The sequence below is a fragment of the Gammaproteobacteria bacterium genome (assembly GCA_029882975.1).
Classification (GTDB): Bacteria; Pseudomonadota; Gammaproteobacteria; order SZUA-152; family SZUA-152; genus JAJDNG01.
Genome location: JAOUJW010000013.1, coordinates 1 through 115,343 on the forward strand (window position 1 = coordinate 1; position 115,343 = coordinate 115,343).

At 47.2% G+C, this 115,343-nt stretch carries 115 protein-coding genes and 3 tRNA genes (1 of these 118 running past the window's edge); 19 read left to right on the forward strand and 99 right to left on the reverse strand.

What is annotated here, in order from left to right; genetic code table 11:
- Positions 1–605 precede the first annotated feature (605 nt).
- Positions 606–2,195 (forward strand): hypothetical protein, encoded by a 1,590-nt coding sequence (locus OEY58_10975; protein ID MDH5325974.1) that lies wholly within the window; start codon positions 606–608, stop codon positions 2,193–2,195.
- A 106-nt stretch (positions 2,196–2,301) separates the two neighbouring features.
- Here the strand turns inward: OEY58_10975 and OEY58_10980 are convergent, their stop codons facing one another.
- The 27 genes from OEY58_10980 to fliQ form a co-directional block, all read right to left on the reverse strand.
- Entirely contained in the window at positions 2,302–3,498 is a 1,197-nt protein-coding gene (locus tag OEY58_10980; protein MDH5325975.1) for a tetratricopeptide repeat protein, read from the reverse strand.
- Position 3,499: 1 nt separating this feature from the next.
- On the reverse strand, positions 3,500–4,069 hold the full coding sequence (locus OEY58_10985; protein ID MDH5325976.1) for a tetratricopeptide repeat protein: 570 nt from the start codon (positions 4,067–4,069) through the stop codon (positions 3,500–3,502).
- A 118-nt stretch (positions 4,070–4,187) separates the two neighbouring features.
- Positions 4,188–4,919, reverse strand: a complete 732-nt coding sequence (locus OEY58_10990; GenBank protein MDH5325977.1) for a sigma-70 family RNA polymerase sigma factor — start codon at positions 4,917–4,919, stop codon at positions 4,188–4,190.
- Entirely contained in the window at positions 4,920–5,672 is a 753-nt protein-coding gene (gene fliP / locus OEY58_10995; protein MDH5325978.1) for a flagellar type III secretion system pore protein FliP, read from the reverse strand.
- Between the two features lie 103 nt (positions 5,673–5,775).
- Positions 5,776–6,252, reverse strand: coding sequence for a flagellar biosynthetic protein FliO (locus OEY58_11000; protein ID MDH5325979.1), 477 nt, complete (start codon positions 6,250–6,252; stop codon positions 5,776–5,778).
- 1 nt (position 6,253) lies between these two features.
- Positions 6,254–6,559 (reverse strand): FliM/FliN family flagellar motor switch protein, encoded by a 306-nt coding sequence (locus OEY58_11005; GenBank protein ID MDH5325980.1) that lies wholly within the window; start codon positions 6,557–6,559, stop codon positions 6,254–6,256.
- Positions 6,560–6,591: 32 nt separating this feature from the next.
- Positions 6,592–7,332, reverse strand: coding sequence for a FliM/FliN family flagellar motor C-terminal domain-containing protein (locus OEY58_11010; GenBank protein MDH5325981.1), 741 nt, complete (start codon positions 7,330–7,332; stop codon positions 6,592–6,594).
- Positions 7,333–7,379: 47 nt separating this feature from the next.
- Positions 7,380–8,591, reverse strand: coding sequence for a flagellar basal-body rod protein FlgF (gene flgF, locus OEY58_11015; protein MDH5325982.1), 1,212 nt, complete (start codon positions 8,589–8,591; stop codon positions 7,380–7,382).
- 11 nt (positions 8,592–8,602) lie between these two features.
- Complete coding sequence (locus OEY58_11020) at positions 8,603–9,049, reverse strand: flagellar hook capping protein (protein MDH5325983.1); 447 nt, start codon at positions 9,047–9,049, stop codon at positions 8,603–8,605.
- A 12-nt stretch (positions 9,050–9,061) separates the two neighbouring features.
- Positions 9,062–9,769 carry a hypothetical protein gene (locus tag OEY58_11025; protein MDH5325984.1) on the reverse strand — a complete coding sequence of 236 codons (708 nt, stop codon included), beginning with the start codon at positions 9,767–9,769 and terminating at the stop codon, positions 9,062–9,064.
- Positions 9,759–10,217, reverse strand: a complete 459-nt coding sequence (locus tag OEY58_11030; GenBank protein MDH5325985.1) for a hypothetical protein — start codon at positions 10,215–10,217, stop codon at positions 9,759–9,761. The genes OEY58_11025 and OEY58_11030 overlap by 11 nt, the downstream gene beginning before the upstream one ends.
- Positions 10,218–10,234: 17 nt before the next feature.
- Entirely contained in the window at positions 10,235–11,545 is a 1,311-nt protein-coding gene (locus OEY58_11035; protein ID MDH5325986.1) for a FliI/YscN family ATPase, read from the reverse strand.
- A complete protein-coding gene (locus OEY58_11040) occupies positions 11,538–12,332 on the reverse strand; it encodes a FliH/SctL family protein (protein MDH5325987.1) in 795 nt (264 codons plus the stop codon). The genes OEY58_11035 and OEY58_11040 overlap by 8 nt, the downstream gene beginning before the upstream one ends.
- A 60-nt stretch (positions 12,333–12,392) precedes the next feature.
- Positions 12,393–12,938: a hypothetical protein gene (locus tag OEY58_11045; GenBank protein ID MDH5325988.1), complete on the reverse strand. Its 546-nt coding sequence runs from the start codon at positions 12,936–12,938 to the stop codon at positions 12,393–12,395.
- Between the two features lie 54 nt (positions 12,939–12,992).
- On the reverse strand, positions 12,993–14,483 hold the full coding sequence (gene fliF, locus OEY58_11050) for a flagellar basal-body MS-ring/collar protein FliF (GenBank protein ID MDH5325989.1): 1,491 nt from the start codon (positions 14,481–14,483) through the stop codon (positions 12,993–12,995).
- Positions 14,484–14,520: 37 nt separating this feature from the next.
- Positions 14,521–14,814, reverse strand: coding sequence for a flagellar hook-basal body complex protein FliE (fliE, locus tag OEY58_11055; GenBank protein ID MDH5325990.1), 294 nt, complete (start codon positions 14,812–14,814; stop codon positions 14,521–14,523).
- A 2-nt stretch (positions 14,815–14,816) separates the two neighbouring features.
- The gene (gene flgC / locus OEY58_11060) at positions 14,817–15,254 is read right to left on the reverse strand and encodes a flagellar basal body rod protein FlgC (protein MDH5325991.1); all 438 of its coding nucleotides are present in this window, start codon (positions 15,252–15,254) and stop codon (positions 14,817–14,819) included.
- Between the two features lies 1 nt (position 15,255).
- Positions 15,256–15,645, reverse strand: a complete 390-nt coding sequence (gene flgB / locus OEY58_11065; GenBank protein ID MDH5325992.1) for a flagellar basal body rod protein FlgB — start codon at positions 15,643–15,645, stop codon at positions 15,256–15,258.
- Positions 15,646–15,678: 33 nt separating this feature from the next.
- Positions 15,679–16,728: a flagellar basal body P-ring protein FlgI gene (locus OEY58_11070; protein ID MDH5325993.1), complete on the reverse strand. Its 1,050-nt coding sequence runs from the start codon at positions 16,726–16,728 to the stop codon at positions 15,679–15,681.
- A 115-nt stretch (positions 16,729–16,843) separates the two neighbouring features.
- Positions 16,844–17,377, reverse strand: coding sequence for a flagellar basal body L-ring protein FlgH (locus OEY58_11075; protein MDH5325994.1), 534 nt, complete (start codon positions 17,375–17,377; stop codon positions 16,844–16,846).
- A 59-nt stretch (positions 17,378–17,436) separates the two neighbouring features.
- A complete protein-coding gene (flgA, locus tag OEY58_11080; GenBank protein ID MDH5325995.1) occupies positions 17,437–18,438 on the reverse strand; it encodes a flagellar basal body P-ring formation chaperone FlgA in 1,002 nt (333 codons plus the stop codon).
- A gap of 7 nt (positions 18,439–18,445) precedes the next feature.
- Entirely contained in the window at positions 18,446–19,225 is a 780-nt protein-coding gene (gene flgG / locus OEY58_11085; GenBank protein MDH5325996.1) for a flagellar basal-body rod protein FlgG, read from the reverse strand.
- 39 nt (positions 19,226–19,264) lie between these two features.
- A complete protein-coding gene (locus OEY58_11090; protein ID MDH5325997.1) occupies positions 19,265–20,020 on the reverse strand; it encodes a flagellar hook-basal body protein in 756 nt (251 codons plus the stop codon).
- A 30-nt stretch (positions 20,021–20,050) separates the two neighbouring features.
- Positions 20,051–22,093, reverse strand: coding sequence for a flagellar biosynthesis protein FlhA (gene flhA, locus OEY58_11095; GenBank protein MDH5325998.1), 2,043 nt, complete (start codon positions 22,091–22,093; stop codon positions 20,051–20,053).
- 11 nt (positions 22,094–22,104) lie between these two features.
- A complete protein-coding gene (gene flhB, locus OEY58_11100) occupies positions 22,105–23,184 on the reverse strand; it encodes a flagellar biosynthesis protein FlhB (GenBank protein MDH5325999.1) in 1,080 nt (359 codons plus the stop codon).
- A 3-nt stretch (positions 23,185–23,187) separates the two neighbouring features.
- Positions 23,188–23,958, reverse strand: a complete 771-nt coding sequence (gene fliR / locus OEY58_11105) for a flagellar biosynthetic protein FliR (protein MDH5326000.1) — start codon at positions 23,956–23,958, stop codon at positions 23,188–23,190.
- Between the two features lie 5 nt (positions 23,959–23,963).
- Positions 23,964–24,230 carry a flagellar biosynthesis protein FliQ gene (fliQ, locus tag OEY58_11110; protein ID MDH5326001.1) on the reverse strand — a complete coding sequence of 89 codons (267 nt, stop codon included), beginning with the start codon at positions 24,228–24,230 and terminating at the stop codon, positions 23,964–23,966.
- Between the two features lie 383 nt (positions 24,231–24,613).
- On the opposite strand from fliQ, the gene OEY58_11115 reads away from it, so the two are divergent.
- From OEY58_11115 to OEY58_11125, 3 genes are all read left to right on the forward strand, one after another.
- A complete protein-coding gene (locus OEY58_11115) occupies positions 24,614–25,228 on the forward strand; it encodes a tetratricopeptide repeat protein (protein MDH5326002.1) in 615 nt (204 codons plus the stop codon).
- Positions 25,229–25,679: 451 nt separating this feature from the next.
- On the forward strand, positions 25,680–26,237 hold the full coding sequence (locus OEY58_11120) for a hypothetical protein (protein MDH5326003.1): 558 nt from the start codon (positions 25,680–25,682) through the stop codon (positions 26,235–26,237).
- A 214-nt stretch (positions 26,238–26,451) separates the two neighbouring features.
- Positions 26,452–27,669 (forward strand): polysaccharide deacetylase family protein, encoded by a 1,218-nt coding sequence (locus OEY58_11125; GenBank protein ID MDH5326004.1) that lies wholly within the window; start codon positions 26,452–26,454, stop codon positions 27,667–27,669.
- A gap of 13 nt (positions 27,670–27,682) precedes the next feature.
- Here the strand turns inward: OEY58_11125 and OEY58_11130 are convergent, their stop codons facing one another.
- From OEY58_11130 to OEY58_11140, 3 genes are all read right to left on the reverse strand, one after another.
- Positions 27,683–29,074, reverse strand: a complete 1,392-nt coding sequence (locus tag OEY58_11130) for an ankyrin repeat domain-containing protein (GenBank protein ID MDH5326005.1) — start codon at positions 29,072–29,074, stop codon at positions 27,683–27,685.
- A gap of 82 nt (positions 29,075–29,156) precedes the next feature.
- A complete protein-coding gene (locus OEY58_11135; GenBank protein MDH5326006.1) occupies positions 29,157–29,612 on the reverse strand; it encodes a group 1 truncated hemoglobin in 456 nt (151 codons plus the stop codon).
- A 165-nt stretch (positions 29,613–29,777) separates the two neighbouring features.
- Positions 29,778–31,214, reverse strand: coding sequence for a PcfJ domain-containing protein (locus OEY58_11140; GenBank protein MDH5326007.1), 1,437 nt, complete (start codon positions 31,212–31,214; stop codon positions 29,778–29,780).
- A gap of 511 nt (positions 31,215–31,725) precedes the next feature.
- On the opposite strand from OEY58_11140, the gene OEY58_11145 reads away from it, so the two are divergent.
- The 3 genes from OEY58_11145 (at position 31,726) to OEY58_11155 (ending at position 33,687) form a co-directional block, all read left to right on the forward strand.
- Positions 31,726–32,094 (forward strand): hypothetical protein, encoded by a 369-nt coding sequence (locus OEY58_11145; GenBank protein ID MDH5326008.1) that lies wholly within the window; start codon positions 31,726–31,728, stop codon positions 32,092–32,094.
- 164 nt (positions 32,095–32,258) lie between these two features.
- A complete protein-coding gene (locus OEY58_11150) occupies positions 32,259–32,975 on the forward strand; it encodes a spondin domain-containing protein (protein MDH5326009.1) in 717 nt (238 codons plus the stop codon).
- A gap of 10 nt (positions 32,976–32,985) precedes the next feature.
- Entirely contained in the window at positions 32,986–33,687 is a 702-nt protein-coding gene (locus OEY58_11155) for a spondin domain-containing protein (protein ID MDH5326010.1), read from the forward strand.
- 100 nt (positions 33,688–33,787) lie between these two features.
- On the opposite strand, the gene OEY58_11160 is transcribed toward OEY58_11155, so the two are convergent.
- The 11 genes from OEY58_11160 to OEY58_11210 form a co-directional block, all read right to left on the reverse strand.
- Positions 33,788–34,381, reverse strand: coding sequence for a hypothetical protein (locus tag OEY58_11160; protein ID MDH5326011.1), 594 nt, complete (start codon positions 34,379–34,381; stop codon positions 33,788–33,790).
- 140 nt (positions 34,382–34,521) lie between these two features.
- Positions 34,522–35,463 (reverse strand): fatty acid desaturase, encoded by a 942-nt coding sequence (locus tag OEY58_11165; protein MDH5326012.1) that lies wholly within the window; start codon positions 35,461–35,463, stop codon positions 34,522–34,524.
- Complete coding sequence (locus tag OEY58_11170; GenBank protein ID MDH5326013.1) at positions 35,460–36,512, reverse strand: hypothetical protein; 1,053 nt, start codon at positions 36,510–36,512, stop codon at positions 35,460–35,462. Before OEY58_11170 ends, OEY58_11165 begins: the two co-directional genes overlap by 4 nt.
- On the reverse strand, positions 36,505–37,491 hold the full coding sequence (locus OEY58_11175; protein ID MDH5326014.1) for a Rieske 2Fe-2S domain-containing protein: 987 nt from the start codon (positions 37,489–37,491) through the stop codon (positions 36,505–36,507). The genes OEY58_11170 and OEY58_11175 overlap by 8 nt, the downstream gene beginning before the upstream one ends.
- A gap of 184 nt (positions 37,492–37,675) precedes the next feature.
- Positions 37,676–40,405 (reverse strand): bpX6 domain-containing protein, encoded by a 2,730-nt coding sequence (locus OEY58_11180; GenBank protein MDH5326015.1) that lies wholly within the window; start codon positions 40,403–40,405, stop codon positions 37,676–37,678.
- Entirely contained in the window at positions 40,398–42,191 is a 1,794-nt protein-coding gene (locus OEY58_11185) for a hypothetical protein (GenBank protein MDH5326016.1), read from the reverse strand. The genes OEY58_11180 and OEY58_11185 overlap by 8 nt, the downstream gene beginning before the upstream one ends.
- A complete protein-coding gene (locus tag OEY58_11190; protein ID MDH5326017.1) occupies positions 42,188–42,631 on the reverse strand; it encodes a hypothetical protein in 444 nt (147 codons plus the stop codon). Before OEY58_11190 ends, OEY58_11185 begins: the two co-directional genes overlap by 4 nt.
- Positions 42,631–43,782, reverse strand: coding sequence for an AAA family ATPase (locus OEY58_11195; protein ID MDH5326018.1), 1,152 nt, complete (start codon positions 43,780–43,782; stop codon positions 42,631–42,633). Before OEY58_11195 ends, OEY58_11190 begins: the two co-directional genes overlap by 1 nt.
- Positions 43,783–44,529: 747 nt before the next feature.
- A complete protein-coding gene (gene cbbX / locus OEY58_11200) occupies positions 44,530–45,441 on the reverse strand; it encodes a CbbX protein (protein MDH5326019.1) in 912 nt (303 codons plus the stop codon).
- A 106-nt stretch (positions 45,442–45,547) separates the two neighbouring features.
- Positions 45,548–45,985, reverse strand: a complete 438-nt coding sequence (locus OEY58_11205) for a ribulose bisphosphate carboxylase small subunit (GenBank protein ID MDH5326020.1) — start codon at positions 45,983–45,985, stop codon at positions 45,548–45,550.
- A gap of 30 nt (positions 45,986–46,015) precedes the next feature.
- Positions 46,016–47,494: a ribulose-bisphosphate carboxylase large subunit gene (locus OEY58_11210; protein ID MDH5326021.1), complete on the reverse strand. Its 1,479-nt coding sequence runs from the start codon at positions 47,492–47,494 to the stop codon at positions 46,016–46,018.
- A 137-nt stretch (positions 47,495–47,631) separates the two neighbouring features.
- Here OEY58_11210 and OEY58_11215 point away from each other — a divergent pair, with 137 nt between their 5' ends.
- A complete protein-coding gene (locus tag OEY58_11215) occupies positions 47,632–48,558 on the forward strand; it encodes a LysR substrate-binding domain-containing protein (GenBank protein ID MDH5326022.1) in 927 nt (308 codons plus the stop codon).
- Positions 48,559–48,664: 106 nt separating this feature from the next.
- Here OEY58_11215 and OEY58_11220 read toward each other — a convergent pair whose 3' ends face one another.
- From OEY58_11220 to OEY58_11250, 7 genes are all read right to left on the reverse strand, one after another.
- Positions 48,665–48,847, reverse strand: coding sequence for a hypothetical protein (locus OEY58_11220; GenBank protein ID MDH5326023.1), 183 nt, complete (start codon positions 48,845–48,847; stop codon positions 48,665–48,667).
- Between the two features lie 446 nt (positions 48,848–49,293).
- Complete coding sequence (locus OEY58_11225) at positions 49,294–50,226, reverse strand: peptidoglycan-binding protein (GenBank protein ID MDH5326024.1); 933 nt, start codon at positions 50,224–50,226, stop codon at positions 49,294–49,296.
- Positions 50,227–50,288: 62 nt separating this feature from the next.
- Positions 50,289–53,882 (reverse strand): S41 family peptidase, encoded by a 3,594-nt coding sequence (locus OEY58_11230; GenBank protein ID MDH5326025.1) that lies wholly within the window; start codon positions 53,880–53,882, stop codon positions 50,289–50,291.
- A gap of 132 nt (positions 53,883–54,014) precedes the next feature.
- Positions 54,015–56,444: a hypothetical protein gene (locus OEY58_11235; GenBank protein ID MDH5326026.1), complete on the reverse strand. Its 2,430-nt coding sequence runs from the start codon at positions 56,442–56,444 to the stop codon at positions 54,015–54,017.
- Positions 56,441–56,677, reverse strand: coding sequence for a hypothetical protein (locus OEY58_11240; protein MDH5326027.1), 237 nt, complete (start codon positions 56,675–56,677; stop codon positions 56,441–56,443). The genes OEY58_11235 and OEY58_11240 overlap by 4 nt, the downstream gene beginning before the upstream one ends.
- 135 nt (positions 56,678–56,812) lie before the next feature.
- Positions 56,813–57,709, reverse strand: a complete 897-nt coding sequence (locus OEY58_11245) for a ribonuclease T (GenBank protein MDH5326028.1) — start codon at positions 57,707–57,709, stop codon at positions 56,813–56,815.
- 376 nt (positions 57,710–58,085) lie between these two features.
- Positions 58,086–58,826: a carbonic anhydrase family protein gene (locus OEY58_11250; protein MDH5326029.1), complete on the reverse strand. Its 741-nt coding sequence runs from the start codon at positions 58,824–58,826 to the stop codon at positions 58,086–58,088.
- A gap of 775 nt (positions 58,827–59,601) precedes the next feature.
- Between OEY58_11250 and OEY58_11255 the strand changes: the two genes are divergently transcribed.
- A tRNA-Arg gene (locus tag OEY58_11255) sits at positions 59,602–59,678 on the forward strand.
- A gap of 74 nt (positions 59,679–59,752) precedes the next feature.
- Here OEY58_11255 and OEY58_11260 read toward each other — a convergent pair.
- Positions 59,753–60,169 carry a hypothetical protein gene (locus tag OEY58_11260; protein ID MDH5326030.1) on the reverse strand — a complete coding sequence of 139 codons (417 nt, stop codon included), beginning with the start codon at positions 60,167–60,169 and terminating at the stop codon, positions 59,753–59,755.
- Positions 60,170–60,675: 506 nt separating this feature from the next.
- On the opposite strand from OEY58_11260, the gene OEY58_11265 reads away from it, so the two are divergent.
- Positions 60,676–62,103 carry a sel1 repeat family protein gene (locus tag OEY58_11265; protein MDH5326031.1) on the forward strand — a complete coding sequence of 476 codons (1,428 nt, stop codon included), beginning with the start codon at positions 60,676–60,678 and terminating at the stop codon, positions 62,101–62,103.
- Between the two features lie 201 nt (positions 62,104–62,304).
- On the opposite strand, the gene OEY58_11270 is transcribed toward OEY58_11265, so the two are convergent.
- The 15 genes from OEY58_11270 to OEY58_11340 form a co-directional block, all read right to left on the reverse strand.
- The gene (locus OEY58_11270; GenBank protein MDH5326032.1) at positions 62,305–62,742 is read right to left on the reverse strand and encodes a cytochrome c; all 438 of its coding nucleotides are present in this window, start codon (positions 62,740–62,742) and stop codon (positions 62,305–62,307) included.
- Positions 62,743–62,762: 20 nt separating this feature from the next.
- Positions 62,763–63,530 (reverse strand): hypothetical protein, encoded by a 768-nt coding sequence (locus OEY58_11275; GenBank protein MDH5326033.1) that lies wholly within the window; start codon positions 63,528–63,530, stop codon positions 62,763–62,765.
- Between the two features lie 43 nt (positions 63,531–63,573).
- A complete protein-coding gene (locus OEY58_11280; protein MDH5326034.1) occupies positions 63,574–64,098 on the reverse strand; it encodes a MarR family transcriptional regulator in 525 nt (174 codons plus the stop codon).
- 34 nt (positions 64,099–64,132) lie between these two features.
- Entirely contained in the window at positions 64,133–66,145 is a 2,013-nt protein-coding gene (gene asnB, locus OEY58_11285) for an asparagine synthase (glutamine-hydrolyzing) (GenBank protein ID MDH5326035.1), read from the reverse strand.
- 29 nt (positions 66,146–66,174) lie between these two features.
- Positions 66,175–67,230 (reverse strand): aspartate carbamoyltransferase, encoded by a 1,056-nt coding sequence (locus tag OEY58_11290; GenBank protein ID MDH5326036.1) that lies wholly within the window; start codon positions 67,228–67,230, stop codon positions 66,175–66,177.
- The gene (locus OEY58_11295; protein ID MDH5326037.1) at positions 67,224–67,346 is read right to left on the reverse strand and encodes a hypothetical protein; all 123 of its coding nucleotides are present in this window, start codon (positions 67,344–67,346) and stop codon (positions 67,224–67,226) included. Before OEY58_11295 ends, OEY58_11290 begins: the two co-directional genes overlap by 7 nt.
- Positions 67,346–68,779, reverse strand: coding sequence for a sodium:solute symporter family protein (locus OEY58_11300; GenBank protein MDH5326038.1), 1,434 nt, complete (start codon positions 68,777–68,779; stop codon positions 67,346–67,348). The genes OEY58_11295 and OEY58_11300 overlap by 1 nt, the downstream gene beginning before the upstream one ends.
- Positions 68,776–69,528 (reverse strand): cysteine hydrolase, encoded by a 753-nt coding sequence (locus OEY58_11305; protein ID MDH5326039.1) that lies wholly within the window; start codon positions 69,526–69,528, stop codon positions 68,776–68,778. Before OEY58_11305 ends, OEY58_11300 begins: the two co-directional genes overlap by 4 nt.
- Positions 69,521–70,771 carry a Zn-dependent hydrolase gene (locus OEY58_11310; protein MDH5326040.1) on the reverse strand — a complete coding sequence of 417 codons (1,251 nt, stop codon included), beginning with the start codon at positions 70,769–70,771 and terminating at the stop codon, positions 69,521–69,523. Before OEY58_11310 ends, OEY58_11305 begins: the two co-directional genes overlap by 8 nt.
- Positions 70,772–70,777: 6 nt before the next feature.
- Positions 70,778–71,179 (reverse strand): hypothetical protein, encoded by a 402-nt coding sequence (locus OEY58_11315; GenBank protein ID MDH5326041.1) that lies wholly within the window; start codon positions 71,177–71,179, stop codon positions 70,778–70,780.
- Between the two features lie 600 nt (positions 71,180–71,779).
- A complete protein-coding gene (locus OEY58_11320; protein MDH5326042.1) occupies positions 71,780–73,663 on the reverse strand; it encodes an ATP-binding protein in 1,884 nt (627 codons plus the stop codon).
- A 15-nt stretch (positions 73,664–73,678) separates the two neighbouring features.
- Positions 73,679–74,527 (reverse strand): phosphate/phosphite/phosphonate ABC transporter substrate-binding protein, encoded by an 849-nt coding sequence (locus OEY58_11325; protein MDH5326043.1) that lies wholly within the window; start codon positions 74,525–74,527, stop codon positions 73,679–73,681.
- Positions 74,528–74,735: 208 nt separating this feature from the next.
- A complete protein-coding gene (locus OEY58_11330; GenBank protein ID MDH5326044.1) occupies positions 74,736–77,507 on the reverse strand; it encodes a hypothetical protein in 2,772 nt (923 codons plus the stop codon).
- Positions 77,508–77,919: 412 nt separating this feature from the next.
- A complete protein-coding gene (locus OEY58_11335) occupies positions 77,920–78,363 on the reverse strand; it encodes a hypothetical protein (protein ID MDH5326045.1) in 444 nt (147 codons plus the stop codon).
- A gap of 16 nt (positions 78,364–78,379) precedes the next feature.
- Entirely contained in the window at positions 78,380–78,811 is a 432-nt protein-coding gene (locus tag OEY58_11340; GenBank protein MDH5326046.1) for a MarR family transcriptional regulator, read from the reverse strand.
- Between the two features lie 107 nt (positions 78,812–78,918).
- On the opposite strand from OEY58_11340, the gene OEY58_11345 reads away from it, so the two are divergent.
- The 3 genes from OEY58_11345 (at position 78,919) to OEY58_11355 (ending at position 80,877) form a co-directional block, all read left to right on the forward strand.
- Complete coding sequence (locus OEY58_11345; protein ID MDH5326047.1) at positions 78,919–79,263, forward strand: rhodanese-like domain-containing protein; 345 nt, start codon at positions 78,919–78,921, stop codon at positions 79,261–79,263.
- 159 nt (positions 79,264–79,422) lie between these two features.
- Positions 79,423–80,271 carry a pirin family protein gene (locus OEY58_11350; protein MDH5326048.1) on the forward strand — a complete coding sequence of 283 codons (849 nt, stop codon included), beginning with the start codon at positions 79,423–79,425 and terminating at the stop codon, positions 80,269–80,271.
- A 36-nt stretch (positions 80,272–80,307) separates the two neighbouring features.
- Positions 80,308–80,877: a nitroreductase family protein gene (locus tag OEY58_11355; GenBank protein MDH5326049.1), complete on the forward strand. Its 570-nt coding sequence runs from the start codon at positions 80,308–80,310 to the stop codon at positions 80,875–80,877.
- Between the two features lie 211 nt (positions 80,878–81,088).
- Here OEY58_11355 and OEY58_11360 read toward each other — a convergent pair whose 3' ends face one another.
- On the reverse strand, positions 81,089–82,021 hold the full coding sequence (locus OEY58_11360) for an AEC family transporter (protein MDH5326050.1): 933 nt from the start codon (positions 82,019–82,021) through the stop codon (positions 81,089–81,091).
- A gap of 237 nt (positions 82,022–82,258) precedes the next feature.
- Complete coding sequence (locus OEY58_11365; GenBank protein ID MDH5326051.1) at positions 82,259–83,956, reverse strand: winged helix-turn-helix domain-containing protein; 1,698 nt, start codon at positions 83,954–83,956, stop codon at positions 82,259–82,261.
- Positions 83,957–84,130: 174 nt separating this feature from the next.
- On the opposite strand from OEY58_11365, the gene OEY58_11370 reads away from it, so the two are divergent.
- Positions 84,131–85,120, forward strand: a complete 990-nt coding sequence (locus OEY58_11370; protein ID MDH5326052.1) for an MBL fold metallo-hydrolase — start codon at positions 84,131–84,133, stop codon at positions 85,118–85,120.
- Between the two features lie 50 nt (positions 85,121–85,170).
- On the opposite strand, the gene OEY58_11375 is transcribed toward OEY58_11370, so the two are convergent.
- Positions 85,171–86,301 carry a cytochrome b/b6 domain-containing protein gene (locus tag OEY58_11375; GenBank protein ID MDH5326053.1) on the reverse strand — a complete coding sequence of 377 codons (1,131 nt, stop codon included), beginning with the start codon at positions 86,299–86,301 and terminating at the stop codon, positions 85,171–85,173.
- A 324-nt stretch (positions 86,302–86,625) separates the two neighbouring features.
- Between OEY58_11375 and OEY58_11380 the strand changes: the two genes are divergently transcribed.
- The 3 genes from OEY58_11380 to OEY58_11390 are packed head-to-tail and all read left to right on the forward strand — an operon-like array spanning position 86,626 to position 88,205.
- Positions 86,626–87,192: a hypothetical protein gene (locus OEY58_11380; GenBank protein MDH5326054.1), complete on the forward strand. Its 567-nt coding sequence runs from the start codon at positions 86,626–86,628 to the stop codon at positions 87,190–87,192.
- A gap of 13 nt (positions 87,193–87,205) precedes the next feature.
- A complete protein-coding gene (locus OEY58_11385; protein MDH5326055.1) occupies positions 87,206–87,610 on the forward strand; it encodes a DUF1924 domain-containing protein in 405 nt (134 codons plus the stop codon).
- 10 nt (positions 87,611–87,620) lie between these two features.
- The gene (locus OEY58_11390) at positions 87,621–88,205 is read left to right on the forward strand and encodes a diheme cytochrome c (GenBank protein ID MDH5326056.1); all 585 of its coding nucleotides are present in this window, start codon (positions 87,621–87,623) and stop codon (positions 88,203–88,205) included.
- A gap of 577 nt (positions 88,206–88,782) precedes the next feature.
- Here OEY58_11390 and OEY58_11395 read toward each other — a convergent pair.
- The 11 genes from OEY58_11395 to gspC all read right to left on the reverse strand — a co-directional run bounded on the left by OEY58_11395 (position 88,783) and on the right by gspC (position 101,932).
- Positions 88,783–88,875: transfer RNA gene (locus OEY58_11395), tRNA-Ser, on the reverse strand.
- 250 nt (positions 88,876–89,125) lie between these two features.
- Complete coding sequence (gene csrA, locus OEY58_11400; protein ID MDH5326057.1) at positions 89,126–89,329, reverse strand: carbon storage regulator CsrA; 204 nt, start codon at positions 89,327–89,329, stop codon at positions 89,126–89,128.
- A gap of 193 nt (positions 89,330–89,522) precedes the next feature.
- Positions 89,523–90,740: an aspartate kinase gene (locus tag OEY58_11405; GenBank protein MDH5326058.1), complete on the reverse strand. Its 1,218-nt coding sequence runs from the start codon at positions 90,738–90,740 to the stop codon at positions 89,523–89,525.
- A 41-nt stretch (positions 90,741–90,781) separates the two neighbouring features.
- On the reverse strand, positions 90,782–93,382 hold the full coding sequence (gene alaS / locus OEY58_11410) for an alanine--tRNA ligase (protein ID MDH5326059.1): 2,601 nt from the start codon (positions 93,380–93,382) through the stop codon (positions 90,782–90,784).
- 297 nt (positions 93,383–93,679) lie between these two features.
- Positions 93,680–94,144, reverse strand: a complete 465-nt coding sequence (locus OEY58_11415; protein ID MDH5326060.1) for a recombination regulator RecX — start codon at positions 94,142–94,144, stop codon at positions 93,680–93,682.
- Between the two features lie 7 nt (positions 94,145–94,151).
- Positions 94,152–95,180, reverse strand: coding sequence for a recombinase RecA (recA, locus tag OEY58_11420; protein ID MDH5326061.1), 1,029 nt, complete (start codon positions 95,178–95,180; stop codon positions 94,152–94,154).
- 255 nt (positions 95,181–95,435) lie between these two features.
- The gene (locus OEY58_11425; protein ID MDH5326062.1) at positions 95,436–95,933 is read right to left on the reverse strand and encodes a CinA family protein; all 498 of its coding nucleotides are present in this window, start codon (positions 95,931–95,933) and stop codon (positions 95,436–95,438) included.
- Entirely contained in the window at positions 95,934–97,145 is a 1,212-nt protein-coding gene (gene gspF, locus OEY58_11430) for a type II secretion system inner membrane protein GspF (protein MDH5326063.1), read from the reverse strand.
- A gap of 12 nt (positions 97,146–97,157) precedes the next feature.
- Positions 97,158–98,705, reverse strand: coding sequence for a type II secretion system ATPase GspE (gene gspE, locus OEY58_11435; protein MDH5326064.1), 1,548 nt, complete (start codon positions 98,703–98,705; stop codon positions 97,158–97,160).
- Between the two features lies 1 nt (position 98,706).
- A complete protein-coding gene (gspD, locus tag OEY58_11440; GenBank protein MDH5326065.1) occupies positions 98,707–100,845 on the reverse strand; it encodes a type II secretion system secretin GspD in 2,139 nt (712 codons plus the stop codon).
- Between the two features lie 151 nt (positions 100,846–100,996).
- Positions 100,997–101,932, reverse strand: a complete 936-nt coding sequence (gene gspC, locus OEY58_11445) for a type II secretion system protein GspC (GenBank protein ID MDH5326066.1) — start codon at positions 101,930–101,932, stop codon at positions 100,997–100,999.
- A 257-nt stretch (positions 101,933–102,189) separates the two neighbouring features.
- Between gspC and OEY58_11450 the strand changes: the two genes are divergently transcribed.
- Positions 102,190–102,753, forward strand: a complete 564-nt coding sequence (locus tag OEY58_11450; GenBank protein MDH5326067.1) for a DUF1566 domain-containing protein — start codon at positions 102,190–102,192, stop codon at positions 102,751–102,753.
- Positions 102,735–103,277: a DUF1566 domain-containing protein gene (locus tag OEY58_11455; protein MDH5326068.1), complete on the forward strand. Its 543-nt coding sequence runs from the start codon at positions 102,735–102,737 to the stop codon at positions 103,275–103,277. The genes OEY58_11450 and OEY58_11455 overlap by 19 nt, the downstream gene beginning before the upstream one ends.
- Positions 103,278–103,286: 9 nt before the next feature.
- Here the strand turns inward: OEY58_11455 and OEY58_11460 are convergent, their stop codons facing one another.
- From OEY58_11460 to rplN, 21 genes are all read right to left on the reverse strand, one after another.
- Entirely contained in the window at positions 103,287–104,867 is a 1,581-nt protein-coding gene (locus OEY58_11460) for a peptide chain release factor 3 (protein MDH5326069.1), read from the reverse strand.
- Between the two features lie 19 nt (positions 104,868–104,886).
- Positions 104,887–104,962: transfer RNA gene (locus tag OEY58_11465), tRNA-Lys, on the reverse strand.
- 115 nt (positions 104,963–105,077) lie between these two features.
- A complete protein-coding gene (locus OEY58_11470) occupies positions 105,078–106,283 on the reverse strand; it encodes a YeeE/YedE family protein (GenBank protein MDH5326070.1) in 1,206 nt (401 codons plus the stop codon).
- 193 nt (positions 106,284–106,476) lie between these two features.
- A complete protein-coding gene (locus tag OEY58_11475; GenBank protein ID MDH5326071.1) occupies positions 106,477–106,857 on the reverse strand; it encodes a response regulator in 381 nt (126 codons plus the stop codon).
- Positions 106,858–106,925: 68 nt separating this feature from the next.
- Positions 106,926–107,324, reverse strand: a complete 399-nt coding sequence (gene rplQ, locus OEY58_11480) for a 50S ribosomal protein L17 (protein MDH5326072.1) — start codon at positions 107,322–107,324, stop codon at positions 106,926–106,928.
- 34 nt (positions 107,325–107,358) lie between these two features.
- Positions 107,359–108,360, reverse strand: coding sequence for a DNA-directed RNA polymerase subunit alpha (rpoA, locus tag OEY58_11485; protein MDH5326073.1), 1,002 nt, complete (start codon positions 108,358–108,360; stop codon positions 107,359–107,361).
- Between the two features lie 96 nt (positions 108,361–108,456).
- The gene (gene rpsD, locus OEY58_11490; GenBank protein ID MDH5326074.1) at positions 108,457–109,083 is read right to left on the reverse strand and encodes a 30S ribosomal protein S4; all 627 of its coding nucleotides are present in this window, start codon (positions 109,081–109,083) and stop codon (positions 108,457–108,459) included.
- Positions 109,084–109,112: 29 nt separating this feature from the next.
- The gene (rpsK, locus tag OEY58_11495) at positions 109,113–109,499 is read right to left on the reverse strand and encodes a 30S ribosomal protein S11 (GenBank protein MDH5326075.1); all 387 of its coding nucleotides are present in this window, start codon (positions 109,497–109,499) and stop codon (positions 109,113–109,115) included.
- A gap of 14 nt (positions 109,500–109,513) precedes the next feature.
- Positions 109,514–109,870 (reverse strand): 30S ribosomal protein S13, encoded by a 357-nt coding sequence (gene rpsM / locus OEY58_11500; protein MDH5326076.1) that lies wholly within the window; start codon positions 109,868–109,870, stop codon positions 109,514–109,516.
- A gap of 75 nt (positions 109,871–109,945) precedes the next feature.
- On the reverse strand, positions 109,946–110,059 hold the full coding sequence (rpmJ, locus tag OEY58_11505; protein ID MDH5326077.1) for a 50S ribosomal protein L36: 114 nt from the start codon (positions 110,057–110,059) through the stop codon (positions 109,946–109,948).
- Positions 110,060–110,099: 40 nt separating this feature from the next.
- Entirely contained in the window at positions 110,100–111,425 is a 1,326-nt protein-coding gene (gene secY / locus OEY58_11510) for a preprotein translocase subunit SecY (GenBank protein MDH5326078.1), read from the reverse strand.
- Positions 111,426–111,450: 25 nt separating this feature from the next.
- Entirely contained in the window at positions 111,451–111,885 is a 435-nt protein-coding gene (gene rplO / locus OEY58_11515) for a 50S ribosomal protein L15 (GenBank protein ID MDH5326079.1), read from the reverse strand.
- A gap of 1 nt (position 111,886) precedes the next feature.
- The gene (gene rpmD / locus OEY58_11520) at positions 111,887–112,075 is read right to left on the reverse strand and encodes a 50S ribosomal protein L30 (protein MDH5326080.1); all 189 of its coding nucleotides are present in this window, start codon (positions 112,073–112,075) and stop codon (positions 111,887–111,889) included.
- A 4-nt stretch (positions 112,076–112,079) separates the two neighbouring features.
- Positions 112,080–112,571: a 30S ribosomal protein S5 gene (rpsE, locus tag OEY58_11525; GenBank protein MDH5326081.1), complete on the reverse strand. Its 492-nt coding sequence runs from the start codon at positions 112,569–112,571 to the stop codon at positions 112,080–112,082.
- A gap of 22 nt (positions 112,572–112,593) precedes the next feature.
- Positions 112,594–112,947, reverse strand: coding sequence for a 50S ribosomal protein L18 (gene rplR, locus OEY58_11530; GenBank protein ID MDH5326082.1), 354 nt, complete (start codon positions 112,945–112,947; stop codon positions 112,594–112,596).
- 14 nt (positions 112,948–112,961) lie between these two features.
- Positions 112,962–113,495, reverse strand: coding sequence for a 50S ribosomal protein L6 (gene rplF / locus OEY58_11535; GenBank protein ID MDH5326083.1), 534 nt, complete (start codon positions 113,493–113,495; stop codon positions 112,962–112,964).
- A gap of 12 nt (positions 113,496–113,507) precedes the next feature.
- Complete coding sequence (gene rpsH / locus OEY58_11540) at positions 113,508–113,903, reverse strand: 30S ribosomal protein S8 (GenBank protein ID MDH5326084.1); 396 nt, start codon at positions 113,901–113,903, stop codon at positions 113,508–113,510.
- A gap of 35 nt (positions 113,904–113,938) precedes the next feature.
- Positions 113,939–114,244, reverse strand: coding sequence for a 30S ribosomal protein S14 (rpsN, locus tag OEY58_11545; GenBank protein MDH5326085.1), 306 nt, complete (start codon positions 114,242–114,244; stop codon positions 113,939–113,941).
- A gap of 13 nt (positions 114,245–114,257) precedes the next feature.
- On the reverse strand, positions 114,258–114,797 hold the full coding sequence (rplE, locus tag OEY58_11550; protein ID MDH5326086.1) for a 50S ribosomal protein L5: 540 nt from the start codon (positions 114,795–114,797) through the stop codon (positions 114,258–114,260).
- Positions 114,798–114,811: 14 nt separating this feature from the next.
- A complete protein-coding gene (rplX, locus tag OEY58_11555; protein ID MDH5326087.1) occupies positions 114,812–115,129 on the reverse strand; it encodes a 50S ribosomal protein L24 in 318 nt (105 codons plus the stop codon).
- A gap of 56 nt (positions 115,130–115,185) precedes the next feature.
- Positions 115,186–115,343 carry the end of a 50S ribosomal protein L14 gene (gene rplN / locus OEY58_11560; GenBank protein MDH5326088.1) on the reverse strand. Its footprint extends 211 nt past the window's final position, so 158 of the gene's 369 nt are visible here — the last part of the coding sequence; the start codon falls outside the window, past its right edge; the stop codon is at positions 115,186–115,188.

Below are 115,343 nucleotides of genomic sequence, written 5' to 3' on the forward strand. Positions count from 1 at the left end.
CCAGGTTGCCGGTGGTGGCGTTAACATAGATCTGTTCGCGACTGCGCCCCAGATTGGCCGATCCGTCGCTGCCTGTTGTTGTCAATGAACCGGTGGATAGACCTAAATTTTCACCCGTAATCACTGCGACCATGTGTTACTTCCCCTTCCGAATTGTATGTCTGTTATAACGGCATGTACAAATATTGAGCATTCTCCCAGATTTTATGGCTTTTATGCCTCGGGCCTGTGCTCAAACCGTTGAGTTATTCCCTTATCCGGGATTTTCGGAATTTGTTTAGCGAAAAATGAAAAAAAATTTAATTTTTTTCATTTGATCAATTATCAAACAATTCGTGTTTTCCAGGACAATAAACATATTGATTAAAAACCTTATGCCTATTTCGAATTGAAACTGATCGGTTAATCTGATTTTCAGCTAAATAGGAAATTACTCTTCATCTTATATACGCGACCGTAATAAGCGCCTGTTCCAATATTCTATCGCTTTGTATCAGGATTTATTTTCTTTGTTTAGTTGATAATATCAGCTGCTTTCCACCACAAAATTTGTTAGTCTTTTGCCGGCTTCATATGAATTCATGCTTAAATATAAGAGAAAAACCATGCCAGCAGGACAATCTGATTTAGTTAATCTCACCAAGAAATACACGGAAAATGAAATCAGCGAAAGCGAATTTGTTTATGAACGAGCCAAGCTCTTGTGGGCCTCGGTTAAAGGCATAAAAACTCAAGATTCCAAACAGTTAAACGGACATTTTCATCAAGCCCTCGCCAACGCGGAAAATAGCGCGGAATATTTCCTTCGGGATAAAGATTCGTCAGACAAAATACGCTACGCCATTTTTGCAAGCACCGGATTAGCACTTTTGTTTTTTATTTTGGGCATGGTTGTGGGGAAAAATTCGGTAGAAACACTTACCTCCAAACCAGCAATTAAAGAAAAGGCTATTGAGGGTACCACCGGTGTTGCTGCGATAAGCTCTCCGGCAACAGCGGTTTCAGAGCAGGTTCCTGTAATTAATATCGCTGAGCAATCTGAGCATTCCGCTAAAGCCAGCTCTATTCCTGCGACCCACAGCACTTTATCCGCGCTAGAAAATCCCGTTACTCCGAAAAATCTGTCAGCTAAACCGCTAACAAAAACGGCAGATACGGTTACGACGAAACCCGCTCTACCTCGCAAGGTTTCTAAAGTGACTAAAACGACTGCCACTGGCACAACTTCACCTAAACTGACCGCTTTACCCAAAATTAAGGCTGTCAAAGTTTTGCAACCAGCTGCCGCAACAACTGCACCACAATCCAAACCTGAACACCGTGCGGCAACAGTGGTTGTTCAAAATACGGAAAATCATGCTGCTCCGCAAAAAAACAGCACAAACGTCCCAGTTATTAAAGTGACCTCCCCGACTGTTGCAGAAAGCCAACAATTGATTTCTCGGTTTACTGCTGCGTACAACGCCGGGAACCTAGACGCTTTTTCAGCTTTCCTGAGTCCGAATGTCATCAGCAATGGAGAAATGGGGCGAAACAACATTTTGGCTGAGTACAAAACCTTATTCGAAACATCCGTGAAGCGACAAATGGTGATTGATAATCTCACTTGGACCCGGGAAGACTATAAATCCATAGCCAAAGGAAATCTCTCCGTCAGCATTCAACACAAGGCAGACGCGCCGGCAACGCTGTATCAAGGCCGTATTGAGTTCATGATCACAAAAGATTCGAACCTTATCAAGCAGTTTAACCACTATGTTGTGAATGAAAAAATGGTTGACCCCATAGTGATTGATGCGAAAACCAAGCCCGAAAATAATACTGCTGAACTACCAACTCCACAGGAACTTAACTCTTTGGTACAAAACTTTATCCAATCCTACGAAAACGGCAACATTCAAGGTTTGATTCAACTGTTCAGCGAAAACGCTCAAAGCGGCGACAGTAAAGGCCGCAATAATATTAGAAATGAATATTATCAGCTATTCCGTACTACATCTGACCGACAGATAAACATATACAATTTGAATTGGACCTTTAATAAAGCCGGCGCCATCGGCAATGCACAAATAGACCTTACCTTGCAGAAACAAGCGAAGGCACCCATTGAGGCCCTGCAAGGTGACATTCGATTGGTCGTGGAAAAATCCGCCGGAAAATCACGTATAGTAAAACTGGAGCATTCACTGAACTAACCTTACTCCAGTCAAATTGATATATTACTCGGTGGGCCAGAAGTTCCGAAATGTAACTGTCAATATTTCATTGACACGTCTAGAACCGCCAATACAAACGCCGGTTTCAATGCCTATCCTTCTTTTCCAGCCCTTGGATTTGTCTTAGTTTCTGCACATTCTTGGTAACGTATTTATTGGTGTAGTCAATAATGCTTTTGCCGCCACCCACATCGGTTTGCAGAATGTTCATGATACTTTCTTTGGCTTTTTCAGGATCGGTATCATTTTGCAACATACTTTGAGCGAAGCGGCCGGAAAAACTGTTGGGGTCTAACAATACGGCTTTGCGGGCCAGCGCTTTGGCCTCGTCACGGCGCCCTTCCAACACGGCGATAACGGCTAAACCTCCGTGATTCTCGCTAAAATTGTGATCCACCTCCATGGCACTGTTAAAACTTGCCTTGGCCCCCTCGATATCATCCATCATGAGTTGGCACCAAGCCAGCGCTTGCCAGCTACCCAAGTGCTGCGGCATGAATTTTACGGCTTTTTCCAGATCGCTGATTGCCTTGGGAATATCCATATTCATCATGTCAACCATACCCAACCCAGACCAGGCACGACCACTCTTGGGAGAGCGGTTCAAAGCTTTGCTAAAATGTTTTCCAGCTAAGTCGGTATCATATTCATCTAATGCCAAAGAACCCAAGGCGACTCTTGCTTCCAGATTGGCGTCATCTATACGAATCGATTGCTCCGCACACTCACGGGCTTGATCGTCGTGGCTTGCATCAACATTAAGCAATGCCAATATTCCCAATGCTTCGGCATCTTGCTTATGCTGTTGCGTGTACTCCTGCATCAAAGCAATACCCTCTTCCAATCCGCCCAAATGATGATAACATCGAGATAAAAGCTTTGGGCTTTGCGGTGCCATATCATCACCGGCATCGATGTTCAATAGCAGCTCTTTTGCATCTTCAAATTGGCGCGTCAGTGTTTTTGCAAAAGCCAAATTATATTTAACGGCACTGTTATCCACACCCATAGCATTGAGCTGCTCTAAAACTTCTATGGCCTCTTCCGCATCGCCTCTGGCAATAGCAATATTAGACAGGCGAAACATCAAGCCGGGTTCGGCTTGGAGGTTGACTGATTGCAGCACCTCCTTTGCGGCATCGAACTGGCCCAGTTGGTAATGTAAATCGCTGAGTTGTGCCACGATATTGACATTACCCGGATCCTGTTCGTGGTAAGCCTGGTATTTCTTCAATTGCTCGCGCAATTGTTTTTCTCGAAAATCGATCGTGACACCACTCATATCAATTAATTACCTTATATGCGTCTCCCGGCATTCCGGCAGCGGCGGTTCCTGCTTCCGTTGACGTGGCACCGGCATCTAAAGCCTGTAACAGCTCTTTGGCTTTTCCAAAGTACAAATTGTCCGCCGCAGCGGATTGCAGCAATATTCCCAGCGTTTGTCTGGCATCAGCCACGTTATTATTTTGCGCCAAGGCCAAGCCTTTGTAAAACAAAGTGGGGGGATGGGTGGGTTGCGAGTCCAGCAATTGTTCCCATATTTGTAAGGCTTGATCCTTGTCACCGCTGTCAAAATGAACCATACCATATTGGAATGTTTCCGTAACTGCGCCGGGTTGCAAATCCAAATACTGCTTCATGTAGGCTTTTGATTTTTCGAACAAACCTATTTGGGCATAGATTTTACCCAAAGTCCCCACGGCCTCCATATCCTCGCTATTCCGATTCAACACACACTTGATTTTGATGATCGCTTTTTCAATATCGCCCTTATCCATATCGATACGAGCAAGGGCGACCAATTCATCATCGTCCAGTTGCTTAAATGGATCCGTTGCTGCCACTTTTGCCATATCCGTTCTCCTCTGTAATCTTTTTCACTCTGTTATCTTTGTCACTCTTTATTCTTTGATACTCTCTGACACTCTTAATCTTTAACACGTCTAATTTTTAACAATGCACCGAAACACACTAATAACTCACATCCAGTTCCCGGTTGTATTTACTGCGAATAATATTGATAGCACTTGTATGAATCTGCGATATACGACTTTTGCTTAGATCCAATATCTCTGCAATATGCTCGAACAACAAATGGTTAAAATAGTGATACTTCACCACCATTCGTTCTACCGTGGGCAATTCATCCACAGTTGCCTTGATCTGTTGTTTTAACAAAACGTATTCGTTATTGTGGTAGATGGTTCCTTCAACCAATATGGGCTCCGGTTCCTTGAACCCCAAATCATCAATCATATGTACAACTGCCAAATTAATGGTGAGGTTGACGATATCCTCCAAGGTCCGTACCGGACCCATTTGCGACAAAATAGAGAGATTTCTTTGGCTTTTAAGCACTTTGCAATAGGCGCTGTGCTGTCGCTTCTCTGTTTGCCGCACCAACCCTGAATAAATCTCACCTTTTATACGGTAACTGGAATAAGTAGTGAAACTGGCATTTTGTTCCGGCTGGTACCGGTCTACCGCTTCAATCAATCCCAAAAGACCGTATTGGTAATAATCCATGTACTCCACATCATTACTGGTCCGATTAGCATAGACATGTGTCGCCAGTTTTCTTGCAAATGGCGTATACAAGGCAATCAATTTGTCTCTGGTTGCGACATCACGGTTTAGTGAAAAAGCCTCCCATAGGCGGGCTTCATCGTCAAACTGTTCCGTGTTTGCATCCAAGCCAGCCATTCAAGCAAAACTGCTCACCAAAGAGTTCACCACCAAACTCCAACCATCAATCAAAACAAACATCATGATTTTGATCGGCATGGAAATCATCATGGGCGGCACCATCAACATTCCCATGGACATCAAAATACTGGCCACCACAATATCTATGAGTAAAAAAGGTAAAAATATGATAAATCCTATTTCAAATGCCGTCTTCAGCTCACTGATCATGAATGCCGGCAATAACGTAAAGCTGCTAACATCATCCACACTGGCAGGTGCTTCTTGTTTTGACAATTCCAACATAAGGGCCAGGTCCTTTTCCCGAGTTTGTCGAATCATAAACTCGCGAATTGGCTGCATTCCCACTTGCAGTGCCTGATTGGAAGTGATTTGATTATTCAAATAGGGCTGGAATGCATTTTGATTCATTGACGAGAACACGGGGGCCATAGTAAAAACGGTTAAAAACAAGGCCAAACTAATGAGCACGGTATTGGGTGGCGTTTGCTGCATGCCAAAGGCATGGCGCAAAATGGATAAAACGATAATAATTCGGGTAAACGAGGTCATGACTATCAGTAAAGCCGGCACCAATGACAATACCGTTAAACCCACCAGCACTTTGATGGCAGTCGCTACATCCTGTTTATCGCCACTACTATCACCGATAGTGATGTCCACACCAGGCAATTGAATATCCGCTGCTGATGAGACATCTGCAAACAGGACACACACGATAAATACTATAAATAACAAACCCGGTTTCATAACATCTACAACTTAATTTATTAATATTGCGCCACCGCCTCGTGAGCGTTGGTCCTAAATCGAAACAATCCTCGTAGCTTTCTTGGGTCACACCCACGTGTTGCTAAAGCTCAGAGGATTCTCCCCCAGATTCCCTGTCAACAACTGTTAGCTGCTCTCCTGTTTGCGCCAACAAAAACTGCTTACCCTTAAATTCAATGTGAATAAGCGTACTTTTGGGCGTAATCCGTTTCACTTCTACAAGTCGGATGTTCTTACCATCAGCAGTACCGGCTTGCCCTAAACCAAAATAGTACTTTTTCAGAAAGTAAACCGCTGCCGCTCCCAACAAGACGGAAAAAAACAGACCAAACATTAACTTCACCAACAGGCCCGCCGTGATAACTCCTTCTTTTTTGAAGGGAACCGATTCGCTCTTGGGTACTATTGATGGAGCAGCCGCCCCAGCCGCTCTTGGTACAGACTTATCTACAGTATCTACTGCTTTAACTGAAGAAGAATCGGATGCTAGAGCACTAAACGATACTGCAATTGCACACACAAATACGAAGCAAAGAATGGAAAAAAGCGACCGTCTCACGTCACACCGTGTCCATTATCTCGGTAATTCGAATACCAAAATTGTCACCCACCGCAGCCAAGGCACCCCGGGCAACGACTTTTCCGTCCAAGACGATATCCAGAGGTGCTGATACATCGGTATTCAAGGCAATGGTCTGATTCTCTTTGAGATCCATCAGTTCGCCGACACTTAGCTCCGTGTCTCCCACAAACACCTCTAACTTAACTTTTACGTTTTTTATTAAGTCCAGGTGATTGTCTACGACCTTCTTTCCATTCAACTTTTCTTTTTTTAACTCAGCCAGCTCGATTGACTCAACGGCCATTGGTTTACCTCCCATTTTAATAAATGCTAATACTAATCAACTGATCCGCTAACTATTTTTAAAGCCTTTTTCCCTTCACTACTACCCAAAGAACCCACACACCCTGCGGCACCATCGCAGGAAATCAGGGCGACTGGTTGATCCAAAGTCTCCTGTAAGCGGATAACATCACCGACCTGAAGCGAAACCAAATCACCAAAGGTCACTTCAACCGTTCCCAACCGTGCCTTGCACTGTACTTTTAAATGTCGAATGGCGTTTTGCGAAGATTCCAGTGCTTTGGAATCGGACTTTGTTGTGGAAGTCGGTAGATAAATGTCAACCACACTCTTTGTTAACAATAAACGATACTCGCAGTGGTCGATATACACTGTGACACACACGCATCCAGAACCGGGAACATAAATATGCCCTGGAATGGCTTCCAAGGTTTTTATCTCAACGCTCGCGGTTTGGTCCATGGATAGAACATCCGCTCCTAAACCGGCAAAGGCTTTTAGCACAACGGCTCGGGCAAGACTGCCATCGTTTAAATCCAACTTGCAGTCGCCTCGTGCCTTAGCAAATATTTGCTCGCCCAGATGCTGTATATGTGATTCCGACACAATGAAGTACATGGATCCAATGCCGTTTTCCAGCAAATACACTTGCGCAGGTTCGTCACCTACTTGCGCCAAAGGCTCTTCGGCCAAATCCAGCCAGGTTTCACAACGTTCATGCCCCAACCAATTTTGAGCCCAACGACTTAATCGGCTTTCGAGCTGTCGGTGCAAGGAATGCAATTCCGACTGTTTAAATAGTTTAAAATCCCGTATGTGCATTATTTTCTATTCATCGTTTCAAGTAGTTGTTGTAGCATTTCGTTGGACACAGTGAGTATTTGCGAAGACGCCTGATAGCCACGTTGTACCACGATCAAATCGGTGAACTGTTGGGTCAATTCCACGTTTGAAAGTTCTATACTTTTACCGACGATATCACCCAAACCGTTATGCGCCGCTGCGGAAATAACCGGTTGTTCCGATTCCGCAACCATAAATAAGTTGTCGCCAATTTGGCGCAGCGAACCCAGATTATCCACGCGGGCTAATGCTAAACTGAGAAAGTCTTCTGTATTACCATTGGTATAGTTGAGCACCATGGAACCGTCGGCTTCAAACGTGACCTCTTTCAAGCCACCCACGTCATAACCATCCACCTTATCGACTTCTATATTCGTCGCATCTACCGCCCCGGATAGTGATCTCACACCGGAATAACTGCCTGGAGTCCCGAAGTTCAAAGTGATCTCATTACCCTCCAGGTTTTCCGGCTTGTACTCAAATGTAAACGTATTAAACCCTTCTGTTGGAGTCCCGTCACCGCTAAAATGTATTTCTCCTCTGGTGGCGATAACTTCATCCTTGTCGTCTTTTACTTCCACAATCCAGTTATTGGCTTCGTCATGAGTGAGGATAAGTTTTAACTTATGTTTATTCCCGGCCACATCGAATATCTCTATATCCGGAATTTCATGAGTTTCCGTCGCCGTAGACAACACATTTTTAAAACTGATGTTGGATGTTGCTTTGGGAGGACTGGTTCTCAGGGCGTTAATATCGATTTGCCTCAATTTTCCATTCTCATCCAAGCCCATGACGATTTGGTTTTCATCGCCGCGCGCTACCAATATTCCATCATCATTAAACTCAAATTGACCGCCTCGGGTATAGAATATTTCATCGCCTTTTCGGATGACGAAAAACCCATTGCCATCGATAGCAACATCGGTCGCCACATCGGTAGAACGAATATCCCCCTGTGACAAACGCAATTTGGTCACCGACGCATCCACACCACCGCCCATATTTGCACCCAGTGAATAGCCGTCCGCTCCACTGTTGAGCTGATATCGATAAAAGATGTCCTGGAATATCAGATCATTGCCTTTGTAGCCGGGTGTATTTAGATTGGACACGTTATCACTGATAACATCCAAGCCTTTTGAGAAAGCCGTTAAACCGGACAAACCAGAGTAGATAGCATTAAACATTTCACTTCTCCCTATGGGGTGACGGTATCCGCCGCGGTGGATTGTTCACCTGGCGATACTAATGAAATTTGTGCCAATGACACGTTTTGGTCGTAAACTCCATTGAAATTGACGGTTAACAACGGCTTTCCTTGTTGAAAGCGTACGGCGATGACATCACCCACCTCGCCACCATTTTCTGTTTCCACCTGAACTGTTTTCCCAATCAAGCCAATGGACTGCTCGGCCGCCTGCATGGTCAATAAAGCGGTCAGGTTTTCGTTGGACTCCCGAGTTTGTTCCAAACTGGAAAATTGCGCCAATTGGGCAATAAACTCCTGATTGTCCAGCGGCTTTAAAGGATCCTGATAAGTTAGCTGGGTTAGCAGAATCTTAAATAAATCCTCTTGCCCGATTCCTGCATTTTGTACCTGTTGTTGCGGGCTGGTCAGGTTTGTACCAATACTTTCCACTGCCATATGTCACCTCGCCTAGTAATATTCAAACAATTCTGATTGGGATGGATTCTTCTGTGCTTTTTGCGCAACTGACTCCATACTGGCATCTGCAAAAACGACTTCACTGTTTAACGTAAATAGCGCCAGCTTCACGCCACTTTTATTCAATAAGGACACGAGTTGTTGTACCAACCTCATCCCCTGACCTCGATCCAAACTACTATCTCTAAGCCACAGTCTTACTGAGCCATCTGGGGCGCTAACCATATGCATGCCCTGCTTCGTTAGCGGCCTGAATTCCGTCGGCTTGCCTTGGAATCCGCTTTGGCTTTTTTCTGCTCTAACTGCTGAGCTATCCGGTTTGTGGTTTACCAAACTGGAACTCGTCCCATTTATGATGCCTCGTGCCCCTGATTTCCTTGCAGGGGTGAACCCCGCAACCGGTTTTTGGTTCGCCTCTGTGTCATGCGAAGCAACAAGCCCAGTATTGGTCCGAGATGCACTTTGAGCTTCAGGTAACACAGGATTTGTTTGTCCCTTCGGTTTCCGGCTGCTGCTTATCTCGCCCGGTTCAGTTCGAGTCTTTTCTGTAGTATGACTAGAACCCGTATTTTCTTTTAGTTCATTCTCCTGCTTTAAATACATACTCTCCCATTCCTGAGACAGGCGAGTGCTGTAAGCCGTGCTGTTTTGTTTGGCCGTAACGTGTTCCTGAACCATTGAGTGCACTTTACTTGACATGGCTTCCCCTTTTCAGCAACCACAATTCATCCAGCGATTTGATTTGTTTTAAACGCTCTTCTTTGTCCGATCTGGCCTGCAGTCGTTGCTGGGCTTTATCAAAAAGCTCAACGTCTACTTTTTTTTGCACTAGCACGCTTACCAATTCCTGCGTCAATCTTTTGTGATGCAAATATTCCTGTTGTTGCGTCTCCAAACAGGATTCCTGTGACTGCAAATATTGGCGCGTTCGCTGCAGGTCCAACACATTAAACAGCTTTCCAGGACCGGTGCTGTCGCGCATATTGGTTTCCAGTTCCTTAATCAAGCCCTGGGTTTGCTCCAATTTTTGCGTCGAATTCTCCAGCAATTTGTAAGCACGCTGCACTTCTTCTCGCGCAGCCTCCATGCGCACCTCTCCGATGCGCTTCAGAAGGTCTAAATTTTCTTTTTTCCTTGAATCCCCCATGCTCCAGCACCAACACCTTATACCGCAGCATCTCTAAGAACGCGGTTTAACTCAGACACTGACTCTTTTCTCGAATAGTTTTTCTCTTTGGTTTGGCACAAAAATTTGTTTATATTCGGCATGTGCTTAATGGCCTTATCCAACAATGGGTTAGCACCCGATTTGTATGCTCCCAGCTCTACCATATCTTTTGACTTCTCGTACGCACTCAGTAATTTGAGCAATTTCTCCACATCCTTGAGCTCTTCTGACTGCAACAACCTGGACTGTAAACGACTCTTGCTTTGTAAAATATCGATCGAAGGGAAATGCTGTTGGTGCACAAGATCCCGTGACAAAACAATGTGTCCATCCAGTATGGCGCGCACACTGTCTGCCACTGGATCATTGAGGTCATCTCCCTCGACCAGAACTGTGTACAAAGCGGTAATGCTACCGCCAGAAGAATGAGTACCTCCCCGCTCCAATAGTTTCGGTAGGGCCGCAAACACCGAGGGAGTATATCCGCGAGCCGTGGGCGGTTCGCCAATGGCCAAACCGATTTCCCTTTGCGCCATGGCAAAGCGGGTAATTGAGTCCATGCTGAATACAACATTCAAGCCCTGGTCCCGAAAATATTCAGCAATAGCCGTGGCCGTGAGTGCGGCATGTGTACGCACAAGTGCCGGTTGGTCCGACGTAGCCACAATGACAACTGTTCGTTGCATTGCTTCCACATCCATAATCTCTTCAACAAATTCTCTTACTTCCCGGCCGCGTTCGCCTATCAGAGCAATAACGTTTACATCGGCCTTAGCGTTTTTGGCAATCATGCCAAGTAAGGTACTTTTCCCCACGCCACTGCCGGCAAATATTCCCAGCCGCTGCCCCAAACCCAGCGTTAACAAGGTATCTACGGCGCGAACCCCGGTTTCCAGTACTTCGTTGATGACAGGACGTTCCATTGGATTGCACGCATCATTATACAGGGGGTATTCCCTATCAGGCTCAATGGTGGATTTACCGTCGAGCGGATTCCCAAATGCATCCAATATGCGCCCAAGCAACTGCGGACCTACCGGCACCTGAATACGTCGACCTTTTGCTACCACTTCACTGCCCATGCGGATACCGCGCAACTCGCCATAGGGCATAAGCAACACTTTCCCGTCTTTTAAACCTACCACTTCTGCAGGAACCGGCTGTTGATTGGCAGAAAGAATTTCACAATATTCTCCGAGGAACACATCGGGACCGGATGATTCCACTATCAAGCCATAGAATTGAGTTACTTTGCCAATTCGGCGCACCAATTCCGTGCTATGTAAAGCTTTAACATAGCTATTCATCGACGCGTGTCCTAGATTTCGCTGCCACCAAGGCAGACAGCATGGTATTCAGCTGAGTTTCTACTCGCCCATCAACAACGCCCCTGTGTGTCTCGATGATGCAACCGCCGACTTGTACATTTTTGTCTGCGATAAAACGATGCTCTAACTCCCCTGCCGTTCCGTCCAACTCGATGGAGTCACTTAACAAAGAATAATCCTGAGGAGACACGCGGATTTTAATAGGGTTTTCTGTTTGCACTTGCGCAACAGTGTGTCGTACGACCGCAACAATACCTTGCTTCGTCTCCAAGACTTGGCCGAACACCTTAAGCAAGGCAGCAACGATCACCTCGACAAACTGATCTTCATTGTCAGATAATTCTGCTCCAGCTTTTTTCTCCAGCTCTTGAATCAAGTCGTTTATGGAATCCTGTTTAGATTTCCACTCCGTCGTGACGCTATCACGACCTTGTTCAACACCTGCTTGAAACCCTTCTTCCCGAGCACTTTCACGCTCATCGGACAAGGATTGTTTTAGTTGTTCCAGTTCCTGCGTAACCGCATCCAATTGTTGCTTTAACTGCTCCAGCTCTTCATTATCACTGGCATGCTGTTCATTTCTATTAATATCCAGTATATCCGTGACTTGATAGTTCTTTAAATCTCTTTTACGGTCGGATACATTTTTGTTGACCTGAGATACCTCCGTATAGTCCAGCGGATTTTTCGAGACAGCGGCTTTCTCGGGCACTGACAACACCCGCCCTTGGCTACTGACTCTTGGTGAACGTATAATCGAAGTCATCTTAGTATCCGTTATGCTCTAACTTTTTGCTATTACCAATATCACCTGCTGGCCACACCGCTATGCAACTCTATCTGATTGGCGCAATTTTGTGCCTATACTGCTATCAAAAGAGTATTGCTGTAATTTCTCAGCGAACGCTGTCACCAGCGCTTGCTTCACGACATCTGAAAAACCATTACCTGCATTTCTGCACAATGAGTTTATTGCGTTTCTTTTTTTACTGGAAAGGATTCCCATATATTGCTCACTCCAGGCCCACCGTTTCACTGACAATATATTAGCAACCATCCAATCCGGTTCGCTAAGCAATATCTTTTTCAATTGTGCCATGGACGCTGAATCTATAGTCGAAATCGTATGTTGATACTGATTCATAGATTCCTGTGAAGCGCCGCCCTCATCCGGACCCATAACGTCAGCACCTGCAAGTGGCCCCTGCCCCAACAGCGCCCCATTAGCCGGGATACCCAGTTGGCCGAGTTCTTTTAGCATTTTAGTCAGCAGGACACGTTGATCGCGTCGCAGATTTTTCAACAACCACTTACGATCGCTTTTATTCATGCAATGCAAGTACAAGGCGACTTGTTTTAATCCTTCACCCATTTTTCACCTCTACCTCAGTCTCTTTGCTCGTAGTTGCAATGTGCGTTATCCCCCTTACCATTGCCTTACCTCACTCACTGTCGCTTTATCGTCTCCGTCCAACCACACACGGATTTGTGCTAGCGCATTCTCACGCTCAACAATACTGAGTTGATAGCGCTTACGACTTCGAACCCACAGAAACAAACCAATGGCTGCTACCACCAATATCGCTGAAAGAGCCAAAAACACATTGCGATACTGCAACAACTCGGCACCAATAAACGCCAGCTCTTCCCGCTTCGGATCAGTGTTAGATTCGACGGGGTTTGCCAAACCCTTCGCAACCTGGAGTTGTTCCTGGTGCAATTTCGCAATCCGCTGTTTAGCCGATTGCAACTGACTAGATGGCAAGGCCATACCTTCTGCCACTGTCACATCGGAACTTTCCACAATGGCTTGCTGTTCCGCAACTGCCGGCGGCTTCACCATAGCCACTGCATGAACCACGATATCATCCCCGCGGGCATCACTGTATCCGGCCGCCATGGCAACCAGTTCTTTGATTTTGTTGACCCGTTCTCTTGGTGTATTCTCCGGAACAATAACGCCAATACTTAACCTGTCTATGCTTCCTGGGGCCATTTGTACTTGATCGATAACTTTACCGACCCGGTATTCCACTTCTTTACTGGTATTGCTTTTCTTTCCATTGTTACTGATTTCTTTTTTGCGTACGACGCCACCGTTATCCGATATAACGGTCTCGCTGGTCGTATTCACTTTGTTGAAATTTATAGTGGCATCGATGCTAACCATGGCTTGATTCGGGCCAAAAGTTTTTTCCAGAATCTTTAGCGCCTTGCTTTCCAAATAGGTTTCAATATCTTTACGTTTTTGCAAACGATCGCCTACAGACACAATATTCTCCAGACTTTCCGAGACTTCAATTCGACGGCTTAAGGTCTTTCCATCTTGATCTGTAACTACTACATTTGAAGCCAGCAGACCGGGCACTGAAGAAGCCACCAGTTTCTGAATACCGTCTATTCTGGCTACACTTAATGTCTTTCCGTCCTTCAAAAACAAGATGACTGACGCCCGAGCGGTTTCTTCTTTTTTCTTAAACAAGCCACTCTCTCGCATCACCAACAACACCTTGGCATATTTCACTTCGTTCAGAGAAGAAATCGTTCTTGACAGCTCGCCTTGCAAAGCACGTTGGTAGTTAATCTTCTGCACGTATTCCGTCATACCGAAGTCTGATTCGTCGAACAGCTCAAATCCCACTCCGCTTTTGATTTTAGCATCAGATGCCATGAGACTCAGGCGAACTTGATGAACTTTGGAATCCGGTACCAGGATCGTACTGCCGCCGTCCTGAATCTTGTATTCAACTTTCATCTTGTCCAATTCTTCCACCGCGGCCGCAGCATCTAAACTTTCCAGATCTTTAAATAACACCGTATAGCTGCTACTAAACACCCATACCAAAGCCACCAGTGTAAGGATTACAATGACACTGCCCCCGGCAATGAGCAGCGCTTTGTTGTTTGAGTTTTGCATAGACATTTCCAAATCGGATGACATTTCTTAATACCCCCTAAACCTGCATCCGCATGATTTCCTGATAGGATTCCAGAAGCTTGTTACGGACCTCTAAAGCTAACTGAAACGACAATTTGGCTTTTTCCAACGTTAGCATGACATCGTGCAAATTGTTGTTTTCACCTGCTGCCAGCGCTTCCAGTTTGGTATCCGCCACTTTGATCTGTTGATCTACCGTACCAATTTGGGATTCGACCCAACGCGCAAAGTCAGCGCCGCTATTTTGCGTGCTTGGTGACAAGGACAACTCATTGCTTATTGCAGAAACTTCATTGATTTCCAAAGCCACAACTATTTCCTCCCAATTTCCAGTGCCTGTAACGCCATTGATTTAGCGGCATTAAACGCCTTCACATTGGCCTCATAGGATCGAGTCGCCTCAATCATGGTCAGCATTTCTGATACCGGGTTGATATTGGGATAAGCCACGAATCCATCTGCATTGGCATCCGGATGCCCTGGCTCATACACTAACTTTGGCGCAACTTCCATTTCTTTTATATCCAGCACTTGCACGCCAGCTGGTACATTCGTTTGTGAAAATTGGTTCATATATAAATCAAAACTGTTAACCTTTGGTCCTGACAACACCTTCAAAGGCTTAAACGGGGTACCGTTAACGGTTTTGGTGCTCTTTGAGTTGGCAAGATTTAGCGCAACCGTATCCAAACGAGTTTTTTCCACCATCATGCCGGACGCACTGATTTCAAATGCAGCTAAATAATCCACCCTATACCCCCTTTTGGCTTACTGCCATCTTCATAATTGCGCCCCGTTTTTCCAGCCCCAATAACAGCGCACGGTATTTAAGTACATTTTCGGATAAATCGGCCATTTGCTGATCCAATTCAACCTTTTCACCGCTAGCCATTACTGTGGTATCGCCTGACGTCACTCGATTAACCAACTGTTGCAATTGTTCTTTGTTCAAAGCGCCCAACTCCTCCATGTAACCCATGGATACAGATTGTAAATATTCTTCAAAACCGACTTTACTGGGCGTGAATCCCGGGGTATTGGCGTTGGCAATATTGTTCGAAATCACTTTATGTCGATAAGAGGCCACATCCAATGCCGCTTTCACCAACTGTGACGTATATCCACCCAAGTCATCTATCATTGTTTTCTCCGATACATCATGTCTTCTTGTTCACTATTGGATTATCAATTCGGCGTGTAGTCCACCTGCCCGTTTTACCGATTGCAATATGGTAATAATGTCTCTACTGGTCGCTTTTACCCTATTTAGTGCCGAGACCAGATCAGTAACTGTTGCATGCCCCGGCAAAGACACCGACATTTGTTGGTTTTCTTTCACATCGATTGAGGTATGCGGAATAACCTGAGTCTTCACACCCTCTCCCGTCTTGCTTAACATGACATTGGGCTGAGAAACTTCATATCCCGTTTTAATAGTCAGTTTTAAGTCACCATGAGTAATACTTACTTTTGAAACTTTTACATCACCGCCGGCTACCACCGTACCGGTTCTTTCATTGATGACGACCTTGGCGTGCACATCGGGTTGGACGTAAATGTTTTCCATTCCAGTCACAAAATCAACAATGCTGCCACGCTTGTCGTCCGGAACATCCACATCAATGCGTCCTGCGTCTTTAGCGATGGCTATTTCTGCTTTAAATTGCGCATTTATGGATTTTGCGATTCGATTGGCGGTCGTGAAATCCGGATCGTTTAAGGCGTAGGTAATTTTGTTATTTTCATCAACCAGCTGCGTGTTTACGGATCTCTCCACAACCGCCCCTCCAGGGATGTAAGCAGTTGTAGGATGATTCTTCTGGACCAAATTTCCATTCAAATCGTAACTGTAGCCACCAACTGAAACTGGCCCTTGCGCTAGACTGTAAATCTTGCCATCCACACCTTCTAAGTGAGTACGTAATAATGTACCGCCCAGCAAGCTTTTCGCATCTCCCAAAGACGCCACGTTGACATCTAATTTATCCCCGGAGCGGGCAAATGGTGGTAGCGTGGCTGTGAGCATGACAGCCGCCACATTACGACTGCGGATTTGATTGGCATCCACCCTGATACCAAAGCTTTTTAAAACATTGCTCAATGATTGCAAAGTCGCTGCACTTCTTCTGGAGTCTCCTGTACCGGCCAAACCGGTTACAATTCCATAACCCACCAAGGAGTTTTCCCGAACTCCAACGATTCGACACAATTCTTTAATTCTCACGCCATCACTTCTAACAGCCGCTGTGGTCTGCAATGGGAGCAATGTTAGAATCAGCAATACGAGCAAGCAATACTTCGTGCTCCATACCCTTCCAAATATCACTTGAATTTTCATATTAAAACAACCAATTGATTAATTTGGTAATTACCCCTGGCTTGGACTTGTCTATAAGCAAACCTTCTCCTTCCAAGGCGATCCGCGCATCCGCGAGACGAGAAGACAACACCGTATTATCAGGAGATATGTCTTCCGGGCGCACGCGACCCGACACTTTTATTTGTTGTGATTCTTCATTGAGCACAATGGACTGCTCACCGCTAACGATCATATCGCCGTTTTGTAAAACTCTTCTAACGGTTACGGATACGCTGGCGATTAATTTTCCAGTGTGACTACTGGTTCCACCCCCGTCGAATCCATTGGAAAGCCCTAATGAGCCACCGATTTCGTTGGTACCATCAGATGCCGCCAGACCAACGTCCGTTGACTTACCCGCATCAGTACCCGTGCTGGTGGAGGCTGTAGTAGATTCGTAAATCATCACCGTAACGATGTCACCTTTCTTTTTGCCTTTGCTATCGGCAACCAAGGATTTGTAATTTTCATCCTTGTACAAACTATCACCCAAAACAGTTTCTATTGACGACAATGCTACCAACACTCCTAAGCAAGCAGAGAAAAGCACCTGTTTTGATACACCACTAAATTTCACAATCGACTCTCCCCATCGGCAGAAACCGCATTTTTCCCAATGACCCTGACACTGTATTTCAAACCGTCTTCCTTTTTCACTTTGATTCGATCACCGGAAAATCCCTCCTCCAAAGCGATGGCTTTGGTGTTAAGCAACACATTACCGACCTGGGCAACCACGTCCACTCTCGAACCGGAGACAACGTCCGGAACAACAGAAAAATGTGTTTTTCGTACAACCGCACCCTCACTAACACCACGGCTCAGTCTTTGCTTCACCATAGCCGAATCATCGGTAACGACATCACTTAACAAAGCTATGTTTTTTTTCATCTTACGCGTTTTTACGCTACTGAGTAACTCACCTTTCTCATAGGAACTTGCGTATACCAATACCTCTCTCATTAGAGTCACAGAAAACCATACCGGTATAGTGCGGTAATGCTCCCCATTCACAGAGATATCCACCCATACCGCCATTCTATGGTACAAACGTTTACCCTTACCTGCAGCTACTTTTGCGTTAATCGACACTTCTCCTTTCGGTAAATCAATATCACCATAAGCATCGCTTTGTAGAGAAATCTTCACGTCCGACCCATAGTCGTCCAGATACCGTCTCAGGCATTGTTCCGCCGCAGTTACATATGCCGTTTTCTCATATGTCTTCCCCATACGCCCCACGACCACTTGTGAGGCACCCAGCCATCGCAATTGAGCGACTGATCCCGGAAATTGTTTCTCCACAATAGCTGCTATATGTAATGCATTCATATGGCGAAACGCTCCAACCCTGGGAGCCGCCCCCAGTTCCACCTGCGCTAATTCACCGGCCATTGGTGAATCCGCAGGCTCAAAATCCGCAATGTCTCCCAAATAAACACGGTGCTCGCTTAACCACTGCCGTTCTTTCAAAAGCACCTGTTGACGGCCCTCAGTTTCCACAACAGTTGCCAATGGTGCGGACATCCACACCATTGCCATTAAAACCATCATGCCACGGACCAGTGAAGTCATTTTGTAGCTATCGCCTCAAATTATTCACAATACCCAGCATTTCATCTGATGCCTGAATGACTTTGGAGTTTATTTCATAGGCTCTTTGAGCCAGGATCATGTTAGTTAGCTCTTCCACCAACTTTACGTTGGACGCCTCTACATACCCCTGCCGTAACAGTCCCGCACCGCTTTCACCAGGTTTGTAATACATCGGCTCACCCGACTGTTCGGTGGGCAGGTACAGGTTCTCGCCCAACGCTTTCAATCCGGTATCGTTAACAAATTGGCCCAATTCGATTTGTCCCAAATCCACCAACCGTTCCTGACCCGGCATCTTAACTTTTACTTCACCATTGGGTTCGATCAACAATGACTCCATATCCGAGGGCAGTTGAATCATAGGATTGACCAGATAACCATTGGTACTCACCAAAAAACCCTCTTCATTCACCGAAAAAGAACCTCCGCGGGTATAGGCATAGCTGGAATCAGGCAGTACCACCTCGTAAAATCCTTTCCCGTCTATAGCGATGTCTAATAATTTTTCGGTTTTTTTCATTTCGCCAACGCTAAAATCTTTACTCGTTGAACTAACGGCGGTTCCTAAACCCACTCCATTAGAAGACGCTAATGCCTCCAGGGAGTTAAACGCCGGATTAAGTTGTCGATACATTAGATCCTGAAAATCCACCCGACTCTTTTTAAATCCTGCCGTGTTCACATTGGCAAGATTGTTCGATATCACATCGATTTGTGTTTGCTGCGCCTGCATGCCAGTCGCTGCCACATACAATGAATCCGACATATGCTTCTCCCCTTATAAAAAGTACGCTATAGAGCAGTACTAGAATTCGCCCAATGTTCTAATTGCGGTATCCAACACACTGTCGTAGCCGCTAATGACTTTTTGTGATGCTTCGAAATGTCGCATCGTTTCAATTAATTCAACCATCTCGCGCATGGAAGACACGTTGGAATTTTCCAGATAGCCTTGTTTAATCCGATAGGATTCCGGCTTTCCGGCAGTCAATCCAGCCGATGCTTTATACAATCCGGCGCCAATACTTTGTAGCGAACGACTATTTTTTACATCCACTACTTTTAGCTGTGCCACCAGACTCTTGCCTTCCCAAACATTTCCTTCCTGATCTATCCGAGGCGAGCCAGTGGTCAAACGAATATCACCACCCTGGCCTTGCACTGGGAAACCACTTAACGTAACCAAGCGGCCTTTGGCGTCTTTAGAAAAACTCCCTTTGCGCGTAAATGCCAACCCTGCATCGGTCATTACTTCAAACATTCCGTCACCGGCAATAGCCAAATGCAGGGGTTGGCCGGTGTTTTTCACGGATCCATCGCTAAAATCAGTCAGGTTCTCCACATTGGCAATAAACCGTTGTTTATGTGCTTTCGCAGCCCTTTCCGAATAAGATTCGTTCAATTGTTGCGTGTTAAGCATTGTTGCTTCAAAGGAATTCTGTACTGCGATTCCCTTTTTAAATCCTTCTGTGTTCACGTTAGCCAGGTTATTACTAATGGTATTGAGGCGCTGCATGTCATTTTGCATGCTGATTTCCATAATCTGAATTAAATCGCTCATATTGTTCTCACCCGTTTCCTGTATTTCTGTTTAAAGATTTACCATTCCAAAAGCCCGCAATCGCACCGTATTTGGTATCTCAGTCATTGATACCACCGACAATTGAGGCATAACCCGCACTGTGAAACTCCATATGTATCGACGCAGTTCCGGTGAGCACAACAATACGGGCAAGTGGTTTTCCTTCATCATACTCTCCACCTGTGCTGACAATTTCTGTAACAGCTGTTGCGCCATATTGGGTTCAATGACAATTTCCGCGTTAGATACACCTTGTTTTACACCGGCGGCCAAGGAACTTTCCACCTTTGGGTCCAGGGTCAACACATGTAATTCGCCATTCTCATCCGCGAGACTCTGACAGATGGCAGTTGCTAATTTTTGTCGCACCAACTCTGTCAAAACGCCAATATCTTTAGTCTCTTTACCCTTATCCACCAACACTTCCACAATGGCAATAATGTTTCTTATAGAGACCTTTTCACTTAGCAAGTTTTGTAATACTTTTTGTATGTCTGTCACCGCTAATACATTCGGCACTAACTCTTCAATCAAGCCGGGGTCGCTTTCCCGTACCCGGGCCAACATACGCTCGGTTTCCGCTCGACTTAATAAATTCGCCGATTGTTGCTTAAAAATCTCACTCAGATGCGTCATTAGCACGGTGCTTGGATCAACAATGGTATAACCTGTTGTACTGGCCGATTTTCTCGCATCCTCTTGTATCCACACGGCGGGTAGCTGATAGGTGGGGTCCTTGGTTGCCACACCTTCCAGTTTTTTCGTGGCATCGCCTGGGTTAATTGCCAGAATCCTGTCCTGATAAATCTCACCCTCTCCGGCTTTTACGCCATGCACACTGATTTCGTAGCTGTTTGGCGCAAGTTTTTTGTTATCTTTTACTCTCAACCTGGGTACGACAAACCCCACATCCAAAGCGTATTGCTTTCTGAACGCCGCCACTCGATCCATAAAATTACCGGTAGCCGAATCCACCATCGATATCAGATTCTGCCCGACTTGCATTTCTATAGGCTCAACTGCCATTTGGGAATAAATATCGTCCGTATCTTTATCACTTGAGTCTGGTTCCAACTCTTCGCTCGACTGTGTTTGCCTGGCCCTATAGGAGTAATAAGTCAATAACAACATTATCGTTAATACAATCAATACCGGCACTACAGGTATACCCGGCAACAGCAAAAACACCGTTAAACCGATGGACACAAGCAGCAGCGTTTTTGGAAAAGCGATTACCTGGCGACTGATTTCCCGACTTAACATTCCGTCAGATCCCGCCCTGGTGACGATGATCCCAGTACCAGTGGAAATTACTAACGCGGGTATTTGTGTAACGATACCGTCACCGATAGTCAGCAAAGTGTAAGTATGTAAAGCCTCACCCCACGCCATACCTTTCTGCGCAATCCCAATTGCCAAACCACCAATAATGTCAATTAGAACAATTACTATACCGGCAATGGCATCGCCTTTAACAAACTTACTGGCACCATCCATCGCCCCATAGAAACTTCCCTCTTTCTCTATGTTTCGCCTGCGTTGTTTCGCTTCTTTGTCGTCAATTAAGCCGGCACTTAAATCCGCATCTATGCTCATTTGTTTGCCTGGCATACTATCTAGCGTGAAACGAGCCGCCACCTCTGCAACGCGCTGCGCCCCATTGGTGACAACGATATACTGAACTACTATTAAGACCAGAAACACAATCAGGCCAATAATGTAGTTTCCGGAAACCATGTGCGAGCCAACAGTATCTATAACCTGACCCGCATCGGTATCACTCAATATCAATCGTGTTGCTGAGATATTTAACGCCAGTCGGAATAAGGTGGCTATCAACAACAAAGACGGAAACGTAGAAAAATCCAATGGTTTGTCGACATAGAAGGTCAGCAACAATATCACCAGCGCAAAACTGAAGTTACATATCAGAAAAAAATCCAACAGGGCAGGTGGAATAGGCGTAAACAAAATCGCAAGAATACCGACAATAGAAAAAGCAAGAATTAGATCGGAATGCTTACCCAGCGAAGCTCTGAAGTAGCTTAACACATCTCCCACAATCACACTCCGTCTCTTTTCTTGCGCATGGCATACACCCAAACCAGTATTTTCGCTACTTGAGCAAAGCTTTCTTCCGGCACGTATTCGTCGATATTAGTCGTCTTAAATAGCAATCTCGCCAAAGGCTTATTTTCCACCACCGGTATTTGATTCTTGTTTGCCAACAGCTTTATTTTTTCTGCGACTTCACCAGCACCTTTGGCGATAACAGACGGAGACCGCATTTTATTTCTATCATATTGCACTGCAACGGCTAAATGAGTTGGGTTGGTTATAATGACATCCGCATCGGGAACCCGACTAATGGCGCCCACTCTTTTCGCCGCTTCTTTCTGCAACTCTCTTTGCTTGGCTCGCACTTGAGGGTCACCCTCGCGGCGTTTGATTTCATCACGCAATTCGCGCCGACTCATCATCATTCTTTTAGAAAAATCCCATTTGGTATACACCAAATCTATAATCATAATGATGCACAACACCACCAACAGCTGAAATACCAAATGAGTACCATCATGCAATAACGCCTTGCCAAACAGATGGGAGTCGACATTTTGCATTCGTAATAGAGACATTATTGTGTCTTGCAAAAAGAGATATATTACTGTTGAAATTAGTGCCAATTTCACCGTATTTTTAAACGCCTCAAACAACATTTTCTTGGAAAACACCCGCTTAAATCCTTTAACGGGATTCAGCCTCTGAAAATCTGGTTTGACCGGATGAAAAGAGAAAACCGGGCCGGTTTGCATAAAATTGGCGGCTACCGCAGCTACAAACATCACTAGCAGCAAGGGCCAGAATATATCCACCATGGCCCGGACCACATTTCCCAGAAAAGTATTAATGTGTACCGCATCCCAAACCACATTGTGAGCCCCGGCCAATAGCCTGCCGGTCAATCCTGCCTCTGCAACAATGAAGTGGTTTCCAAACATATAGACCAGCATCAACATCGATGTGAGAATCACAATGGAGTTGAATTCCAGGCTTTTTGCCACCTGCCCCATACGTTTTGCTTCCCGTAGCTTATACGGTGTCGCCTTTTCTGTTTTGTCCAGATCCTGCTGATGTTCTGCCATACCCTATCCCAACACCTGTTCCCAATAGCGGAACAATCCGGAAAACAAACTTTCTATGGTTGCCGACATATACTTAATAGACAGCGCAAGCACTAACAAACCCACGGCTATTTTAAGCGGCAATCCCACTATAAAAATATTCACTTGAGGCATAGTTCTGGCAGCCACCGCCATACCAATATCCAATAGCAGTAGCGTCAGAACCGCCGGTGAGACAATTGCCAAGCCGTAAACAAAGACCACTCCAAACTGACTAACCACAACGGCCATATTCAACTCAGTTAGAGAAACACCAACAGGCAAACGCTCGAATGAGTAAACCAATCCGCGCAACACATAGTGATGCGCATCCAGTGCAAAAAACACGATGACTGCCATTATCGTTAGCGCCGTACCCAACAAAGCGTTTTGCGCACGAGTCAATGGATCGATCAAACCAGCTACTCCAAAACCCATTTGAAAGTCCAGGATTCGACCCCCAAACATAAATACGGCAAACACAGCGAAAATACCAAACGCCAGCACCATACCGACGAACAGTTCTGATAACGCCGCCGAAAACAATTGACCAAATGACTCGGGCACTTCATAAGTACCAATAGCATCACCAACCCCACCGTAAACCATCGCAGCCAACCCAAGCACCAACAAAACTTTTATTTTTACTGGCAACTGTGTTAGTGACAACAGAGGAGACAATATAAATACGGCCCCGATTCTGATGGACATCAGGATTAGCGTTATAACTGAGTTTGCGTTAACAGTTATATCCATATTAGTTATAGATACTGTGGTATGTTTCCTATTAATGTTTTGGAAAAGTTCAGCAGAACACTCAACATCCATGGTCCAAAAACTACCAACACAACACCTACTGTGATTAGTTTGGGTATAAACGTAAGTGACATTTCCTGGATTTGAGTAACAACTTGTATAAGACTAACCAGCACACCCACCAACATACTTAAGCCAAGTACCGGCGCACAGATAAGCAAAGCAGCCCATAAGGTCTCGGACGTTAACGCTAAAACAAAATCACCCGTCATACAAATTGGCTAATTAATAACCACCCCTCCCGACATTATATTTATCCTTATGTTGTAGTCCGACCTTACTCCTACCTACGTAAGCAATAACACTAGACTGGACTACAAATCTTTATTTATATTTTTGTCTACTTATAACTGAGCCCTACAGTGTAATTGTTAACTATATAGGGCTACTGTTCCGTGCGCAGACTATACAGCATGAAACAATACCCTGGCTATGTAAATTATTCCTTTTCTGAATTTGTTATAAAAACTCTATCTCTTAAGTGAAGACGGCTACATAGCACGAATTATATAAACGTCTAAGCTAAGTACGTTTACTAACCCTGATTGCATGACGTATACTCTGTGCCCTGGAATATGCCTCACGGGAGACGAACTTGGAAAAGTTAGACGAAGAAGAATTGCTACACTTAGCACTGGGAAGCACCAAGAACAACAATACCGAAGAGGCTATTACATTTCTAAAGAGAGCTTTGGCACTAAACCCTAATAATGCTAACGTAATGTACCTTCAAGGCGCGTTACATGCAGAAATTGGTATGTTTGACCGTGCCATCAGTGAAATTGAACAAGCCGTTACGATAAACCCGGAATTGTATCCCGCGCATTTTCAGCTTGGGCTCCTGTATTTAACACGAGGAGACGCCGCTATTGCAGAAGCCAAATGGGAAGCGTTGAACCCATTAGGGGAAGAAACCGATCTGTTCTTATTTAAAACGGGAATGCTACACCTAAGTCGAGATGAGTTTGAACAATGCATTCAGTGCTTGGAGCTAGGCATTGCTCGCAATACCAGTAACCCCGCATTGAATAGCGATATGGAAAAAGTGCTCCGTAGAGCAAAAGCAGCATTAGGCTTAAATGACTCTGAAACTTCAGGCAATGAGAACCCATCCGACGGTAGCCAATCAAAAGAAACCAAATCTATTGGCAGTCGCTTACTGCGGTCGGCTTATAAAGATCAGGAAGAGGATGACAAGAACAGCCATTAAAGTAGAACTAAAGTAGAGACAAAATAGCGCCAACACGTATTAGTCATGGATCCGATTAATAACATTACACAGATAATTAGGACTATCCGGAAACAGGCTGACAAAACACGCGCTAGTACTACTAAATCAGATAGTGCAAATACGGTAAAACCACCTTCTACTCGACGTCAAAAATCGATTGAAGAACTACAAACAATAATTACAAAGAAAGTTAAGTCCGTTGGCAATCGCGAGAAAATTACAGACGACCTATTAATCGGAGCCTTCGTTAGGGCAGTACTTAGTTGGGAATTCGGAGAAGAGCTAATGGAAAGCCCTAGATTCAACAGCATTGTCGACGCAGTTAAACAAGAATTGATTAAAGACAAAAAAATTGTAAAAAATATTATTACTCTAATCTAATAACCTTTTAACCAAATAAAACTATATAGCCTTAATTATTGGGGGAGTTATGAAAACATTACCTGCACTAGCAATACTCGCCGCGATAAGCGGTAACGTGTCTGCCGAAAACTACTTTATTAACCTGTCAGCCGGCTCCACTTCTGTGGAAATCGGTGAGGATTCAAGCAAGCATAGCATAACCTCATCTGAAATCAGCTTTGGACAATACGTTAGGCCCGACATTGCCGTGGAAATTAGCTACACGGAACTGGGAACCACATCTACCACTATAACCAATGCGGATAGCAGCAGCACCAAGTTAGCTTATGACAATAGTGCTTCCAAGGTCGTTCTATCAAAATATTTTGACCTGAACGAGACTTACAAGCTGAGCGCCCATGGCGGGGGAATTATCATAGTACAAAATACGACAACAAAGAAATATGATACTACCGGCAGTCTGACCTCCACCGTAGAAGATTCCAGCCGTAGCAACAAAATCTATCTAGGCCTCGGTTTGTCATACAAATATCAAAATTCTTTAATCACTCTTCGACACGAGCGCTACAAGTCTGATCTTCAGGACTTTGAAACCACGCTACTTGGAGTGCAGTTCAACCTCTAAATCACCAGGTCTCGACCAACTATAGGCGGTGTTACGCACCGCCTACCCTATTACAAACATAATTCCTCTGTTTTAGCCATCCCGCCAAACCGTGTGATCCAGAAAATCACCAAATAACCCAGGGCTTTAGACAAAGTGGTCATTTTTCGTATACTATTGACTGAATCGGAGGCCTATTTGTAGAATTTCCTGCTGTTTGGAGACCAGACCAAGAATGAACAAGAAAATCTCCTTAACCAAGTTTTTTCTTGCATGCACATTGATGTCTGCCTTGGCATGCTCGGATGACCTACCTCAAACTTCGACCTCAGCGAAATTCCCCGAACCCGTCACCTTGACCGGTAAAATAAGCTTTACGTTTGATGATGGCCCCGCCTCTGTTTTTGAATATGCACTCCCTGTTTTTGAAGCTCGCAACGTTAGTGCAACCGCTTATATTACGACCGGCTGGATTGGCAGGTCCGGATACATGAGTTGGGAGCAAGTACAATCCTTGCAGGACGATCACTCCTGGGAGATCGGTTCGCATACGCTGTCTCATCCGGAACTTCCTAACTTACTCCAGGCTGATATCGACAAAGAGTTGGGTGAGTCAAAAACCATACTTACAAACCGTGGACTGCAAGTGACTTCAATGGCAACACCTTTTGGGGCTTACGACAATCGCGTACTCAAAACCAGCAGTAGACTATATGCTCATCACCGGGGATTTTGGGATACTCAGGACTTGAACAGATTCCCATACAACAATACGGTTTTGATGGTTAAAGCGATCAATAGAGACACCCCAACCAGCGAAGTTTTCGCCTACATTGATCAAGCCATCTTGGAAAAAAAATGGCTTATACTGGTTTTTCATGAAATATTACCTTACCCAATTAACTACGTTTATACCACGCACCCTGATGTGCTGGCCTCCATAGTGGATTACGCTATAGACTCGGGCATTGAAATAGTATTACCCCGACACGAGTTGGAATATGAAAAATACAATTTGATTAATCAACACGACGAAATCAATATATGGACCATGGATAGTGGTAACATTGAATTCGCCCCTAGCGAAACCGGCCGCTTCCCCCACACTTCAGATGCATTCCTATTCACTGGCACCGCACTGGAAATTCACTTGGACTCTCCCAAGATACGACCAAGTCCAACCAACGCTAACTATCGATTCAAGTGCTTCGTAGACACCACGGAACTCACACAAGGCGCATTCGGGATCTACATCCGCGAGTTCAGCCAGAACAACGAGCAATTAGCCTCCGTGTACTTTGGCGCGATAGCAAGTGGCAGCATCACCGAACTTCAACGCAATTACCAAATCCAAGACAGCAATACAGCATACTTAAAAATTCAATCTTACCTAAGCGCCGGGGCCGTAGGTCGAGTTATCAGTGACCAGTATCAATTATTTTCCATTAAATAAATGGGAATAGTCATTATTCAACTGTTCGCCACCGTTTTGACTGGAGACACAATTCGTAAGTTTGACAATTATCAATATAATCCTGCTTACTGTTGTTTAAAACAATAACTTTCCCCCCTCGAACAACAATCTTCCTATTATTCAACCTTGCTTTATGATTGCTGATCCAACCCGGCATATCGCCCGTAGTAGGTACGTTTTCCATAACCAGGGTTTGCACGTCCAAGCAATACACCGGTGTAAACCCCGGCTGTCTATCTTCCAGATACCCCAGATTTCCGATTACTATAATTTTCCCATCCACGAATGTAGCGCTATGAAAATCCGTAGGAGGAAAAGCTTCTCTGGGATAGATGTAGATCTGACAATCGCCTTTACCGTCGTGCACAAATACATCATTGTAAATACAGAAGTCGGGATCGTAATGATCTTCGTGTTCACCGGCAATTTCGATAAAACGTCCATCGCCTAAGGACGTCATGGATTTACCGAAGCGATCGTAACTCCACACCGGTTCGGTATTGCGAATATCCCGCTTCGATTCAAACTTACTGATTGCCGAATACGCCGAGCCCCCGCAGTGCACCATGGCCTGCCAAAAAGGTCTATTGCACAACTTCGGGTTATCCACGCCGAATATGCGCCCCTTACCTTCTAAGTATTCCTGTTGAGTCACATTGGGTTCTTCATTCGTACGATACCCTAACATTGCCGCGCGGGCATCCTTATCCATATCATTTAAATCTGCCCCTGCCTTAACTAAGTCATTGACAATATTCAAATTCTCAGTTACTCCGATCGCCTGCTGGTGAGAACTGTTTTCCCGAAAAAGGTCAACACCAAAATCAATGAGTACTTGCACGCACTTATGCGCGCCATGCTCCGCAGCCTGCAGCAAAGGCGTATCGCCGAATTCATCTGTCTGCTCCGCATCAAAACCATGCTCAAGCAACCATCTCAGCATTTTGGCATTATCATTTTGAATAGCATAGGCTAAAGGTGTTTTGCTACGCCAACCTACGGCACTGGCATCCGCCCCGGCTGCCAATAGCATTTCCACCTTTTGAATGTCACCGACTAAGATAGCAAACAAAAACGGTGTTCTTTGCCAAAAGTCCCTTTCCTCCAGATCGAACTGACCTGTTACGCACTCTTCAAGATTGTTTAGACTGCCATAGGCAACGGCATGAAACAGATTATTCCATTGTAATTGCGCCGCATCTCCACCCCGGGAGAGCAATAGCTTTACCACATCAAACCGACCGTTGTTGGATGCAACTCGTAGCGGTGACTCTCCGTGCTTAGTAATGGCACTGGGGTCTGCTCCACAATCCAACAAGGCTTCCACATCCGACAACAATTTGTCATCATTCCTGTATATAGTCGCCAACAATGAGTCTGACATAATGTTCCGGTTAATTAGTATTGCGGTTATACTGTGCGATGCGCTAATCCTGAGAAGCCCGCCTTAGCTCGGCCAAGTAACTTCAGTCGGGCCTGGGGTGAATCCGACGTTTGTCGTACTTCCAAGATGTTTGATAAAACTCTTCAATGGAATTTTTACATATTTTACGGTAAAACGCAGCATCGATGGCTAACCAACGCATCACCAGCGGCTTTGCAATGCCTGCTCCCTGTAACGATTGCCGTAACAACTCTTGGCGCAAATCAAACAGCTCTTTGGTAATATACATATGCCGGTGAGCCAGTTGTATCTCCCTTCCCCGGTACAGTTTGGGACCACCCATTTTCTGCGCCATAAAGCGGGTTTGACGATTTTCGATAAACGTCTGATTATGTCCCTGGAAGAATAAACCGAGCCAGGGATGAGCATAAACCTTATCGTAAAATATTTTATGAACCCGCTCCAAGGATTCCAGCCCCCCCACGGCATCAAATAAACTTTGCTTCAATTCTTGAGTGGACTTTTCAGGAATTATCATCGCAGCAACCTATCAATACCCAGCTCACAAAGATACACCTGATGCAGCGTATAATTCCATTAAAAAATGCAGACCAATTGATTCACGAAGCCTCTGATCCGTGCACCCGGGTCTTGAACCAATGCCGGATGTCCGGTGGTATCCTGTTTGGGCCCAAAGACAAACCTAATTACTCAGATACGCGGCTATGGTTAAGCCCTCCCGCCCAACCCAACGCTGAATCACCGAAATTTCTTCTGGGGTAGCAAGACGATTACGTTTACCTCGAACTTGGCAAACACACTTACCTGGATGTGATAGTTCAATAGTAACCAATTTTTTTCTTTCCAAATGGGTCTGTACATCCATGGTCCATATGGACGTATGTCCTTTCAAACAAGACCCCGCATAGGTAGCCACACAGTGTTTTTGTACCCGGCCTTCGGCGGCCAGCTCTTTTCGATCTAACAGCTCTCGGATGGTCCACACTTTCATATTGTGATGCTCTGCATTGCCTTCCACAAAACGAAAATCGCAAATGTTGGATTTTGCCCAGCGGGTATTCCCTATCCGTGTTTCTTTCCCCAGTTGCAGGTGCCACTGTTCCATTTGACGAAGTAGAGTTTCCGGAGTGCGACCGCGCATAGTAAAGTTGGGCTGAAGCGGCGGATCTTCCCGAACCACGCCTCGTTCCACAAACACCGGTTGTGCCTCGTATTTTTGATTCCAAATGTAATCAATTACCGGAACGTAATGACACCGATCCAGCAGTGGATTTTCTACAAAAAAACGCAAAACACTCAACCAGAATTCATCATCTATGAACTGTCGTGCCAGTCGGGTTTCCACCACTGCATCCGCCACCGCTTTGTTTCCACCCAACGCTTGAACCTGCGCCCAACGAAATGCTGCATTCAGCGTGTAATGAGATGGAGCCCGCGAAAATTGATGCGCCATTTTCTTGGTTAAGCAAATTGGTAATCCGGCTGCTGTACGGATATTATTGCCCATACCAATATGGATAAACCAAGATTTGGCTTTACCATCACCGTCGTACCAAACACTATCCATGAATGCTGGGATCGGATAATTTGCAAACAAGTGTCTCGCCAACGACGCAAATTGGCGGTGAGCATTTCGGGTCTTGGGTTTCCACTGGGAAAACGGACGAACCCACTGATGAAAATGGGACACCATACTGATAACACCTTTAACATACTCCACATGTAATAACAGCTTGGAATTGTTATCCAAATGACATAATACATCGCGCAGAAGACGACGATTTTGCGTTTTACTGAATCCGTCACTGATGGCATGCAGTATTTCACCTTGTAAGCCTGCATAGCGAATTTCCTGCGAATACAGTTTGTTTATGTATGACCGCAGATTACTTTCTCGCTTTTGCTTTTTCAGTGCACAGGCAGCCACATCGTCTACATAAAGCCGGTATTCACGGGCCAACTCACGCTGAGTTTTATTCAGTCGTGTACTTAAGCCCATATTCGCACACCATTGCCTGTAGGCCTCTATGTCGGGCAACCGCAGCCGATGCGCAAACGCCAGGATCATCTCACGATGATCCTGGGGTTTGTTTTTTATGTTTTTCTTTTTACATGACATTTCTCTTTCCTAACATTCTTCAAACTCATGTTTTGTTTTCTAATCGAGATAACCGGAAAACTTTTTTTAGCTTTCACTTTTGCTTGCGAACTGACATTCGCGGTTTTTAACTTATTCGTAGGCATAACAATCCCCTTAGTATCGAATTACTAATCAAAGGTTCTCTTGGTGATCATGGGCATAAAAAAACCCCGGACAACGGTGTCATCCAGGGTTTTTTGAGCAGCCCAACGGCCCTTACATTGTTACCATGGAAGACGCAGTACGCGCCTCCCAAACGATGAAGGCGCTACTTGATCGGGGTGGGATTTAAATGAATCATGTTGGCCTGCTCCTGAGTTAATATGACTTATATTGGATAAGGCGAAAGTATAGTTGACAATCGGAGATTGTCAACTGTGGTGTGTTATGTAGCACTAATTCTTATCTCATGCGATACTTATTTACTCGACTTTTTGACCGGCTTGCGACTGGGTATAATCAACACAAATCACACTGAGGCAAACACAAGGTGAGACTGCTCAGCATCATTTCTTTCTGTTTATTAACCTCTTGTACCAACAAGGCCATTCTACCCATGCCCAATCCCAGCACCTCCAATTTTCCCATTTGGGCGGTAAAATTGCTTGACGTATCCGACGGAGTTGAGTTGTACGAAGCAAAACTCATTGCCAAGGCCTATTTTGTTTCCGGGGTATCCACCTGTGGTCACCCCGGCGAGCCCGAGAAACGTGACGGCCAATGGGCTTTCCCAACGTATATTTCTAAAATCCGGGTTCCCGAAAAAGACATTTTTGTAGACGTACAGACCGGCGACATCGAGTGGAACGGACAAAACTTCAGTTTTGAAAGTATACGTAAACTGGAATATGTACGCTAAGCACTGTTAATCAAGAACTTAACCCCTTCCTTACCCAATCCGTGATTTATTTGTGATTTTTATGTGACGGGCGTGTGAACTAACACATACACACTCATAAGCTTCCATTTACGCGATATCCCGAACCATCGGACAGATATTCAATGTTTTAAAAAGGGGAAGCTATGAGCACCAAACCATTACTCAACATCCTATCCGTATGCCTGTTAGGCACCGTCGCTACCACAGGTAGTGCAGCACAATGGGATGTGAAAATTACCAATCTCACCAATGGAAATCACTTTACCCCGGTTCTGATGACCGGCTTAGACAGCGCGACACACTTATTTAAAGTCGGCGCCGCCGCGAGTACCGCGTTGGAGCTGATGGCGGAATGCGGTGACACCAGCCAACTCATCGATACAGGGCCTGCGGGCGCTCTCGATGAGGATACGAAAACAGGCGCTGGAGTTATCGCGCCTGGAGGCACCACCACTTTGGTGCTTGACAACAGCATGAGCGGTAACACCCACCTATCCCTCGTCTCCATGATTTTACCCACAAATGATGCTTTCGTTGGACTGGAATCCATGGAAGTCCCTGCCGCTGCCGGCACCTACACTTACTATTTGAACGCATATGACGCCGGCACTGAAGCAAATAATGAAATACCGGCTACCACCGCATGCGACACCAATGTCTCCGGTTATCCCGGTGCTCCCGGTGGCGACACAGGCAGTAACGGAACCGGGGTCACTATGGAAGAAGCCAATATGATGATACATGTGCACAGAGGCGTGTTAGGCGACCAAGACAGCATGGGCGGACTCAGTGACCTCAACAGTTCCATCCATCGTTGGCAAAACCCGGTTGCCAAAATCGAAATCACTGTCACTCCGTAGGAGAAATCACATGAAAAAAGCAAACACGTTTCTCAGTTTGTCTCTTACCATCTTCGCCGGAATCCTACTAAGCGCATGCTCGGATGATGATGACCCCATGCCTCAAACCATGGCCGACTATGAAATTAGCGTGACCAATTTAACCAATACCCAATCGTTTGCTCCCATTGCTGTCATTACCCATACTTCAGCCTACAAACCTTGGGCTTTGGGTGAGGCTGCCAGTGAAGGCTTGGAAATGTTAGCAGAAGGCGGTGACGGCAGTACACTGCTGATGGAAGCCGGCATGGATTCCCATGTCACCAACTCCGGCAGTTCCACAGGGATTACCGCGCCAGGCAGCTCTGGTACCGTTAATATCAGCAGCAGGATTGATGCAGATTTACGTATCAGTGTCGCTGCCATGCTGGTCAACACCAACGATGGATTTACCGGCGCCCTAAGCATTCCGGTGGGAACCATGATGCCGGGCGACTCCAGTCACCTACTGGCCCACGTTTACGATGCCGGAACGGAAGCCAACTCGGAAACGGCTGCAAGCCTCCCCGGCACTTCAGGTGAAGGCTTCAATGCCATGAGGGACGACCGAAACTATATCGCCATTCACGCGGGTGTCGTCACGAGTGATGACGGCTTAAGCAGCTCTGCTTTGGATGAGTCTCACCGTTGGTTGGGTCCGGCCGCAAAAATAACCATAACACGCACCCATTAGTAGCCAATGCCACTGTAGCATCGCTACAGTGGCTTCCTTTTAAACTCCCTTCCAAAGGGCAACAATGCCGAATGCCGAACTCCGGCTCAGTTACGTATGTTCAAAAATTGACGCCAACCACAACACCGCCGGCAATATAAACACCCAGTTCGTCATTTTGATCATCATACTGAGTTCCTTTCCAGGGATCGTCAGTCTCCGAATCAAGAGAAAAATAGTTCCCTAGGGTTATAGAGGGGTCAATGTACACCCTATCACCGGCGCCTAGTGGAATCTTCCACCCGACTCGGGCCGCCAGGTTGAGAGCGGTGGTATTTCCGCTGATCCACACCCCGGCGGGTGTGAAAAAGTCCTCTCTCCACTCCCAATCAATTTGCCAAATACCGGCGGCGAAACCATAATAGAACCCGTTAAAACCGGCACCACTGCGATAAATACGAATAATAAAGTCAGCACCACTGCCATCGCCCTCTTCTTCATAGCCACCATCGTCATAGTCATAAGATAAAACCCCAACGCGGCCACCTAAAGATACTTTTCCGGCAATTAAGTGCTCATATTCCACCATCGATACATAACCGATCGGGTTGAGCATGAGCCCGGCACGTATGGAATTGCGAGGGCCCGCCGCCTCCGCTGTACCAAACAAAAACAGAAACCCTATTGCTAACAGTGCAGATACTATCTTGTTCATAAGCGTATTCCTTATCAAAAGAATCGAGTATTTCTCCGTTTTTTCTATTATTAATATAATTATAGGCCAGCGAGGCACTGGCTTAATGATAGCCTGGCAAGATTTAACACAGGGTTACAGGGCTGGTTTACTGAATGGTTCTACTGAGTGGTTCTACTGAATAGTTTTAAAGCTTCCATTTCAATTGCTTTTGGCGACACCTGCGGACAGGGCCTGGGACCCAACCATTGTTTGAAATACTGCCGCCAATAAGAAATAGGAGCACGACTGTCTCGACCCAATTCAGGTAAGGTTTGCCAACGGGCAAATGGATGATTGTGATGCACCAGATCCCAGTGACCATTTAACAGAACCCAAGCCATCACGCGACTCACCCGTAAATTGTGTGCACCATTCATGACATCGCGCTCGGAAAACGCATGGGTCACGTACTGCCGCGTCGACCAATTGAACCAAAATGCCAGATACAGCCATAACACAGACCAGAAATCCAACTGCAGCAGGGTAAACAAGATAATCCAAAAAAGGATTCCGCATACCACTTCTAAGCGAATTCGCTGCAATATCAAAGAGGGAAACAGCGAGCGATCAAAAATAATGGAAGAGGACTTGGCCGTTTGCCAGGGTTTCATCCAAAACACCCAAGGCGCAATGGCCATGAGCAGAGATCCTAAGGGGATAATCGGCGGATAAATACCGATCAAAATGCTGTACCATTGGCTGAATTTAATCAACTTATTGTCATGTGGATAATAGTAATCGAACAGCTCATTATCGGTTCGATTGTGGCTGTGGTGTACCCGATGAGCGATATTCATGAAGGTGAAGGAAACAGGAAACATCCACCCGGCCATCGTACCCATCAACCAGTTGGTATTTTCACTTCTACCGTTCAAGCCACTATGACAAGCTTCATGCATCAAAGCATAATTACTTAGTCCAAGAAAGGAAAAACCAACTATAGCAGGAACCAAAAAAACACCGGATGTATGACTTGCCAACCACAAAATACCAACCATACTCAACTGAACAAACAGCAATACGATAAGATTTTGCTGATCAAATCGACGCACATCGCTCATGGTACAACACCCTGTAAGGCTTTTTCTATTAGATCTGAGGTGGTGGTATCGATAGAGATTTCGTCTGCACTGATGTTTGTGGAATGAACCACATGGGTGAAAATCTTGTATAACAGCTCGCTCACTCTGGGTGTACGCATAAAGTGATCCACGCCCCAGATGGGATAGATCCATCCCGGAAGTTGTTGAACATCCACAATGGGTGCAATGCCGTCGTTGGGACCATAATCCAATAGTTTCTCGTAGCGTTTTTTTAACATCCCCTGTACATGAGATCTCAAAGGTATTGGTACCACGTGAATGCATTGCAACTTATCAGTATCAAGGTTAGCCTGCCATGTCGGGTGGGCCGGATCAAGCTCGAATAACAAGGAATAGTCCACTCCCATCACCCGACTGATCACTGAATAGGCCAATCGCCTGGGAAAAGACGACATTTTCCGACTCGCATGAGGTGTTCCTTGATTAATACCGGCGATATTGATCCAACCTCGCAGTCCTGCATGCCGTTTAGAGTTCAAATAGGCCAGTACTTCACTACCCCCCTTACTGAAAGACACAAGCCAGATATTCTTGGAATCCAGAGATTTCAACGCATCTGCCAGCACCTTTACATTCCTGCTTATACTGCCTCGACTGTGCGTAGCAACCCGCGTCACCGTAAAGCCGAATCGCTGGGCGATATTGGTGACCAAAAGACCATCCGCACCCACATCAGGGTATTCTTTATAAAACATACCGGGCACCACCACGATATGGATATCCCCGGGCTTTTCGCTCCTATTGGAAAAATTCGCGATATCGTATGCATCAATCCTATTGATGAAACAACCATGTTCAGATTGCAGCAGGCTTTGGTAGTAACAGCCGGCAGCCAGATCCGCGCCCTTTTCCCGGCTCAGCATTATCATGGATTGGCGGTCCAACATCAGTCCACGCTGTTGGACAATATGACGCGCCTGCTCGGTAAGCTTCACTTCGTCAACCATAGGCTCAGTGAATAATCGGCGGCGAAAAAGAGATTTCCTGGAATTTTCAGCGCTATTCATGAATGCTATCAAGCACCGGTAAACCCTGGTAAAAGCTCCAGTAACGATCTGCAATATCGTCGACACCTTTCAGCAAGTTTCCGCGCACCGGCTTCATCCCTGCTAATAAAATAGTATCCGGCCGAAGAAATCCTTTGATAAGCATGGCTGCCAGCAGTAAAGCAACCCTGGAACCCAGACCCGCTGTGACATGTCGATCACCATGGGCATTTTTGACGGGGATAATAAATAAGCGGCTCTTCATAGTTTCTATCGGTAACATAGCAACGATACTGCCATACCCCGTTTTATGGTTGCTCATAGCAAGCAAACTACCACCCCAACAATCGACGACCACTCGGGCTTCGCCTTTGGTTAGTCGCCACATAATGCGATCGATCATGCTGACGGGCAGCACTCTGGTGTTCATTTGAATCCCCAAATGAAACGGCCCCTCACTTTTGACCACCGGCTCATTGAGAAACTCACGTTGATGAATTTTTCGATAGTGTTGCACATCAAAAGTATTTAAACACGGGACGTGATGTTCGGTATTGAATTCCATCTGATGACAATCTCCAAACATCACTGCAGACATACCGTCTGGCACCGGAAGATCATACTCCGGCCGATCACCATAGTAGACAAAAACAACGCCAAACACCTCCCGGCAGGGTAAACTGATTTGTTTTGGTTGTTGCAGTTGGCCTTTATCGTGAGCTTTTAAAGCAGGAATGTTGCGGCAAAAACCACTGTTATCAAAGCACCAGCCGTGCAAACCACACTCTATGTTATTCCCAACCACTCGACCTTTAGTAAGATCGGCCCCCATATGGCAGCAATAACGATAAACCAAACCAGGAACACCATCCATGCCACGAAACAGCACCCAATCCTTACCGAAGGCCCGCAGCGCTTTGACCTGACCAATCTTGATTTTGCAACCTACCATCAAGGGATACCATGACCGTGGGTACGAGACAGCTGGATGATCATTCATAGCAATATGATGTCCGGTCAAGTTGTGCAAATTTCTCCAGGATACAAATACTGCGCTACGTTGACAGTGTGCAGCGAATGCAAGCCTTGGGAATTCTAGTAAAGATAGGGGGCCTGACATCAAGAGTCAAGCAAGAATAGTACGATATCAGATGTCCGGTCGTTCTGAGGAAAAGATTCTACAGCTACACACGATGCTTCCATACCAACTGGCCGCTACGCATATCAATCATTGCAATCTGACCCGTGGAATCGCAATAACTAAGTTTCGCATCCTTAACTATTGCATGAGCGTGGCCACGATTGGCAATATCCAATTTCATCACAGCTTGCCCATCCATATTGTCACCCACTTTGTATACCCATATGCACTGCCCTATTTTTTCCTGTTCCAACTCATACCCTAACAGCAACCATTCCTCGCATTGCTCCACCCACAAAATATTCGCCATGTCTGCAGGCGTCTCCAAACCAAGTCGCTTGGGACTGTTTTCTTGAAAAAAACACAGATATTCGAGACCTTGAAACCCTTGTTGCAAGGCTAGCACTTGAGAATCTGGTGTTACAGTAAAACCAAACAACCCACCTTTTTCCAGTCCATCCATATTACAACAAGCACGATCTCTCAGCATCATCGACGGAATTTCATAACGCCAGCATTGTAACTGCTCACCCATAAGAAGAATCGACAAAGCATTGTCACGGCAAGCCATTGCCACCACTTCTCCTGGCAAATCGTCAACCTGCCACAATACTCGAAATTCATCTGCCTGCGCGTCTACGGCCATCAGCCGGTTATCCTGAGCCGCAAACCACTCAATGCCATCGTAACAATCACACCAAGCACTTAGCTTAACGTCACACCAGAAACGACTGCTACCGGCTGACAGATTCAGCTTAGCCAAGCGCATGAACTCACCTCGTTGCGCGATTGCAATGGCTCTATTACCGGTTTGGACCAACACCAATTGATGTGCAGGTTCTGCATAATGTGAAGATTGCTTACCTGAGAAATTCATTACTGTGACACCGGCTTCACCTCTAGCCAATAGCATACGTAATTTGGGTAGCACCTGTGCACACCATACTTCTGTAGTTCCGCTATCGCTCAGCATATGTGTGATACTCTGGTGCGGTAATTCTGATTGAATCGCCACCATACCCCCTCCATGGGGCGAAGTAGGCATATCCGCGCGCAATGCACGCTCCTGTGCATAGAGAGACATTTTATCTAGGTCCCGCGTATTCCACATTAGACCTAAACCGTAATCTCTAAGCATGGATCGATAGACCTGCCGGGCAATGGCCCTGCTTTGAATAGACTGCGGCTCTTGTAGCAATGCCTTTGCAAAGGCCATGCGTGCCGCCTGGTCCATTGGATGTTGATACGAGTCTATAGGAGACTTCGTATCTCCATCCAATACCCGCAATGCCTGTTCACGCAGTTCGGGGTATTCATCAGGACAGTAGGCAATCTTACGCGCCAGCATTCGAGCGCCTGACTCACCACCTTCTTCTATAGCTGCTCCGGCCCACGCCCATACCAAAGCGCGCGCAGACTCCAAAGACCATACCACATCCACTGCTGCGGCGTATTGACCTGCCTCGACCAAGGAATGCGCCCATAACAGTCTCAGTTTATCCGCTTCCATCGGATGGGATTGTTGCATCCTTTGAACAGCTTGAGAAAAATGCCGAGTACGTTTGGCGATTTGTATCGCCCGACCGACTTCACCGGCCAAAAACCACTGCCGGATCACGAGGGCAGGATTCGCTTCACGACCTTCGGCGAGTTTGGCGGCCAAACGTAGCTCACCATGCTTTTCCAGATAACTGACCGCCTCTTCTGTAGCCTGAAGTAATTCGGCCAACACAAATGCTGCCTCTTCTATTTTTCCGGCTCGATCCAGTCGCTCAAAAACGGAGCGATACAGTTTTCTAAGATAGTCATAAAAATCATGTTCGAATTGGAAACTACCAGAACTACGGGAGGAACTGAAATTGATTTTCAAATCAGCGCGTGCTTTCGGCAACCCCAGCTCCGGCTGGTCGGCGTTAAATGCATCTCGCGCACTGGCTAGTGGTATAGCATGACGTAAGGCATCATGAATATCACCACTTTCAAATTTGTCCAACATTCCTCGAAAGTAACGCGCTTGGCGCTTCGACAGGAATTTCCCGAGATTTGAGGACATAACCAAACGCTTGAACAGCGCGCTGAACTTATCGAAAATGCCACCGGCCATGCCCCCTGACGGATTACCATAACTTGTACCGCCATTGGGTTCTACCTGCCCATTCCGGGAAAATATAAATTGAATAATTTTCTTTAATGAAAAAAAGGACTGAGTCCACGCCGTGGTATTTTGCTTTGATGAATCCGGTTTACCGGAAAGCGACCGAATAAACTCTTCCTGTTCCGGAGCAGGTTTTAAATCTTCATTAGAAAACAGCTTATATACGGCTTGTTTTTCCTTTAGCAGATCCTCAGTCTTTAGTTCCGGCAGTCTACCCATAGACTGAACCTGAATCTCTTTGATGCCACTGACATCAATCCAAGCCGATACGTCTTCTTCTATCGCATCCGATAAACTGATCCGCCTCAAGCTTCCATGAAACATAAGCAACAAAGTTTCTCCAAAACCGTTCGATTCCAACGCATCTTCTTTTCTAATCATCGCATTGGTCCATACACCGTGACGTTTTACCAATGCATATCCCGGAGCCGCATCACAATCCTGCAACAAGGACTTCTGAAATAGAACAAACACACCATCAATCTGGGGGTGACGAAACACTCTCAACCCATGTTGCCACTGCGTCAAGATGCGTTTACGTGTTTTCAACTCAGCAACAGAAATGGGAAAATAAAATCCCTGAACCTGATGATGCCCACAAAAAACATACTTAGTCATTCGTTTGATCCGAGTTTATAATCAAAACCACTTCGTTTCGCAACAACGAAAACACTTTTACCTCGCCACTTACTAAGGTATAGGCAATGTATACATAAACAGGATCAAACAGTATTTCTGCTATTCCCTCCTCTCTGATCAAGTCGTTTTCGCCTCGTTGATCTAAAAGAAAAACTCTACCGTCAATTGCATCGAACGCCACCAGAACAACTTGACCACTTCCGGACAGTCCGCCCTTGCTCCAATGTTCGGGTGGAAGCCTCACAACACCAACCACCCGAACATTGGGACTCACTTCAATTCGCTGTTCGCGCGACCCACCTACCGTATGCCAATGTGATTTTTCGCCATTCTCCACTGCCAGAATCACATTATCCTTCTGGTGGTGATCGCAACCCAAAAACACCTGCCCGGATGTAGTCTCTTCCAAACCGATTGTTTCCTTTTCCGGCCGATAGGAGTTAGCCCTTTTTACTAACAGCAATTCGTCCTGCGACTCTACTTTTACATAACTCAGACCCAAAGCACTTACCATCACCGCCGATACAGAATCGTCGACTGGAATGGCCTTCACTTCTTCCTCTCCGAAATTTATCTTAAACAGCTGTAACGCGTCATCCAAAAAGAATGCGCAATGAGAATATCCCGGTAATGAGAAAACAAATAGAGGGCGATACCCGCTTCGCCTGACATCCACATACATATTTGTTTCACCATGCGTTCGAATCATGCATTGTTGGTTCGCCCCGGGGAAATTGTGACAATAAAATTGTCCATGGCTCTCGCTTATCACAAATATACGTCGTTTCTGCGTCTGAACAGCAACGATTTCGTGTTGCGGTGGCGCTGCAAACACCCGGGCAATTCCTGTTTTGGCACTTGCCGAGTTTGGTACGGGATAGACAGCAGCACCTACATTCAATGCGCTTACTGCAATTTTGCGGCCCGTACCGCAAAAAATGATGGAACCGGATAATTGGAAAGCGGCTTGTTGCCTGTAATTTTGCGTACTGTAAAACGGGTCTCTTATAATTCGCGCACACATTGCATCATCTGGCAACTCAATAGTCGAATTTCTGACATGGTTACCGTATTGCAATGTGAGGGATAATCGGCGCTCACCGGGTATCAACTCATCTTCGATATTGATGTGATTTACCTGCAAGTCATCGCATTGGATAACCTGCGCCGCCACCAGCCAGAATTCACGAATAGTCGAATGAGAATTCAAAGTATCGCACCATTGTTGTGAACTTTCCGGAGATACGCACAGGGAACTTCGGGATTTAATGAATAGCGATAAGGTTTTCTGCGACACTTCTTCGTGCAAAATCCCAGGTTGCTGCAAAACACCCCAACGAAAACCTACTTTTTTTTGTAACGCTCGCCTTTGCAAAAATATAATCAAAGCCAGCTGTAACAACCGCGGTGCTCCCACAAAAAGTGGCCCGCAATCGAGCAATATCACCGAAAACCTGGATTCGTCACTGTGCTTGGTGTGGCGCTTTAAAAACAGATGTTCACCCATTACCGCTCGTCTATCAAACTCTTCCGGTAGTTCTTCTGCAAGTAACCACTCACTCAACAACAACCGTTCATACACCGGTTTACTTTGCAATCCCGAGTAACCATCCGGCTCCGCCAAACCTTGTAATACCATGCTGTCCAGGCGGCCGAATAATAATGACAGTTTGTGAACCAAGCCGCCCAGACTTAATGCAACATCCTCGGGGAACAAAGACAGTTCCTGCGCCCATGGTCGCAATGCTCGGGGTAGCTGCATCATACAGATCCTGAATAAATTTCAAGCAAATCTCGGCTAATGGGTAATGCTGCACTAAAAGAAACCACTGCGTCTATTTCTGGCAATACAGCTATGGGGGGTGCAACCTTCAAATTGCAAAGTGACTTATCCAGCAATTCCAAAGGTACGCTGCACTGTAAACTGGTCGGAAGTAACAGGTTAGGCGCCATCGCGCTGCGACCAAGATAGCGGATACCCTCAACCCAAGGTAGATGTTCCCCGGAAATAAGCATTATTCCATCTGAGCTTACACCACTGTAGTTTTGTAATTGAGCTTCCTCCAAGGACAAGAGACGGCGCACCAGCGCCACAACCACAGGACCATTTGCAACCGCTACAGTCGGCTCCAGTGGTTGCTCTGCCGCTACCCACTCGATACGTATACCAGTCTTCAGATTACCGGGTTCCTTAACAAGTTGCATTAGGGGTTTTCTTCCGAAACTATCCTGGTAATTTCCTGCTTAATTGCCGCCAGAGAATCCGGCAAAGTATCGGCGGGAAACCCGGCATCTATTTCTCTTCCTATTGACTCTAACTGCAAAATCCAGCGTTCTCGTTCAGCCGATTCCGCTCCGGATTCTGAATCTTTGGCAAACAACGCTTTAGCTTGTTCCTCTATTCGGGCTGCCCGTGTGGCGGGACTGTTAGATGCATCTTCCGCTACCGCATTTAGCGTCTGGTTTGATGTGGTTTTTAATGCCTCAGCCAAAACTTCTCGCGCTGAAATCTGGCCTTCTTCAGATGGAATAACGTAGACCAAAGGCCACAAATCACTTTCTTCGGGATGTTGCCTACCCGCCAATACTGCTGCCGCGGCAATGAGCATCTGGGACTTCACAATACGACGGTCCGACAATTGGATACCAGCCTTTCGCAACAATCGGATACAGTGACTGAGAGCACTCCTCACTTGATTCATGTTCGCGTTTCTTACAGAAGCAGATAAGGTATCTAAATGCATAAGGGCGTCACAGGCCGTCGGTTCTGCCGTGCTGTTTGACCAGCCACCGGATAGCAGTGATTCCAACAGGAAATCGGGCACTGATTCTACAAAACAGTGAACCAAAAACCGGTCAGCAAAGGCTGACAAGGATTCCTCCTCCGGTAAGTGATTTGCAGCACCTACGCATACTCTCAGTGGGCAGCGAATTTTTGTATGCCCACGGCGAAATGTACGCTCGTTCAGAACTCCGAGTAGAGTATTCAAAACAGCAGTGGACCCCAGAAAAACTTCATCCAAAAATGCAATATCCGCTTCCGGTAGCATACCGGTGGTTTCAGTTTCGATCGTACCTGTGCGAAGTTTGCGCAAATCCACGGGTCCGAAAATTTCACTGGGTTCGGTAAAACGACCTAACAAGTACTCAAAATAACGTCCACCCAATGACTGTGCTACCCGCCGAACCACCGCGCTTTTTGCAGTACCGGGAGGACCGATGACCAACAAATGTTCGGAAGCGACTGCAGACAAAATGATAAGATCAGCCAGCGTTTCCCTTTCCACTAATCCCTGGGTTGCTTCCTTAATGGATTGCCGGATAGAGGATGACGCAATGGACAATCGAGAATCAATTGAATTCATTGTAAATCCCACATTACAGTTATTGATACATCATGGTATTTCAATTACGGACTGGCTGCAATCGGGAAATGGAACTTGACACGGACCCATTTGGCAATTAGCTTTAGGAGAAGTTAGCTACAATTCTAAGCTGCATTACTAACGATTCCGGTCTGTTCAAGCACTTGCAAAGGGAAGCAATTAAGAAAACACGATTTTTTACGATAGAACGACCGGGTGAGACCGACTCTAACTGCTCAAACCATCACACACCGTATACTCGTTCTTTTTTCAAATGGACACTGACCCTAAAGCGACTACGACAAAGTCAGCGCATCAGCTTTGTGTATTGTTTTATTGATGTGTTCTTCCACGTTGTATAGCACTGTCCCCATAATGGGTCCCGCCATTATATTATAGACATGCGCTCTACAGGGAACCGGGTGGTGTATGGCACGATTTTTTGTTTGAAAATCACGCCACGCCACAATTGGGAGATCGTTGTGAGATTCGTCCAGGCAAATCCACGTTGCGTTTGAAAATATGCATTTAACTCTCTTGAACCTGGCAGGGTAGTACACCAGCGGATTATTTAGACGAAGCAATCCACGCCGAATGGTATTGTATACAGATGCTTGAATATTTAGCTCCAAAACACGAAGCGGTGGAGGAAAGTTATCTTCATTGTCGCACCCCATTTACATCTCCCGTAATTTTCCTCAATACCATTCCAAAACCGAAGAAATCCTTAGCTCAACCTTATTTTCCCGCGTTTTCAGAAAACACCCGACTGGCAAGAAAATCAGATGCCTCTAAAGTAACCAACTCACTACGGGTTACAGTACCCGTAGGGCTGTTAAACAGTCGGTTCGCCTGACGCAGCCTGGCCCGATCCAATGCGTTGCGGATTGATCTGGCGTTGGCAAAATGATCCAGTTTCATTCGCAGCTTTATGTAATCATGGAATACTTTTTCTCCGTCGGGGCTGAACCCATAGTTCTGTTCTTTTAACATTAACTTGGCAATCGCGAGCAATTCCCCGTCACTATAGTCGGGAAAATCCAGATGATGAGCAATGCGCGAGCGCATTCCAGGGTTGCTTTCGAAAAACTTGTCCATTCGGTTCTTATAGCCGGCCAGAATTACAACCAAATCGTCCCGATTGTTTTCCATAACCTGCAGCAGGATTTCTATAGACTCCTGCCCGTAGTCACGTTCATTTTCTGGACGATACAGATAATAAGCCTCGTCAATAAACAAGACTCCGCCCATCGCTTTTTTGATAACTTCTTTAGTTTTAGGTGCTGTGTGCCCAATGTATTGCCCCACCAAGTCATCGCGGGTTACGGTAACCAAGTGGCCTTCCCTTATGTAGCCCAACCTGTGCAGAATTTCCGCCATACGTAAAGCAACGGTGGTTTTTCCTGTACCTGGGTTACCGGTAAAACACATATGAAGAGTAGGACTCTCGGAGCTTAGCTCTAATTGTCTTCTCACTTTATCTACCAGCAAGAGAGCCGCTGTTTCTTTTATGCGTGTTTTAACCGGAGTCAATCCCACAAGCTCCCGATCAAGTTTACCCAATACCTCTTCAATATGCGTGTTATTGAATTCGGCTTTCAGATCGATGGAATCTTGTGTTTTATCAGTGTCAGCAATTTGTTCAGTCATGGGCAGTTACGTCTATTAATGTCATTTATCATCGGTTTCCAATCAGGACGGTACACACCTGAGCAGATGTGCACCGTCCGGCTACATAGCTCTATCTATAGACGCGCTATAGATATCGCTCTCCTTCAGGTTTATCAACAGCGTACGACTCAATGGTATATCCCACGCTGCGGCCATCGCGCTCCTGTCGCTTCAATCTAAATCCAGGCTCTTCCGTTGGCCGATTGACAATGTAAGACATTGCCGGTGATTCGACACCTCGGGAACTGTCAAATGCCGTCACCCGAATATAGTGCCTTGGAAAAGTTTTACGACAATTGTTTACTTCCAGCATAATTCCCGCAGGGTCCTTCAAATCAAACATGGGCATTCCAAACATCTCCCAATAGGTATTACGTGGATGCGGGTCATCGGTATATTCGATACTAACGGCCCAGTTATTTTGTAACGCATATTTAATCTGTTTAGTTATCTGTTCGTCAGTCAAGTCCGGTAAGAATGAAAACTGCCCTTGGGTAAGACGATTACCGTGATTGCTCATCATAATGTATTCTCCTTTTACGGTTAAATAGCGTTAAGCGCTAACGGTTTCTGTCGGAACAAAATCTGCCGTATCTGTCGACTCATAATTGAATGAAATGTCTTTCCAAGTATCGAGCGCTGCTTTGAGAGGCGTACACCATTTAGCTGCTGCCTGCAGAATTTCCGGTCCTTCGTTGATATAATCCCGACCTTCATTTCTTGCCAAAATCATGGCCTCCAGCGCCACCCGGTTGGCTACCGCGCCTGCCTGTATTCCCATTGGGTGACCAATGGTTCCCCCACCAAATTGCAACACAACGTCTTCACCAAGATAGTGAATCAGTTGGTGCATTTGACCGGCATGTATCCCACCGGAAGCAACCGGCATAACTTTGTTCAACGATGCCCACTCTTGATCGAAGAACAAACCATTTTCCAGGGAAGCCGGAGTGCGAGTCTCCCGTAGAGTGTCGTAGAATCCCTTGATCATCAATGGATCACCTTCCAGCTTACCAACCACTGTACCCGCATGAATGTGGTCCACGCCGGCCATACGCATCCACTTGCATATAACCCTGAAATTCATACCGTGATTTTTTTGCCTTGAATAGGTGGAGTTTCCTGCACGATGTAAGTGCAGAATCATGTCGTTTTTGCGCGCCCATTTGGCCATGGTTTGAATGGCGGTGTACCCGATAACCAAGTCGATCATTATTATGACGGAACCCAGTGACTTGGCAAATTCGGCTCGCTCAATCATTTCGTCCATAGTACCGGCTGTAACATTGAGGTAATGTCCTTTAACTTCACCGGTTGCAGCGCTGGCCTTATTTACCGCTTCCATACAGTAAAGAAATCTATCTCGCCAGTGCATAAAGGGTTGAGAGTTGATATTTTCGTCATCTTTTACAAAGTCCAAACCGCCTTTCAGAGCCTCATAGACCACACGCCCATAGTTACGTCCGGACAAACCCAGCTTGGGTTTAGTGGTTGCGCCGAGCAGAGGTCTTCCGAATTTGTCTAATCGCTCTCGTTCAACCACAATTCCTGTGGCCGGTCCTTGGAAGGTGGTTAAATAGGCTACGGGTAAGCGCATGTCTTCAAGACGCAGTGCCTTGACTGCTTTAAAGCCGAATACGTTACCAATAATGGATGCGGTGAGATTGGCAATGGAGCCCGGTTCGAACAAATCAAGATCATAAGCAATATATGCAAAGTATTGCTGCTCAACATTTGTACCTGCTCCGGTATTTGGTACAGGTTCACTGCGATACGCTTTGGCACGATACAATTCACAGGCCGTTAACCGGTCTGTCCATACTACAGTCCAGGTGGCAGTAGAGGATTCTCCAGCTACAGCCGCCGCCGCTTCTTCGTGGTCAACACCAGGCTGAGGTGTGATACGAAACATCGCAATGACATCCGTGTCTTTGGGAATGTAATCCGGTTCCCAATATCCCATTTTTTTGTATGGAATGACCCCTGACTTGTACCTGTCCTTTCCTTCTGTAATGGTTTCCGATGCACCCATGGAATCCTCCTCCAATTGAAATGATTGTTAAATATTTGTGTATTTGCTTCTTGTATTAGCCGTACGAATTGCACAATGCACTGCATATGTTATAAATAACAGTCGAAATATTTGATGAAAACCATCGACAATAATCTATGGATAGACCTTTACCTTCAGCATTAGCGCGCCGCATTAGTTTTCGGCAGCTACAAGTATTTGAATCCATTGCTCGAAACGAGAGCTTTACCCGCGCCGCTGAAGAATTGTTTCTTACCCAACCCACCGTGTCCATGCAGATAAAAAAACTGCAGGAAAATGTGGGTACAACCTTATTTGATCACATAGGTAAAAAGGTTTTTCTTACCGAGACCGGAAAAGAGCTGTTTAAGAGCACAAGGGGTATCCTAGAACATTTATCCTATTTCGAAATGCAAGCATCGGATCTGCAGGGTATGAAAGCCGGGCACCTAAGACTGGCAGTGGTAACAACAGCCAAATACTATGCACCATACAAGTTAGGGTTGTTTTGTCAACAGTACCCCGGAATTGAAGTGTCACTGAAAGTAACCAACCGAGAACGGATACTTGAACGCTTACATCAGAATGAAGATGACCTTTACATCATAGGGCAACCGCCGGAAGACAAAAATCACTGCTTTACCTATTTGGTGGAAAATCCCTTGGTAGTAATTGCCGCTAAAGACTACCACTTGACCCGAGTACAGGGGCCTTTAACAGCGAAGCATATTGCCACTCAGCCTTTTATTATACGGGAACTCGGATCGGGCACACGAAGTGCCGTGGAAAACTATTTCCGGCGATGCAATCTAAGTTTAAATATAAAAATGGAACTGGGAAGCAATGAAGCAATTAAGCACGCTGTAGCCAGCGGTTTAGGAGTGTCAGTGGTTTCACGTCACACCCTTTCTATGGAATTAAGAAACGGCCCTGTAGTGGAATTGGATGTGGATGGTTTTCCGATTTCCTGGCCGTGGTATATTGGCTACCCAGCAGGAAAAAATCTTTCTGTTGTCGCCAAGACGTTTCTGGATTTTGTTCACAAAAAGGCCATTAAAACATAGCTTGCACACGCCGGTGAGGACTGCTCGCCACCATCCGCTAAAAGTGGATAGTTCACGGCAGGGCTATCGTACCGGAATTATCACCTTCATTTTACCTATTTACTGCCTATGTGCAATCTACAGACATAGATCCGCCACACATGGTAATCCCATCCTTTAGTGCAATGGGCTCACTGGTAGGACGTTTATTGTGATACTGGCAAAACGGCACGATCCACACCAGCCGCAAATCATCCGCATCACGAACATGCGCTCCGACTTCCACCACATTTCCACACCATTTCGCCACACATTTTTCCGGCAACGACTCTCCGGTTCCCCTTTCCCAATGTCCAAGCCAAGTCTTTGGAAGGGTTGAACATTGGCATTTACGTTTTGAGGTTTTTTCAATATTAAAAACAAAATGGGGCAATTAGATTGACTCCTATTCCTTGGGTACAAAGACAAAATTGCCGCACAATACTATGCGGTAATCCGAATATATGAAAGCCTGGATGACTCCTACTCTGTGACACACCAAAGCATGATTGAGTTTAGCGGTTTTTCATTCTCTACATAAGCTCGCAAACCTTTAACTCCTGCCCCTCAAATAATGGCAGTCTGTGCGCAAACATCATAATCTGTAAGAAATTTTAAGTTTACTTCACCTTATATTGGCCGACATCACAAAACTGTTATCAAACCATTTGCGAAAGTCGGGCTAAAAAGCACACTTTGCCATTTGGCATGATTTGGTCACAAATCCAACGCCGCCCGAGTTGCCGGGCCAACAATACCGTCGATGGTCAGACCTTGTTTACTTTGGAAAGCGATAACGGCTTTTTCCGTACCGGGACCGAAGATACCATCAATATCTACGGTAATATCGAAATTTTTCAGCGCTTGCTGCAATTGGCGCACGTCTTTACCGCGCAGGAAGGGACGTTGCAGTTTAAGAGGACGTTCGGATTCATCTTCGGCGGAGGCTCTGACGGTAGGCGTGTGAGTCAAGCTGACTTCATCTATGGTAATACCATGCACCTGGATAGGTAATTGAACTTGCCAGTTGTCAGCGTCGATAATTTTCTGGAAGCTGTCCATACGGTATACGGTTCTTCTCAAAAGTCGGTTGGAGTGATTGGCGAGCCAGTCACGCCGGGTTTGGACATAATGGGTAAACCAGGTTTGTTCTCCCAAGTCTTGTACAGTACCGAAATTTTGTACGGTGCGGTCTCTCATGCGGCGCCAACTGCCGTGAATGGTACTGTCATAGATTATGCCGACACCCAGCGGCACTTCAGCATGGATGTAACCTGCAGAGACCAAACTGGGTGTCCAATAAACGCGATCAAAAAACGCATCTTGCACCTGATGCATGACCGGATCTTCTCCGGCTCGATGCAGCAAATCGCGAAAACTGAAATCACTGTCCAAGGTGAGATCACGATTTTCCAGACGATTGAGATACGGAGTGAGTTCTGCCGCCAGGTAAGCATGTTCTGTAACACAGTAGTCCTTGATGAGTAAATACAGATTACCACTGGCCAGGGTGGTTTGCGAACGCCCATAAGTTAAATGACCGGTATCGCCGGACATTAATGTCACCTGACCGTATTCCCCTTGAATTTTTCCTGTTTCAAATACATTGACAATGGCTTGTAGTGTTTTCTTTTGCAATTCATTTACCATTTAATCATCTCCCTTAGCCACCCCAGAAACAATCATGCGGTATAGATTCAAGCCGTTGGCATCTAGTGGGTATTAATGTGAAACTTTGCTTTATGTTTCACGACCAGATGGTTGGCACTATAGCCGCGCAACTCCATATTAACCTGATCCGCATTGCGTAACACTACCTCGTCTTGCAAATCAATATTACTTTGACCGTTCTGAGGATACACTGAGTGTAGCTGCACATCACCTATGGTTGCATCAATTCGATCAATATTACTACTGACAATTTGCAATACCGGCAAACGGTCGTCGCGGGCCTGCAATTGCACATCCAAACTGTACTGCTTGGATTCAGCAATTAAATCAATGGCGGCAGCGATTAAGTCTTCATTACTCTGCAACACATCTCGACGTGTCATACGATGCACCGCATCGGGCTCGATCCCCAGATCTTCGATAATGTCACCCTCTTGATCACCCACGCGCATGGTGCGGCGAATGGCAACGCGAATATCGCTACCTTTGGGGAGAGCTTGATAAGGGCTGGTCACGTCCGGACTTTGGTGCGGTTGCATCAAGCGGGACAGTAATTGGTGAGTCCACACATTGGCTCCACCTGCACCGGTATTGGTACCAGTACCCAGTACCGGCCCGATTTTATGATCTTTAAAACCGGCCGCAAAAATATCCGTGGCGCTGTAGCACAACGGATCAACAATGAGCACAACCGGCCCAAAGTATTGCTGCCCGATTTCATTGCATTTGTGCTCCGGAGTAATGGGATAACCTAGCGAAAATGTCGCACCGGTTTGCACCGATTGTTTCATGGAACGCACCCAGGGTTGCAACTCCAGCCCCGGAAAGATTTCCGACTTGGCGTGGTTGCGACACAGCGCCAGGTTCAGAGGACTGTTGATAAACTGAGCGCGTTCCGGTTCGATGGTTCTTGGTGTCAGTACCTGCAACAATTGCTCTGCCGCATAAATCAACCCACCGCCATTACCGCGCACATCAATGACCAAACCACTGTCCGGCAGTAAACCTGATAAGCGCACAAACTCCTGTACGAACTCATCGGCACTTTTAGTGTTAAAAGTGAAAATACGAATGTAGGCGTATTCCATTCCTGAATGCTTGATCTTACGCGCACGAAAAATGGCGGGTAGCAAACTGGAAATCTCAGCGTCGCTGCGCACGAGCTTTTCCACCTGAGTCGGGTCACTGAGACCATCGGCTTCCACTTGACTAACGTGGGGCACAAACAACACTTTTTTGGCTTGTTGTACCGCATCGGTCTGATCGTCATTACCCAGAGCAGCCGCCTCCTTACGTAACACACCAAAGGGAGTAGCACCTGCCGCTGCACCCGCTTGGAACATCAACCAATCCTGCTTCCATTCCTGAGCCTGGCCCTTTAAGTCTCTATAAGTGATATTGACCCACTCCTCCAACGGCGGTAAGCCACTCGCCAGCGGACGCAGGGTTAAGCTGTTAATACCCCTAGCCCATCGCGCGGCTTTATTGCTGCCGGCGTGACGATTGGCGTTATCCTGAATGGCAGCCTTAATAGGTACGCCATTCCAATGGGTGATGCTCACACCCTTTTGAAAACCTTCAGGAACCAAATCAGTGACTATAAAGCTGACGATGTATTTGTCCTGGCCGTTTTCCCATATTTCCTCGACCAAAAACGGTAACCAGGCGGTATGACCGGCAAAAGGCCGGGGTAAGCGATAGCCGGTATGCAAGTCACGCAGGGAGTTAAAGATATGACTCAACTCATGATGGAAATCTAACTCGGGTGGCATTTCAGCTTCGTAGGTTTCATCGAGCTGGTACTTTAACAAGCGCAAGCGTTGCAACGGATCCACGGCATGCATGGCACGCTTCAAGGGTAAATGCACATAGTTTTCACCGATAACAATCATGGCCTGTTGCACAATACGCTTACGATCTGCCAGCGTCAGCTCACCGGAAAGACGCAGAAACGGGGCCAGTTCCCGTGTGGACTGCAGCACCTGGGGCGCCAATGGTTGGGTACTTTTCTCCATTACCTCAGCCGTCGGCGACAAACGCTTACCGTACAAGGGCGGCAGGCCGGTTTTAATAAAGTCCGGCAAATTGCGCGCCCCCATGAGCTTACGCAAGTGCGCTTCATCATCAACCACGGTGATGGGCTCCAGCTGCATGGGATCGGTAACATAATAGGATAAGGGCTGTGTCGCCAGGTGCAACCGGACCTCTAACTCAGCATCGTCTTCCTGAAAGTCCATATCAATGCGCCATTTGGCACCGGTGTGATCCACACTACCGCTGAATAGGTTAGCTGCCTGCGCGGCATTTAAGTCCTGAGCCAACCGGGGTAGATTGGCCATGGCTTGCTGCAGGCGCTGGGTCGCCTGGCTCAGACTTAAGGCACCCACCAGAGGGTCGGCATCGTCTTGCTTCAGATTAAGCATGCGCTTGGAACGACCAATGGTGATACTATCCGAACCCGGACCGAATACATCCATTAACCGCGGTTGCCCCAATCGCGGTACGCCATCAATCACAACCAGTGTAATGGAGGTTTCCCTCGCCTTGATTAAACGCAGATAGTCTTCGTCACTACCCGAACCTCCGCATTGCCCATTGACAGCAATGATATCAGCGCGTAACCCCGGCTCAATGGAACCCAGGTGTTGATGCCACTGAACAATGTGCGCCGGATTACTGGTTACCATAGCCACCAGTTCCTGCGGACTAAACACGGAGCCCTGCTGTTCACTGGCAAGCCAGGCAACTTTCAGCTCACCCAAAAGATTTTTTGAACCACTGGGTGCCCAATCCGAGCCCAGGGCCACCTTCAAACCCGCTTGCTTCACTGCGCCCAATGACGCCGTGGCTCCGTAGAGTAGGTAATTGGACAGAGGGGACCACACCATAGAGCCGCCATGATCGGCAATGACCTGATAATCCGCTGCGTGTAACGCTGTGCTGTGAATACCACAGAAGGCTTCGTTAATGGCCCATTGGCCATTATCTTTTTGTAACCGCAGAAACCAATTGCGCGCAGTGTCATCCACACCTTCACTCAAGTGCTGTAAATAGCACTTTTTCTTATACAACTTTTGCAGATATTGCTCCGCCTGACCGCTCACCGGATTGCCTATATTGGTGCCTGCAGCAGGCCAAGTGCTATCCAGCGGTTGTTCTACATTACGTACCAAACCTTTGTAGTAACGCTTGATACCGGGCTCTGATGACAAGGAGATACCTTGGGTCGTAGTCACCCCGCCCAACAAGGCACGCATTTCTACATATCGCACCAACGCTTCCACCACACCTTGTGTGGCTCCCAGCACCTGTGTAGGCTTGGTGATTTGACGGCGGTAATCTTCGGAACCCCGCCATTGACTGTTGTTGGTATATTTTTGCGGTACGTCCCACAGGGGCATGGCATTGTAAGCAAGGTGGTTATGCAACTCGATGAGACCAGGGTATAGCGTGTCACCGGTTTTGATTCGGTCGGCATTTTTATACCCGGCGGGTGCCCTGGCGGAGATGGGCTTAACAGCTTCGATAATTCCCTGATTGATATACACGGCACCATCTTCCACGATGCCTTGCGGGCTCATAGTAACGAGCCGGCCTTGCAGTACATACGGATCTATCCTGGGGTTCACGGGCATGGCGGCTCTCCTTTATGGCCTGCGTTAATCGCCGGATTATTTATATCGTCCTTTCAGAACTGGGCCCTTTTCCTTGACCGATACCGGAGGCTGATGCCACCGGCTGTACCCCTTCCGAGGGGTGCCGCCACCTCAACTCATGTCCAGTCGCCAGATGCTGCGCCCGTATGTGGCAGCAGTGAGGGTGTGATCCTTTTGATATACCAAATCCACCACCGGCACATTGGGCAGGTTGCGACTAAGGCGCTGCCAATAGGCGCCGCGGTTTTCCGAGACAAACACACCCACGTCGTTGGCGACAAAAACACGGTCCGGCCGATCCGGTTGTACCACAATGGCGTTGTGGGGCACATCGGGCAGTCCGTTATCTATGACTTCCCAGGTAAGCCCGGCATTTTCTGACCGAAACACGTGAGCATTGCCAAACCCACCCACTGTAGCATAGAGCAAATCGGCGTTGTCAGGGTTGGATTCAATGCGGGTGATGGTTTTCCCTGGCAATGCGGCACTGGCAAGATTGGCACTCCAGGTATCGCCGCCATCCAGGCTGCGGAAAAAACCACCGTTGGTGGTACCCACGTAGATGCACCGCGTATCCGCTACAGCAACTTCGATGGCAGTAACCGCGCTGTAATCCAGCATGGGTGATACCGCTTTCCAGCTATTACCCTGATTGCGTGTGCGCCAGACTCGTTGTGATGCGGTAAACAACTCTTTCGGATTATCCGGATTCATTGCGGTGAATGCCATCCATACTGAGCTTTGCTCTTCTTCCGAGGCCGGTGGCGACACATCAGCGTAAGCATCGCCTATGAAACGATATATATGAAAGAATTGATAAGACGCATAGACGTGATTTTCATTGTGCGGATGAAAGATCATCCAACCGCCATCACCGCCCAACAGTTCGAAATGATCACTGCGCCCACCCGTCACCGTTATCAACGTTCCATTATCCTGAGCGCCACCACCAAAGTAATCACTATTACTCGGGGCCACATCTAAATCATAGTACATAGTGATAGCCAAGCCATTGCTACGGTTTGCCCAGTGGGCACCATAGTCTTCACTCACATCCAGACCACCGTCGTTGCAAGCGTAAATACGCCCCGGCGCATTGGGGTGCATGGCCAGGGCATGCTGATCGGCATGAACATAATCGGGGGCGCCGCGATTGGCCCACCACTTACTCACTTGAGTCCAGCTCTTGCCACCATTCACGGTCACGTGCAAATCCACGCCCCCGCAAATCACAAACTCCGGATTAAAGGGGTCCACGGCGATGGCACTGTTATAGGACATTTGCCTCTCATCTTTGAAATGATTCCCGGCCACATTGCGCCAGTTATCCCCCATGTCATCACTGCGAAATACACCCAGTACCGCATCAAAGCTTTTGGCAGCGATGGCATAAATGGTATCCGGTTGTGATGGGGCAATTGCAAGCGTGGTCCGACTGAATTGTTCAAATGAAGAATCCGGTAAGCCCTTGGTCAATTGCTGCCAGTTGACTCCACCGTCCAGCGAGCGCCAAATACCGTTACGCCAACCGCGTTCGTCCACCGTGGCAAATACCACGCCTTGTCGTGTTGGGTGAAACACCACATGATGACACCAATAATTGTTAGCGGAAATGAAATCGTGCTTGACCCAGGTAAGACCGGCGTCCTTGGATACATACAGGCCGGAACTCACGTCATCGCGATAACCCACTCCGCCCAAGATGACATGATTGGAGTCAAACGGGTCCACGGCAATGGTGCCGATACGGGTAGGTATGCCGGTCTCACGTGACGTAGCCCAATGTTGCCAGGTGTCGCCATTATCATCGGAACGATAGATTCCCACACCGGGATAAGAATCAGCGGACATATTGGCCTCACCGGTGCCGCAATAGATAATCTCCGGACGTGACGGGTCCCTTGCCAGTGAACCGATGTTTAAATCTTCCTGATGCAACAGATAACGCCAACTACGACCTGCATCCTTGCTGCTCCACAAACCACCCCCGGCTGCACCGATGATAATATCGTCCGGATTGTGCGGATGCACGGTAATACTGGTCACTCGTCCGCCAATATTGGCCGGCCCTACATTTTGCCACTGCGCTTCTCCTGACAGCTCCGGCATGCTGCGGGCACGACGACGTTCTTGATCCAATTTGAGATTAGGCGGTTCACGAAAAGGCCAGGTGGCTCGATCTTGAAACCAAGCCGCGCGGTGTTTATGTGCGTTAATACGACCGGGTTTTTTCAGCTTGAGTTGTTTCTTCCGTGGACCGGGTTGGCTAATAACCTTGCTGACCTTGACGGTCGCCACCTTAGCCTTAGTGGATTTCTGTGCTGTCTTTTTGACGGACTTTTTACTGCTGCTTTTAGTTGTGGCTTTCTTCAGAGCCGAGCGGGCTTTGCCCGTCTTGCTTATATTTTTCTTGGCCGCAACTTTCTTTACCGCTTTTTTCTTGGCGACTTTTTTTTGCGCCACTTTCTTTTTTACCGTTTTCTTTTTTTGTGAATTCTTTTTTTGTGACGTGTTAGCAACGGGTTTCTTTTTACTGCTCATGATTCACCTCCCCGTTTTCCTTGCGCCGCACCGATCCCGCTTGGTCTACGACCAGGCCTCAGCATACTGGCCAACCAACTGAATACCAGCCAGGTCGCCAGAAACCCAAGGCACTCCAAAGTAAACGAATGAAACTTGTAAAACACTTCGGCAATGATAAACGCCGCAACGCCTGTGGGTAGTTCTAAACTAATGGTGGGTCGCCATCCATTAGCGCGTAACATGGTGTACATAGTCCCCCTCCTTACAACTTACACATTGGCGTCCTTTTATTCAGAACGCTTCTTCATCTATCAAGATTCTAAACGTGTATGACAACGCCTTGATGAAAAAGATCGTTGTTTTCACTTTAACTCGTTAGACTCAAACTAAAACCCAATGGGGTCCACTTTAAACTGTCCCCCGCAATTGGATTTAAATTGACCTTGGCTTTGTTTTAATAAATCTCCCAAGCTATCCTCTTTGCGTATTTTGGACGGTAATTGCACATACACATCCACCAAATTACCGTTTTGGCATTTTAATTCTAATCGCTGGTGTGCACCGGCACCATGAGCACAATCAACTTTTTCTTTGAACTCGGTTTCGCTTACCGTTTTACCGATACGACTGGCGATAAAATAAGCGATGCCGCTGCTATTGAATTCCTGCGTCAATTCCACCGCCACGTCGAAATACTCACCCATAGACCAGCCCACCTGACAGGTACCGTGTTTGTACCACTCATGGCGTTGCAAACAAGACCCGGCTGCCGCACTGGGCATCACTTGTTCCAGCTCCTTACGAGTTTCTGTAAACAATGACAGGACAGGATAGTCGCAAAAATCACCCGGTTTACCGCGTACCTCACCGCAAAAACCGTACTTGGTACCGCACGACTTTTTGTTTGGCCACAACCCGTGCAATGTGAAATTTACAGCTTGGTAGGATTTCTTATCGTCTATTCGACATTCCGGTTTACTTCGATGGCTTTCGCAAAACGCCGGTTGCCAGCTTAAGGCGAGAACATAACTGTCCTCCAGGCCCGGTGTATGGCAAGTCTCTGGAGTTTCCCCACCATTATTACCGCCATTTGCACCACCGCCACCAATCTGCACACTCGCTGTTCCGCAATGTTTGGCCACCCAACGTTGCGGCGGACTGGCTCCGTCGTACTGAATCCGATACCAAGACGGATTGTTGGACCGATTCACTTCAACAACCGCATAGGATTTATTCAGCTGTAACTTTTTATGATCAGGGTTGGTACGTTTGTTCTTTGACACATAAGCGTCACACGCTTGTGTCGCTTTTAAAGATCCAGATGCAGGCGCGCCGGCCGAGACAAAAGAAATAGAAATAAGATTAAGACATAAAACGAGGACAACGAATCTGTAATGCCGAATCATGATCACTGAATCCCTGCAGTTGTGAGTTTTGAAGTGTAACCGAAAATACCTTACCACGACATTGCAACTTCAATACACTCTAGACACAAAAAACCCGCTGCTTTAAAACAGCGGGTGTGTTACAACAACTGCAGTAACTCAAGTTAGGGTATTACCATTTATCTACTGCTTTTATATATCGACAATGGGAATCGACTTAAAACTGATTCTACTTTGCCCGACATCAAACGGCTCCGGATTAAAACGGTTTAGCTCAGTTCTTGGACAATACAAAACGCCCATTGGCAGCCTGTACCGGTCGGGCATTCTCGCCCACAATGGACAAAAACTGCTTGATCTGCTGCTTGGACACCTGCACGGGGTTTTTCATCACAAACCAGTTAACCCCTTCACTACACGGTGGCGTGGTTAAGGAACCTTTGAAATGATAGAAAGATTTGTTAGCCGGTAATAAGTGCTTAGGGTTTAGGCTGGCTTTCAGCATTTTCCTATCTTGGTGCTGTGGCATATCACCCCAGAATTTGTCCAATTGTTTGTTGTTGCTACCGGCTTTTAAAAACACACCCACCACGGCCAGCTCACCCGCCTTATTCTTGTGAACTAAATGCATCTCCATGTCATAGGGTTTGTTCCCCACCGTATTTTCACTGGGGCTGTGAAAATGAAACTGCAGCAAATCGTATTGCTCCGTACCCACTTTAATGGAGCTGGCAGCGTTGTTGTTCACCTGAATAGTATGACCATTGTTAAGCACCTCAACCAGGGATGGCTGGTAATTAAACTTAATACTGGACAACTTAGCCGACAAGGCATGATTGATATCAATAGGAGACTGACGTTTACCGGAACTGCACTCAGCATACTCCGCTTTCATCGAACCCCAATTATCCGGGCCACCGGAACCACCATAGCCCCAATGATCATGACCGGAACCGGCCAAAGCAACGCTGGAAAAACAAACAGGGGCAATTAAAAAAAGTTTCATCAATTTCATTTTTTTCGTCCTTAAATAAAATTAGCTTATCCATCGATGTCTGCCCATATCTTTTTGCTCATACTTTTTGCCTGCAATATAAGCCACTCGCTTGAAAGCCACTCGCTTGAAAACCACTCACCAAACATAGATCGATAAAATACAGATATATAGCCATTAGGTCAACTAATGAGAGTTAGTCTAAAATTTAGACAAACAACAGCCCCTGGACTCAAAACAAAGTTTTGAATTGCTTTTGCCATGGATGGCATTATGCCTCTAAGGCCACGGATGACCGAGCGAGGCCCCCATACTGGATACAACTGCTTAATTATTAGTCAGTTATGATTACAACGGAAGAACCACAGTGAAAACTACAAATACGGACGAGCTCAAATCCCTTGAAGCAGGCAAGAAAAACCAACCCTGGTCCCACTCAATCCGCATCCGGAATTTTTATGCTTTGGCCTTGAAAAATCAACCAGTTTTTGTCAAAATGCCCAACCTTTTCGCGCTGCACCCAAGTTAGCGGGTAGCAGACACAGTTTTACGATCAATGCGCCCGTAGCTCAGTTGGGCGAGGCGGATACAGAAAAAGATCCAGTGAATCTTTTTCCCGCCGAGCGCCGCGTCAGGGACGAAGTGGCTGGGTGAGCCGAGTGTTTTGTGCGAAGCATGCTTCGCACGAGGCGAACGGGAGGGCAGGACGCCCGACCTGGTGTAACTTTAATGACCGAAAGTTGCGCCAGGGATGGCTAATCCATTTAGGAAAGGCAGACACAGTTTTACGATCAATGCGCCCGTAGCTCAGTTGGATAGAGTACCTGGCTACGAACTAGGGGGTCGGGAGTTCGAATCTCTCCGGGCGCGCCATAAATAAAAAAAGGAGATCCGCTGTTGGGATCTCCTTTTTTTATTTAAGGCGTACTCAAAGCCCCCAAAACAATCTATCTCGCGCTTGCAACATCACTAAAATCCAGAGCTGCAACAATTTTATTGAGAAGCTCCTGCTCGCCTCCCCCTTGTTGAGCCAGCAGTGCATTTTCGGCACTGGCATCACGCTGGGAAAGCGCTATACGCTCAATATAGTTCCGGTTGCACTCCGCTACCTTGGCTTTTAGTTGGTTCAATAAAGCAGCTATTTCGCTCGGCGTCCTTACCCAGGCTTCAATAAAAAGACCTTCTTTTTGGTTGATTCTGGGCGCGTTGGCTTGTTTTGATAACAGGGCATTCAGGTCTTTACACCAATCCACCGGCCCCTGGTGTGACAATTTAAAGAAAATATCTATATACGGTTCTTTTCTGATAACCGGTGGCCGTTTTTCATCAATGCCCGTAATTCTGAGATCGCTGATACCTTTCATGTTTTACTCCTTTGCGAATTTGGACAACACAGATGTAAATCAATCGGTATCGGCATGTAATGCGCAGTTAGTTAGAATAGCTTAGTCGGATGAATATATCAGACTAAAGGCTGTGAGTAGACAAATACCTGTTAGGTTAGCGGCCAACATCTGACAAATCTGTATCTTCTATATTAGTGGTTCAACAAATACTGATTGTATAGATAAAATGCAAATCCGGATTGGCAGCCCGGCGTCAGCCCAGTGTGTCGCGAATCCAAAATTAGAAACAGAGATTACACGTTTCACCCTGCAGGTATACTGATATTTGTTATTATATTCAGTCAGTTACTTATACCCATCGCCACTAAGTCACTACACACTCGCCAACGTGGTGTCATCATTGTATTATTGTATTAATCGACGACGTGCCGATGGAGTTTTTTTACCCAGGGAACAAAAGTATGCGCTAAACATGGCAGGGGACCTTCAGCGCAGGGAAAGTCACTTATCGTACCGGGGGAAGTATGAAGCGAATAATAATAGCAATAGCAGTCATTTTCACGTCACAGGCTGCGTGGTCCGCTCCTTATAAAAGTATGTTCGGGTTCGAATATGATTTACCCTCCGGCTGGTCGGTATTGAAATCCGATGCGGCTAAGAACGAACTGTTACGGGACTTGGGCTCGAATGATTTATATCAAGGCAAGGGTTTTGGCGATCTGCTGGAAAAGATTCAGGCAGGAGAAGTTGAGTATTTACTCAGCGACAAAATAAACCGTTCGAATTTTAAAAATAATATGCGCATCCAACTGGTGAAAAGTTCTAATCAAACCAATCTCACCGACGAGAGCTATTCCTGTGCTGAAAAATCAAAAGAACTTAAAGACCTTTACTTCCGCCAAATTCGGATGAAAGGATGCCACGTTAAAAAAAGTAATGGCGTTGCTTATCTGGAATATTCTTTTTCCCGACCCCACTTAAAAATTGAAGCCGTACAGAGTGAAATACCCATCGGTCCCGGAATGAAATTAGTACTTATGGGAACCAGCGACACAAAAGTGGTGAAAAGTCTGGTGCGACATCACAGCTACATGTTGGATGTGGTCATCGAACACTACAAAGATGCTAAAAACGTCCCCGTTAATGCCAACAAAGCCATCACGGAATCGAAGCCCGTGGAAACCGTATCGACTCCGGTTATCAGTGAAGCCAAACTTGACGATAGTTTTTCATCCTCAGGTTTCGACAGTACTGAACCAAAAGAAGATTTGTCAGCTACGAAAAATTCGACCGGTTTTGACAATACCAAAGCACTATTTAGAGCACGTTCCATGTTCAATAAATCCGATGAAAAGGACAGCTATAGGGAAAATGACAAGGATGACTATAGGGAAACAATAAAGGAAGAGGAAAAAGTACAAAAAAGCTTTGATGATCAAAATCGTTTACAAGCTATTGACCTCTCTCAATCGGCTGAAGAAATGGAAAAAATGGCAGAAGCCTATTTCACCGGCAAAGGCGTGACGAAAGACATTGACAGATCTATTTCTTTATTTGATAAAGCCGCTAACTTAGGGCTGGCGTCTGCGCAAAACCGGTATGCCTCTATCCTTTACCAGGGACTGGGCATTAAAAAGAATCCAAATGAAGCAAAAAAATGGTTTTTGGAAGCAGCCAAACAAGGTCACAAACAAGCGGGTAACAACATTGTCGCCATTTACAATGCAGAAGCACGTTCCGGAAACGAAAGCTCACGACATGCTTTGGCGTTAATGTATATTAACGGCGACGGTGTGGAAAAAGACCCGTATAGAGGTGTATCACTGCTGGAGAAAGCAGCCAAACACGGACATGACCCCTCCCGAGCGGAGTTGGAGAAGATCTATTCGGAAGGCTTACATGGAATAACTAAAAATCCGGATATGGCGCTTAAGTGGTCGGCCAGTAAATAAGTGTTTCGAGTACGGTGCGCCGATAGCAACACAGCAACCTCGCCTTTGGCAGGTGGTAATACGAAACAACCCAACAGCCCCCATCTTTCGCGCATAGGCACAACAGCCTGCCGACCCTGCAATTATGCACGAATTCAACAATGATGATTCGATTGTGGGGTATGGGGGTTTCCCCAGAAGCTGACCTCAGCAACAGGGACATTACAATTCTGACTGGCGTTTGCGAATTTCTTCCGGCCAATGGCTTTTAATATAGTTCAATACGGTTCGAATCTCTTCATCTGTTAATATATTCTCGTACGCCGGCATATCGCTTTGATAAGCTTGCGGGGCGTTGGGTGGTACCATACCGAATTTCACCAAATCAAACAGCAACTGATCCGAGTGGTGCCAGGTATGCCCGGTCTCATCGTGGGGCGGTGCCGGCAGCCTTCCATTTTTATTTCGTGTTTTCCAGTTTGGCTGGCCTTCGAGCTTGTCACCATGACAGAAAGCACAGTGCGTCAAATACAGCAATTCGCCGTGCTTGGCGTATCTGTATTTATCCAAAAAGAAATAGACGCCCCCCAAAACGACCAATAGGAAAAAAATCAGTCCGGTGAGTTTTGTGGATGTGATTTTTGACTTCGAAATACGCACACGATTAACCAAGTTCAGATCTAATCCCACACAAACTTTCTAAATAACTCTTTGATGGTTTCCCGGCTTATGGACCCTACATCGGGAGGATTAGCCTGCACCACGGCGTTGGCCCATGTTGTCGAATTTACCTGACTCCACTCGAGATCATTTTCCCCGGCATAGGTATACAAAAATAATACCTTACCTTTGATATAAACGAAAACAGCTGTTACGGTTGTAACAAACGTTTCAGGATTTCCCTTTTCGTCTGTCATTTCATACTTTACGTACGCGGTATAAGCGAGTAATTGATCCGTTTCCATAAACACAGGTTGGGGTACTACTTGGGACACGGTCAAAGCCAAATCCATGTCATATTGCTTGCTAACATCGTTGCTGATCTTATCCATCATTTGATCAATTTTGGCTTTGGCGTTTTCCATAATTTTTTCATTTTGTTGCTTAACCCCTTCTTTGAACCGGGAAAATTCTTTTTTGGTAAAGAACGATTTTACCAAAGCTTTCTGAGTTTGTACGGCAAACCTTTTATCGAGATCGGGGATTTGATTTTTCAGTGCCACGGACGCAGCATCTTTGGAAATAAAGACTTGGTATTCCACATTCATAGGAGCTACAAAATTCTTTTGGAACTCCACTAACGCTGACATTTCCGGCGTTACTGCCACAAATTCCGGAGGATTGGGAATTTGGATCGCGGTTTCTCCGATAGAGATTTCCACCGCTGTAACCACAGTAGCCAACAACAAACTGCCGATCGCCAAACACCATGATAAGAGCTTATTCACCCGGGAAACCTCTGCTTAAGTCTGTCGATGGTATCTATGGGAACTAAATAGGCTTTAACCCAGCGCCCTCTTCCTCCACACTCATTTGGTTAATTAGCGCATCCAGTCCCAGTTGTAAATGCTTCAACTCACCGTCGGTCATTCGCTTTAACGCATCCAGAACGGCTCCCTGCGCCGGTCTTGGGGCTTGAGACAACAACTCGGATCCTTTAGGGGTTAGAAAAAGTTGTACGACGCGCTGGTCCGGTCCACTTCGATCTCTCCTGATCAACTTTCTATGTTCCAGTTTGTCCAACATGTTACTGGCAGTAGATTGGTGAATGGAAAGGGCTTTGGATAAATCCGATACTTTTTGACCGGGGGCCGCAAATAACTCCCACATGGCCCACAATTGCACACCGGTAACACCGCATTGCTTCTCTATCCAACGGGAATGGGCTTGGGTGGTTCGAACGACCACACGGAAGTCCTTCATAATACACTGGGCCACATCATCTCGCGCAGCAGCGGCTTTTTGTTTTTTCACCAGGCCGGAGCTTGAGGATTTTATTTCTACTTTTTTAGGCATCGCCCTCACCTTCCACTTACCCACATTACAAAACTTAGGCATGCCATCCCAGTTCGTCGGCCCTTTGCTGTGCCTGCATTGGAACATCCGTTGTTACAAACTGCCGGTGCAAAATTTGTACACTTAACATATGATTAATCACCGCATCCAACTGCACTTGCTTGGCAGCGGAAGTCTTGGGATTTTCATGGGTTGCAAACAGAGCTTTGACACCGCCTGTATCCAATAACCCTGCACTTTCCACCGCCGAATTGCAAAGAAATTCATCTGCCAGCGACTTCATGGCGTGCCACTTTTTCGGGTCAGTATGTGCCGGAGGCGCCATGAATGCAAATTTTTCGCGTTCATAAAGTACCGTGGGCAACAGGCCTTTCATGGCCTCACGTAACACGTATTTTTCCGTTCTCCCGCGAATACGCATGGTGGGGGGTACCTGGGTGGCAAACTCCGCTAAGTGATGATCCAGAAACGCCGGCCTGGCTTCCATGGAATTGGCCATGTCCACACGATCGCCTCCCCAGGTAAGAATTTGGCCTTCCAGCATGGTTTTTATCCATACGTACTGTGCCTTATCCAACGGGTGTCGTTCTGAAATCATGTCACTATCCAATGACTCGGCAATGGCCTGCCCCGGTGCATAATCCTGCAATGCAGCTGCAATATCTTTGTGCAACAATCCGGGTACATGCTGGGATGATGACAACCAGGGTTGTAAACAGCTGGGGGTAAAACCGACCTTTGCGTTAAAAGCCTGGTCCTGCCATTCCTCCTCCGCCAACATGGCACCTTTAAATAATTTATTACTCTGAGCCAGTAGTTGCTCCCATGAAGCTCTTTCGGCCGCACTCAGCGTATTCAAGCCATGCAGAAACATATCGCGGCGAAATGCCGGATAACCGGCAAACAACTCATCCGAACCTTCCCCGGTTACCACCACACGGTAGCCGGCCCGATTCACGTGCCGACTCATGAGCATCTTTGCCACACCCAAGGTATTATAGATGGAGCGTTCGGTATGCCAAACAGTGCGAGCAAAATTGTGATACAGATGATCCGCCTGCAACATCATAATATCCTGATCGGCTTTCACACTCTGCGCCATTTCTCGGGCAATGGCCGTTTCGTCGTAGTCGGCATTATCAAAACCAATGGTAAACGCTTTGACCGGAGACTGCTGACTGGCCGCAGATAAGCCCAGTATGGAACACGAGTCGATGCCACCGGACAAATAGCAGGCCACGGGTACGTCGGCTTCCAGACGTAATTGCACTGCTTGCAACAAATGCTCTCGAACGCCTTCAATGTAATACTCGTCTTCGCGGTTTTTCTGACGCTCCTGCATTAACGGAAAATCCATATCCCAGTATTTTTGTTCCCGGATTTGGAAGCGGTTGTGGCGACGCTCCACAATCAGCATGTGCCCTGGCTGGACCTGATGAATACCTTCAAAAGCCGTGGTCCCCGGAACAATGGTTTGCATTAACTGATGATACAAACCCTGGTGACTGATTTGGCGCGGTACATCCGGATGAGCAAAAAGCACTTTCAGTTCCGACCCAAACACCAATGTGTCGTTTACCAAAGTCCAATACAGCGGTTTGATCCCAAAACGATCCCGCACCAGAATCAAACGATCGCGCTGTTTATCGTACAAAGAAAAGGCAAACTCACCGCGCAGATCCGGGAGCATTTGTTCCAACCCCACCCCGGGGTAAAGATGCAATATCAGTTCCGAATCGCTTTTGGTTTGAAACCGGGCACCGCGACTGGTCAGCTGTGCCCGCAAGCGTTTATAGTCATAGAATTCGCCGTTATGTGCTAACAGCAAACTGCCATCTGCGGACACGAAGGGTTGTCTTGCACGTTCTTCGTCCAGGTCTATGATGGACAACCGGGCATGACTGAATCCCACGCCCAGACCATCCAAACTCTTTACCCCAAAACCATCGGGACCTCTATGCCATTGAATAGCCGCCATATTAGCCAGAATTTGTGCATTAATGGGTTTTTTGGGGTCGGCGTGCATGACGCCTGCGATACCGCACATAGAAATACTCCGACTGAATTACTTGTAAACTACCAGTTATGTTGAACCAGACAGGTCAACAATGCCATGCGAATAAACACGGCGCTCCTGGCCTGGGCGAAATACCAATTGTGATTGGTGTCGTCAAGATCTGTTGATAACTCCTCACCCCTTGCCAATGGATGCATAACGATAGCACCGGGTTTCAAAGGTGAGTCTTTACGAAGTTGATAATCTTCACCGAATATTTCGTAGCTGTCACCAATCCAGGCAATGGAATTAATGTACACCACATCCAGCTCTGGTAACTCTTTGTTCATAACATCCGTAACTCGAATATTTAAGCTGCTGTTTTGCAGATATTCTTCTTGAGTGGAGTCAAACACGTCTTTCTCATGACATATCACGACAATTTCAGAAAAGCTACTGGGGAACAGACTCAATAAATACAACAAGGATCGGATGGTACGCATGTTTTTGGGCACACCAATAATACCCATTTTTATCTTATCACCACTCTCTACCTCCCTATTCACCAACTGGGGGCGCCACTTAAAAATGGTATAGATATCCGCTAAAGCCTGTGTCGGATGTTCATCAATTCCATTACCTGCGTTCACAATCGGAATGCGCAGGTTTTTCAACATCTCGTAGATCGAGTCCTTGTTGGTTTCGCGCAACACCACCAGATCCCCATAATTGTTGAGCATCTCCGCCACGTCCGAGAGAGATTCGCCTTTGGCGATGCCGGTAGTAGTAGGGTCGGTGATGGACATGATATCCCCTCCCAGGCGATGCCATGCGCTCTCAAAGGACAAACGCGTTCGCGTACTGGGTTCATAGAACGCACTAATGAGTATTTTTCCCACTAATGGACGCCGGGACTGCTGTGGTACAGCCTCGTGTTTTGCCGCCAGGCGGCACAACTGCACAATCTGATCACGGGTAAACTGCCGCGCCGACACGATGGAAAAGTTTGCCAGATCCAACAACGGAGTGGGGTCTTCCAGCACCATTTTTAACAACGCCAGTGGATGCTCTATACCCTCTGTAACATCCTTTTCCGGCATGGATTCTCGTAACAGTGGACTTAAGGGCTTTACCATTGTTCACCTCTCTTCCAGTCTATTACCAAAAACAAAATCAGCACCAAGGGTGATACCATGGTCAATATTAAAGCCGCACTCACCAGAAACACGAGCATGCTCAAGGAAGCTGTCATCAGCTAGCTCCTTTTGTTCGTAGTTGGCTCCAATCAAAGTCTTGTGGCCACAAAATACTACTTAGCACAACCACCAGCATGGATACTGCCGCACCCACTAAAGCCGCCACATAAAACCCAATGGAAAAATAGGTATAGAGTCCAATGCCTGTACCCAATATCATGGCTAGGGCAGCGCCTAAACTATTGGCTCTTTTCCAGTACAAACCGGCAACGATGGGCCAAATCGTGCTGGCAACAAAGGCTCCGGTGAAATACAGCAGCTCAGCCAGCGTGGTTAGGCGAGGTAAACACAATGACCAGGTCAATACCCCCAACAGCAGGATAATTGCTTTTGCAGCCAATCGAAGTTCTTCCTGACCGGCCTGTGGACGAAAATGTCCCCGGTAAATATCCTGTGTTATCAAATCACTGGTAGCGGCCAGCAGGGAATCCAAACTGGATGCCAGTGCGGAAAACACCACAATGAACACTAAAATAGCACCGCCCACTCCCAACAGTTTCGCCGCCACCATGGGGCCCACCATATCAGCAGCAGGTACATTCAAACCCAAAGCAGGCGTAGCCAGCGCGATAAACCCGGCAACCACGGGTATGGGCAACCACATGATACCGGCAATGGTGTAAGCAGGCATGCCCACACCGTCGCGAAAAGCGAACGCCCTGCTCCACCACACATTGGAATGAAATATTTCGCCGACACCAAACAACAGGTTGTTAAACAAAAACATGATGGCTGCCGGAAACAACAGATTCAATAACTCCGGCCTTTGCTCCAATACACTGGCGTGTATTTTCTCGAATCCCACTTCGGTAATGGCAAACCAGGCCAATATAATGATCCCAATAAGAATCAACAGGGTTTGAATGTAATCTGTACCAATGACAGCACGCAATCCACCCAACAAGGTATAAACCACACATATGCTGACAATTACCGTCATACCGATTTCGTAGGGAATGCCCGTCAGTGCGTTGATTAACACGCCACCGGCCATACCCATGCTAATCAACCAGCCGAAGCCGTAGAACAGGGAAATAAGCAGAAAAACCCGCCAAGTGAATTTTCCATAACGCAACCGCACAAAATCGCCACTGGTGTATGCCGTTGGCATAAGTCGACGAATACGTTTCGCCAGAGGCGCGAACAGTATTAAACCAATGGCTCCCAGGGAATACCCCACCATCCCCCAGATACCCAACTGCAATGTCAACTGAGGCGCAGCCATGGTGGTGTTACTGGTAACCCAGGTCGCCATTGCCGTGGCGGTAGCCAGAGACAGCCCCACATTGCGACCGGCCAACATAAAATCATCCAACTCTTTAGCCTTGCGTCCCCAAAACCACCCTAAGGCGATCCAAACCACACTAAATGCGGCCAGTATGATCCATCCCGTTTGGCTGTCCAGCACTGCTGAGTTGACGTTATTCATGTTCTGACAGCCTTCCTGATCTCCTTAACCACCTCGTCGCTAGTCATAACACGGGCATAGCGGTCTTTAATGGTACTAAGAGTTGCGTTATGCAGTTCCGGCGTCACCGTGGCACAGGCATCATTCACCAAGGTGGTATGAAACCCCCGGTCGCAGGCATCGCGCACAGTGGTGGATACGCATTCATTGGTATATACCCCACAGACGTACAAGGTATCGATTCCCATATTGCGTAAGATGTATTCCACATTGGTGGCATTGAATACGCCACTGGCAGTTTTATTGATAATAATTTCATCGCCCATAGGGGCAATCTCAGGCAAAAACTCCGCTTCCTTTGAGCCGGGTGGGGCATGCAAACCCAGCTTGCGGTGGCCCACACTGCGATCTCTGCCATCACGGGTTAAAGACTGAATCCGGGTATGCATCACTTCCAGTTTCAGGTCTCGAAATGCCTCCTGCATGCGCTTTACATTGGGTAACACGATATGATGCAGACGTTTAAAATAATACTCCTGCGCCTCAATGGGCACACCGGATTTTTCCACGTCAGCAAATACACCATACCCCTCTGCTGCATCGAGGTACTGTAAGTCGATCACCAACAACGCGACATTGTGCTGCTTTAACGCCGTTTCCACATGAGGTACATCAATAATTCCCTCACGATAAGTCTCTATAAGTGGATCGATGTGAAGATATTCCTCATTCAGCCCCTTCAAATCGGTCTTACGAATATCATCACTCATGGCGCCCCCCTGCCACACGAATAAGTGTATTCAAAAGCACGTTACTTCCTTTTTCTATGTGTTCCATGTCGGTCCATTCCGCCGCCGAATGGCTGCGCCCGTCTTTGCTCGGAACAAACACCATGGCTGCCGGAACTATAGCTGCCATCATCTGGCAATCGTGCAGTGCGCCACTGGCCATGCGGTAACTGGAAATGTTCAAAGAGTCTGCCACTCCCCGCAATGTCTCTATCAACGAGCCATTACACTTAACCGGAGGAGTTTCGTTCAGCACGGTAAACTCAAACATGAGTTCATAACGCCGGGCAATGGCCGAGAGTACCCGACGAAAAGCATTGCGTAATTCCTGCAGTGCACCGGGTTCCGTGTCTCGAACATCAAGAGAAAAATTCACCCGCCCGGGGACCACATTAGCGGCGCCGGGGGAAATCGCAACCCGGCCTATGGTTGCCACACTGCGCTCACTGCCGTGCTCTTCCAGCACCCGCCGTATTTGCCCTGCGAACTCGGCCAGCGCCTGAAAAGGATCGTTACGCATATGCATCGGCGTGGTACCGGCATGATTCGGAACACCAATTAGGCTGACTTCCCACTTGAACAAGCCGGCGATAGCATCCACTAGGCCAACGCTGAGCCCCATCTGATCCAACACCGGTCCCTGCTCGATATGCAGCTCAAAAAAAGCACGGATACTTTCGGGAGTTCTGCGCGCATGCAACGCCTGCATGGCATCGTAACCTCGCTGCTTCATGGCATCAATCAATGTCATTCCGTTCAAGTCCACAGCGGTTTGGATGGACTCCGGTGTTAAGCGTCCAGCGATGGCCTGCGATCCCAATAAACCACCAAAACGGCCCTCCTCATCGCTAAAAGCAACCACTTCCAGGGGATAGCGTAGCTCAATGTTTTCTTCCTTAATTCGTCGCAAACATTCCAAACCTACTAAAACCCCCAGCGCGCCATCCAGATGACCGGCTCCGGGAACGGTGTCTAAGTGAGAACCGGTGATCACACTGGGCGTCTCGCCGTCCCAGCACAACCTGCCATGGATATTGGCTGCACCGTCCTCATAAATCTCCAGGCCGGCTTGTTGCAGTTGATTCTTGAACCATAGACGACCGTCCATATCTCCATCACTGAAGGCCATACGAAACACTCCGGCACCATTCCGGCACCCAACTTGTGCCAGAGTTTCGATATCGTGCTTTAAGCGCTGCGGGTTTATGCTGACAATTTTTTGCATCATGTATCAGGTGTAGCGTTTATTACCCTTGAGAATAATGAATAAGGTGGCAAAAAATACTAATGCCCCCAAAACAAAAAACGAAAATGCACGTGACAAAGGGTGGTGCTCCACTTGCACTATGGATACTTCGCTCCAGCTTGGTTGGTTTTGGTCTCGATCGCGGCGAACCCGGTAATAATAAGTACCGTTGGGCCGACCACTAACTAGAGTTGCCGTGTCCGGGCCATGATATATGCGGCGCGGTTGCGTGAACGCGGAGTCTACAGACTCCTCCAGGAGAAAATCACCGGGATCATCACTCTCCCAGCTTAAGCTAAAATAGCCTGCCGACACTCGGTCACTATCTGCTACGAGCTTAGGTGACGTTGAGGTCACCAACTCCGCCGCCCACGCTGACAATGACATGCTCAATGCAAAAAACATTGAAGAAAAGATAAATAATATTCTCATGACAGGCAGAATTTGTCCCTGACTCCCCCACTATCTGCATATTTTCTGTGTAATTTCAGTATATTTGCGGCATCGTCAGTTCCTGCAACAAAGCACTTTAGATCGCCCACTTAGCTCCCGCGGGGTGAACACCGATGCTTTGGCACAGCACTTAATATTATGCCTGACAATAGATTTGTACAATACTAATGGATAGGATAGCAAATATTGCGCAACAATGCCAAAGTGCCCACAATTCTCGCAATTCAAGCAGTATTTCACAAAACGATATCAAACACGGAATATGGGGCTCTTAACCCAAAGTTAGAAATGAACTGGGGAACCTCTGATTTATTCCCGGATGGGTATAGATCAAAAAAATATATTGTTAAGTGTGAGGCTAAAAGCTTCCGCGTCCTGGTCACGCCACTTCTACATCCATGAATTACCTACATCCATGAATTACCTACATCCATGAATTACCTACATCCATGAATTACCTACATCCATGAAGGCATCGAAGCAATTGACAATGGGTTCTCATAAATGCCATTCATGGAGTTAATCATAGGTTCCCTAGGCCCGTTTTCGTGTCCGGATCAAAAAAGGCATGGATATGGTAAAGGTAGAGCCGATACCGTGGATGCTGCTCACCAATATTTCTCCGCCCATGCTGCGACACAGTTTCTGACTTAAACACAAGCCAAGACCGGTCCCTTCAATCTTACCGACGTCATCAGTCCGGACAAACTCATCAAAAATACTTTCCACGTCGTCAGGTCTTATACCGACGCCTGTATCTTTAACAGTGACGGTGTAACAGCCCCCCTCCGGTTCGCCGGCCACCTCGATTTCCACTTCACCGTTTTTGGTGAATTTACAGGCGTTGCCACAGACATTAAGCAGGATCTGATAAAGACGCTGACGGTCCGCATGGACAACAAAGTCCGCCGGTATAATCACCTTCAATCGGTTACCGTTTTTCTCTGCCATTGGACGAACCGTGTCCGTTACATCCCGGATCAATTCTTGTAAATTGAATTTGTTGACAATAATCTCCAATTTACCCGAATTGATTTTAGAGATATCAAGAATTTCATTTATCACAGAGAGCAAGTGTTTTGCCGAACGAATAACCCTGCCCAAATCTTTGGAAGCGCTCTCCTTCTCCAATGTACCGCTGTCATTTTCTTCCTGTAAAAATTCAGAATATCCAATAATGGCGTTTAGAGGTGTGCGCAATTCATGGCTCATATTGGCGAGAAACAAATTTTTAGTGCGGTTTTCGGCCAAAGCGATATCTCGGGCACGCTCCACTTCCGCATTTCTTTTTTCTGTGGTTACGTCAATGAGAATTCCATGTACAAACCCCTGCTCCAGCCGACTCTCCACGTTGACTATTTGTCGCAGCCAAATGAGGTCTCCATCCTTTTTGTGAACACGATACTCAAAAGATGTCATTGCAGGGTTAGCTGGGTTTTCGGCAAAGCGACTCAACAACACCAGGTCATCCTTGTACGCAATACTTTTCATGAATCCCGGTAACTTCCACTCCTCCATGGAATAACCCATCAGTTTTTCCGCTTCTTTATTAATGAAGTTAATACAAAACGGTTGTCGAAACGCTTCAAATATGACCACATTAAGATTATTCAGCAAAGTGGATAGTCGCGCCGCTTTTTGTTCAATCTCCGTTTGTTTTTCCGTTAACAAGCGCGTGGAACTTTCCAGGGACGCCCCTAACTCATTGTAGGCTTGGGCCAATTCATCCAACTCGTCTTTCTCGCCAGCCACTGGTATTCGATAGTCGTATCTACCCTCTTGCAAGGCCTGCGCACCACTTTGCAACAAGGTAATTCGGTTTATTACGTACATACCGACTAAACCAGTCGCCATAATGGACAACAGAATTTCGACTAAAGCTATTAAGGTATTTTGCCACTTGGCGGTGGCGGACAATTTGACAATATCCGTCACAGAAAAACCGGCTTGAAGTAAACCGAAGTTCTGGCCTTGTAGTTTAATCTCGATCTGAGTATCGTAAACCCCGTCTTGCTCTGCTTGAGCGAAAGACCAATCCTGATGAAACTCCCCGGGCGTGTCCCCCACGTGACTGACCAGCCTGTTGCGACGATCATACACCAGCGCGTACTTAACATTGGATTGTTTGGACAGTAGCTGGAGGTTTTCGTGTATCAGAGCGCGGTCCATAGAGGTCAAACCGCCCACCAACAAGCTACTCATTAGAGTAACTTCATCATTTACGGTTTGTTCAAACAGTTCCGCATGTGTGGAGCTCAACAGACGCACACTGTTATACACCAGAATGGATAACATCAGTACTTCAATGAGCACAATGCCCAGGAGCAATTTCAGCGTTAAACCGGACCACTTCATTACTTTAATGTTGTCAATAGTAACAAACCGCGCCATGCGCGGTTTGTTATAATCCCTTGGCAACAACCCCGCCTCATTTCAGTTCCGCAACTTAAAGGTTGTCTGATCCAAGGCCTCTAGGGCTATAGGTATCAAAGCGTCAAAATCTTGAGTTTTTGCCGATTGAAATCCGGGAAAACGAATCTTTTTTAACGTCTGCCGACCCTCTTCAGTGTCTTTAATATCAACAAACGACTTAGCGAGTTTATCTCGCAACGATTGCGGTAAGTCCCGGGATGCAAGAATAGCGATACCCGGAAATTCAGCTGATACCGCAATTTGTCGCAATTTATTTTCTGTTGCCAATTTCAGATGAAACTTCCCGACAATAGCCGCATCGACATCTCCACCCGCAACCGCTCGCAAAGCGGCATTGTGGCTTTTATAAGCCACATACCTGGGAGTATTTTCCTCTACAAGCCCTTGCTCTTTGAGCAGGTGCTTACCAATAACCACCAAAAAGGCTTCTTTGGGACCGTGGGCAATACGTTTCCCAGCCAAATTGGCCAAACCTTTCAAACGGCTTGATTCAGACACGATGATATGAGCGGAGAGATTATGCGAGGCTGCCAATAATTGATAGTGCCCGTCTTCCATACTGAGGGGCACAAAATGAGGAGCCGTGTACACAATATCATATTCATGATTAATGGTACGTTTGAGGTATTCGGGAAAGTTTGGCGCAGATTCCAATACAATCACCTGCCCGGTGTTATGTTCCAAATACTCGCGTAGCGGTGTAAAACGTTTTACCAAGGCCACAGGTGACAGAAACGGTAAGATGCTAAATACTATTTCTTTCGATTCAATTTTTTGACTGGGTACTGCAATTGCGGAAGTACTAACAGATAAAACAAGAACACCCCATATTTGCAAAAGCCTTTTCAAAACCATCTTCCTCAGTTTTCACGTGGCACTGCAAATATATATCGGCGCAACCCTGTAATATTTAACTACAAAATGTAGCAGATTAACTTCACCTTAAGGAATACTTAATCACCGCCTATGAGAGGAGTTCCCTTTCTATATAAATCGTTGAAAAAAGACACAAAAAAAGCCGGGCGTTGAAAACGCCCGGCTATAGATATCGATACGTTTAGAGCGTTTCGTCGCGATCAAAAACACCGTTTTCGTTGCGATCCAAAGCCAAACGCACACCGGAACCCACTGGAGCACAGGTGTAGGTCACTTCGTCACCGGTTTTTCCAGCAGCCTGCTTACGCAAGTCAGCATCGCTGATCAATACCGCTTTGGCATTACTCTGGAACAAGCCATTACCCACATACAAGTAACCTCGATTCGCACTTTGATGAGCAACCAGCTCACACTCGCCCGCTTCCGCACGTGCAACCAACAAATCTATACGAACATTGGCCGCCACACTACCGACAGTTGTCAGAGTTGCTTGTTGACCTACGATAGGAGCCAGATTGGACGGAAATGCCATGATGAAATCTTCCACTTCACGACGTTGTGCGTCACCCAAAGCACGGTCTTTGGAAAAACCGCCGGGATTGCCCGGATCATTGATTCCGTTTGTACCTTTCTCACGGAAGATAAACGCTTTACGCAAATGAAAATCAAACACAGACGGGTTGCTGCCATCGTGGTTGAATCCAAATCCGCGAATCTGGTCGCCCATGTGCGGATTGGGGGAACCGGTATTAATATTGGGAATCAACTCAGGAGTTTGAGCAAAGCCGAACATACCCACTTTCTGGTACATATTACGCAAGTGCGGTACTTTGAAAATCTGCGGAACGATGCGGCCGGCGTTGTAGAAACCGCTGGTACCAAAGAAGCCGGGGCGGTCTACATTATGCTCAGCATTACCTTGAGGATTCAGAGTATGACACTCTTCACAAGTGAAAAACGTATCGCTTTTTTCACCTACAAAGCGTTCGTAACCCGCCTGCTGTGATGCGGTCATGGAATTATCCAAGTTACGAATAGGATTGGGCGGATACATGATTTGCAACGCAAAATCGGTATAAGCCTGCATTTCTTCTGCAGTCAGCATAGCATTACGCCCCACCAGACCGACGAATGCCGGATTGAATTCCTTGAAGGCTTTATCTTCGTTGTAGGTACCGGAGTCCGGCTGTGCGGTTTCTTCTTCATCGCCGGCGGTGCGATCACCACGCCAGTGCATAGGACCGTGGTTGGCCATACCGCGCAGGCTTTGTGTAGTCATGGGGCCTTTTAAAGCACGGAAAGTTTCAGGAATATCAGGACGACCGATTCTTGCCGGACGGTTTCTCCAAGGACCGGGAATAGGCGCAGAAACACCATCAGGATTACCCAGATCCCAAGCCAGCTGATCCATATCACCGAACACGTGACAGGTGCTACAAGAGGAATCACCGGCACTGGAAGTATAAGCCGCATCGTAAAGGAACTTACGACCTGTAACCACACTGGCGGGCTCCGGGTTGTACATAGTGACGTGACTGGTTTCAGTCTTAGTGGTCGTACTCACCACTGAAATACCGTTATCAAAACGGGTTGCCACATAGAGGCGTTGATTTTGTTGATCCAAAATCAAACCACTGGGCCCACCGGCAGACAGGTTGATTTGACGTTTGGTATTGGGAATGAAAGTATCGCTTTCCAATTCGGAAGTTTTGTACATACCCACTTTAGCAGAACCAAAAGCCGCTACAAACAAGGTCCCGCCATCATCGGTAATCGCCATACCCATGGGTTGAGCCAGGCTCTTGGCATTTACAGACTCGGGGTAGTCACAGCAAACACTGTAATCAATGTGTTTGTTCAAGTGACGGGGTAATACGGCACCGTCTTTCAATACGGTAATGCGGTTTTCGGAAAAGTGACCTCGTACCGTCTCCACGTTGTGGAACTCACCGTGGCCTTCAAAACGCACTTCGTTACGCGCTTCGGTATTGGCAACATAAACTGCACCGTTAACAGGATTTACAATCATATTAAATAAGATGGTACCTACACCGGCGAAAGCACCCGCATCACCGGCTACTTGAACCGGAGGATTAGCCGTAGCATCGATAACAAAAACGTCTTTATCCGGCAGGTTCAGCTTCACCAGTTCATCCCAGGCTTTACCGGTTTCATCCACCCAGTCAGTCCCGTTGTATTTAACGATAATACCGGCATTGGGTTGTACTTCGCCTGCTGAGTCGGTGCGCGGACCGGGCAAACCGCCCAGAGCAGTGACGCGACCTTCCCACAGACTGGTGGTTTGGTTGCCGGTTTTAAAACCGGCTGCATAGACTCGTTTGCCATCGGGAGTTACCGCTAATGCGCGTGGTGTATCGGCGAATAAGGTAATTATGGTTTTGGGAGTACCTTTGAACGCGTCTCCCAGGTTATTGGCATCGAACACCCAAACGTCCGCACGACCAATACCGGGGGTGCGATATTCGGGATCGTTAAGAGAGTTTTGTCCGCGGTGTGCTGTGGTGATATAGGCTTGATCGCGGTTAACGCCGGCGAAAACGATATCACGCGGCTCATCACCCACCAACAGGGTTCGCGCCACCCGTTCTTTACCATCGGTCAAATCGACGATACTGACGCTGTCCGACACATGATTGACAACCCAAGCTTCGCTGTCATTACGCAAAACAACCGCTACAGGCTCAAGACCCACGGGGATGGATTTTTTAAAACTTAGGCCGGCGTCAGTAACGCGAAAAACTTCGATCGCATTATTGGGTGTGTTTACGCTGACCAGAAGAGCACTATCGGAAGTCAACGCCAAGGGACGTACCTGACCGGACTCAAACAGGGTAAAGTCTTTTTCAGTTGCTGCAATTACAGAACTTGCAAACATTAACTGAGAAAGAATCAAACACGCTGTTAATTTACGCATTTTGTTCAAATATTTCATTACGGATACTTCCTTCCTACTAATTAAACAACAAAATTCCTGCTACCGGACTAGTGATAGCTCAGTTATAACTATGGCAATGCGCTCTACCGCATTCACATTGTGCTGCATTTCAGTAACCAGAGAATTGAAGCTTGGAAGACCACTACTACAGCAAGTGTTGCACTTGCCGGTCCCTTGCCCTCGTAGAATAGCGTTCGTTGTCCCTGTCTTGCCAGTTCCGGACTTACAGAACAAGCCGGTACCAAACCCTAAACTAATACTCTAAATTTTGACTAATTTTATAATAATTTTCGCTCGCTGTTTAACGCGCGAGCGCGACCATAACAAATCTATATTAGCTTGGGAAGTAAATCAGTATTCATATATTACAACAGTATATCAGCCTGATCGAATATTATTCGTCTATATATTAATCAGGAGTCACAACGTTTTCCGGCTTATAAAAACGAAACCGAGTGACCCAGTACAAACCAATAATCACATCGACGGTGCCACAAAACTGTGGCCACCAAAGCGGCGCACCGCTATTCACAAACCAATGGTTGTGAAATACGTCGTAAATACCATGGGTGACACAAGCGAGTGCCAGCAACAAACTGTAGCCCATTCGTGGTTGTTTCAGCGCCACAAGCGGTATCAAAATAAACCCGCCACCGGCCACGACTTCATTTATAAATGCGGGAATATCCCCGGCTAGCAGCGCAAACATGCAATAGAAAATTGGAAACGAAATCAAGACCAGCACGTAGGGTAACTTGGCATTTTCCCTGCCACTGATTCTAAAGAGCACAATAATTGCAACGGCTGTTACGAATCCAAAAAACAAGGCCAATGCATTCACTTTATCTACCATGTCCTTATCTTATATGTTAAGCACGAATCTTTCTGAGCATTTGGGCAAGCTGCTGCAGTTCTTCGTACCCCAATTTATCGCCAAACAAACTCTGCATAACTCCACTATAAACCGGCCACATGGCTTGGATAGTCTGTTCACCTTTATGAGTAATTTTGACTCGATTACCGCGTCCGTCTTCTTCACAAGCCTGACGGGAAAGCAAATCTTTGGCTTCGAGACGATCCAGCAAGCGAGACAAATTGTGCTTATTCAATAAAACCTTTGCGCCAATCTCGTACTGGCGTAAACCATTGTGGCTGTCACGACTCAATTCCAACAACACGTCATACCAGTCCAAGGGCGGCAACTGCTTTTGCTTCAGCGCTTTCTCCACAGCATCCAGCAAAACCCGGTTAGCCCTGTGCAGTTCGATCCACGCACTCATGGTGACATCGTTTACGACCATATATGCTTACCTCACTTTATAGTTGCATTTGCAACCAGTATAGCCTAGAGTCATATTAGTTGCAACTACAACCAGTTTATCATTCACTTTTGATATGGAGAAAATTAATGAAAACAATATCGCGAGAGCAAATCCAAGCCCGCCTGGCACAACAGCATGCAACAGTCATAGTGGAAGCGCTGCCTCCCCGCTATTACCAGGACGGCCATTTACCAGGGGCAATCAATATTCCGCATGATGAAGTTGAGTCCAAAGCGGCGACATTGGTACCGAACAAAGACAGTTTTGTTGTGGTTTACTGTGCCAACACGCCCTGTCCCAACTCCAAAATTGCTGCGCATACCTTTACCAAACTGGGTTATCAACAGGTCTACGAATATGTGGAAGGTAAGCAGGATTGGGCCGAGGCCGGCTTCGAATTGGAAGTCACCGCCATGACGAAAGCTGAATAGGAGAGAAAGGGAGAAAGGGAGAAGGGGGAATGAAATGGATACTCCTCTCTTTCTCCCAATTGTTGCTCATTTGAGAACAATTATTTGTAAAATACTATATTTATTCTTTTTTAAACACCTATATACTTTCACTACTCAGATTTAACTCAAGGAGAGGTCATGAGCGATAGTGTGCGATTCATCCCTGCTTTAACGGTGCCCGAAGGTGCCGGTGTCACGGTACACCGAACCATAGGCACACCCAGCTTGCGTAATTACGATCCATTTATGTTACTGGATCATTTTTGCAGTGATGATCCTGAGGACTATATTGCCGGATTTCCTTCCCACCCGCATCGAGGCTTCAATACCTTCACCTATATGATAGATGGTGATATGGAACATAAAGACAGCATGGGTAACACGGGCAATCTTGGCCCGGGCGGAGCCCAATGGATGAAAGCGGCCAGTGGTGTGATCCATTCTGAAATGCCCAAGCAGGAAAACGGTTTGATGCGCGGCTTTCAGTTGTGGATCAATTTACCGGCGGCGAACAAAATGGATGACCCCGGCTACCAGGAATACAAAGCGGACGCTTTTCCGGTGGTGAGCAGCGATGATCACAAAGTCAAAGTACTCATTGGCGAGTTTGCCGGTAGTACCAGCCCGATTCAGGATGATATTAGCAACGTCTCCTATTTAGACATAGAGCTGCCTCCCAACAAGACCTTTCAACATCAGTTACCGTTGGAAAACAATTCTTTCTTCTATGTTTTCGAAGGGACCGTCACCGTCGCCGGTAAACATGCCGCCAATACCTTGGTGACCTTGGCTGATGGTGAAGTTCAAGTAAAATCCGGTGACGAGGGAGCACGCTTGGTGCTGATCAGCGGCAAGCCCATCAATGAACCCATTGTGCAATACGGGCCGTTCGTGATGAACACCACAGAAGAGATTCACCAAGCCATGCGTGATTTTCAAAGTAATAATTTTGTACGTAATCGTGCCTGGGTAAATCGTAAAAGCTAAGGCAACAAAGTAGAACCATTTAACACAGGAAGTAATATGCGAACCAAGAATTACCCCCGATTGGACAGCCAATTTATTGAACGCTGGTCGCCCCGTGCCTTTTTGTCAGACTCTATATCGGCTGAAGATACTGCCACATTGTTTGAAGCGGCGCGTTGGAGCCCCTCTTGCTACAACGAACAACCGTGGCGTTTTGTCTACGCTACTCAAACACAAGACCTGGAGCAATTCCGAAGCACTTTGGCGGAGTCCAATCAGGTGTGGGCCAACTCGGCGCCACTGTTAGTATATTTATTCAGCAAAAAAACTTTTAGTCACAACAATAATCCCAATCGCTGGGCCGACTTCGACACTGGCGCGGCTTGGATGGCTCTCAGTCTGCAAGCACACAAACAGGGGCTCTATACCCACGCCATGGGTGGCTTCGATACTGACAAAGCCTACGCTGTTACGGGCGTAGATTCACAGGAATTTAACGTGGTATGCGCCATCGCCATAGGCAAGCGCGCTGATGCTGACAGTTTGCCGGGAAAGTTACAGAACATGGAAATACCCAATGATCGAAAATTATTGGAAGAGGTGGTATTCCAAAGCTCTATGGGTTAATCCACTCGTGGACTAGATTTCCTGGATGAGCAGAGATGAGGACTAAATCGTCAAGTGCGAGGCGAAACGCTTCCGCGTCCCGCTCACGCCCCTTCCCCACATCCATGTGAGGAAAACACAGGGAATATCGGGAGTTTTTCCAAGTTTTTCAACGAAGCAATTGACTATTTAGTCCTCATAAATGGCATTCACGAAGTTAATCAGAGGTTCCCTAAATAAGTTTCATCCAAACCGGTACGAGCACAACCGCCAACGCCGTGGTCATAACAAATGCTGCAGCATAAATACGCGTTTCAAACTTAAATCGTTCGCAGATGATCAACCCCAGCAGGGATACTGGCATAACGCCATTAATCATCATGGCTTTTGTTGTCTTGGCACCTGGTGAGCCGAACAGCTTGACCATAAGAAGCAAAACTACAGGGATAAGAACCATCTTGATCACAGCGACGGGCGCTATATCCTTGACCAAATCTTTCCAATTCTGCTCCCATTTCAAACTTAACCCCAACGTCAGCACGAGCAATGGGATAAGTGCATTTGTCACCATTGCATCGATATTCAGCCAGGCGGGGATTTTCATACCGGTCACGTTTACCATCACACCAAGAACCGCCGCAATCAACAACGGATCCTTAGCCAAGGTCATGGCTTCGTCGGTTACCGCACCGGCTGGTTTTTTCAACTTTGAAGGTGAACCCAAAGCTCTGGCCAAAAATAAACCTGCGGTGTACAGAAGCAAAACATTGGCCACCATAAAATGTGTAGCCGCAAGACGGGACGTCCAGGAACCCACCATAATCTTAGTTAAGGGCAAGCCAATAAAAACCACGCTGCCGAAACAAGCTGCCAGCAACAAAGCCCCTTGAACTTTGGGTTGCAGCTTGGTTTTAGAAAACCAAAAAAAGCCCGCAGCCAGCGCCACTGCGGTGGCTACGGTGACATACATCACGTACTTACCAATCGCCGCATTGAACTTAATCTCAGCCATAGCGAAAAAAATGAAAATAGGTAACAGAACCCAGTAGATAATACTGATAATGGCGCGTTGCACCGCGTCCGCACTGTAGCCGTCCGGTTTAAAGTAGCGCCAGGCTACCCCGATGGCAATAAACACAACCAGTTGCATCATTGCATTGTTCATGGATCTTCTCCTAGACTGTTTAAATGTGCAAACACGAATTTGCTTGAGAAATCGCTGGATAATCGTAGCCCGCATCAAAGCTGAGCGGTTAAACAGTTATCGAACCCTTGAGCTCTAAATTTCGTGAAAACCCCGCCATTTTTGTGTAGTGGATCACGCTTTATGCAAAATCCGGGCAATCTTCGCCAAATATTGTCAACATATTTCCAGGCAGGGTGTTTTTTTGCGTCCGCTGATTTAACTTAACTGGGCTTTTGTAAAAACCGCATCCAAGTCCTGCTTCATCCCGTCGGCTATTCCTTGATCAAGAAATGGTTGGTGCTGAACCCAGATCGCCGGATTGAAACCGGGGTTTTCCATAAGAAACTGTTGTGCTTGCCACACCGCATCGTCCAGGCGCCCCATACGCTTGAGTGTAATGATCATATACAAGTTGCCTTGATAACGGCGGGGATTAATTTGCAAAGACTCCTCAAATGCAGCATAGGCGGAATCATAGTTTTGCAGTGACAAGTATGCCTGCCCCTGGACGCTGGGATACATGGAGGGATAATGAGGATTCAGGCGCTTTGCGGTTTGCACCAACGGCAGAGCCAATTCTGCTTGGTCGGAAAGTACATAAATCGCTGCAAGTAATAAATGGGCATCAGCATTATTAGGGTCTAACTCAATGCAACGCTGAGCCTTGGAAATTGCCTTTTGGTGATCGCCTTGAAGATATAAATGGGCATAGCCGGCCACCCAATACGCTTGTGGTAGACCGGGATTCAATTCCAAGGCTAGCTTTACTTGTTCTAAAGCCAGTTTGGCAACATCATCCCCCACCCAGGAAAATCGAAAGGCATCCGTATGTGCCAAAGCCAGAGCGCTATGGGCACGGGCAAACTTAGGATCTAGATGAATGGCCCGTTCGAAGTAATCTCGAGCTTTGTGATAATCCGTCACCGCGCCACGTTTGACCAGGCTGGCTTGCCCCTGTAAAAATAAATCGTAAGCCGGAAAACTCACTGTGTATTGTTTTCTTTGACGCTCCCATTCTTTTTCATTTATCTTGATAGAAAGTAAAGAAACAATTTTCTGACGTACTTCATCCTGGATATGAAATAGGTTCTTATTGTCACGCTCGAAACGGCCGGCCCATAGATTGATACCGCTTTTTGCGTCCACCAATTGCACAGTGATGCGAATTTGTTCTTTTACACGACGGACACTTCCTTCTAACACGTATTGTATTCCCAACTCCTGAGCCAGGGTTTGCAGGCTTACTGTTCTTGTTTTATAAGCAAATGTAGAACGCCGTGAAATCACCAACAAGCCGGATAGCTGCGACAGATCATTAATCAGCTCTTCTGCCAATCCGTCGCTGAAATACTCCTGGGATGGGTCGTCGCTAAAATTAGAGAACGGTAACACAGCAATAGCCGGTTTTTCAGTAAACGGCGTTTCAGGCGGTTTATCCCACCCACGCAGCAAAGCGCCAAACAGCAACAGCAGTAGCGTCAAAACTGCCACTACTGGTTTATTGAACTGCAGATCGAGCCACATTCCCGGCTTGGCTTCCGGCACAGCGTTGCTCTCCGGCTCTGAACGAGCCTCGTAGGAAACCGCTGCGATGAGTCGATAGCCTTTTTTCGACACAGTTTCGATGTATCGCGGATTACGAGAATCATCCCCCAATGCCCGACGCAATTTGATAATGGAACTGGACAGCGCATCGTAACCGACTACCAGCCCGGGCCAGGCTCGTGCTTCCAACTCCTCTCGGCTAACCACCTCCCCGGCTCTCTCAGCAAGAATCAGCAGAACCGCCATGACTTTGGGCTCCACATGAACCTCATCTGAGTCCATTTGCAACTTACCGCATGCCGAATCCACGCGCCACTGTTCCAGCCAGAAAACCTTTCTATCCAAGGTGCTCGCCACAGGGACATTCATTTGCCCATTCACTATCCGTCACACTCCACCGTTAAGTCTTTGTTTTTAAAGTCGCAAAAAATCATCGAAATATAATCGAATTATCGCCGTAACTTTCCATTCATTTTAGCTAAGTTTTCTCTCAACGAACGCTTTATCCAATCAATTTAGGGCAGACCAATCGGAGACAAAATAATGCAATATTCAATATTCCATCGACACATTACGCACACCCTGCCGGCTTTATGGATGGCTTTATGGATGGCTTTATGGATAGCCCCATGGACCAGTCATGCTGCTGATCTTAGCATCACCAAAGACTATCCCTTGACTCAGCTGAGCAAGCGAGTTTGGGTCATCCACGGTCCCAATGAGGAAGTTTCTAAAGCCAATCAGGGATTTCGCAACAACCCGGTATTCATTTCCAGTAGCAAAGGCCTAATCGTTGTCGACCCCGGCAGCAGCGTCCACATTGGCGAAATGATTGTCAACAAAGCCAAAACCATCAGCAACAAACCCATTATCGCCATATTCAATACCCACGGTCATGGCGACCACTGGCTGGCCAATCACGGGATTAAAAACCATTACCCTAAGGCCGTTATCTATGCCCACGCCAAAATGAAAACCCGTCTGGAAAGCGGAGATGCGGATATGTGGCTTAAAGCCATAGAACAACGCACCGAAGGCATGTCGACAGGTACCAAAGCCTATTTACCGGAAAAATCCGTGAACGATGGTGAAGTGCTCAGTTTCGGTGATGTGCGCATCAAGGTATTTTACAGTGGCGCCGGCCACAGCGACCACGACATCATGCTGCATATTTTGGAGGACAAGGTCTTCGTCTTTGGGGACAATCTGCGCAATGAAAACATCAGCCTGTTTATGGCCAGCTTTAATGGCAATCTGGCCTCACTGGATGTTGGCTTACAGTCGGGTGCAGAAATCTTCATCCCAGGCCATGGGGCCAGTGGCGACAAACGTATTATCCAGTCATATCGCCAGTTCATTAGGGCGCTCAAAGCCGAAGTTAAACGTCACTACGAAGACGGACTAAGTGACTTTGAAATGAAGCCAAAAATAATAAAGTCACTACTGCAGTCCAAACAATGGTCCGGGTTTGAAGAAAACATCGGCCGACTGATCAATCTGGCTTATTTAGAGATAGAACAGGAATCTTTCTAGTTAATAATAGAGTGCAGCTCCCCTGGATGCTGCACTCAGTTGTTCAATGATTATTTCGTGTTTATATCCGGCAACCTCATATCAGAATCTTCGTAGGTGCCGCGGTTCGCATCCAAGTGGCAAGCGCTACAGTTGCTCTTACTTTTAACTTTATTATGCTTCCAATAGACATCTTCAATATCCTTATGCTTTTTCACAATATAGTGCGTCTCAGAAACTCGTAGAGGTAATTCGTTTTCCGGGGTGTAATAAAGTATTTTTCGCGACGGTTCTGTCAAGTTGGATTCTGCTGGATATTTCAAATGAAACTCCAATAAAGACTTTGCATCATCCTCACTCAAATCCAAGTCTTCGCCGAAATGTTCGTGTTGTTGTGAAAACATTTTTTCCCAAGAACGCCTGGGCAACAAAGAGGGATGAAAAGCAAAGTGACATTCCCCACAAGCCTCTCGCCACTGCGCATTATCCGGCAACTCAGGCCCCGTGTAAGGTTGATATAAATTGTCTGCGCTCTCGGTCAAGTAACCACGAAAATAGAACAGTGCCGATGCGCTCACCAAAACCACCATGAGCAGCCCTAACAGGTGATGCCCATGGACCCCAGGCTCCCCTGCAGTACCGTCTTTGCGACCCGTAATCATGGACCAAATCAAGTTGTCGCGATGAAACAGGCTCTCAGCCAATACACCGGTCACATGAATCGCAGTCAAACCCAACATTCCCCAAGCCAGCAAAGTATGCCACTCCCGACTGAGGATACCGATGCGAAAACCCACCCAACCCGCCAATGGTCCGTGGCCTTCTTCACCACCTAAAGTAATAAGCCCGGAAAAAGCTACAGCCAAGCCCAACGCCAGCAACAGGAAAATAGCCCAACCACCAATGGGATTGTGGCCTATATGGCGCATGGCAGTACCGTCCAACAAGCCTTTTAAATACGCTGTTACAGAGCGCCAATCATAAGCGAAACTGTGAAATCGTGCGTAACGAGTTCCTATCACTCCCCACAAAAACCGAAACCCCAACAGAGCAAGCATGGTATAGCCGGCATATACATGCACGAACAAGAAGCGGTTATCATCATAGCTCAACCAAGCCAACAAAAAACTTAATACCAATAACCAATGAAATGCTCGGGTGGGCAAGTCCCAAATAACTGTACTAGGGTTTTTCTGTTTCATATTCTACGTATTGTGCTGTTGAACAAAACGGAAGCGGATGTCACCGCATATGCTATCGGGTGTGATAGTCAAACCTTTAAAAGGTTCAGCGATATTCCTGAGTTGAATATATCGCTACTGTTAGGAATATCATATTGAAGTAGCTTAAGAATTGATTAACAGCATTGTTTGTGTATTGCCTTCCAGCCCTTTCCTTACTAACATTGTTGCTATCAAGATAAGTCTCATCCAGCAAGGAACGGAACCCATAGCCTCCTCCTGCGTCGTCCTTATCATGAATAATCGCTCTATTCATTTAACAAACTATTCACTAGAGGCGAAACTATGTTTATGAACTTTGCCAGGTCACTGTTGGTCCTGCCCCTATTGCTTAGCTCGACAGCCATTGCGGAAGAGTCACCAGCACCTTTAATTCTATACCCACCCATGGCAAACACTTATACTGATGAGCAAGCCTCCTTGTTTCTGGCGGCTGCGGACACCGACCCTAACCTCATGCAAAACAATACCGCCGAGACGGATTCAAAAACGCCGTTTCAGGAACGCTGGTTCACCGGTAACAAGTTTCACCAATACCTGGGACTGGGCTCCATCGGCATGGCTGTCATTGCGGCAGCCTTGCCGAAAGAGGAAGATGGACCTCACGAGTATTTCGCTAGAGGTGCAGCATTTTTTGGAGGCGCCGCCGTCGCCACAGGCCTGGCTTTTCACTTTGAAGATCTCAGTTTAAAAGGCGGATTCTCCAACCCGGATAATATGCACGCGGCACTGTCTACCTTAGGCGCCATAGGCTTTATGTTGGCGATAGATAAGGCTCCGGAAGGAGGTCATGCCGGCATGGGAATCAGCGGAACCGTGCTTATGCTGGGCGGCATTAAATACACCTGGTAAGCGGGAGACTGTAATGGTAAAAATATTCACAACCATCACGGTCACCGCCTTGCTGACCGCATTCAGCAGCCTCTGTGGAGCCGGTGCCCTGGAAGACGCCTTCAAGCAATTCGCTAATGGCCAATCCTTAAGCTTTGATGCCAACACCGGTAAAACATTTTGGAACAAAACCTACCCTCAAAAAGACGGTAAAGTCCGTCAATGCGCCACATGCCACGGTGACGATTTAAGCAAAGCCGGCAAACATATCAAGACGGGTAAAACCATAGAACCTTTGGCTCCCTCCGTTAACAAAGAACGTTTTACCAAGTTAAAGAAAATCAACAAGTGGTTTAAACGCAATTGTAAATGGACCGTAGGTCGAGAATGCACCAATCAGGAAAAAGGCGATTTACTGAAATACCTGTCTCAACTGTAGGACACCAATTATGAATACTGTTATGAATCCTTTTTTGAAAAACAAAGCCATTGTCGTATTACTGGGCCTGCTCGCTCTGGGCAATGTTTCCATGGTAGCGGCGGAAGAACAAAGCTTTTGGTCATGGTTTTTCAGCTTCGAACGTATGAAAGAAGTGGAACCCATGAACAATGCTACCTATAAAGAAGAATGCGGCTCCTGCCACTTCGCTTATCCCGCAGGGCTATTGCCACAGGCCTCCTGGGAAAAACTCTTGGACGCCAAAGCCCTGGCGGACCACTTTGGCGAAAACGCGGAGTTGGACGAAGCAATGCGCACGCAATTGTTACAGGCGCTGGTTGCAAAATCGGCCGAGAAATCCTACTACAAACGTTCCAAGAAAGTTATGGCATCTCTCGATGCCGGCTCCGCCCCCAAGCGTATTACGGAAGTACCTTACATTAAGGAAAAACATGAGGAAGTGAAGGAAAAAGTTAAAAGCAACAAGAAAATCAAATCCATGAGTTTCTGTGACAAATGCCATCAAAAAGCCGATGAAGCCAGATTTGATGACGATACCGTGGTGATTCCGGAATATGGGGTTTGGACTTGGTAGGGCTTAACAGAAAATATTGCTCATAGAAACAATGTAAACGCATAAAGTCTGTTCGGCGGATTACGTAAACTAATCCGCCCTACGGTTCTGGTTTACCGCCGCTTTAGTCATCGAACTTTCCGCCCCCTCTCCGCCACCCCAAAAAAAGACCCGTTTGTATCAGCATTCCGGTGCCCGCAGAACGGGATTACAGTGCACATCCTTGTGCACTGCCCTGCGGGCCATCGTCTCTGCGTTCCGATGTTCAAAATCGTTCCGGACGATTTTGTGCCTCACAGCGTGTTGCTCGCCCTACGGGCAGCCTGCGGCTCGACTACCTGTTCCCGACGTACTACCTCGTCCGTCCATGGACTCGTGGCCAAACTGCTCTCGCAGTTTGTCGAACCGGAGGGGCGAGCCGGAAAAAGAAAAAGGTCCGGTGAACCTTTTTCCCGGCGAGCGCATTGCCGGGGAAGGCAAGGCTGGGGGTAGTTTGGAGAACGAAAGTTGCGCCAGGGATGGCGAGGTGATGCGTGTTTAGTGAAATGAACTTCTCCGCCACCCAAAAAAAAAGACCCGATTGGGTCTTTTTTTTGGGTGGCGGAGAGAGAGGGATTCGAACCCTCGATGGAGCTATTAACCCCATACTCCCTTAGCAGGGGAGCGCCTTCAGCCTCTCGGCCATCTCTCCATAAACTGTGTTGTTCTTAAGTTTCGATCTAACTTGCTGAGGCGCAAGCACGCCCGATTTAGACGGGCCATTCTGCCAAAACTGGCGTCAATAGGGAACCCGTTTTTTTCACTTTTGCTGATTTTTCTTGCGATTGGGGAACACAGCCTGGCGGTCTGTGTCTAATTTTTCTTATAAACAACGAATATGTTGCAGCTTAATCGTCGAAACCTGCCCTCAACTTACTGCCAAGCTGCAACAACTCCATTTCTTAACCTACAGCTTTATCACCAGACTCGGTATCGCCTTCTTTTTCTTTTTGAATCCGTTCGTAAATCTCTTCGCGATGAACTGACACGTTTTTAGGCGCGTCCACTCCAATTCTCACTTGATTACCTTTAACACCGAGTACCGTCACGGTCACGTCATCGCCGATAATCAACGATTCACCAACGCGTCTTGTTAGGATTAACATCTTTATATATCTCCTTATTTAACCTAACTCCTACATACAGAGGGATTTGTTATAGGGATTAGCCTTACAGGGTACTGTATCGGCCCCTATCCTCTTTCTCTTCAGCATTTAATAACTTAGCTAAGATTTATGTAAAATTTAGTTCTGTATCAAAACCTTACCTAAAACTGCCACCACCCACAGCAAGATTCACTTATGCTTGTTCTAAGCCAAATGCATTGTGTAAAGTTCGTACACCCAATTCCAAGTACTTCTCATCCACTACTACTGAGATTTTTATCTCGGACGTTGAGATCATGCGAATGTTAATGCCTTCCTTCGCGAGCGCCTCAAACATACTACTGGCTATACCGGCATGGGAACGCATACCCACCCCTACCAGCGATATTTTTACAATTTTGTTATCACCGTTAACTTCTCTTGCACTCAAATTTTGTGCCACTTTGTTAAGTATTTGCATAGCACGGTCGTAATCATTGCGATGCACGGTAAAAGTAAAATCCGTGGTCCCGTCTGCACCCACGTTTTGGATTATCATATCCACTTCAATATTGGCCTCGCCGATGGGGCCTAATATGCTGTAAGCCACACCCGGCTGATCCGGCACACCCAAAATGGTCAATTTGGCTTCATCCCGGTTGAATGCAATACCGGAAATTTGGGCTTGTTCCATCTCATCTTCCTCATAGGTAATCAGTGTCCCTTCACCTTCTTCAAAAGAAGAAAGGACCCGCAGCGGTACATTGTATTTTCCAGCAAATTCCACTGAGCGAATCTGCAACACTTTCGACCCCAGGCTGGCCATTTCCAGCATTTCTTCAAACGTAATCCGACTCAGGCGTCGTGCCTCCGGCACAACGCGAGGATCAGTTGTATAAACTCCGTCCACATCGGTATAAATTTGACACTCGTCCGCCCCCAATGCAGCTGCCAATGCCACGGCAGTCGTATCTGAGCCACCCCGACCCAGTGTCGTAATATTGCCGTATTCATCCGACCCTTGAAATCCGGCGACAATGACAATTTTTCCTTGCTTCAAATCATTTTGTACCCGACTTTTCTCGATATCCAAAATTCGCGCTTTATTATGTGCATTATCGGTAAGAATGTGCACTTGCGAACCGGTATAAGATACAGCCGGATAACCCCGCTTAATCAGTGCCATCGACAACAAAGCGATGGTGACTTGCTCTCCGGTGGACAATAACACGTCCAGTTCCCGTGGTTCAGGCTGCTCCGTAATCGCTTTTGCCAATGCCACCAAGCGATTGGTTTCGCCACTCATGGCGGACACAACTACCACCACGTCATTGCCGGCATCCCGGTTGGTGATTACTTTTTCAGCAACATTTTCGATTCGCTCAACAGTGCCGACTGAAGTACCACCGTATTTCTGTACAATTAATGCCATTTTTTTTAGACCGAGTCAAAAAAGAGTTATTAATACCGATATTAAGATTGAAGCTTTTCTCTGATCCATTCGGGCACAGAAGTTAATGCCTCATCTAAGGTTTCTGGATTATTGCCCCCTGCCATAGCCATATCCGGGCGACCACCACCTTTACCACCCACCTGTTGGGCCACAACATTGACCAAATCTCCGGCTTTCACACGGCTTGTTTGATCCTTGCTCACACCAGCCACCAAGCTGACTTTACCGTCTACAACGGTTGCCAAAACCACTGCCGCCGATCCCAGTTTGTTCTTAAGTTGATCAACTGTATCTCGCAAGGACTTGGGCTCCACGCCGTCAAGACGTGCCGCAAGAACATTTATACCATTTATTTCTTGTGCTTTGCTTAAAAGGTCTTCGCCTTGATTACTGGCCAATTTTCCTTTCAAAGCCGCGAGTTCTTTTTCCAGATCTTTGTTTTTTCGCAACAGCTGATCAACTTTTTCCAATAAATGATCTGGTGAGGTTTTAACCAACCCACTTAGAGCCTTGAGTCGATGCTCTTGTTGTGCCACCCACTCCAAGGCTGTACGACCGCACACAGCTTCGATTCGCCTCACACCGGCCGCAGTGCCGGATTCCGCCACTATTTTGAATAAACCAATGTCGCCGGTACGGCTCACATGAGTGCCCCCACACAGCTCCACGGAAAAATCTCCCATGCTCAATACACGCACGGTATCCCCGTATTTTTCCCCGAACAAAGCCATAGCACCGGAATTTATGGCTTCCTTATGCGACATTAGTTGGGTTTTTACTTCCAGGTTAGCGCGAATTTGTTGGTTAACCAGGGCCTCGATTTGATCCAGTTGCTCTGCGCTCACAGCTTCATAGTGAGAAAAATCGAAGCGTAAATGCTCCGCATCCACTAAAGAACCTTTTTGTAGCACATGCTCCCCCAACACTTGGCGCAGGGCGGCATGCATTAAATGGGTCGCAGAGTGATGATGAGCAGTACCCAAGCGTCTAACCGTATCAGTCTCGGCACTGAGCGTATCGCCCAGTTTGACACGCCCTTCGGTCACTCGACCGATGTGCAAAATGACGTCGTTTTGCTTTTGGGTGTCTTCCACCACAAACTTCACCCCGCCCGCCGTGATCTGCCCCATATCCCCCACCTGACCGCCTGATTCCGCGTAAAATGGCGTACGGTCCAGCACCAATACACCCGGTGTATTGTGCTCCAGTTCATCCACGGCTTCGCCATCAGTGAATAAGGCTTTCACCTTGACCTGGTCGGCCAAATGCTCGTAACCGGTAAACTCTGTGTTTCCTTCGACTTTCAAGGACACCTGCTGTTCCATACCGAAATTACTAGCAGCACGGGCGCGATCACGTTGCAGCTGCATTTCCTTTTCAAAACCGGCCATATCCAGGGTTAGGTTACGTTCTCTGGCAATGTCTGCAGTTAAATCATCGGGAAATCCGTAGGTATCGTACAACTTAAATACTGTACTACCGGGGATAACTGTGCTTTTCAAAGAGCGAATTTCCTGCTCCAATATCGTCATGCCTTGATCCAACGTTTCGGCAAAACGCTCTTCTTCCTGTTTCAATAAACGCTTCACTTCGTCTTTTGCTTTCGCCAGTTCCGGATAGGCTGCGCCCATTTCCTTAACCAGCGGCTCTACCAACTGGTGAAAGAACGTACCTTTTATACCCAATTTGTGCCCGTGACGAATGGCGCGACGAATAATGCGCCGCAACACATAACCGCGAGTTTCATTGGAGGGCACTACTCCATCGACAATGAGAAAGGAGCAGGCACGAATATGGTCAGCAATCACTCTCAAGGACGTGTTATTCAGGTCGTTGATACCTGCCAATTTCGCTGCGGGCTTGAGCAGACTCTGAAAGGAATCAATCTCATAATTATTGTGCACCCCTTGCAGCACCGCCGCCAGGCGCTCCAAACCCATCCCGGTATCCACGGATGGTTTCGGTAAGGGTGTAAGAGTTCCATTGGCATCGCGGTTGTACTGCATAAACACCAGATTCCAGATTTCGATATAGCGATCACCATCTTCATCAGGTGATCCAGGTGGCCCTCCGGCGATGGCTTCACCATGGTCGTAAAAAATTTCACTACAGGGACCACAAGGACCGGTGTCCCCCATGGACCAGAAATTATCCTTCTCACCGATACGACCAAAGCGCTTTGGATCCACGCCCATGTCCTTTAGCCAAATATCCGCAGCTTCGTCGTCCTTTTCGTATACGGTGACCCACAGTTTCTCCGGTGGCAGACCAATAACCTGGGTTAAAAACTCCCAGGCGTACTGAATAGCATCACGCTTGAAATAATCACCAAAACTAAAGTTACCCAGCATTTCAAAAAAAGTATGATGTCTCGCTGTGTAACCTACGTTTTCCAGATCATTATGTTTCCCACCAGCCCGAACACAACGTTGGGAACTGGTTGCCCGAACGTAACTGCGTTTGTCCTGACCTAGAAACACGTCCTTGAACTGAACCATACCGGCATTGGTAAACAGTAAGGTGGGATCGTTTGCCGGCACCAGCGGACTGCTGGGCACCACTTCGTGACCACGCTCTTTAAAAAAAGTCAGGAATTTCTCACGTATTTCCGATGTCTTCATAATTTACTTATAACCATGCCATACATGTGCACGGACATGGCTGATTTATTCCTTTGTGTTAATAGATTATTGGTTACTGTGCTGCTTTATTCTTGAGAACCTTTTCTTTGTACTGCTTTTCTGTAACGATTGGTGTACAGTTATTTACACTGGCGATTGCGTCCATCGATTCAGCGTCAAAAACACACCCGGATCATAGTCATCACATCGTTAAAGGTTCCTTTGTAAGTGTCGCCTCATATCACACTGCCACTTTCACGTACTGGCTCAAAGCGTCCGCGTACTGGCTCAAAGCGTTCAATCCCTGGAAAACAAAGCCTTCATATGGCTGTGGCCGTAACCTCGGTACTGTAAAAACCTTGCCTGTTTGGCCTTTTCCTTTGGATCTTCGGGTACAGCGACACCAAACCGCTTCGCCCTGGCTTCTTCTGCCGCTTCGTCCCAACGTTCGTCGGACATATCCAAAAAGACTTGAATTAAGTCTTCATCCACACCCCGTTCTTTCAACTCGTGTTGTATTTTTATGGGGCCAAATCCTTTTTGTACCCGAAAGCGGATGTAAGACTCGGTAAAGCGGCTGTCGTTCTGGAGATTTTCAGCCCGCAATTGTTCCACTACCGTCTCTATCAAATTTTTGGGATAGGACTTTGTCTGCAATTTACGCTTAAGCTCGGCGCAGGAATGCTCCCTGCGCGCCAACATATTCATAGCGGCGATCCGCACATCCCGCAGTTTGGTTTCTGGAAACTCGAGTTCAGCCAATCGTGTCCTACGCCTCCATTTCCTCCAATTCCTGCCCTGCGTTCAGAGTCGGCAGCAAAGCAGCTCGAATTTGCCCTTCTATTTCGTCCGCTATATCCGGGTTTTCTTTCAGAAAGTTCCGTACGTTATCTTTACCCTGTCCGATGCGATCGCCGTTGTAACTGTACCAAGCTCCGCTTTTATCGATGATGTTTTCTTTCACACCCAGAGTGATTATCTCGCCTTCGAGGGAAATCCCCTCTCCATAGAGAATGTCGAACTCAGCCTGTTTAAACGGGGGTGCCACTTTGTTTTTCACCACTTTGACACGGGTTTCGTTACCGACAACCTCATCCCCTTTCTTTATAGCCCCGGTTCGACGAATATCCAAACGCACGGAGCTGTAAAATTTCAAAGCGTTCCCGCCGGTAGTGGTTTCCGGATTGCCAAACATAACGCCAATTTTCATGCGAATCTGGTTGATGAAAATCACCAGGGTATTGGAGCGTTTAATATTGGCCGTTAATTTACGCAAAGCCTGTGACATCAAACGGGCTTGTAATCCCACGTGATGATCACCCATATCCCCTTCGATTTCCGCTTTTGGTGTTAAAGCCGCCACCGAATCCACAACCACCACATCCACGGCGCCGGAGCGTACCAGCATGTCGGTAATTTCCAGCGCTTGCTCGCCCGTATCCGGTTGAGATACCAACAGGTCGTCCACGTTTACGCCCAATTTTTGCGCATAAGCTGGGTCGAGTGCATGTTCCGCATCCACAAATGCAGCGGTACCGCCCAATTTTTGTGACTCGGCCACCACCTGTAACGTCAGTGTGGTTTTTCCTGAGGACTCCGGACCATAGATTTCAACGATTCTCCCACGAGGCAGACCACCAATACCCAGTGCCACATCCAACCCCAAAGAACCGGTGGAAATCGCATCAATGTCACGCTGGGTATCGTTGTCTCCCATACGCATCACTGAGCCTTTCCCAAATTGTTTTTCGATCTGACTTAAAGCTGCACTTAGAGCCTTCTGCTTGTTGTCATCCACGTATGTCGTCCTCGTTGAAGTTGGTTTACTCGAACCTATCTCAAAATCCATATTTTGAGATAGGTTCTAAAAAATGCACGTATTCCGGCCCGCAATTATTCCATAGATCCGGCATAGCTCATAGTCAAATTATTTACGCAATGATCAATTTTTGTACTACAAAGATGGGAACCGGTTATGTATCAAAAACATACATTTTAGCGGATTTTCCGCGGTTTCGCGGTGAAATTGAGAACAGAAAAATCAAAGCGGAAATTAAGAGGTGATGACCCCAGACTCCAAGTGCTGCAACAAACCTCTTAGAGCAAACTCCACTGATTGACGGCGGATCCCGGCGCGATCACCGTCAAAGTGACAACAAATGCTCTCGCTACGATGGCTAACGCACCAGGCAAAACACACCGTTCCCACCGGCTTGGCTTCAGTACCGCCACCGGGTCCGGCAATACCACTGATGGCCAGGGCACATTGGGCGCGACTATGAGTAACGGCCCCTGCGGCCATTTCCAACACCGTAGCCTCACTAACCGCACCGTGTTGCACCAGGGTTTCTGAGCTTACCGCTAACATGTCCTGCTTGGCTTGGTTACTATAGGTAACAAACCCACGGTCAAACCACTGCGAACTCCCTTCGATGGCAGTCACGCTTTGAGCCACCCAGCCACCGGTACAGGATTCCGCTGTGGCCAGCATCCATCCCAGTTGCAACAAACGTTCTCCCACCTGGCGGGACAGGTCCGTCAGTACGTCCATTTATTTAATGCTTTGGTTCATATCGAATATGGGTAGTAAAATAGCCAGAACAATGACCAACACCACGCCACCCATCACTAAAATCAACACGGGCTCAAAGACACCCAGCAAACCGGCGGTGATGGATTCCAATTCCCGTTCCTGGCTTTCCGCCGCTCGTTCCAACATTTCTTCTATATTGCCGCTGGCTTCACCGCTGGCTATCAAGTGAATGGTCATGGGCGGAAAATATTTGCTCGCATCCAGGGCTTTGTGGATGGCAGAGCCTTCCCGGACTTTGGCCGCTGCCTCGTCTACCGCTTTACGCATAGGCAGATTCACAACTACCTGAGCGGAAATGCGTAACCCATCTAAAATAGGAACACCACTGGAGGCCACAATACTCAGCGTGCGAGCAAACCGGGCGGCGTTAACTCCGCGGACCATACGGCCAATTAATGGTATCCGCAGCAAACCCAAATGGACTTTAAAACGAAACCCTTCAAATTTCATAAAGTAAGCGAACATTCCCACCAAGACAAAGAGTGAAATCAGTAGCGGTAGCCAATACGCACCTAAAAATTCACTGATTTTTATGAGCCATTGAGTCAACAGGGGAAGATCGCGATTGATGTTTTCAAACACCTGTACGATTTTAGGAACCACAAAGGTAAGCAGAAAGGCCACCGCAAATATGGCTATCAATGTGAGAATAACCGGGTATATCAGCGCCTGAGACATTTTTTGAGTCAGTTGTTGGCGCGTCTCGGTATAGTCCGCCAAGCGCTCCAATACCACATCCAAATGTCCGGACTGCTCTCCGGCTTCAATGGTGGCTCGATACAATTCGGAAAATACATGGGGAAACTCGGCCAGTGCGTTGGCCAATGAATGGCCTTCCATGACTTTGGAACGTACCGCCATCACCAGACTTTTTAAACGCGCTTTTTCCGCCTGCTGACCGACAGTACGTAATGCTTCTTCAACCGGTAGACCGGATCGAACCAATGTAGCCCATTGCCGGGTAATGAGTGCTAATTGGGTGCCACTGATTTTGGTCCGAAAAAAAGTGCGCTGGGTTTTCGCTTCGCGTTGTTGAACCTCTTCAACTGCCAGGGGGGTCAACCCCTGTTCACGCAATTGCTGGCGAATCTGCCGGGCAGCATCGCCCTCCATAACGCCGGAGGTTTCCCGGCCCTTAGCATCCAGTGCGGTGTATTCAAAAGCGCCCAAGCTTAATCTTCCTTAGCCTTCTCGAGTTACCCGAACCACTTCATCTAAGGAAGTATCTCCGGCAGTTACCCGACGCAAACCGTCTTGACGAATACCTGCGGATTTGTTTCTTGCATAGGCCTCCAAAGCGTGTTCGCCGGAACCGTCGTGAATCATGTCACGCAAATTGTCATCCACTTCGATGAGCTCATAAATACCGGTACGACCCCGATAGCCTTGGTAGTTACATTTGGCGCAACCTTTTGGCTTGAATATTTGCGGTGGATTTGCGCTGTCAAAACCGAAACGTTCGCATTCCAATTCATTGGGGGTATAAGGTTCTTTACACTCATGGCACAATATCCGTACCAAGCGCTGAGCCAATACGCCTAACAAACTGGAGGACAGTAAAAAGGGTTCTACCCCCATATCACGCAATCGGGTCACCGCCCCTACCGCGCTATTGGTATGCAAGGTAGATAACACCAAGTGACCGGTTAAGCTGGCTTGTACGGCAATTTCCGCCGTTTCCAAGTCACGAATTTCACCCACCATAACCACATCCGGGTCTTGGCGCAAAATAGCACGTAACCCACGGGCAAAACTCATATCCACCTTGCTGTTCACATTGGTCTGACTGACCCCTTCCAAGTTGTACTCTATGGGATCTTCCACCGTCATAATATTACGACGGTTATTGTTCAAACTGGATATTCCGGCGTACAGGGTAGTGGTTTTTCCGGAACCGGTGGGTCCGGTAACCAACAAAATGCCATGGGGTCGATGAATGACCCGCTCCAGTACATTGAGGGACACGGGATTCATACCCAGATGTTCCAAATCCAGACGCCCCGCTTGTTTGTCCAATAAGCGTAGTACAACTCTCTCGCCCTGCCCGGTAGGTATGGTGGAAACACGCACATCCACTGGACGCCCCGCCACCAACAATGAAATCCGACCATCCTGAGGCAAACGTTTCTCCGCAATATCCAACTTGGCCATAACTTTGATTCGGGACACAATTAAGGGAGCCAATACGCGTCGCGGTGACAGCACTTCGCGCAATACACCATCTACCCGAAACCGCACCGTTAACTTGGTTTCAAAAGGCTCAATATGTATGTCCGAAGCGTCTTCCTTGATGGCCTGGGTAAAAATAGCGTTTATAAGACGAATGATCGGCGCATCATCCTCGCTCTCAAGCAAGTCTTCAGGTTCGGGCAATTGCTCCGCCACCTGAAACAGGTCTGCTTCATCGTCCAGATCATCCATCATTTGCATGGCATGATCCGAATCCTGTTCGTAGGCACGCTGCAAGGTACCGTCAAATTCGTCCGGGTGCACCACATTCAACTTAATCGGTACTTGCAAGTAACGCCGAATCTCCGCCAATATAGCCGGAGTTACGCCGGGGCGGCATAACACCTGCGCCTTACCCTGCTGCTGCTCTGTAACCAATACTCCGTGACGTTTGGCAAACGCAAAGGGCAACTGCCGAGCAGCCGATGCGATTTCTGCGGTTGGCTCTGGCAGCGCATCAGGCACACTACCGGACTCGTGCGACAGAGTTTGTTCGTCCATTTTAGAAATTTTCGTCCGCGGTGGGTGGCGGTGGCAATTCGCTCGCCGGAGCCGGTGTTTGTACCGCTCTGGATTGAGGCGGTGGCTGCAGTGTTTTCCCTTCAAACAAGGGTTTAGCGTCCGGGTTCAAGCTATGAAAACTGGGCGGCAATTCCATCATCACATCAAACTCGGGTAATATAGGACGAGACTCCTCGGCCAGAATGGGTAATTCCTCTCCCGCCTGAAGTTGTAAATTACGCATATAGGTGTATTTGCTATTGGTCAAGATGGTGCCTTGGCGTTCGTCGCGCAATATAACCGGCCGCAAAAACACCATTAAATTGGTTTTCAATTTCTTCACCGAACTGTGGCGGAACAAAGCCCCGAGTATGGGAATATCGCCCAAGATAGGCACTTGTTGATGAGCTTCCACTACATCATCCTTCACCAAACCGCCCAATACGAGCATTTTGCCATTATCCACCATCACACTGGTGTTGATTTTCCTCTCCACCGTCACCACATCACCTTGGCCCGCAGCCCCCTGTTTGATGCTGTCCACTGATTGATTGATCTCCAGTAAAATGGCATCACCTTCATTGATCTGGGGTTTCACTTTCAGGGAAATCCCGATGGGTACCCGTTCATAAGTAGTAAAAGGATTAGCGGGGGCCGTTCCGCCACCGGTATTGGTAAAGGAACCGGTGGGAATGGATACCTCCTCGCCGATAAATATTTCCGCTTCCTGATTGTCCATCGTGACAATACTGGGGGTGGATAGAATATTGGTGTCCCCGGTACTTCTTAGCGCTTTGATGACGCCGGCAAAGTTAAAGGTATTACTATTAAAACGACCAAACGCCAGAGTGGCACCCGATCCCAACAGACCGGCGGCATCCTGAGCTCTACCGGACTCGTTATAGGCAACAACAGATCCTACACCGCTGCTGCTCGCGTTGATGGTTCCCACCGGACGGTCGCTGTTACTACCATCAAAAAACCACTCAATCCCCATTTCGGCAGCCTTATCTACAGAGACTTCTGCAATGATGGCCTCCACCATAACTTGGGCCCGACGCACATCCAATTGACGAATCACTGCTTCCAGAGAACGGAACAATGCCGGAGGCGCCGTGATCACCAACGCATTCGCAGTCTCATCAGCCTGAATGTTCAATAAAGGCTGTCCGCTACCACTCGGCCGACTCGCCACCGGCGCAGGCGCTCCTTTAGCACCCGGCTTACCCGCGATACCCGCCTTTTTCTGGGTATCACCGACTCCGGTCAGTACCGGCACCATATCCTTGGCATTGGCATAACGTAAGTACACTACATGGGTATCCCCCACCACTTCGGATGGTGTGTCCAAGTGAGAAATGATGGCTCGTAATTGCAGTCGCGCAGATTTGTCGCCGCCAATCAATATACTGTTAGTGCGCTCATCTGCCACAAACGTGGGTTCATCTGTTTTAGCTGCCCCCTTGGTCGCTTTTTGTTGCAAACTGGTTAATACTCGCACAAGGTCTGCCGCTGCTGCATGCTCCAACTGGATTATTTCGATTTCACCACTGGTGGGTTGATCGATACGCTTGATGATTTTGACGATGCGCTCAATATTACGCGCCCGATCGGAAATAATGAGCACATTGCTCTGTGGGTAGGCGGCCAAGTGTCCTTGAGGCGGCACCAATGGACGTAAAATAGGTACTAACTGCGCCGCATTGACGTGATCAATTTCTATCACACGGGTTACAGCCTCATCACCCTTTCCCGGGTTTTTTTCATTGGCACTGGGCATGCCGCTGTGTTTACCATCTGCATCCGGAATGATTTTAATGACTCGACCGCTGGGAATTGCGGTATAGCCATGCACATCCAACACGCTTAAAAAAACTTCGTAAACTTCACGCTCGTTCAACGCTCGTTTGGAAATAATGGTCACTTTACCTTTGACGCGAGGATCTACAATAAAGTTTTTCCCGGTCACATCGGCTACTGCCTGAATCACGGCGTTAATGTCTGCGCCTTTAAAATTTAGACTCAGTTTGGCTGCAGTAGCCGGGACATGAAACAACACCGCCAACAATAAAACCGATGCCGCCCAAACTCGCGGTTGCAACCGGCCTGTTAATTGTGTACTTCGTTTAAACATAAACATTATTAAATCGCCTGTTTTGATTATTCTTGCCCCGTTCATCCCTGCGAGATCTACCTACAACTGCAACATCGCCCACCCCTGACGACATCACGACAATTACTCCTTATGACAAACCTGTCAGCAATCCAAGTTACTTTCTTAAACCGTTAAGCTAAGGCAAGGTAAAAGAAGATGATTGTGGCACACCATTACGCTCAAAATCCACCGTAAACTGGGTTGTACTGGGTAAGGCCTTGATAATTTCCAAGGCTTTAAGCGGATTATCCAAGGGAATACCATTGACGGACGTTACCACATCGCCATTACGCAACCCCAGCATTCCCAGCAGCTTGCGATCCTTCCCCGGCCTGACCCGATAACCCACAAGTTTACCGCCTTTGTTGTACGGTTGCACCCGCAAGGGAAACTTGCTCATGACAGTCTGTGGGTTATTGACCAAATCGTCTCGATACTTTTTTAACGTAGTCTGTGCCGCGGGGTTCATCTGAAGATCCCGCGACGGAGCGGATGAGCGCCGCAAACTGGCGTCCCGCCGCATTTCGTCCGCACCGGTGGACGGGGGCAATTCCACCGGCAATTTAAGCGTTTCATAACTACCGTTGCGCTCCAACAGAACTTTATCTTCAAAAACCTGAGCCAATACCGCTCCGGCCGTCACCGTCTCTCCGGTTGAAAAATAAGCATCATCACCCTTACTGTCGGCAATAATGGCCAAGCCGCTATAAGGATCCTTGGTAGCGAACACACCCTTTAATTTCAGGTTCAACCGTGTTTCCGGCGCATCTTCTACCGGTGGTGGCGGACTGTCCTCAACCACCACTTGTTGCTCAAATTTACCGAACAAATTCCAGGCAGAAATTTGCAAGGCAACGGGTTCCTGTGCGTTAGTGCGGGAAACCGGGGAAACGTGACCTCTATTATCTTGAGAAAAAGTTGATCGATGCTCAGGCACGGGGACCAGCTTCCAGGTTATCTGCGCCAGAGTGTTGCCCAGCATGATCACTAATAATATGGTTACCATGGCGGGCATACGCTTATCCAGGCGATCAACCCAGTAATGCTGTAAAAAAAACTCCCAATACTTCATGTAAACCCCATTCCCCCTTCATGAATGGTTATCGAATTTCACGGATGGATAATGATACCTGATTGATTCAAATAAATATTGTAAACTTTACACAAAACCGGATCTTCCAAAGAATGATCGGACCGTCCGCTATCATCGTAACTTATTGATTGTATTGCGCATTTATGCCAACATCAAAGCCACCATCCGCACCGAGGCGATTAACCTCACTGATTAGTCTACCATTTGTGTGGCTAAGTTCAGTCCTGAGCTCAACCATGACCTTAAATGCATGCCAGAACCTCACTCAAGAACCCACTCCTGTCGCATCCAATCTCCCCTATAACGGCGTGAATGCAGCCGGCCAGGCCTCTCCCATGGATCAAGCAGCCTGTGTTTTCGATCAACAAAGCGGTTTACTGTGGGAACTAAAAACCCAAAAAAACCGCCTCTATACCTATTCCTGGTTTAGCGACGACCCCAAAAACAACGGCGGCTTTGCGGGCTATCGCAATCGTGGGCTCTGCCCCATACAGTGTGACACCAATGCCTATATCGTCAACATCAACGTCCAAAGTTTATGTGGCAGCTCGCAGTGGCGCTTACCCACTAGGGAAGAACTGCGCTCTTTAGTAGACTACACCCAGCCCGCACCCGGCCCAGCCATAAACCCCATCTGGTTCCCCAACACGGCTTCACAGTTTTACTGGTCTTCTACCGCGGATGCCAACGACCGAGACAGCGCCTGGGGCATTGGATTCACCTTTGGTTTTGACTATTCCTATTTTAAGAGCGATCAAGGCCATATTCGCCTGGTAAGTCCATGGCCGCCAAAAACATAACTCAATGCAAAGTCGCTCCAAGGCGTCTGGCCGTCTTGTTGGGCCTATATTCAAGCTTTACCTGGAGCCAGGACTGCAACCCGGCGATTACGGCCACAGCACCTGCCAAAGTATTCACCTTATACAAAAATGGTACCGCCCTGGATACCCGCAGTGGATTATTGTGGCAACGCTGTAGTCTGGGACAACGTTGGGATCAAGACAATAAGCGCTGCTTGGGTCAGGCTCTTCACCAATCCTGGCACAAGGCAAGCAATGCCGCCGCAGCACAGCTTGTTGGCTGGCGTCTACCCTCAGTTAATGAACTGAGTGCCCTGGTTGAATCCAAATGCCAATCCCCGGCTATCGATCAAACCGTGTTTCCAGACACTCCGATCGATCATTTTTGGACAGCAACACCTTTTGTCGGACAAGCCGATTATCATTGGCTGGTACAATTTCAGTTTGGAGAAAACCACGTGGACAAAGACTCGCGTGGAGCCCTGCTACGCTTGGTCAAAGATTTAGGATCGTTGAAGCCTTGAGAAAGCGACTCAGTGCTCGCACGTCGCCAAAAACTGGATTTCCGGCCAACGTTCAATGGTCAATTCTAGATTCACTCGGGTAGGGGCGATGTAACACAGCTGTTGGGCAGCGTCTAATGCAAGATTGTCAGCGGCTTTTTTACGAAACTCCTCCAACCGTTTAGCGTCCTCGCATTTAACCCAGCGTGCGGTAGCGACGTTAACCGTTTCAAAACTGCATTCCACATTGTATTCATGCTTTAAACGGTGCGCGACCACATCGAACTGCAGTATACCCACGGCGCCCACGATCAAATCGTTATTATTTAGGGGTCGAAACAGTTGTGACGCCCCTTCTTCGCACAGCTCCTGCAGCCCTTTTTGTAAGGCTTTTAGCCTTAGCGGGTCACGTAAACGTGCCCGGCGAAACAGTTCAGGAGCAAAATGAGGAATACCGGTATATTTAAGGTCCTCACCCTGGGTAAAGGTGTCACCGATTTGGATGGTGCCATGATTGTGTAGCCCTATAATATCACCCGGATATGCGTTCTCCACATGCTCCCGATCTGACGCCATAAAGGTAATGGCATTGGGGATTTTTACGTCACGCCCAATACGCACATGTCGCAACTTCATACCCTTAGTGTATTCACCGGAACAAATACGCAAAAAAGCAATTCTGTCACGGTGAGCAGGATCCATATTAGCCTGAATTTTAAAAACAAAGCCGGTGAACGGTTGTTCATCGGGAGAGACTTCACGGCTTAATGTTTGGCGCGGGGGCGGTGCCGGAGCATAATCCACCAACGCATCCAGCAACTCCTTGACCCCGAAATTATTGATCGCGGACCCGAAAAACACAGGGGTCAATTTGCCTTCCAAAAAGGCTTGCCGGTCAAATTCATGGCTGGCACCGCGAACCAACTCCACTTCTTCACGGAATTCCGAGATAATGGGACCCAACAATTCATCCAACCGGGGATTATCCAACCCTTCGATGATTTCCCCTTCCTGAACTTTGCCACCGTGGCTGGGGCTAAACAAATACACATTATTATGATAGAGATTGAAAACCCCTTTAAACTGCTTACCCATGCCAATGGGCCAGGTGATGGGGGCACACTGAATTTTGAGAATGTCCTCTACTTCATCCAGCAAATCCACCGGATCCCGTCCCTCGCGATCAAGCTTATTAATGAAGCTGATGATGGGGGTATCACGCAGACGGCACACTTCCATCAGCTTAATGGTACGGTCTTCCACCCCTTTGGCACAGTCAATCACCATCAGAGCGGAGTCCGCTGCGGTCAAGGTGCGATAGGTATCTTCGGAGAAGTCCTCATGTCCCGGAGTATCCAAAAGGTTGATGGTTCGCCCTTCGTAGGGAAACTGCATAACCGAAGAGGTAACGGAAATACCACGTTGTTGTTCCAAGGCCATCCAGTCTGATGTGGCATGGCGCGCGGCTTTGCGACCCTTTACGGTACCAGCCATTTGGATGGCTTTACCGTAAAGTAACAACTTCTCAGTGAGGGTGGTTTTTCCCGCGTCCGGATGAGAAATGATGGCGAAACTTCGCCTCAATTGAGCTTGTTCAGCTATGTTTGCCATTACATCCAAAGGAAAAAAATGGTGGGCCGTATAGGATTCGAACCTATGACACACGGATTAAAAGTCCGGTGCTCTACCGACTGAGCTAACGGCCCCTGTTTGGAAAAGAGCTGCAATCATACAGAAATGATTGAGAATAACAAGACCTTGAGGCGATTTTCGGCGCTTTTTTTAGCCGACAAATCGCCTCAAATAATTGATTTTGATCTTTTACACCGCCTCCAACTTACGCATACCACTGGGTAATAATTTCATATCCACCAGGGCGGTAATAAAAGCAGCGGCATAGCTGGCGTCAGCTTCATAAACCAATTTGTAATACTGGATTTTCATGGTCAGAGCACTGCCAAAAATAAAAGATACGAAGGCCATCATTGAGCCAATCGCAAGAGTAGAGAAACCGGTTACACCCTGTCCGATAGTACACCCCATGGACAGGATGCCGCCAATACCCATCAAGGTACCGCCAACCGCGTGAGCCGCAAAATCCTTCAATCCAGTGAACCACTCGATGCGAAATTTACGGAATATAATGGCATACAGGAACGAGCCCAGAATCACCCCAAATAACCCCGCCACACCAAAGGTAATTAACAATTTATTACCACCACTGAGAGCCAGATCAAAGGTCTCCCCCATGGGATTGGTAAAAGAAAAGGACTGGGAACCCACACCCAGCGGAATCTCATCCATCATTTCGGTCTCACCAATCCACTCCTGGCCCATGGGACCGCTGGTCACATACCAGGCAGCAACTACACACAATCCAACCACCAGACCACCCACGATGTTGTCCAGACCCTTGCGAAAATCCTCAGACTTAAACACATAGACCAACAAACCAACAGCTATTAAGCCGCCAAGAATCAACCGCATTGTGACCGCGTCAGCCATGCCGGTTGCCGCAAACACACTACCCAAATCCTGCCCCTGAACACCCAGTTTGGCCAAATCGATGGTTATGGGATTCATCCAACTGTAGAACAAAACACCGTAAAAATCGGTTTTCGTCATCAGATAGGCGAAAAAAGCCGCTATCACCAAAACAAAAACAGACTTGATATTACCGCCGCCGATACGTACCAGGGTTTTGTTACCGCAACCACTACCCAATGTCATACCGATACCGAACAGGACACCACCAAGAATATAGCGGAGCCAATCAAACATGGCCGTACGATAAGGAGGCCGCATGCTGGAGGTGTCCACCATACCAGCGTATTCCAAGATGATAACTCCGACGATAGCGACCGCGATGGCCAAAAACCAGGCTCTGAGTCGGCTCTTATCCCCCATATTCACCATGTCCGAAACCGCGCCCATGGTACAGAAGTTGGTTTTGTTGACAACAGCTCCCATCACCACTGCGATGATCAAACCGGCCAGTAAAACTTGCTGGGTAATATGTAGGTCCATTAGTGACTCCGCTTATAAGATCTGGTTTCACGAAAGCCGTAAGTCTATCAGATAATCCTAATACAGTTAAATGAAAATTAATCCGGACAAGCCGCAAAAACACGTGTTTTTTTGTAGTCTTAGAGCTGCAATGCTGTCGTTAATGTTAGGCGAAATAGGCTAATTGGGTATCGCGAAGAAATTTGCAAGCACATCAAAGCCCGTTCCAAATCTGCAGGATTTGTTCTGACAGGGTCATGGGATCAAAAGGTTTGATTATAACGTCAATCACTCCTTGCGCTTTTAAATCCGAAATTTCATCCGGGTGTGCCTTTGCGGTCAAAAATATAGCGGGTGTGGCGGTCAAATCAGGAATTATTCTTAATTGTTGTAGTGTTGCAGGACCATCCAATGATGGCATCATGACATCGAGTAAAATCAGGTCGGGTGCGAATGCTGTGGCCTCCTCCAAAGCCTTAGCCCCCGAATCACACAGACAAACGTCGAACCCCCCTACAGATTCCAAAGCTAACTGCGCAATGGCACGAATGTCCGCATCATCATCTACGTATAAAATTCGTTTTAGTTGGCCCATTTTGACTTACCAGACAAAAAAGCCGGTTTTTATACCGGCTTATTTGCAATTACACATCATTTTGTGTATCAGGACTCTACGCTGCCTTCTTCTACTTCCTCAGCAATTTCAGGACGATCCACCAACTCTACAATGGCCATAGGCGCATTGTCGCCGGTTCGATAACCATACTTGAGAATGCGAAGATAACCGCCGGGACGCTGCTTGTATCGAGGACCTATTTCGTTAAATAACTTCGTTACCATATCTCGATCGCGCAGACGATCAAACACTAAACGACGATTGGCAACGGAGTCATTCTTAGCCCGCGTAATCAAAGGCTCAGCAACTCTGCGTAACTCTTTGGCTTTCGGTAAAGTAGTTTTAATGACTTCGTGTTTAAACAAAGAAGTAGCCATGTTTCGAAACATCGCCTGACGATGACTGCTGTTTCTATTTAATTGGCGACCTGAGTGACGATGGCGCATAACAGTTCCTTACTTCGTATTCTATGTTTTACAGTTAAACAACAGAGCTTTCTTTTTGATCCTTCAAACTAGCGGGTGGCCAGTTTTCCAGTCGCATACCCAGAGACAAGCCCTTGGTAGCTAATGTGCTCTTTATCTCGGTTAGGGATTTCTTGCCCAGGTTAGGTGTTTTCAACAGTTCAACCTCGGTGCACTGAATCAGATCCCCAATATAAAATATTTGTTCGGCTTTCAAGCAGTTAGCGGACCGAACCGTAAGCTCCAAATCATCCACCGGTCGTAACAGGATAGGATCGATTTCAGGCTCTTCTTTCTTGGCTTCCGTTTCTTCTTGGCTTTCCAGATCCACAAAAGTGGATAATTGATCCTGAAGTATGGTTGCCGCACTGCGAATGGCGTCTTCTGGATCAATAGTACCGTTGCTTTCCAGTTCGAAAACCAATTTGTCCAAATCGGTACGCTGCTCTACGCGAGCCGCATCCACCACATAAGATACTCGAGTGATAGGGCTAAACGAGGCATCCAAATGTAAGCGACCAATGGTTTGATCTTCATCGGGCTTGGAACGCTGGTTCGCAGGTTGGTAGCCACGCCCCGTAGTCACTTTCAAGCTCATACGTAACTCACCGTTTTTGGTAAGATTGGCAATGATATGATCGGGGTTGATCAATTCCACGTCGTGATCCAGTGCGATATCCGCGGCCGTTACCGGGCCCTCACCTTTCTTATGTAAGGTAAGCACGGCTTCGTTTCGTGTGTGCATACGCAAAGCCAGACCTTTCAGGTTCAAAAGGATATCGATAACGTCCTCTTGTACACCCTCTATAGTGCTGTATTCGTGTAACACACCGTCAATTTCCACTTCAACAACAGCGGCGCCCTGCATCGATGACAACAAAATCCGCCGTAAGGCATTACCCAAAGTATGTCCAAAGCCTCGCTCTAAAGGCTCTAACGTCACTTTGGCCCGGGTGCTGCTTATATTTTGTACATTTACAATACTAGGTTTCAAAAAATCAGAAAGTGAACCCTGCATGAATCGTCCTCTCTAGGCACTCAGTTCCAGTCGACAAAAATATTGTTGCTTCGTTGGAATTGTAGCTGATGTATTAGTTTTTACCAGCCTGTTCAATTATTTAGAATACAATTCAACAATGAGATGTTCATTTATGTCTGGAGACAAGTCGCTGCGCTCAGGACATGCTTTGAAAACCCCTGACATCTTTTTCACATCTACGTCCACCCAATCCACGAACCCTCTTTGCGCAGCCATTTCCAAAGCCCCTTGAATCCGTAGTTGATTCCTGGCTTTTTCACTAACACTCAGCTCGTCAGCTGCTTTAACCTGATACGAAGGAATCGTTACGCGTTTTCCGTTTACAAAAATGGCGCAGTGACGAATCAGTTGACGCGCTTCGTTGCGTGAGCTGGCAAATCCCATTCGGTATACCACGGTATCCAAGCGAGATTCCAACGATTGTAACAGGTTCTCACCGGTAGCGCCTTTGCGTCGATCTGCATCTTTATAATACAGGCGAAATTGATGCTCCAAAATACCGTAGGTACGGCGCACTTTCTGTTTTTCACGCAACTGTACTGCGTAGTCCGACAAGCGACCACGACGCTGTCCGTGCTGACCCGGTGGAAAATCCCGGTTTTCAAAAGGACAACGGGCAGAAAAACATTTCTCACCCTTCAAAAACAATTTACTGCCTTCACGTCGACACAGACGACATTTAGGTCCGGTATATCTAGCCATTAAAAAGTCTCCAGACTTATGATCTTTGATTACACTCGGCGACGCTTCGGTGGGCGGCAACCGTTATGAGGAATAGGAGTCACATCCGTAATGCTGGTGATATTGAAACCCTGCGCATTCAAGGCGCGGATAGCTGATTCACGACCAGGTCCGGGACCTTTAACACAGACTTCCATATTCTTCATACCCATATCTTTCACAGTATTACCAGCGTTCTCTGCGGCTACCTGCGCAGCAAAGGGGGTACTCTTACGCGAACCGCGAAAACCGGAACCACCGGCGGTGGCCCATGCCAGCGTATTACCCTGGCGGTCTGTGATAGTCACGATGGTGTTATTAAAAGAGGCATGAATGTGTGCCACACCATCTACCACATTCTTCTTTACGCGCTTACGATTGCGGGGACTAGCTGCCATAGTGAATACCTATCCTATTTCTTAATCATTCGACGCGGCCCTTTACGAGTGCGCGCATTAGTTCGAGTGCGTTGACCGCGCAGAGGCAAACCGCGTCTGTGACGGATGCCGCGGTAGCAGCCAAGATCCATCAAGCGTTTGATATTCATAGATATCTCACGTCGCAAGTCACCCTCGACGGAATACGCTGCGACAGCGTTTCGCAATGAATCCAATTGCCCTTCGGACAAATCTTTAACTTTGGTAGTCGGATCAATACCGGTGTCTGCGCAAATCTTACGTGCCCGGGGTTCACCCACTCCAAAAATTGATGTCAACCCGATAACTAAATGCTTATGAACCGGGATATTGATGCCTGCTATACGGGCCATCCAAACGTTCTCCTAAATCACTCGTAGCGGTAAACCCGCCATTGTAAATTCGCTTAAAAAACAAATCAATAATAATTAACCTTGACGCTGTTTATGGCGCGGATCTGCGCAAATAACACGCACAACACCTTTGCGACGGATAACTTTGCATTTCCGGCAAATTTTCTTCACTGATGCCCTGACTTTCATGACTGCGCTCCAAATATCTTTATAAATCTCAAGCTTATCTTCACAGACCGGTTCGGCCGTAACCTTTCAGGTTCGCTTTTTTCATCAAACCTTCGTATTGGTGAGACAGCAAATGGGATTGCACTTGAGCAATGAAATCCATAACCACCACCACGATAATCAACAAGGACGTACCGCCAAAATAGAACGGAACATTCCATTTTAAAATCATAAATTCCGGTAACAAACACACGGCGGTGATATATACAGCGCCAATTAATGTCAAACGCGACATGATGGTGTCTATATAGCGCGCCGTGTTCTCACCGGGGCGAATACCGGGAATAAACGCACCGGATCGCTTCAAATTGTCTGCGGTTTCTTTGGGGTTGTACATCAACGCCGTGTAGAAAAAGCAGAAGAATACTATGGCCACAGCATAGAAAATCACATACATAGGCTGCCCGGGTGCTAATGTGGAAGACAAATCCTTCAACCACCCCATCCCCTCGGTTTGACCAAACCAACCACCCAGGGTGGCGGGGAATAATATAATACTGGAAGCAAAAATAGGCGGAATAACCCCGGCCATATTCACTTTTAGCGGTAAATGTGTTTTTTGCGCCGCGTAAACTTTACGCCCTTGCTGCCTTTTGGCGTAGTTAACCGTAATTCTGCGCTGCCCTCTTTCCATGAAAACAACAAAACCGGTAACCACAACAGCCAAAATGATGATCCCGAGCACATGAAACGCGCTGAGCTCACCCACTCGTGCCAGCTCCAGGGTACCCCCGATGGCTGAGGGCAGTCCGGCAACGATACCGGCGAAAATGATAATGGATATCCCATTACCTATCCCTCTTTCGGTAACCTGTTCACCCAACCACATGAGGAACATGGTTCCAGTAACCAAACTAACAACTGCTCCGAAGACAAACGCCGTTCCGGGATTAGGTACTACTGCCAACGCACCCACGGACTGAGTCTGCAAGGCAATGGCAACCCCGATGGCTTGAAACGTAGCCAAGCCCACTGTGCCATAGCGAGTGTATTGGGTAATTTTCCGGCGCCCGGCTTCTCCTTCTTTTTTCAATTGCTCTAAAGAAGGGATCACAGCTGTAAGCAATTGCATAATAATGGATGCAGAAATGTACGGCATAACACCCAGCGCGAATAGAGACAGGCGCTCCAACGCCCCACCCGAGAACATATTGAACATGTTCAATATGGTGTCTTTTTGCTGCTCCACGAAACTGGCCATTGCATCCGGATCAATTCCAGGTACCGGGATAAAAGAACCCACCCGAAATACGATCAGAGCCAGAGCCACGAACAATAGACGATTCTTCAGTTCCGATAATTTACCGGAACCCAACGCATCCATCATTGCTGAACGATTTGCCGCCAATGTACTATCCTTCGACTTTGCCGCCGGCCGCTTCGATTGCCGCTTTGGCGCCTTTCGTTGCACCAATACCTTTAAGCGTCACAGCACGACTGATTTCACCTGAAGCAATTACTTTGGCAGTTTTTACATTCTTGGCGATAATGTTGGCCTTTTTCAAGGTTTCCAAGTCGGCCATATCCCCTTCAACTTTGGCGAGTTCATGCAAGCGAATTTCGGCATGGAACAAGCTTTTGCGTGAAGTAAAACCCACTTTGGGCAGGCGTCTCTGCAAAGGCATCTGACCGCCTTCGAAGCCTACCTTGTGAAAACCGCCGGAGCGTGAATGCTGTCCCTTATGACCTCTACCACCGGTTTTGCCCAAACCGGAGCCAATACCACGTCCGACACGCTTCGCGTCTTTTTTGGATCCTTCTGCGGGCTGTAATGTGTTGAGACGCATTTTAAACTTCCTCTACTTTCAACAGGTAAGAGACTTTGTTGATCATACCCCGGTTGCAAGGCGTATCCTGCACGGTTACCGTATGATGCATCCGACGCAACCCTAATCCCGCAACGCAGGCTTTATGGGCTTTAAGTCTGCCAATAACGCTCTTTACCAGGGTAACTTTGATTTCACCAGTGCCACTCATGTGATTATCCCACTATATCTTTTACACTTTTTCCACGTTTGGCGGCTACCGCTTCCGGAGTCGCCATTGCTGTCAACCCGTCAAAAGTGGCGCGAACCACGTTTATGGGGTTGTTGGTGCCAATACATTTGGCCAGCACATTGTGTACGCCTACCGCCTCGAATACTGCACGCATAGCACCACCGGCGATAATTCCGGTACCTTCTGATGCCGGTAACATAACCACTTTTGCAGCACCGTGTTCGCCAACCAATGGGTACTGTAACGTACCTTCATTCAAGGTTACGGTTTTCATATTCTTGCGGGCATCATCCATCGCTTTTTGAACAGCGACAGGCACTTCACGTGCTTTACCGCGACCGAATCCTACTCGCCCATTACCATCGCCGACGACGGTCAAGGCAGCAAATCCAAATTGGCGCCCGCCTTTAACTACTTTGGCAACCCTGTTTATAGTTACCAATTTCTCGATTAAGCCATCACTTTGTGTTGCCATGTTTTATTCGCCGTGTTTACAGTTAGAATTGCAGTCCGCCTTCGCGCGCAGCATCAGCCAACGCTTTAATGCGACCATGATACTTAAATCCGGAACGATCAAATGCAACCGTCTCTACGCCGGCGGCTTTTGCCCGCTCTGCGATCAACTGCCCGACTTTTGCCGCTGCATCTTTGTTTCCGGTGTGCTTCAAACCCTTTTTAACGTCCGCTTCCACCGTAGCTGCCGCAGCAACCACTGTACTGCCGGTAGGATCAATGATCTGGGCATAGGTATGCATTGGGGTTTTGAATACTGACAAGCGAAAAACTCTTAATTCTTTGATCTTCGCTCGACTGCGCTTCGCACGCTTAATTCGCTGTGATTTCTTATCCATTTCGCTTAACCTACTTATTTCTTCTTGGCTTCTTTGCGGACGATTTGTTCGTTGGCATAACGGACACCCTTGCCTTTGTAAGGCTCGGGCGGACGATAGGCACGTATATTAGCCGCGACCTGACCCACTTGTTGCTTATCAACCCCTCTGACCATGATTTCTGTCTGACTGGGAGTCTCAATGCTGATACCCTCGGGTACCGGAAACTCAACCGGGTGAGAAAATCCCAATGTTAAGTTAAGTTTATTACCCTGTGCTTGGGCACGATAACCCACACCCACTAATTCCAGTTTTCGCTCAAATCCCTGACTTACGCCGGTTACCATGTTATTAACCAGCGCTCGAGTCGTTCCAGTCAAAGCGCGAGCAGGGCCGCTCTTCTGACGAGACTTGAATATGAGCACATTGTCTTCCTGCACCACTTCAACCAAGGGATGAATATTGTGAGACAGCTTACCTTTGGCGCCTTTGATATCAATCGATTGGCCTGCGAGGGCCACTTCAACACCTGACGGAATACTGACCGGGCTATTTGCAATTCGTGACATGCTTATAATCCTCTATGCAACGTAACAGACAACTTCGCCACCGTGTCCGGCTTTGCGTGCGTCGCGGTCCGCTAACAAACCCGCGGAAGTGGAAATAATCGCTACACCAAGGCCACCCATTACCTGCGGTAGATCGTCTTTACTCTTGTATACTCGCAACCCGGGTCGGCTAACGCGCTGGATGGTCTCGATGACCGGCTTGCCTTGATAATATTTCAAGGAAACTTCCAGAACTTTCTTGCCATCATCTGCCGCATGCGCATAGTCGCTAATGTACCCTTCGTCTTTTAACAGTTTGGCTACTGCCACTTTCATTTTAGAAGACGGCATACTCACGCTGACTTTTCCTGAAGACAGGCCATTGCGAATTCGGGTCAACATATCAGCTATGGGATCTGACATACTCATTTCTATTTACTCCGTTGTATTCTCTACAAAGCCGCTTACCAGCTGGCTTTCACCAAACCGGGTACGTCACCACGCATCGCTGCTTCGCGTAATTTAGTCCGGCTCAAACCGAATTTTCTGTAATACCCATGCGGACGACCGGTCACCCGACAACGATTTCGTATGCGGCAGGGGCTTGCATCTCTGGGCAAAGCTTGAAACTTTTTGCGCAACTCTTCCTTTTCCTCAGCGCTCACATTGGGGTCTTTCAGTTTTTGCTTCAACGTTGCTCGCTTGGCGGAATACTTCTGTACAGTCTTCGCGCGTTTCAGTTCTCTGTTAATAATTGATAGCTTTGCCATACCCGTATCTCGTTTATTTTTTCAGCGGAAAATTAAAGGCCAACAATAATGCCTTGGCTTCTGCGTCGGTTTTAGCCGTTGTGGTAACAGTAATGTCCATACCCCGGATCGCATCGATTTTGTCGTAATCGATTTCAGGGAAAATGATCTGCTCCTGAACTCCCACACTGTAGTTTCCCCGCCCATCAAATGATTTACCGTTCAAACCACGGAAGTCACGAATGCGGGGTACCGCGATGGAAATAAATCGGTCCAGAAAATCATACATACGCTCACGACGCAGGGTGACTTTACAACCAATTGGCCAACCGTCGCGGATCTTAAATCCAGCAACGGATTTACGCGCTTTGGTGACTATGGGCTGTTGTCCCGTAATCTTAGCCATATCACCTACCGCATTTTGTATGACCTTTTTGTCGCCCACGGCTTCACCCACACCCATGTTCAGAGTGATTTTAGTGATCTTGGGAACTTCCATAACACTCTGATAGTTGAACTGTTTCATCAACTGATCAACAACTGTACTGCGATAAAATTCTTTTAATCTAGACATTGCTTTATCCGTCTTTACACATCAACAACTTCGTTGTTGGATTTGTAATAGCGCACTTTACGCCCATCTTCCAATGTTTTAATTCCGACCCGGTCAGCCTTCTTGGTGGCCGGATTGAATAAAGCCACATTGGAAACGTGCAGTGGCATTTCTTTTTCCACTATACCGCCACTCTCCCCTGAGTTGGGATTGGGCTTAACGTGTTTCTTTGCCATGTTGCAATTTTCAACAATGACTCTATCGTTTTCCAGTACACGCAGGACAGAACCGCGTTTTGACTTGTCTTTTCCCGCGATAACTATGACGTCATCGCCTTTTCTGATTTTACGCATGCTTTGCACTCTTTAATTTAGCACAACCAAAACAATTACTTACTAAAGGTACTCTATTACAACACTTCCGGTGCCAGTGAGATTATTTTCATAAACTTCTCACTTCGCAGTTCACGGGTTACTGGACCAAATATACGGGTACCGATGGGTTGATGCTGATTGTTCAACAATACGGCAGCATTGCCATCAAAGCGAATCAGGGAACCGTCTGGAC

Coding starts and splice junctions, on each gene's coding strand:
- OEY58_10975 (MDH5325974.1), top strand. CDS start 606: ATGCCAGCAGGACAATCTGATTTAGTTAATCTCACCAAGAAATACACG.
- OEY58_10980 (MDH5325975.1), bottom strand. CDS start 3,498: ATGAGTGGTGTCACGATCGATTTTCGAGAAAAACAATTGCGCGAGCAA.
- OEY58_10985 (MDH5325976.1), bottom strand. CDS start 4,069: ATGGCAAAAGTGGCAGCAACGGATCCATTTAAGCAACTGGACGATGAT.
- OEY58_10990 (MDH5325977.1), bottom strand. CDS start 4,919: ATGGCTGGCTTGGATGCAAACACGGAACAGTTTGACGATGAAGCCCGC.
- fliP (MDH5325978.1), bottom strand. CDS start 5,672: ATGAAACCGGGTTTGTTATTTATAGTATTTATCGTGTGTGTCCTGTTT.
- OEY58_11005 (MDH5325980.1), bottom strand. CDS start 6,559: ATGGCCGTTGAGTCAATCGAGCTGGCTGAGTTAAAAAAAGAAAAGTTG.
- flgF (MDH5325982.1), bottom strand. CDS start 8,591: ATGTTTAATGCTATCTACTCTGGTTTGTCCGGTTTAACGGCTTTCTCA.
- OEY58_11020 (MDH5325983.1), bottom strand. CDS start 9,049: ATGGCAGTGGAAAGTATTGGTACAAACCTGACCAGCCCGCAACAACAG.
- OEY58_11025 (MDH5325984.1), bottom strand. CDS start 9,769: ATGTCAAGTAAAGTGCACTCAATGGTTCAGGAACACGTTACGGCCAAA.
- OEY58_11030 (MDH5325985.1), bottom strand. CDS start 10,217: ATGGGGGATTCAAGGAAAAAAGAAAATTTAGACCTTCTGAAGCGCATC.
- OEY58_11035 (MDH5325986.1), bottom strand. CDS start 11,545: ATGAATAGCTATGTTAAAGCTTTACATAGCACGGAATTGGTGCGCCGA.
- OEY58_11040 (MDH5325987.1), bottom strand. CDS start 12,332: ATGACTTCGATTATACGTTCACCAAGAGTCAGTAGCCAAGGGCGGGTG.
- OEY58_11045 (MDH5325988.1), bottom strand. CDS start 12,938: ATGGGTGAAGGATTAAAACAAGTCGCCTTGTACTTGCATTGCATGAAT.
- fliF (MDH5325989.1), bottom strand. CDS start 14,483: ATGCAAAACTCAAACAACAAAGCGCTGCTCATTGCCGGGGGCAGTGTC.
- flgB (MDH5325992.1), bottom strand. CDS start 15,645: ATGATAGATGACTTGGGTGGATATACGTCACAGTTGGTGAAAGCGGCA.
- flgA (MDH5325995.1), bottom strand. CDS start 18,438: ATGACTTCACTGGTCCGTGGCATGATGGTTTTAATGGCAATGGTGTGG.
- flgG (MDH5325996.1), bottom strand. CDS start 19,225: ATGTCGGATTCATTGTATGTGGCAGCGACTGGCATGCAGGCGCAGCAA.
- OEY58_11090 (MDH5325997.1), bottom strand. CDS start 20,020: ATGAGCGATTTAATTCAGATTATGGAAATCAGCATGCAAAATGACATG.
- flhB (MDH5325999.1), bottom strand. CDS start 23,184: ATGGCAGAACATCAGCAGGATCTGGACAAAACAGAAAAGGCGACACCG.
- fliR (MDH5326000.1), bottom strand. CDS start 23,958: ATGGATATAACTGTTAACGCAAACTCAGTTATAACGCTAATCCTGATG.
- fliQ (MDH5326001.1), bottom strand. CDS start 24,230: ATGACGGGTGATTTTGTTTTAGCGTTAACGTCCGAGACCTTATGGGCT.
- OEY58_11120 (MDH5326003.1), top strand. CDS start 25,680: ATGAAAACATTACCTGCACTAGCAATACTCGCCGCGATAAGCGGTAAC.
- OEY58_11125 (MDH5326004.1), top strand. CDS start 26,452: ATGAACAAGAAAATCTCCTTAACCAAGTTTTTTCTTGCATGCACATTG.
- OEY58_11130 (MDH5326005.1), bottom strand. CDS start 29,074: ATGTCAGACTCATTGTTGGCGACTATATACAGGAATGATGACAAATTG.
- OEY58_11135 (MDH5326006.1), bottom strand. CDS start 29,612: ATGATAATTCCTGAAAAGTCCACTCAAGAATTGAAGCAAAGTTTATTT.
- OEY58_11140 (MDH5326007.1), bottom strand. CDS start 31,214: ATGTCATGTAAAAAGAAAAACATAAAAAACAAACCCCAGGATCATCGT.
- OEY58_11150 (MDH5326009.1), top strand. CDS start 32,259: ATGAGCACCAAACCATTACTCAACATCCTATCCGTATGCCTGTTAGGC.
- OEY58_11155 (MDH5326010.1), top strand. CDS start 32,986: ATGAAAAAAGCAAACACGTTTCTCAGTTTGTCTCTTACCATCTTCGCC.
- OEY58_11160 (MDH5326011.1), bottom strand. CDS start 34,381: ATGAACAAGATAGTATCTGCACTGTTAGCAATAGGGTTTCTGTTTTTG.
- OEY58_11165 (MDH5326012.1), bottom strand. CDS start 35,463: ATGAGCGATGTGCGTCGATTTGATCAGCAAAATCTTATCGTATTGCTG.
- OEY58_11170 (MDH5326013.1), bottom strand. CDS start 36,512: ATGAATAGCGCTGAAAATTCCAGGAAATCTCTTTTTCGCCGCCGATTA.
- OEY58_11175 (MDH5326014.1), bottom strand. CDS start 37,491: ATGAATGATCATCCAGCTGTCTCGTACCCACGGTCATGGTATCCCTTG.
- OEY58_11180 (MDH5326015.1), bottom strand. CDS start 40,405: ATGACTAAGTATGTTTTTTGTGGGCATCATCAGGTTCAGGGATTTTAT.
- OEY58_11185 (MDH5326016.1), bottom strand. CDS start 42,191: ATGATGCAGCTACCCCGAGCATTGCGACCATGGGCGCAGGAACTGTCT.
- OEY58_11190 (MDH5326017.1), bottom strand. CDS start 42,631: ATGCAACTTGTTAAGGAACCCGGTAATCTGAAGACTGGTATACGTATC.
- cbbX (MDH5326019.1), bottom strand. CDS start 45,441: ATGACTGAACAAATTGCTGACACTGATAAAACACAAGATTCCATCGAT.
- OEY58_11205 (MDH5326020.1), bottom strand. CDS start 45,985: ATGATGAGCAATCACGGTAATCGTCTTACCCAAGGGCAGTTTTCATTC.
- OEY58_11210 (MDH5326021.1), bottom strand. CDS start 47,494: ATGGGTGCATCGGAAACCATTACAGAAGGAAAGGACAGGTACAAGTCA.
- OEY58_11215 (MDH5326022.1), top strand. CDS start 47,632: ATGGATAGACCTTTACCTTCAGCATTAGCGCGCCGCATTAGTTTTCGG.
- OEY58_11225 (MDH5326024.1), bottom strand. CDS start 50,226: ATGGTAAATGAATTGCAAAAGAAAACACTACAAGCCATTGTCAATGTA.
- OEY58_11230 (MDH5326025.1), bottom strand. CDS start 53,882: ATGCCCGTGAACCCCAGGATAGATCCGTATGTACTGCAAGGCCGGCTC.
- OEY58_11235 (MDH5326026.1), bottom strand. CDS start 56,444: ATGAGCAGTAAAAAGAAACCCGTTGCTAACACGTCACAAAAAAAGAAT.
- OEY58_11240 (MDH5326027.1), bottom strand. CDS start 56,677: ATGTACACCATGTTACGCGCTAATGGATGGCGACCCACCATTAGTTTA.
- OEY58_11250 (MDH5326029.1), bottom strand. CDS start 58,826: ATGAAATTGATGAAACTTTTTTTAATTGCCCCTGTTTGTTTTTCCAGC.
- OEY58_11260 (MDH5326030.1), bottom strand. CDS start 60,169: ATGAAAGGTATCAGCGATCTCAGAATTACGGGCATTGATGAAAAACGG.
- OEY58_11265 (MDH5326031.1), top strand. CDS start 60,676: ATGAAGCGAATAATAATAGCAATAGCAGTCATTTTCACGTCACAGGCT.
- OEY58_11280 (MDH5326034.1), bottom strand. CDS start 64,098: ATGCCTAAAAAAGTAGAAATAAAATCCTCAAGCTCCGGCCTGGTGAAA.
- asnB (MDH5326035.1), bottom strand. CDS start 66,145: ATGTGCGGTATCGCAGGCGTCATGCACGCCGACCCCAAAAAACCCATT.
- OEY58_11290 (MDH5326036.1), bottom strand. CDS start 67,230: ATGGTAAAGCCCTTAAGTCCACTGTTACGAGAATCCATGCCGGAAAAG.
- OEY58_11295 (MDH5326037.1), bottom strand. CDS start 67,346: ATGACAGCTTCCTTGAGCATGCTCGTGTTTCTGGTGAGTGCGGCTTTA.
- OEY58_11300 (MDH5326038.1), bottom strand. CDS start 68,779: ATGAATAACGTCAACTCAGCAGTGCTGGACAGCCAAACGGGATGGATC.
- OEY58_11305 (MDH5326039.1), bottom strand. CDS start 69,528: ATGAGTGATGATATTCGTAAGACCGATTTGAAGGGGCTGAATGAGGAA.
- OEY58_11310 (MDH5326040.1), bottom strand. CDS start 70,771: ATGCAAAAAATTGTCAGCATAAACCCGCAGCGCTTAAAGCACGATATC.
- OEY58_11315 (MDH5326041.1), bottom strand. CDS start 71,179: ATGTCATTGTCAGCGTGGGCGGCGGAGTTGGTGACCTCAACGTCACCT.
- OEY58_11330 (MDH5326044.1), bottom strand. CDS start 77,507: ATGAAATATTTGAACAAAATGCGTAAATTAACAGCGTGTTTGATTCTT.
- OEY58_11335 (MDH5326045.1), bottom strand. CDS start 78,363: ATGGTAGATAAAGTGAATGCATTGGCCTTGTTTTTTGGATTCGTAACA.
- OEY58_11340 (MDH5326046.1), bottom strand. CDS start 78,811: ATGGTCGTAAACGATGTCACCATGAGTGCGTGGATCGAACTGCACAGG.
- OEY58_11345 (MDH5326047.1), top strand. CDS start 78,919: ATGAAAACAATATCGCGAGAGCAAATCCAAGCCCGCCTGGCACAACAG.
- OEY58_11350 (MDH5326048.1), top strand. CDS start 79,423: ATGAGCGATAGTGTGCGATTCATCCCTGCTTTAACGGTGCCCGAAGGT.
- OEY58_11355 (MDH5326049.1), top strand. CDS start 80,308: ATGCGAACCAAGAATTACCCCCGATTGGACAGCCAATTTATTGAACGC.
- OEY58_11360 (MDH5326050.1), bottom strand. CDS start 82,021: ATGAACAATGCAATGATGCAACTGGTTGTGTTTATTGCCATCGGGGTA.
- OEY58_11365 (MDH5326051.1), bottom strand. CDS start 83,956: ATGAATGTCCCTGTGGCGAGCACCTTGGATAGAAAGGTTTTCTGGCTG.
- OEY58_11370 (MDH5326052.1), top strand. CDS start 84,131: ATGCAATATTCAATATTCCATCGACACATTACGCACACCCTGCCGGCT.
- OEY58_11375 (MDH5326053.1), bottom strand. CDS start 86,301: ATGAAACAGAAAAACCCTAGTACAGTTATTTGGGACTTGCCCACCCGA.
- OEY58_11380 (MDH5326054.1), top strand. CDS start 86,626: ATGTTTATGAACTTTGCCAGGTCACTGTTGGTCCTGCCCCTATTGCTT.
- OEY58_11385 (MDH5326055.1), top strand. CDS start 87,206: ATGGTAAAAATATTCACAACCATCACGGTCACCGCCTTGCTGACCGCA.
- OEY58_11390 (MDH5326056.1), top strand. CDS start 87,621: ATGAATACTGTTATGAATCCTTTTTTGAAAAACAAAGCCATTGTCGTA.
- csrA (MDH5326057.1), bottom strand. CDS start 89,329: ATGTTAATCCTAACAAGACGCGTTGGTGAATCGTTGATTATCGGCGAT.
- OEY58_11405 (MDH5326058.1), bottom strand. CDS start 90,740: ATGGCATTAATTGTACAGAAATACGGTGGTACTTCAGTCGGCACTGTT.
- alaS (MDH5326059.1), bottom strand. CDS start 93,382: ATGAAGACATCGGAAATACGTGAGAAATTCCTGACTTTTTTTAAAGAG.
- OEY58_11425 (MDH5326062.1), bottom strand. CDS start 95,933: ATGGACGTACTGACGGACCTGTCCCGCCAGGTGGGAGAACGTTTGTTG.
- gspE (MDH5326064.1), bottom strand. CDS start 98,705: ATGGACGAACAAACTCTGTCGCACGAGTCCGGTAGTGTGCCTGATGCG.
- gspD (MDH5326065.1), bottom strand. CDS start 100,845: ATGTTTATGTTTAAACGAAGTACACAATTAACAGGCCGGTTGCAACCG.
- gspC (MDH5326066.1), bottom strand. CDS start 101,932: ATGAAGTATTGGGAGTTTTTTTTACAGCATTACTGGGTTGATCGCCTG.
- OEY58_11450 (MDH5326067.1), top strand. CDS start 102,190: ATGACCTTAAATGCATGCCAGAACCTCACTCAAGAACCCACTCCTGTC.
- OEY58_11455 (MDH5326068.1), top strand. CDS start 102,735: ATGGCCGCCAAAAACATAACTCAATGCAAAGTCGCTCCAAGGCGTCTG.
- OEY58_11460 (MDH5326069.1), bottom strand. CDS start 104,867: ATGGCAAACATAGCTGAACAAGCTCAATTGAGGCGAAGTTTCGCCATC.
- OEY58_11470 (MDH5326070.1), bottom strand. CDS start 106,283: ATGGACCTACATATTACCCAGCAAGTTTTACTGGCCGGTTTGATCATC.
- OEY58_11475 (MDH5326071.1), bottom strand. CDS start 106,857: ATGGGCCAACTAAAACGAATTTTATACGTAGATGATGATGCGGACATT.
- rplQ (MDH5326072.1), bottom strand. CDS start 107,324: ATGCGCCATCGTCACTCAGGTCGCCAATTAAATAGAAACAGCAGTCAT.
- rpoA (MDH5326073.1), bottom strand. CDS start 108,360: ATGCAGGGTTCACTTTCTGATTTTTTGAAACCTAGTATTGTAAATGTA.
- rpsD (MDH5326074.1), bottom strand. CDS start 109,083: ATGGCTAGATATACCGGACCTAAATGTCGTCTGTGTCGACGTGAAGGC.
- rpsK (MDH5326075.1), bottom strand. CDS start 109,499: ATGGCAGCTAGTCCCCGCAATCGTAAGCGCGTAAAGAAGAATGTGGTA.
- rpsM (MDH5326076.1), bottom strand. CDS start 109,870: ATGGCCCGTATAGCAGGCATCAATATCCCGGTTCATAAGCATTTAGTT.
- rpmJ (MDH5326077.1), bottom strand. CDS start 110,059: ATGAAAGTCAGGGCATCAGTGAAGAAAATTTGCCGGAAATGCAAAGTT.
- secY (MDH5326078.1), bottom strand. CDS start 111,425: ATGATGGATGCGTTGGGTTCCGGTAAATTATCGGAACTGAAGAATCGT.
- rplO (MDH5326079.1), bottom strand. CDS start 111,885: ATGCGTCTCAACACATTACAGCCCGCAGAAGGATCCAAAAAAGACGCG.
- rpmD (MDH5326080.1), bottom strand. CDS start 112,075: ATGAGTGGCACTGGTGAAATCAAAGTTACCCTGGTAAAGAGCGTTATT.
- rpsE (MDH5326081.1), bottom strand. CDS start 112,571: ATGGCAACACAAAGTGATGGCTTAATCGAGAAATTGGTAACTATAAAC.
- rplR (MDH5326082.1), bottom strand. CDS start 112,947: ATGGATAAGAAATCACAGCGAATTAAGCGTGCGAAGCGCAGTCGAGCG.
- rplF (MDH5326083.1), bottom strand. CDS start 113,495: ATGTCACGAATTGCAAATAGCCCGGTCAGTATTCCGTCAGGTGTTGAA.
- rpsH (MDH5326084.1), bottom strand. CDS start 113,903: ATGAGTATGTCAGATCCCATAGCTGATATGTTGACCCGAATTCGCAAT.
- rpsN (MDH5326085.1), bottom strand. CDS start 114,244: ATGGCAAAGCTATCAATTATTAACAGAGAACTGAAACGCGCGAAGACT.
- rplE (MDH5326086.1), bottom strand. CDS start 114,797: ATGTCTAGATTAAAAGAATTTTATCGCAGTACAGTTGTTGATCAGTTG.
- rplX (MDH5326087.1), bottom strand. CDS start 115,129: ATGCGTAAAATCAGAAAAGGCGATGACGTCATAGTTATCGCGGGAAAA.